This window comes from Fulvimonas sp. R45 (assembly GCF_030504985.1).
Classification (GTDB): domain Bacteria; phylum Pseudomonadota; class Gammaproteobacteria; order Xanthomonadales; family Rhodanobacteraceae; genus Rhodanobacter_A.
Window position 1 is genome coordinate 1 of record NZ_JASERU010000014.1, and the last position, 113,680, is coordinate 113,680.

A 113,680-nucleotide genomic window follows, 5' to 3' on the forward strand; every position below is an offset into this window, starting at 1 on the left:
CGCATCAAGGTCATCAAACGCATGGCCTACGGCTACCGCGATGATGCCTATTTCTTCCTCAAGATCCGGGCGGCCTTCCCCGGAGTTGGGAGATGAACCTAAAAAAAGCGCCGCCACGAGTGGCGACGCTTTCGCATTGAAAATCCCGACAGGTGGGGCACAGGGGGGCGGCCGCAACCTGTCGCTGACGTAACCTCGCCAGCCTGCGCCCATCCTGGGCCCTGGGGAAGTGCATGGCGCTCGCCCGGTCCCGACAGGCGCGGACGACTGGCCATGGAGTCATGGTGCCCGCGTTTCCGGGCAAATGGGATCAGACGCTTCCTAAAATCATTCAGCCATTAACTCAAAAATCCGTAATTGCGCGCGAACTCGTATAACTGACTGTTGCTGGAAAGGCCCAGCTTGCGCATGGCGTCATTCTTCTGCTGGCTCACCGTTTTCACGCTGCGGTTCAATTGCCGCGCGATTTCGGAAACGCTCTGGCCGCCGACATACATGCGCACCACTTCCGCCTCGCGCGGCGACAGGGTGGACAGCGCGGCCTTGAGCGAAAGCGCCGGCGCGTTTCCGTCTTCCGGCGATGGCGTGGCCTCGATGTCCTCGCGCATCCGTTCGCTCAGGTAGCTGCGCCCGTTCATCACCGCCTGGCAGGCCACCAGCAGCTCGCGGGTCATGGCCGTCTTCGCCACGACGCCGGCCGCGCCGCCCGCGAGCATGCCGCGCACCAGCGCCCGGTTGTGCACCATGGTCAGCACGATGACCGGCAAGCCGGGATGGCGCTGGCGCAGGCGGCGCAGCAGCACCAGGCCGTCCTCGCCACCTTCGCAGGGCATCGAGAAATCGGTGATCACCAGGTCGCAATCGCTTCCGGCGAGGCGCGCAAGCAGTTCCCTGCCGCTGGCCGCTTCGCCGACCACGCGCCATGGGCCGTCCTGCTGCAGCATGGACTTCATGCCCATGAGAACCACCGGATGATCGTCGGCTATCACCACTCTCACCGGCGCGGTGCCACTTGTCATAGACAGGCATACCTCGCGTCGCGCGCGCGACTCCGGCCCCGCGACGCCCGGACCATCCGGACGAATCGCCCGCGAGGCCCGGGTGCGGTGGCACCGCGCATCGGCTGACGGCCGCGACCCCGCCGCGCCCGTGTCGTGTCCGGATCCCGGCAGCAAGCCTCAGGGGGTGAGGGCATGGCTGCCGTCGACGTAGACTCATCGACCCATGTCGTTCCCTCGGCATGTGGGAAAACATCGACGCGCCCGGCCACGGCTGTTCGCCGCGGCCTCGACACGCGTCATGTCGAGGGAAATGGTGCCAGTCCGATGCTCAGAATGTGATCAGACGATTCCTAAAGTGCGGATGCGTCTGGAACGTGGCAACGACGCAGCCAGGCGCCTTCGGCGGTCTTCCAGCGACCGGCTCAGGTGAGCAGGCCCCATACCCGCGCGTACTCGTAGAGCTGGCTGTTGCTGGTGAGACCCAGCTTGCGCATGGCGTTGTTCTTCTGCTGGCTCACCGTCTTCACGCTGCGGTGCACGCGTTCGGCGATCTGGGTGATGGTGAGGCCCGAGGCGTACAGGCGCACCACCTCCGCCTCGCGACGCGACAGCGTGGAAGGATCGTCGCCGGCCAGGGACCGGTCCTGGCCCGCGTCCTGGCCCTGCACCTCCGCCAGCGCCTCGCGCATGTGCTCGCCCACGTAGGTGCGCCCGGCGGCCACCGCGCCGATCGCCAGCAGCAGTTCGTGCGTCATGGCGGCCTTGCCCACCACGCCGTTGACGCCGGCGCCCAGCATGCCCCGCACCAGCGCGGGGTTGTGGATCATGGTCAGCACGATCACCGGCAGCGAGGGATAGTCGCGGCGCAGCCGCTTCAGCCAGGCCATGCCGTCCTCGGCGCCGGCGGCGTCGGGCATCGAGTAGTCCGTGATCAGCAGGTCGCACTCGCAGCGCGGCAGCAGGGCCAGCAACTCGCGGCCGCTGCCGGCCTCGCCGACCACCCGGATGCCGGCGCCGTGCTCGCGCAGCAACGCCTTGATGCCGAACACGACGACCGGATGGTCGTCGGCGATGATGATCCTCAGGGGCTCTCCGTTCCTCACCTTGGTCCTTGTCCGCTGATATCGCCCAATGGCGCAGGTGCCATTTGAAGTAGCATTCGCGAAGGTTTCATTTTCTCCCAGAAAATGCACATCGCTGCTGAATGACCTCTCCATGCGCCGGCGTATGACGTCCACCGCCCCCCGTCGCGACGCGCTTTCGGGAAGCGTACAGCCGTTGGCGCCGACGTGCCTCGCCGCCCTGCCCGGCGCGCTTCCGGTCCGCACCAGCATCGACCTGCTCGCCGGCCTGCTGCTGTTCAGCGGACTGCTGGCGCTGGGATTGCTGCGCATGCTCTGGCTGCAGCGCCGGCGGCTGGCCGAGACCGAACGGCGCCTGCAGCGGCAGGCGCAGGAGATCGCCCGCCGCGACGAGGCCGCGCGCCACGCCAATGCCGTGGGGGAAACCCTGCGCGAGATCACCCGGCGCATCCCGGTGGTGGTGTTCGCCGTGCGCCGGGGACGCGGACATGGCTACCGGCTGACCTTCCTGGCGGGCGACCTGCGCGCGCTGTTCGGGCTGGAGCGGCAGGACCTGCTGGCCAGCGACGACGTGCTGCTCGAATGGCCCTTCCAGGACCGCGTCCATCCCGAGGACCAGGATGCCCTGCAGCGCCAGGTGCGGCGCGCGGTGCGGCACGCCGGCGCGGTGGAATTCGACTTCCGCGCCTACGGCCTCGAAGGCCTGCGCTGGGTCCGCATGATCCTGGCCTCGCATCGCGAGGCCGACGGCGAGACGTGCTGGACCGGCTACTTCATCGACACCACGCGCCTCAACGCGCACAACCAGAGCCTGCGCGCCGCGCGCGACGCGGCCGAGCGCGCGTCCAAGGCCAAGGCGGATTTCCTCGCCACCATGAGCCACGAGATCCGCACGCCGATGAACGGCGTGATCGGCATGCTGGAACTGCTCGGCCACACCCCGCTCGACACCGACCAGCGCGAGCTGCTGCACGCGGTGGAAGACTCCGCCGGGGTGCTGCTGCAGATCCTCAACGACGTGCTGGACTTCTCCAAGCTCGAGGCCGGCAACCTGCGCCTGGACCCGGCGCCGTTCGACCCGCGCGTCCTGCTGGACAACGTGGTCGGCCTGGCAGCGGGCGGCTTGCGCCGCAAGGAGCTGGACGTGTCGCTGGCGATGGACGCCGCACTGGCCGGACGCCTGCTCGGCGACGGCGTGCGCATCCGGCAGATCCTGCTCAACCTGCTCGGCAACGCGGGAAAGTTCACCGAGCGCGGCGGCATCTCGGTTTCGCTGCGCGTGCTCGGCGACGACGGCGACACCCAGCGCCTGCGCCTGCGCGTGGAAGACACCGGCATCGGCATCCCGGCCGACAAGCAGGCCGGCCTGTTCAGCCCGTTCGCGCAGGCGGAGTCGTGGACGGCGCGCCGCTACGGCGGCACCGGCCTGGGCCTGGCCATCTGCCGCCACCTGGTGCAGCTGATGGACGGCGAGATCGCGCTGGCCAGCGAGCCCGGCGCCGGCACCACGGTGACCGTGCACCTGCGCTTGCCGGTGGCCCAGCGCGGCATCGAGGCAGGTGCCGCCCACCTCGGGCGGCACGCCGTGGTGCGGCTCGCCTCGCCCGCGCTCGCGGCGGCACTGGCCGACCACCTGGTCGCGCTGGGCCACAGCGTGGAGATGATCCCGCCCGACCAGCCGCTGCGCAGCGGCATCGCCGCCAACCTGCTGTTCGTCGATGCGGACGACCATGCCAGCCCGGCCCGCATCCCCGCCCGCGTCGTCGCCCTAGACGCCGGTCCCGCGGCGCCCGCGATGCCGTTCGAAGGCGAAGGGCGCATCCTGCTCGCAGCCGCGCCGCTGAAATGGCAGGGCGTGCTGCGCGCCTGCGAACTGGCGCTGGCGCCGCCGGCGCGCACGCCGCCGGCGAACCGCCTGCCCGCCGCCACCGCCCCCGCGCCGGCGGCGCCCCCCACCGCCGCGCCACCGGGGCATGGCCGCATCCTGGTCGCCGAGGATCATCCCGTGAACCAGGCGCTGACCCGCCGGCAGCTGGCCCTGCTGGGCTGGGATTGCGACGTGGTAGCGGATGGTCGCGCCGCCTACGAGGCGCTGTGTCGCCACGATTACGTGCTGCTGATGACCGACTGCCAGATGCCCGGGATGGACGGCTACGAACTGGCCGCCGCCTGGCGACGCCACGAGGCCGGGCTGGGCCGCGCACGCCGCCTGCCGGTCATCGCCATGACCGCGCATGCGCTGGATGGCGAGATCGCCCGCTGCCGCGAGGCGGGCATGGACGACTACCTCAGCAAGCCGGTGCAGTTGCGCGCGCTGGAGGAAAAGCTGTCCGCCTGGCTGCCATCCGGCACCGCGGCGGCGCACGCCGCGGGAGACGGGCCGCCATTGCACGGCGACCTGCGACGACTGCTGCGGGAAACCGGCCAGGCCGATCTCGCCGCGATCGAGCTCGCCGCCGGCGAGGACGATGCGCCACGGGCCGCGCAACGCCTGCACCGCCTGCTCGGCGCCCTGGCCGTGTTCGGCGACGACCCGCTGCTGGACGAGGGCCGGCGCCTGCTCGATGCGCTGGAGGGCGACCGCCCCCACGCGGCCCTGCGCGCATGCGCCGCCAGCCTCGACGACCTGCGCCGCCTGCTCGAACGGATGACCGGCGAGTCGGCCGCCGCAAGCTGATTTTCCGCCGGAAAACGGGACGCAGTTGGCATTTTTCCGGGTCGTCCCGCAGAATTTGTCCCAACCCGGGTCGTGGAGGCGTGTCGAGGATGCGGCATGCATGCGACGCCCCGTCCGGAACGCAGGGGGCGTTCCGCTGCGCCGGCATATGCCAGCGTGGACTTGCAAGGATTCGAGACATGCATGCCAAGCGCCGCCCGAGCACCCGATCCGCACGTTGGCTTGCCGTGGCGTTGCTGGCCGGTCTGGCCGTTCCCTTCGCGCACGCCGGCGACTGGACCTACCGCGTGCACCCGGACGACACCATCTGGACGCTGGCCCGCCGCTACCTGAAGGCGGACGTGCCCTGGCAGAAGCTGCAGGCCTACAACCACGTCGCCGATCCGTACCACCTGCCGCCCGGCTCGCGCCTGCGCATCCCGGTCGGCTGGCTGCGCGTGGAACCGGCCAGCGCCACCGTCGCCGCCACAATCGGCGACGCGCATGCCTGGCTGCCCGGACAGGCGCAGCCGGTACCGGTGACGCCGGGCATGAAGCTCGACTACGGCGCGCGCGTGGACACCGGCGCCAACGCCAGCCTGACGCTGGAGTTCGCCGACGGCTCGCGCATGCTGGTGCAGGCCGGCAGCGAGGTGACGCTGGACCGGATGAGCGCCTACGGCCGCACCGGCATGGCCGACACCCACTTGCGCCTGCAGCGCGGCCGCATCGTCAACGACGTCACGCCGATGCCGGGCAACACCGCGCACTTCATCGTGCAGACCCCGGGCGCGGTGTCCAGCGTGCGCGGCACGCACTTCCGCGTGGCCGCCGGAGACGGCCATTCGCAGACCGAGGTGCTGGGCGGCCGCGTGGACGTGGCCGGCGCGCGGCGCCACGTACAGGTCGGCAAGGGCTCCGGCGTGGCCATCGAGGACGGCCAGCGGCCCGGCCAGGTGCGCCGCCTGCTGCCCGCGCCCGAACTGCACTGCCCCGCCGCGCCGGTCACCCGGCTCGCCTACGCGGTGGACTGGCAGGCCCTGCCGGGCGCCACCGCCTATCGCGTGCAGATCGCGCGCGACGGGCGCTTCGCCGCATTGCTGTTCGACCGCGTCACCGGCGCGCTGCCGCATGCGAGCCTGCCGGACCTGCCGAACGGCGACTACGCCCTGCGCGTCCACGGCATCGACGCCGACCGGCTGGAAGGCCTCGACGCCAGCTGCCTGCTGCACGTCGCCACCCATCCGCAACCGCCGCTGGTGCAGGAGCCGCAGCCCGGCGGCAAGGCGCGCGACGAACGCCCACGCTTCCGCTGGACCGAGAGCAGCGAAGCCGCGTCCTATGCATGGCAGCTCGCCGGCGACCCGCAATTCCGGCAACTGCTGGCCGAACGGTCGACGATCACCGGCGACCACGTGCGCGCGCCGGCGGCGCTGCCGCTGGGCCGCTACTACTGGCGCATCGCCAGCCGCGACCGCGACGGCCGCCTGGGGCCGTACACCGACGCCCTGCCCTTCGACCGCGTGGCCCCGCCGCCCACGCCTGCCGTGGGCGAACCGAAGCGTTCCGGCGACGAGCTGACCCTGGGCTGGCCGGCCGGCGCGCCCGGGCAGCGCTACCGCGTCCAGATGGCGCGCGACCCGGGCTTCGCCAAGCCGGCCATCGACCGCACCCTGGAACAGCCTTCGCTGACCATGCGCAAGCCCGCCTCCGGCACCTGGTACGTGCGCGTGCGCACCATCGACACCGACGGCTTCGCCGGCGCCTGGGGACCGGTGCAGAAGGTCAAGCTGCCGTGCATCCCCTGCCGCATCGCGGCCGGGGCGGGCGGCGCGACCCTGCTGTGGCTGCTGTTGTGAACCCCGCGCACGCGGCGGCGCCCCGTCGAACCATCGTGCTTCGCTGATGCGCGACGGCTTTGCCTGGCTGGTGCGCGTCGCGGCCTGGCTGGCCGGCTGCGGACTGCTTGCGCTGCTGCTGGCCAGCGGCATCGCGACGCGCGCGGACAACGCGCTGTACGACCTCAACATGCGCCACTGGGGCTATGCCGCCGGCGACGACGTGGTGATCGTGGCGATCGACCAGAAAAGCCTCGACGCGCTGGGCCACTGGCCCTGGCCGCGCGACGTGCACGCGCGGCTGCTCGACCGCCTCGCCGCCGACGGCGTGCGCGCCGTCGGCCTCGACGTGATCATGACCGACGCCGACGACGCCCATCCGCAGAACGACCGTGCCCTGGCCGCGGCGGTGCGGCGCGAGGGCCACGTGGCGATGCCGGTGTTCGCCGAGCCGGGCGAACTCCATGGCCCGCTGCAGGAAATGCTGCCGATCCCCGCGCTGACGCAGGCGGCGGCCGCGCTCGGCCACGTCGACACCCCGAACGGGCCGGATGGGGTGACGCGCGGCGCCTACCTCGACGCCGGGCTGGGTCGCGCATACTGGCCTTCACTGGCGCTGGCGCTGGATCGCGTGGGCGGCGGCGCCGGACGCGATACCGCGCTGCCCGGCTTGCGCAACCCGGAGCCGTCCGATGCCTCGCCCTACCTGTGGGTGCGCGACCACTACGTGCTGCTGCGCTATGCCGGACCGGTCGGCAGCTTCGGCCAGGTTTCCTACGTCGACGTGCTCGACGGCAAGCTGCCGACCGGCCTGCTGAAGGACCGGCTGGTGCTGGTGGGCGCCACCGCCGAGGGCATGCGCGACATCCTGCACACGCCCGTGGGCCTGATGCCGGGCGTGGAATACCAGGCCAACCTGCTCGAATCCCTGCGTCGCGGCCTGCTGGTGACGCCGCTGGGGTTCACCGGACAGTTCCTGGCCGGCATCGTGGTGCTGGCCCTGGCCTGCCTGCTGTACGGATGGCCCGGCATGCGGCGCGCCTGGCGCGCGGCGCTGGCCGGGCTGTCGCTGGCGCCGGTGGCCGCCCTGCTGCTGCTGCGCCTGGCCGGCCTGTGGTGGCCGCCGGCGACCTGCATGCTGCTCTTCGCCGCCGCGCTGGCCGTCACCGGCCTCGTGCCCCGGCGCCTGCGCCGCCGGCGACCGGCTTGACCCCCGCCGCGCCCGCCGCCATCCTGCGGCGTTCCGTTTTCCCGGTTCACCACGCATGAGCAGTCGCTACAACGCCGCCGACATCGAAGTCCTCTCCGGCCTGGACCCGGTCAAGCGCCGGCCCGGCATGTACACCGACACCACCCGCCCCAACCACATGGCGCAGGAGGTGATCGACAACTCGGTGGACGAGGCGCTGGCCGGCCACGCGAAGAACATCGAGGTGACCGTGCACGCCGACGGTTCGGTGGAAGTGGCCGACGACGGCCGCGGCATGCCGGTGGACATCCACCCCGAGGAAGGCGTGCCCGGCGTCGAGCTGATCCTCACCCGGCTGCACGCGGGCGGCAAGTTCAGCGGCAAGAACTACAACTTCTCCGGCGGCCTGCACGGCGTGGGCGTGTCGGTGGTGAACGCGCTGTCCACCCGGGTGGAGGTGAACATCCGCCGCGACGGCAGCGAATACCGCATGGCCTTCGAGCACGGCGACCGCGTCAGCGAACTGGAGGTCGTCGGCAGCGTGCCGAAGAAGAAGACCGGCACCACCGTGCGCTTCTGGGCCGACCCGAAGTACTTCGACTCGCCGAAGATCTCGATGGGGCGCCTGAAGCACCTGCTGCGCGCCAAGGCCGTGCTGTGCGCGGGCCTCAACGTGAAGCTGGTCGACGAGGCCAGCGGCGAAACCAGCGAGTGGCACTACGAGGACGGCCTGCGCGACTACCTGCGCGGCGAGCTGGGCCAGGCCGAGACGCTGCCGCAGGAGCTGTTCGTGCACCACGTGGCGCGCGACACCGAGGGCATGGACGTCGCCCTCACCTGGCTGCCGGAAGGCGAGCTGGTGCAGGAAAGCTACGTCAACCTGATCCCCACCGCGCAGGGCGGCACCCACGTCAACGGCCTGCGCAGCGGCCTCACCAACGCCATCCGCGAATTCTGCGACATCCGCAACCTGCTGCCGCGCGGCGTGAAGCTGGCGCCGGAGGACGTGTGGGAGCGGCTGTCCTTCGTGCTCAGCGCCAAGCTGCTCGACCCGCAGTTCGCCGGCCAGACCAAGGAGCGGCTGTCCTCGCGCAACGCCGCCGCGCTGGTCGAGAACGTGGTGCACGACGCCTTCAGCCTGTGGCTGAACCAGAACGTGGAGACCGGCGAGCGCATCGCCCAGCTTGCCATCGAGCACGCCAGCGCGCGGCTCAAGGCCGCCAAGCAGGTGGTGCGCAAGAAGATCACCCAGGGCCCCGCACTGCCCGGCAAGCTGGCCGACTGCACCGCCACCGACCTGTCCCGCACCGAGCTGTTCCTGGTGGAAGGCGACTCCGCCGGCGGCAGCGCCAAGCAGGCGCGCGACAAGGAGTTCCAGGCGATCCTGCCGCTGCGCGGCAAGATCCTCAACACCTGGGAGGTGGAATCCACTTCCGTGCTGGCTTCCGAGGAAGTGCATAACCTGGCCGTGGCGATCGGCTGCGATCCCGGCAAGGACGACCTCACCGGCCTGCGCTATGGCAAGGTCATCATCCTTGCCGACGCGGATTCCGACGGCCTGCACATCGCCACCCTGCTCTCGGCGCTGTTCCTGCGCCACTTCCCGCACCTGGTCAGCGAGGGCCACGTGTTCGTGGCGATGCCGCCGCTGTTCCGCGTCGACGTGGGCAAGCAGGTGTTCTACTGCCTCGACGAGGGCGAGAAGCAGGCCATGCTCGACCGCGTCCAGCGCGAGAAGATGAAGGGCGCGGTCAGCGTCACCCGCTTCAAGGGCCTGGGCGAGATGAACCCCGCGCAGCTGCGCGAGTCCACCATCCACCCCGACACCCGCCGCCTGGTGCAGCTCACCGTGGACGACGGCGACGGCACCGCCAAGCTGATGGACATGCTGCTGGCCAAGAAGCGCGCCGGCGACCGCAAGGCTTGGCTGGAAGAGAAAGGTGATCTCGCCACGCTGGAGGTGTGAGATTTGCTCCCTCTCCCCTTTGGAGAGAGGGCTGGGGTGAGGGGCCAATCTTGCGATAAGGTGAGGGCTTGGCTGATTCGCTCCGCATGAAAGATCGACGCGAGCACCCGCCCCTCACCTCGATCCTCTCCCCGCAGGGGAGAGGAAGAACGTCAAAGGCATCACGCGCATGGCCCTGACCCCGCCCTTCGACCTCCAGCGCTGGATCGACGAACACCGCCACCTGCTCAAGCCTCCGGTGGGCAACAAGTGCATCGTCGACGGCGACTTCATCGTGATGGTCGTGGGCGGACCCAACGCACGCACCGACTACCACTGGGACGAAGGCCCGGAATTCTTCTACCAGCTCGAGGGCGAGATGGTGCTGAAGGTGCAGGACGACGGCGTGGCGCGCGACCTGACGATCCGCGCCGGCGAGATGTTCTACCTGCCGCCGCGCGTGCCGCACTCGCCGCAGCGCATGCCGGATTCGGTGGGGCTGGTGATCGAACGCAAGCGCCTGCCCCACGAGAAAGACGGCCTGCTGTGGTTCTGCGAGCGCTGCAACCGCAAGCTCTACGAGGAATACTTCGTGTTGGAAAGCATCGAACGCGACTTCCCGCCGGTATTCGATCGCTTCTACGCCTCGCGCGAGGCGCGCACCTGCGACGCCTGCGGCCACCTCAACCCGGCCCCCGCGAAATACGCGTAGAAGCACCCTGTGCGCGAATGGCTTTTTGCGGAAAGAGCATTCGCGCGCAGGAGCACCCCTACAACCGCTCCAGCCACTTGCGCGCCATGCGCCGCACGGATCCGTCGACGCCCGGGTCGGCGGCGACCTCGCGCACCGGTCGCCACGCCAGCCCCAGCGATTCCTCGTTCGCCGCAAACGCCTCGCCGGCCGTCGCGCGCACCACGTAGCGCACGTCGTAGTGCCAGTGTTCCGGCTCCGCGCCGCGCGCCGGACGAGGTTCGCCCGGAGCGAACCCGGACGACGCCGTCGGCCCGTCAGGGCTGGCCACGGGGACGTGGGCAGCAATGCGATGGCGATCGAGGTCGAAGATGCCGCCTTCCACGCGCAGGCCTTCCACGCCGGTTTCCTCCTGCGCCTCGCGCAGGGCCACGCGCGCCAGGTCGGCGTCGCCGTCCGCGTGGCCGCCCGGCTGCAACCAGCGCCCCAGCTTCCGGTGGTGCATGAGCAGCACGCGCCCGCCGTCGGCGCTGACCAGCCAGGCCGAACCGGTGAAGTGGCCGGGCGCATGGCCGCGCTCGAACACGGCCGCGTCCGAGGCCAGGAAATCGACGAAGCGGACAACGATGCCGGCCTCCTCCGGATGGCGCGTGCGGTAGTCGTCGAAGGCAGCGGCGAGATGCGGAAAATCGTGTGGCATGACTTGTGGCAGGGGGCGCGGGGACCAGCGCCCATTCTAGCTGCGCCGCGTCTTGTACCCCTCCCACCGCTCGGCTAAGGTTGGCCGTCCGTCGGCTCGTCGCGTCATTCCTCGTCGCGTTTCCGCACGAGCGTGACGCCGTTGTTTTCCGGGGAGCCACTGCATGCTGTTCAAGCGCGTCAAGCCGATCGACCAGATCATCGCCACGGCGGAGAAGAAAAGCCTCACCCGCCAGCTCGGCGCCTTCCAGCTCACCATGCTCGGCATCGGCGCGATCATCGGCACCGGCATCTTCGTGCTCACCGCCGAGGCGGGGCAGAAGGCCGGCCCCGGCATGATGATCTCCTTCGTGATCGCCGCGGTGGTCTGCGCGTTCGCCGCGCTCGCCTATGCCGAACTCGCCGCGATGGTGCCAGTCGCCGGCTCGGCCTACACCTACACCTACGGCGTGCTCGGCGAAGGCGTCGCCTGGATCGTGGGCTGGGCGCTGGTGCTGGAGTACACCATCGCCGCCAGCACGGTGTGCGTGGGCTGGGCCGGCTACGTCAACGGCCTCCTTGCGCATGCCGGGCTCGGCCTGCCGCATTTCCTGCAGGTGGGCCCGATGGACGGCGGCAGCTTCAACCTGCTGGCCTGCCTGATCGGCCTGGCGATCACCTTCCTGCTGGTGATCGGCACCTCGAAGTCGGCCAAGGTCAACACCGTGCTGGTGCTGATCAAGATCATCGCGCTCACCGCCTTCATCATCGTCGCGCTGCCGGCGGTGAAGGACCAGAACTTCACGCCCTTCGTGCCGAACGGCTGGGGCAGCCCGATGGGCGGCATCGGCGTGCTGGGCGCGGCGGCCTCCATCGTGTTCGCCTACATCGGCTTCGACGCCATCTCCACCGCGGCCGAGGAAACCCGGAACCCGAACCGCAACATCCCGATCGCGCTGATCGCCTCGCTCGGCGTGTGCACCATCTACTACCTGCTGGTGAGCTACGGCGCCGTGGGTTCGGTGGGCGCGCAACCCATGCTGGGCCCGGACGGCGTGGCGCTCGAACCGGGCACGCCGGCGTTCGCCGCCGCCTGCGACGGTTCGCAGGCGCTGGTCTGCAGCAAGGAAGCGCTGGCCCACGTGGTGCGCCTGCTCAACCACAACACCATCGCCGCCGGCATCGCCTTCGCCGCCGGCATCGCGCTGCCGTCGGTGATCCTCACGATGACCTACGGCCAGACCCGCATCTTCTTCACCATGTCGCGCGACGGCCTGCTGCCGAGCTCGCTGGCCAAGATCCATCCGCGCTTCCACACGCCGCACGTGATCACGCTGATCACCGGCACCTTCGTCTCGCTGTTCGGCGCGCTGTTCCCGGTGGGCATCCTCGCCGACATCACCAACTCGGGCACGCTGTTCGCCTTCATCATGGTGGCGGTGGGCGTGCTGATCCTGCGCCGCACCCAGCCCGGCCGCCCGCGCCCGTTCCGCACCCCGATGCCGTGGGTGGTCTGCCCGCTGGCGGTGATCGGCTGCCTGCTGCTGTTCCTCAACCTGTCGAAGGAAGCGAAGATCACCTTCTTCGCATGGGGCGCGATCGGCCTGGTGGTGTACTACCTGTACGGCTATCGCAAGAGCCACCTGGCCACCGGCCGCGAGCCGGACTGAGGCCGACGCACGGCGACGAACGACCCGGCCGGCGTGACAAGGAGCATGCCGGCGCCATCTGGATTCCCCATGCTCAAGCAACTACTCGCCCGCAAGACCGATTTCTCGGACGCAGACATCGGCGACGGTCCTGGTCTGAAGCGCACGCTGGGACCATGGGGGCTCACCGCGCTCGGCATCGGCGCGGTGATCGGCGGCGGCATCTTCGTGATCACCGGCCAGGCCGCGGCCGAGCATGCGGGCCCGGCCATCATCCTCGCCTTCGTGATCGCCGCGGTCTGCTGCAGCTTCACCGCGCTCTGCTATGCCGAGTTCGCCACGCTGATCCCGATGTCCGGCAGTTCGTATTCCTACGCCTACGCCACGCTGGGCGAGCTGGTGGCCTGGTTCATCGGCTGGAACATGGTGCTGGAATACGGCGTGTCCGCCTCGGCGGTGGCGGTGAGCTGGACCGGCTATTTCACCAGCCTGCTCGACCATATCGGCATCCATCTCCCCGCCGTGCTGACCCATGCGCCGCTCGCCTACCAGGGCGGCCACCTGGTGGCCACCGGCGCGCTGTTCAACCTGCCGGCGGTCGCCATCGTGCTGGCGCTGACCTGGCTGTGCTACGTGGGCATCCGCGAATCCAGCGGCGCCAACCTGGCGATGGTGATCCTCAAGGTCGGCCTGATCGTGGTCGTGATCGCCGCCGGCTGGCACTACGTGAACCCGGACTACTGGCACCCGTTCATCCCGCCGCAGCAGGGGCCGGAGAAATACGGCTGGGCCGGCATCATGCGCGCCTCGACCCTGGTGTTCTTCGCCTACATCGGCTTCGAGGCCACCTCGACCGCCGCGCAGGAGGCCAAGAATCCGCAGCGCGACCTGCCGATCGGCACGCTGGCGTCGCTGGCCGTCTGCACCATCCTCTACATCGGCATGGCAGCGGTGATCACGGGGCTGCTGCCATTCGACCAGCTGGGCACCAGCGAGCCGGTGGTCACCGCCGTGAAGGCCCATCCCGAGCTCGGCTGGCTGCGCTGGCTGGTGGAGATCGGCGCGCTGATCGGCCTGTCGTCCGTGATCCTGGTGATGATCATCGCGCAGCCGCGCATCTTCATGATCATGGGGCGCGACGGCCTGCTGCCGCCGGTATTCTCGAAGATCCACCCGCGCTACCACACGCCGCACATCAACACCGTCATCACCGGCCTCGGCATCGCCGCGTTGGCCGCGGTGTTCCCGCTCGACGTGCTGGGCGACCTCGTCTCGATGGGCACGCTGATCGCCTTCGTGGCCGTCTGCGCCGGCGTGCTGATCCTGCGCTACACGCACCCCGAGCTGCCGCGCACCTTCCGCGTGCCGTGGGCGCCGGTGATCTGCGTGCTCGGCGTGCTCTGCTGCCTCGGCCTGCTGTATTGGGAAAACTGGTACCAGTGGCTGCTGATGGGCATCTGGACCGCGATCGGCCTGGTGATCTATTTCGGCTACGGCCGCCGCCACAGCCTGCTGCGCGAGGGGGCGGCGGCAAGCGGCGGCGCCTATCAAAAAGTCGCCAAAGTCGACTAATTCCATCGAAATTCATTAAAAGCCGCTTAACGTCGGCGAAACTTCAAGTACAGGCTTGTCATAAGCCGGACTTGCGATTGTCGACGCAAGATATTGAAATTCATGGAAAAGTAACACGGGCATCGCAAATCACCCAAGGTCATTCGCCCGCGCCCGACAACCGGAGTATGATCCCCAGTCCGTGGGTTGATCACTTGGCAGTGGGCCCCGGATCGCCGCCCGGCGCGTCAGGCGAGTCAGCTCCTCAGCCTGGCGCGCCTGGGCCGGCACCTTCCCCACGGCGCGCGACCGCCTCCTGCGCCTCCCCCGCACGACAGCCAGCAAAAAGGCCGGCACATGGCCGGCCTTCATGCGTGTTGCGGCGCCGCCTCAGGCTTTCTTCGGCGTGTGCGACACGCACCAGCCCTTGGCGTTGACCGACTTGCCCGGGAACAGCTGGCACGGTCCGTAGCCCGAAGGGCCGCCGGAGTAGAACTGGCAGTTGGCGCAGACGTCACCGGCCTTGTGCTTGGGGTTCTTGCTGGTGCTCGCGTCCTCGACGTAGTCCAGCGCCTTGGCGGTGGGATCGGCATCGGTGACGTGCGGCAGGTCGGCGGCGCGGGCCAGGCGCGGCAGCCCACCGGCCACGGCCGCCACGGCGGCGGTGCCGGCGGCGATCTTCAGGAAACGTCGGCGCGATTCGTTGTTTTCTTCTTGCGACATTGGAAACCTCCGTCGTTGGAACAACCCCGCCGCTTCCACGGCGGAACCCCGGACATGCTACGCCGCCCGCCCCGGGCATGGCGCGAATGGCTCGCATTTCCTCCAGGAAGACCGTTCGCGCATGGTGTATAGTTCCGGCTCATTTGGACGTCCATTTGCAATGACCCAGACCCTGCCCGATTCGATCCCGCCCGAGCTGTTCGCCGAACGCGCCGACGCCATCGCCGATGCCGCGCGCGAACTGGCCGCGCAGGGCTGGACGCCCGCCACCAGCAGCAACTTCTCCATGCGCGTGGACGGCTCGCACGCGGCCATCACCATCTCCGGCCGCGACAAGGGCCGGCTGGGCCGCGACGACATCATGCTGGTGGACATGCAGGGCCAGGCCGTCGGCACCGACGCCCGTCCCAGCGCCGAGACCGACCTGCACACCCAGGTCTACCGCCGCTGGCCCGGGGCCCAAGCCGTGCTGCATACCCATTCGCGCACGCAGAGCGTGGCCTCGCGGCTGTTCGCGCGGGATGGCGTGGTACGCCTGGAGGGCTGGGAGCTGCAGAAGGCCATCGCCGGCCATACCACGCACGAGGGCACGCTGGAAATCCCGGTCTTCCCCAACACCCAGCACATGCCCGAACTGGCGGCGCGCGTGGATGCCTGGCTCGACGCCGGCAAGCCGCTCGCCGCCTACCTGATCGACGGCCACGGCATCTACACCTGGGGCCGCGACATGGCCGAGGCGCGGCGCCACCTGGAGGCGCTGGAGTTCCTGCTCGGCTGCGAACTGGACCTGAGGAGGCTTTCCGCATGAGCCGTCTGCGCATCTTCGACGAGAACCGCCCCGGCACGCCGCTGTCCGTCCACACCGCGCACGCGGCCATCGCCCGCGAGCTGGCCGGGGTCGGCGTGCGCTTCGAGCAATGGGCCGCCAGCCAGCCGATCGCCCCTGGCGCCAGCCAGGACGAGGTGATCGCCGCCTACCGCGCCGACATCGATCGCCTGATGCGCGAAGAAGGTTACCAATCGGTCGACGTGATCAGCCTGGCGCCGGACCACCCCGACCGCGCCGCACTGCGCCAGAAGTTCCTCAGCGAGCACACCCACAGCGAGGACGAGGTGCGCTTCTTCGTCGCCGGCGCCGGCCAGTTCACCCTGCACATCGACGGCAAGGTCTACGACGTGCTGTGCGAGGCGGGCGACCTGATCGGCGTGCCCGACGGCACCCGCCACTGGTTCGACATGAGCGAGGCGCCCAGCTTCGTGGCGATCCGCCTGTTCACCAACAAGGAAGGCTGGGTGGCCAACTTCACCGGCAGCGACATCGCGCAGGGCTTTCCGCGGATGGAGCCGGTAGCCGCCACGGGCTGAGCTGGCGCCCTTCCCTGGCTGGCACGGCCGCCGGGCGATCGGCGCGATGACGAGAGCCCCTGAGCTTCCGCCGGTAGTGGCAGCCTGCCAGAATGCAGGGCTCGACAGGGGGAGCCACACATGGAAACCAGCTTCAAGTCTTCGCTCAACGCGTCCCGCGGCGCCGGCCCGCGCCACGTCTGGATACTGGTCGCCGCGCTGGTGCTGCTGATGGCGCTGTGGTCGAGCATCGTCACCATCGGCCCCGGCAACCGGGGCGTGCTGATGACCTTCGGTGCGGTGCACGAGGGCGTGCTGGACCCCGGCCTGCACTTCAAGCTGCCGTTCGTGCAGACGGTGAAGCAGATGAACGTGCAGATCCAGAAGTCGCAGACGAACGAGACGGCGGCCAGCCGCGACCTGCAGAACGTCTCGACCGAAGTCGCCGTGAACTGGGCGATCAACCCGCTCGACGCCGAATGGGTCTACCAGCACCTCGGCGACGAATCCGAGCTCGCCAGCAAGGTGATCGCGCCGGTGGTGTCCAACGCGGTGAAGGCGGTTGCTGCCAAGTACAACGCCGAGGACCTGATCGAAAGCCGCGACAAGGTCGCCGCCGAGATCCAGCAGCAAATCATCACCGCCCTGAACCAGTACAAGGTGCAGGTACAGGGCGTGAACATCACCAACTTCCAGTTCAGCCATGTCTACACCGAGGCCATCGAGCAGAAGCAGGTGGCCCAGCAGCGCGCGCTGCAAGCCACCTACGACCTGCAGCGCACCAAGATCCAGGCCGAACAGGAAGTCGCGCAGGCCGAGGGCCAGGCACAGGCGCAGAAGCTCCTGCAGCAGACCCTCACCCCGCAGATCATCCAGCTCAAGGCCGTCGAGAAGTGGAACGGCGTACTGCCGCAGGTGGTGGGCGGCAACGGCACGATTCCCATGATCGGGCCGGTCACCCCGGCGGGCAAAGGCAGCGCAGGGGCCAACTGAGGCCGACGCGGCACGCAGTGCAGGTGCGTCGCCAGGGCGCGTCGGCCTGGTGCAAGCCGGGTAAACTGGCCACCCCGTCATATCCATTCCCATGGCCATGCCCGAAACCCGCGCCATCGTCACCGACATCGAAGGCACCACCAGTTCGATCAGCTTCGTCAAGGACGTGCTGTTTCCCTACGCCCGCAAGCGCCTGCCCGCCTTCGTCGAGACCCATGGCGACCATCCCGAGGTGCAGCACTGGCTGCATGTCGCGGCGAAGGAGGCCGGCTACATCGAGGCCACCCGGCAGGAAGTGGTGGAGCTGCTGCTGCGCTGGATCGACGAGGACCGCAAGTCCACCGCGCTGAAGGCGCTGCAGGGCATGATCTGGCGGGAAGGCTACGAAGCCGGCGACTATCGCGCGCACGTCTACCCCGAGGTGGCGGCACGGCTGCGCGCCTGGCGCGCCGACGGCCTGCGGCTGTACGTGTATTCCTCCGGTTCGGTGCCGGCGCAGCAGCTGTTCTTCGGCTACAGCGAGGCCGGCGACCTCACCCCGCTGTTCGCCGGCTATTTCGACACCGAGACCGGACCCAAGCGCGAGCAGGCCTCCTACGAAAAGATCGCCGCCGCCATCGGCGAGCAGCCGCAGCACCTGCTGTTCCTGTCCGACATCGCGGAGGAACTGGATGCCGCTCACGCCGCCGGCTTCCAGACCGGCTGGCTGGTGCGCCCGCCGCAGCCGTTGCCGGTGCAGCCGGCGCACCCGGCCTACGCCGATTTCGACGCCATCGCCCCCTGACCTCCCATGGCCCCGGGCCTGAACATGCGCACCCTCGTCACCGCCCTGCTCGCCTTCGCCGCCGGCGTGCTGCTGATGCTGCTGCTTCCCGTCCACGCCCCCGCGCCCGTGCCGGTGGCGCCGGCCGCCGCCGGCAGTGCCCAGCCAGCGCACGCGGCGAGCACCGTTGCCGATGACGGCGACGAGGACGAGGACGCGAACAGCTGGCCGAGCCAGGCGCCGACGCCGGAGCAGGTGCTCTACGCGCAACCGACGATGGTGCGCGATGCGCTGGCGAAACTGGGCGCGCGTGCGCCCGGCAGGCCCAACCTCTACCTCGTCGCCTTCGCCGGCGACGGCGGCGAGGACGTGTTCCGCAACGAGGCCGAATACGCCGCGCAGCTATTCACCCGTCGCTTCGGCTCCGCCGCGCACGCGCTGGTGCTGGAGAACAACCCGGCCACGCTCGCCACCCGCCCCCTGGCCGATTGGAGCAACCTGGAAGCGGCGCTGGACGGGCTCGCCAAGGTCATGCGGCCCGATGACGTCCTGCTGCTCTACCTCACCACCCACGGCAGCGAGGACCACCAGCTGCTGGTGGACATGGACCCGCTGCCGCTGGACCAGATCGGCGCGCAGGACCTCGCCGGCATCCTCGCCGAGCATCCGTTCAAGTGGAAGGTGGTGGTGGTCAATGCCTGCTATTCCGGCGGCTTCATCCCGCCGCTGAAGGGCGCCGGCACCCTGGTGCTCACCGCCGCGCGCGCCGACCGCAGTTCGTTCGGCTGCGGCAGCGAATCGGACATCACCTACTTCGGCCATGCCTGGCTGGTCGATGCGCTGAACCGCACCGACGATCTCGTGGCGGCGTTCAGGCAGGCCAGGGCCGAGATCGCGCGATGGGAACAACGCGACAAGCTGACGCCCTCCGAGCCGCAGATCGACGTCGGCAAGGGCATCGAGGCGCAGCTGGCAGCATGGCGCAAGGGTCTCGTCCCCGGACCGGCCGTGCCGTTCACGCCCGCCGCGCCGGCGCCGGCGCCGGCCGCCAGTGCGATCGCGCCGATGCCTTGAAACCTTTTCAGCGCCCGGCGTGACGCTGCGCCAACACGGTCGCCACGTCGGCCAGCGACAGCCCGCGCGCGCGCAGCAATACGGTCAGGTGGAACACGAGGTCCGCCGCTTCGCCCAGCAGATCCTCGTCGCCCTGGGCCACGCCGGCGAGCGCGGTTTCCACGCCTTCCTCGCCCACTTTCTGCGCGATGCGGCGCGTGCCCGCCTCGAACAGCTTCGTGGTGTAGCTGCCCTGCGGGCGTGCGGCGTGGCGCTGCGCCACCAGCGCATCGAGTTCGGCGAGGAAGCCCAGCGGCGGACGCGCGTCCTCGCCGAAACAGCTGGACGTGCCCAGGTGGCAGGTCGGCCCCTGCGGCTCGGCCTGCACCAGCAGGGTGTCGGCGTCGCAGTCGGCGCGGATGGATTTCAGCGCCAGCACGTGGCCCGAACTCTCGCCCTTCGTCCACAGCCGCTGCCTGCTGCGACTGAAGAAAGTAACCCGGCCGCTGCGCTGCGTCTCGGCCAGCGCCTCGGCGTTCATGTAGCCCAGCATCAGCACCTCGCCGGTCAGCCAGTGCTGCACGACGGCGGGCAGCAGGCCGCCGCCCTTGGTCCAGTCGAGGCGGGAAAGGTCGATCGGGTTCGCAGCAGTCATCGGGACACCTGTTGAAGCCTCGTCGCCACTGGGGCGACGGCGTTGGAAAGCTAGGCAATGCGCACCGCCACGCCCTGTTCGCGCAGGTAGCGCTTGAGCCCGGGTATCGCGATCGCGCCGGAGTGGAACACGCTGGCCGCCAGGGCGCCATCCACGTCGGCGTCGCGGAAGGCGTCGCGGAAATGCTCCGGCGTGCCCGCGCCGCCGGAGGCGACCAGCGGCACCCGGCAGATGGCGCGCACGGCCTTCAGCTGCGCCAGGTCGTAGCCCTGCCGCACGCCGTCGCTGCCCATGCAATTGAGCACGATCTCGCCGGCGCCGCGCCGCTGCGCCTCGGCTACCCAATCCAGCGTGCGGCGCGGCAGGGCGCGCGTCTTCGACGGGTCGCCGGTGTACTGGCGCACGCGCCATTCGCCGTCGGCATCGCGCAGCGAGTCCACGCCCACCACCACGCACTGCACGCCGAACGCGGCGGCCAGCTCGTCGACCAGTTCCGGCCGTTCCAGCGCGGGGGAATTCACCGAGACCTTGTCCGCGCCCGCATGCAGCACCGCGCGCGCCTCGTCCACGCTGCGGATGCCGCCGGCCACGCAGAACGGGATGTCGATCACCCGCGCGACCTTCTCGACCCAGCCCCGGTCCACGCTGCGCCCCTCCGGGCTGGCGGTAATGTCGTAGAACACCAGCTCGTCGGCCCCCTCGTCGCGGTAGCGCAACGCGAGGTCCACGATGCCGCCCATCGCCACGTGGTCGCGGAAACGCACGCCCTTGACCACCTGGCCGTCGCGCACGTCGAGGCAGGGAATGATGCGCCGGCTCAGCATCGCGCGCCTCCCGCCGCCATGTCTTCTCCCTCCCCTGCTTGCAGGGGAGGGCTGGGGAGGGGTGCTTTTCCGGCGCGGCGCAAGAGCTTTACCCCCTCCCGACCTCCCCCTGCGCGCAGGGGGAGGAGACAAGCCGGCGAGTTCGTTACTGTGTTCATGCTGCCAATGCCTCCTGCACGGTGAAGCGCCCTTCCAGCAAGGCACGCCCCAGGATCACGCCGCGTGCCCCGGCTTCGCGGGCCGCACGGATGTCTTCCAGCGAGCGCACGCCGCCCGAGGCCTGCACGGCCAGCGACGGCACGGTCCCGGCAAGGTGGCGGTACAGGTCGAGGTTGAAGCCGGCCAGCATGCCGTCGCGGTCGATGTCGGTGCACAACAGGTGGCGCGCGCCCTGCGCGGCGTACCACGGCGCCAGTTCGTCCAGCGTGCCCGCCTCGGTCTCGGTCCAGCCAGCGCTGGGCAGCGTCCAGCGGCCATCGGCGCGGCGCGTGTCGAGCGCCAGCGTCAGGCGTTCGGCGCCGTAGTCGCGCAGCCAGCCGGCCACGCGACCGGGGTCGCGGATCGCCACGCTGCCCACCACCACGCGGGTGACGCCGGCATCGAACAGCCGGCGCAGGTCGCCCTCACCGCGCACGCCGCCGCCGGCCTGCACCAGCAGGCCGCCGCCGGCGATCGCCTCGATCACCGCGAGATTGTCCAGCGTGCCGGAACGGGCGCCGTCGAGGTCGACCAGGTGCAGCCAGCGCGCGCCGGCATCGGCGTAACGTTGCGCCAGCGCGCGCGGATCGTCCGCGTAGGTGGTCTGCTGCGCGTAATCGCCCTGCTTCAGGCGCACCACGTGGCCGCCGCGCAGGTCGATGGCGGGAATGACCGTGAACGTCATAGTTCGAGGAAGTTCTTCAGGAGCTTCGCGCCGACGGCGGCGGAACGCTCGGGGTGGAATTGCATGCCGTGGAAGTTGCCGCACGCGACCACGGCGGAAAACGGCCCGCCGTATTCCGCCGCGGCCAGCGTCCATTCGCCCGCGGGCACCGCGTAGCTGTGCACGAAATAGGCCTGCTCGCCCTCGGCCAGCCCCGCCAGCAGCGGGTGTTCCCGCCGTACGGACAGGCCGTTCCAGCCCATGTGCGGCACGCGCAGGCCGGGACGTTCGGCGAAGCGGCGCACCGGCGCGTCGATCAGCCCGAGGCAGGCGGTGTCGCCCTCTTCCGAATGCGCGCACAGCAATTGCATGCCGAGGCAAACGCCGAGTACCGGCTGGGTCAGCGAACGCAGCAGGTCGACCAGTCCCGACTCGCGCAGGCGCGCCATGCCCGGGCCGGCCGCGCCCACGCCGGGCAGGATCACCTTGTCGGCGGCACGGATCGCCGCCGCGTCCGCGGTCAGGGCCGCGTCCACGCCCAGCCGTTGCAGCGCGTAGCGCACCGAGCCGATGTTGGTGCCGCCGGCGTCGACGAGCACGACGGCCATCACAGCGTGCCCTTGGTGCTGGGCAGTTCGTCGCCCTCGCGGCGGATCGCCTGCCGCAGCGCGCGCGCGGTGGCCTTGAAGCTGCCTTCCACCATGTGGTGCGCGTTCTCGCCGCGCACCGACAGGTGCAGGTTCGCGCCCAGCGTCTCGCACAGGGAACGGAAGAAGTGCGGCACCAGCTCGGTGGGCAGCCCGCCCACGCGGTCGCGCGGGAAGTGCCCCTCGAATACGAAATACGGGCGGCCGGACAGGTCCAGCGCGGCGCTCGCCAGCGCCTCGTCCATCGGCAGCGTGAAGCCGTAGCGGCCGATACCGCGCTTGTCGCCCAGCGCCTGGCGCAGTGCCTGGCCCAGCGCCAGCGCGCAGTCCTCCACGGTGTGGTGCTCGTCGATGTGGGTGTCGCCGGCGCAGACCAGTTCCAGCGCGAAGCCGCCGTGCTTGCCGAGCTGTTCCAGCATGTGGTCGAAGAAGCCCAGCCCGGTGTGCACTTGCGGCTCGGCCACCCGGTCCAGGTCGACACGTACGGCAATGCGCGTCTCCCGGGTGTTGCGCACCGCTTCGGCGATGCGCGGGGCATCCAGCACCTGGTGCGCCACCTCGCTCCAGCCGATGCCTTGCGGCCCCACGCGGAAGCCACGCACGCCGAGGTTGGCGGCCAGCTGCAGGTCGGTCTCGCGGTCGCCCACCATCACCGAGGCGGCGCGGCTCCAGCCGTCGTCGGCCAGGTAGTGGCGGAGCAGGCCCGTGCCGGGCTTGCGCGTGTCCAGCCCCTCGTGCGCGAAGCTGCGGTCGATCAGCACCTCGCGGAAGACGACGCCCTGCGAGGCCAGGATGCGCAGCAGCAGCTCGTGCGGGCCGCGGAACCGCTCCTCCGGGAAACTCGCCGTGCCCAGGCCATCCTGGTTGCTCACCATCACCGGCTCGTAGCCGGCGGCGACGAAGCGCTGCAGCGCGGCGACCACGCCGGGCAGCAGGGACAGCTTCTCGTAGCTGTCGATCTGCTCGTCGGCGGGTTCCTCGATCAGGCAGCCGTCGCGGTCGACGAAGAGCAGCTTGCGGCTCATGCCGCGCCACCCGGAACGGCGGAGGCCGCGCGGGGACGGCGCGCCTGCGGCGACTTCAGGGCCACCAGCACGCGCCGGTTTTCCTCCGGCGTGCCGATGGTGATGCGCAGGGCGTCGCCCAGCCGCGGGTGGCGGCGCACGTCGCGCACCACGATGCCCGCGGCCAGCAGGCGCGCCATCGCGGCATCGGCGTCGGCGAAGCGCACAGCGAGGAAGTTCGCCTGCGACGGCAGCACCTCGCGCACGCCCGGCAGGCGGGCCAGCGCCGCGCGCATGGCCTCGCGCTGCTTGCGCACCACCGCGACGCGCAGGCGCACGTTGGCCTGGCCCCAGCCGGACAGCGCGACCAGCGCGGCGTCCACGCAGGGCTGCGGCAGCGGATAAGGCGGCATGATCCGGCGCAGCAGCGCGACCACGCCGGCGTCCGCCAGCAGCGCGCCGACGCGCACGCCGGCCAGCGCCCAGGCCTTGGACAGGGTGCGCAGCACGGCGAGGTTGTCGTGGCGGTCGATCAGGTCCGCCACGCTGCCCTCGTCGGCGAATTCCACGTAGGCCTCGTCCACCACCAGCAGCGCGCGGCCGGCCAGCGCCGCCGCCAGCCGCTCGATGTCGGCCCGCAGCACGTCGCGCCCGGCCGGGTTGTTCGGCCGGCAGACGAAGACCAGCTTCACCGCCGGCGTCAGCGCGGCCAGCACCGCGTCCACGTCCAGCGCGAAGCCCTCGCCCAGCGGCACCTCGACCACGCCGGCGCCCTGGATGCGCGCGCACACCGCATACATGCCGAAGGTGGGCGGCTGGACCAGAACGGCATCCTCGCCGGCGCGGCAGAAGGCGCGCACCAGCAGGTCGATCGCCTCGTCGCTGCCGCGGCCCACCAGCAGCTGTTCGCGGCGCACGCCGTACAGCAGCGCCAGCGCGTCGAGCAGCGCCGCCGGCTGCGGCTCCGGATAGCGGTTGCTGGCATGTCCGGTGTCGCCCACCGGGGCCCAGGCCGACTCGTTCGCGTTGAGCATCAGCCGGCCGCCGGCCGCCTCCATGCGCGCCGAGGAATACGGTTGCAGCGCGCGGATCTCCGCCCGCGCCAGGTCGAGCACGTTCATGCCATGGTCTCCGGGAAAGGGGGTGCGGCGGCTTCGTCCAGCGCCGCCAGTCGCAGGGTCACCGCGCGCCGGTGCGCTTCCAACTGCTCGGCCGCGGCCAGCGTCGCGGTGCACGGTCCGATCGCGCGCAGGCCGTCGGCGGACAGCTGCTGCACCGTGATCTGCTTCTGGAAGCTGGCCACCGACACGCCGCTGTAGCTGCGCGCGTAGCCGTAGGTGGGCAGCACGTGGTTGCTGCCGCTGCAGTAGTCGCCCACCGACTCGGGCGTCCACGCGCCGAGGAACACGGAGCCGGCGCTTTCGATGCCGTCGAGCCAGGCGCGCGGCCCGGCCACCTGCAGGATCAGGTGCTCGGGCGCGTAGCGGTTGCTGACCTCGACCGCCTGCGCCAGCGACGCGACGCGGATCAGCCGGCTGCGCGAGAGCGCCTGCGCGGCGATATCGGCACGCGGCAACGCGGCGCACTGCGCCTGCACCTCGCGTTCCACGCGGTCCAGCAATTCGGGGGAATCGCTGAGCAGGACCACCTGCGAATCCGGACCGTGCTCGGCCTGCGACAGCAGGTCGGCGGCGACGAAGGCCGGATCGGCCTGCGCGTCGGCGACCACCAGCACCTCGGACGGGCCGGCCGGCATGTCGATGGCCGCGCCGTCCGGGTCGGACGACACCTGCAGCTTGGCCTCGGTGACCCAGGCGTTGCCGGGACCGAACAGCTTGTCGCACCGGGGCACGCTCGCCGTGCCGTAGGCCATCGCCGCGATCGCCTGTGCGCCACCCAGCTTGAATACCTTGTGCACGCCGGTCAGGCGCGCGGCATACAGCACCGCCTCGTCGCAGCGCCCGTCGGCGCGCGCCGGCGAGCACAGCACCACCTCGCGGCAACCGGCGATGCGCGCGGGCACGCCCAGCATCAGCGCGGTGGACGGCAGCGGCGCGCTGCCCGCCGGCACGTACAGGCCCACGCGCGCGACCGGGCGCAGCATGCGCTCCACGCGCACGCCGGGCGCCGTGTCCAGCGCCACCGGCTGCGGCGCGGCCGCGCGGTGGAACGCCTCGATCCGCGCGGCCGCTTCGCGGATCGCATCCTTCAGTGCGGGGGCGAGCGCGGCCTCGGCGGCGTCGAACTCGTCCACGCCGACCTCGATGGCGTCCAGCACGCAACGGTCGTACTTCGCGCTGAGTTCGCGCAAGGCGTCGTCGCCGCGCACGCGCACGGCATCGATGATGCGCCCGACGCCGGCGCGCAGTTCGTCGCTGCGCGACTGCGCCGGGCGTGCCAGCGCCTCGCGGCGGGCGGCCTCGTCCAGCCGCGTCCAGTCCAGGCGTTTCAGGGACATCGCGTTCATGCCAGCATCTTCTCCACCGGCAGCACGAACATCTCGCGCGCACCGGCGCGCTTGATCTCTTCCAGCTGGCGCCAGCTCACCTCGCCTGCGCACAGCGCCTGCAGCATCAACTGGTCGGGCTGGCCGGCCACCGGCAGCAGGGTCGGCTGCGGGCCGCCGGGCAGCAGGCGGGTGATCGCGTCCAGGGCGCCCCGCGAGGCCTGCAGCAGCAGCAGGCGCGACTCCCGCACCTGGATCACGCCGTCCAGTCGCTTCAGCAGCAGCTCCAGCATGTCGCCGCGCTCGTCGGCCGGCAGCGCCTGCGGCCCGGCCAGCACCGCCTCGCTCTCCAGCAGCACGTCGGCCTCGCGCAGCTGGTTGGCGACCAGGGTGCCGCCGCTCTGCACCAGGTCGCAGATGGCGTCGGCCGTGCCCAGCCGCGGCGCGATCTCCACCGAGCCGGCCAGGGTCACCACGCCGGCGTCCACGCCCTGCGTGCGCAGCCATTCGCCGAGCAGGCCCGGGTACGAGGTGGCGATGCGCAGGCCGGCCAGCTGCCGCGGCTCGCGGTAGTCGGATTCCTGCGGCACCGCGATGGACAACCGGCAGCGACCGAAGCCCAGCGGGCGCAGCTCGGTCAGCGGCTCGGCCTCGCGGCCGGCGGCGAGGCGGAATTCGTCGAGCACGTTGCGGCCGACGATACCGAGGTCGCACACGCCCTGCGCGATCAGGCCGGGGATGTCGTCGTCGCGCACCAGCAGCAGGTCCACCGGCTCGCCCTCGCCGAAGCAGAACAGCTTGTCGCGGCTCTGCCGGAAGGTGAGCCCGCAGCGCTTGAGCAAATCCAGCGCCGGCTCGGTGAGCCGGCCGGATTTCTGCATCGCGATGCGCAGGCGGTCGCGCGGCTTCATGCCTTCGCTCCGCGCTTCGCCGTCGCCTTCTTCGCCGCGCCGCGACTGCGCGCGGCATGCGCCGCGGCGAGGTAGCCGCCGCTGCCCTGGTTGAGGTAGCGCGCCACGCGGCCGATGGTGGTGATGCTCACCGCGGTGCGCTCGTGGATCTCGCGGTAGGACAACCCGTCCAGCAGGTACGGCACCACGCGCCAGCGGTCCACCATCACTTCCAGCTCGGCCGGGGTGCACAGGTCGTGCAGGAACGCGGCCATCTCGTTCGCGTTCTTCAGCGACAGCAGCGCCGTGCACAGGCTGGCCTCGGCGGACTCGGCGGGCGTTTCCGGATCGAGCGATCGACGCTTCATAATGTGATAACGCGTTAGTACGATGGATCAAGGATACTCGATGTTTCGCAGTGCAGCAAGCGGTGGCTCCGGTGGCTGGCCGGGCGCGGGATCGCGGCTGAAGCCGCCCCTGAGAGCCTGTTCGGTTGCCTCACCGGAGCGAAAGCGGCATGGACGAAGCGGTCATGGGCGGAAGCGGTGAAGTGCAGCGTCCCAGGGTATGGCCCGGGCACTCAGTGGAATTTCTCGCCGCGCGCGAGCATCTCGATGATCAGCTTTGTGCGCTTGGCCCTGGTCTCCGGCCGCTTTGCCGTTTGCAACCGGTAGGCAATCGCGTACAGATTGGCCTTGTCGAGTGTCGCGTAGAACTGTTTCGCCTTGGCGTTGCGCGCGAGTTCCCTAACGAATTCCGGGGGCACTGTCGCGTTGGCGGGAGAATCGTACGCGGCGGCCCACCTCCCGTCGGCCTTGGCCCTGTCGATCTCCTGGAGACCGGCAGGCGTCATTCGGCCCTCCTGGACAAGCCGATCCGCATGCGCAACATTTTTCTTGGACCAACTGCTCCTTGCCCTGCGCGGCGTGAATTTTTGCACCCACGAATTCGCGTCGAACGGCAGCTTTTGCCCATCTATCCAACCGAAGCACAGCGCCTGGTCAAGCGCCTCGGCATAGGTGACCGATGGAACGCCAGAGTCTTTCTTGTAAATCCGCAGGAGCAGGCCGGAAGCTCGGGCGTGCTCCTGCGCCATCCATGCGCGAAGCTCTTCCGATGACCGGAAACTCCGCAGTTGCGGCATGGCACGGGAAGGCGGCTTGCCCATTTGTGGGATCTATTCAAGTCCACGCGGTGGTCGCACTGTATCAAGTCCCAGGCCGGGCCGCGGCGCAAGGCAGGCTTGCGACGCCCACCTGCGTTCGTCAGGCACGGAAACATGAACGCCTCGCGACTCGGGGAGGCAACCTCGCGCAGGAAGCCGGGCCAAGTTCCGGAAAATACCGGCGCATGTCGAACCCGCCTGGGCTGCTGATACTTTTTTGCATCACGCTTCGGCGTGGACCAGCGAAGGCATTGAAGCCAGCCTGAAATGAAGAAGGGCGGCCCGTGGGCCGCCCTCGTCCATGCCTCGCCCAGCCACGGGTCAGTCCGGCCGCAGCGCCCGTTCGCGCACCAGCTCGCACACCGTGCGCACGTCGCCGTCCATCGCCCGGTCGCGGTGCATGAAGCCGATGTGCCGGCGCAGCTCATCGTGCGCGCGACGCACCGCAGAACCGGCGTGGAAATCGCCCGCATGGGCCAGTGCCGAGACCAGCGCACGCACTTCCCCGACGAACTGTGCATGTTGCGGATGGTCCTCGCGCGGCGCGTTGGCCACCTTGGACGCCAGCGCCTGCCAGTCGCCGCGCGCGGCCAGCCGGCGGGCGGCGTTGAGCATTTCCTGGCGGAAATCCAGCGCCTGCGCGGCGGTATACAGCTCCAGCGCGATCACGTGGCCCAGGTCGTCCATCATCTCCAGCACGTGGCGCGCCTCGTTGGCGCCCATCGAGACGTGGTCCTCGGCGTTCGCGCTGGTCGGCACGGAATACACGCTGGCCGGATGCGCGCGGGTGGCGAGGTCGTTGACCAGCGCCGCGGCGGTGTACTGCACGATCATGAAGCCGGAATCGGTGCCGTCCTCGTTGCCGGTGAGGAAAGCCGGCAGGCCGTCGTTGGTGGCCGGGTCGACCAGCTTGTTGAGCCGCCGCTCGGAGATCGAGGCCAGCACCGGGATCGCCGCCTTCACGTAGCTCATCGCCAGCGCCAGCGGCATGCCGTGGAAATGGCCGGCCGAGATCACCTGGTCCTCGATGAACTGCGCGCCCTCCGCGTCCGGGAAGACCAGCGGGTTGTCGGTCACCGCGTTCAGCTCGATGTCGATCACGCGGCAGGCCTGCGCCCAGGCGTCGCGCACCGCGCCGTGCACCTGCGGCATGCAGCGCAGGCAGTAGGCGTCCTGCGGCTGGTGCTTCTTGCCGCCCTTGAACGGCAGGAAGCGCGCGTAGAACGCCTCGCGGCCGTGGCGCTGGTTGGCCGGCACCCAGTCCCAGCCGATGTCGAAGGACAGCGCCTGGTCTTCCGGCGTGCTCCACGCCTCGGCGCTCCACGGCTTGAAGCGCGGCACCAGGTGGTAGGGAATGTCCACCAGCGTGGAGCCTTCCAGCAGCGCGCGCACGTGCGCGGCGGTCCCGACCTGGCCCGGGTGCGGGCGCAGCGCGTGCACTTCCGGCCGCAGGGCGCCGCTGCGGCCGGCGAAGGCGTCCAGCGTCATCGCCGCGGCGAGGTCGGCCAGGCCGAGCAGGTAGTCCAGGTCGTCCAGCGCCAGGGTCGCGGTGGCGAGCATCTGCGCGGTGCCGTTGTTCAGCGCCAGGCCCTCCTTGAACGACAGGCGTACCGGTTCGAGGCCGGCCCGCTTCAGCGCCTCGCCACCGGGCAGGCGTTCGCCCCGGTAGAACGCCTCGCCGCCGCCGAGCAGCACGATCGCCAGGTGCGACAGTGGCGCCAGGTCGCCGCTCGCGCCGACCGAACCCTTCTCCGGCACCACCGGCACCACGCCCGCGTTGAGCATCGCCGCCAGCGCCTGCAGCGTCTCCACCCGGATGCCGGAATGGCCGCGCATCAGCGTGTTGACCCTGATCGCCAGCATCGCGCGCACCACGTCCGGCGCGAACGGCTTGCCCACGCACACGGCATGGGTGGTGATCAGGTTGTGCTGCAGCTCCTCCATCAGCGTGCCCTGCGGCCGATGGGGATGTCCGCCCGGCAGCTCGTCGCGCACGCGGTGCGCGCCCAGCAGCTTGTCGGCGTTGCTGCCGAAGCCGGTGGTGACGCCGTAGGTGGGCTCGCCGCAGCTGACCTTGTCGGCGAGGAAATCGGCGGCGCGACGCACGCGCCCGAGCTGCGCCTCGTCCAGCGCCACCTGCGCCCCGTGCCTTGCCACCGCCACCAGCTGTTCGCGGGTGAAGCTGCTGCCGTCGAGAATGATCTTGTCCACTGATGTTCCGCCTTGTTGGATGCCGCGCTGCGGTGCCTGGCGCGGGTCGTCTGGGAGCAGGATGGATTCCCGCTCGCGCGGGAATGGCGGCGGGGGATGATCTGATGCGCCGGCATCATCCCTCGCCCCTGCTCTCACCCCATCGCCGCCGCCTGCTCCAGTTCCACCCGCAGGGTCTTGACCAGCTCGGTGCGCGCCACCTCGAACTGGTCCTCTCGGCGCAGGTCCTTCACCGTGACCACGCCCTTGGCGAGCTCGTCCTCGCCCAGCACCACGACGAAGCGGATGCCGGCGCGGTCGGCGTACTTGAACTGCTTGCCCAGCTTGCCGCCTTCCAGCACCACCTCGGTGGCGATGCCGGCGCCGCGCAGCTCGCTGGCCAGGGCCAGGTAGGCCGGCATCCGCGCCTCGTCCATCTGCGTCACCAGCACGTCCACCGTGCTGCGCGCGGTGTCGACCAGGCCGGCATCGCGCAACTGCCAGTACAGGCGCGTGAGGCCGATGGAGATGCCCACGCCCGGCAGCTTCGACTTGGTGTACTGGCTGGCCAGGTTCTCGTAGCGTCCGCCGGAGCAGATCGAGCCGATCTGCGGGTGTTCGTTGAGCGTGGTCTCGTAGACCGTGCCGGTGTAGTAGTCCAGGCCGCGCGCGATCGAGAGGTTCAGCGCGAAGTGCGATTCCGGCACGCCGAAGTCGCGGATCAGGCCCAGCACCTCCTTCAGTTCCGCCCGCCCCTGCTCCAGCGCCTCGGGGCCGCTGCCCAGCGCGTCGAGCTTGCCGAAGGCGTCCTCGAGCGAGGTGGAGCGCACCTGCACGAAGTCGAGGATCTTCCCCGCCACCTCGGCGGACAGGCCGAAGCCTTCGCCGGTGAGCGTATCGCGCACGTAGTCGGCGCCGCGCTTGTCCAGCTTGTCCACCTCGCGCAGCACCAGCATCTGCCGCTCGCCATCGGCGATGCCCAGGCTCTCGAAATAGCCGCGCATCAGCTTGCGGTTGTTGAGCTGGATGGTGAACGGGCCGATGTCCAGCTCGCGGAACACGCTGTAGATCACCGCCGGGATCTCGGCGTCGTAGCGCACCGACAGGCCGTCCTTGCCGATGACGTCGATGTCGCACTGGTAGAACTCGCGGAAGCGGCCACGCTGGGCGCGCTCGCCCCGGTACACGCGCTGCATCTGGTAGCGGCGGAACGGGAAGCTGAGGTCATGCTCGTGCTCGGCCACGTAGCGCGCCAGCGGCACGGTGAGGTCGAAGCGCAGCGCCAGCTCCGGCGTGCCCTCTTTCGCCAGCGCGCCGGTGGACTGCACGAAGTACACCTGCCGCTCGGTCTCGCCGCCGGTCTTGGTCAACAGCACGTCGGAGAACTCGATCGCCGGGGTCTCCACCGGCAGGAAGCCGAAGCGCTCGTAGTTGCGGCGGATCGTGTCGAGCATGCGCTGGAACGCGATCTGGTCGAGCGGCAGCAGCTCGAGCACGCCGGGCATGGTGCGGGCCGGGGTAAGCGCCATGGAATCCTCAGATTGTGCAGTGACGGAAAGCCGTGCGACGGCAGCCGCATAGGGTAGCAGATGGCCGCCTTTCCCCGGCCGGGCGCCGGCACGGGAAAGCCGCCATGGCCTGTTGCCAAGTCGGTGCGGGGACACTAAGATACGCGGCTCCCGCGGGGTGTAGCTCAGCCTGGTAGAGCGCTACGTTCGGGACGTAGAAGTCGCAGGTTCAAATCCTGTCTCCCCGACCAAGATCAAAGCGAAAAGCCCTGGAAGCACCGGCCGTGCCTCCAGGGCTTTTTTCGTGGCGGTTCCGGCGGCCACCGGCCCGCGGCAACGGTCACCGTACCCTTGCGCGCCGCCCCAGCGCATCGACCAGGCTGCGCATCAGCGGCTTCATGTAGTAGCTGCCGTCCGGGCAAGCCTGGACCTGCACGCCATGCCTGGCCAGCGCGCCGGCGACGAGCGGCCCGACGGCGGCCACCACGGTCCCGGCCAGGGCCTTTTCCAACGAGGCGAGGGCATCGTGCGCGGCCGCCAGCCGGAACAGGCGCTCGACCTGCTGCATGCTGGTGAAGGCGATTGCGTCGATCGATCCCCGTGCGATGCGCTCGACCATCGCCAGCACCTGCGCGTCGTCGCTGGCGTCGGCATAGCGGTAAGGCGCGACGGGCAGCGTACGGGCGCCGGCTTCGGCCAGGAACGCCATCAGCGGCGCATTGGGATCATCGCCGTACAGCTGCACGCCGACGCGGCGTCCGCGCAGATCCAGGCTTCGGAGGCAGGCGATCACGCCGGCCGTGGTGGCGGGGTCGGCAACCAGCGAGGGCCGCAGGCCAAGCTCGCGCAACACCCTGCCCGGCTTGGGCCCGCGCGCGACGATGCGCGCCTCGCCCAGGCGCTGGACGAAACGTGGCCGCCACGCCGGCCGGTACGTGTCGAGGACGCCAAGCAGCCGGCGCAGGCCCTCGCCCGTGAGCAGCAGCAGGTCGTCGCACGCGCATGCGTTGAACCGCCCCAGCCAGTCGAGCAGCGGCGCCGGATCGGGCGCATCGCGGATATCCACCAATGGACAGCGCAACACGGAGGCGCCGTGGCGCTCGAGCAGCGCGGCGAAGACGTCCAGCTCCCGCGACTCGGGGACCGCGATGCAGCGGCCCGCCAGCGCCGCCATGGCCGTGGCGGGCGCGACGCGTCCCGTCATCCATCCGCCTCCACCGCGGCCAGGCATGCCGCGGGCGCGGTCGTTGCGGGCGCAGCAGGGGGCTCGCCGAACCAGGCATGCTCCCGCGCACAGGCGGCGACCGCGCCAACGATCAACAACGCCGGCGAGCGGACGCGGTGCCGCTTCGCCAGCTGCGGCAGGTCGCCGATCACTCCGGCGATCACCCGCTGCTCCGGCAGGCTGCCGTTCTCGACGATCGCCACCGGCGTGTCCGCCGCTCGGCCAAGCGCCAGCAGCCTCGCCGCCAGCGCCTCGACCCGCTCCACGCCCATGTAGACGGCCAGCGTCTGCCGCGCGTCGGCCAGCGCGGCCGCGTCCAGGGTGTCGGCGGCGTCCTTGCCGTGCGCAGTGAGCAGGCAGACCGATTGCGCAAGCCCGCGATGGGTCAGCGGGACGCCGGCGAACGCGGCGCACGCCAGCGCGGCGGTGATGCCCGGCACCACCTCGCAGGTGACGCCATGGCGGCGCAGGAAGGCCAGTTCCTCGCCGCCGCGGCCGAACACGAAGGGGTCGCCGCCCTTCAGGCGCACCACGCGTCGCCCTTCCCGCGCATGCGCCAGCATCAGGCGGTGGATCCGCTCCTGCGTCACGCGGCGGCCACCGCAGCGCTTGCCCACGTCGATGCGCTCGGCGTCGCGGCGGGCCAGCGCCAGGATCCCGCGGCCCACCAGTTGGTCGTGCAGGATCACGTCCGCCTCGTTCAGGACACGCAGCGCCTGCAAGGTAAGCAGGCCGGGATGGCCGGGACCGGCGCCGACCAGCGCCACCGAACCCTTGCGCGGCGCCCCGGTACCGGCCTCCAGCGCGGCGAGCAGCGCCTGCTCCGCCTCGCGCGGACGAGCGTTGCGCAGCAAAGGCAGCACCGGCCCGTCGTGCAGCCAGTCGTAGAATGCCCGGCGGCCGGCAAGGTCGGCGTGGCATCGCAGGATGCGCGCGCGGTGGCGCTGCGCCAGCGCCGCCAGCGCACCCAGCGCGTGGTCCAGCGTGCGCTCCAGCGTCTCGCGCACGCGGCGCGACAGCGCCGGCGCCGCCCCCGCCGTGGAGACGGCCACCACCAGCGGCGCGCGATCGACCACCGCGGGCACGTGGAAGCGCGACAGCGCGGCATCGTCCACCACGTTGGCGAAGATCCGCCGCGCATCCGCCGCCGCCGCGACCGATGCGTTGAGCGCGCGGTCGCCGGAGGCGGCGATCGCCAGCCACATGCCGTCGAGCCAGTCCGGCACGAACCCGCCGCGGCGCCACGCGATGCGTCCGTCGTCCGCCCACTGCGCCAGCTCCGCGTCCAGCCGCGGCGCGCCCACGGTGACCCGCGCCCCCGCCTCGAGCAGGGCCGCCGCCTTGCGCCGGGCGACCGCGCCGCCGCCGACCACCAGCACCGGCAGTCCATGCAGGTCGGCGAAGAGTGGATACGGCTTCTTCATGGGACTCTCCGGTTTGCCGTCGCTTCGTTTCAGGTGTCGGACCCGGCGTGCGCCTCGGTGACCAGCCTGCGCAGTTCCGGGATGCACGAGCCGCAATTGCCGCCCGCGCGCAGCGCCGCAGTGACCTGCGACGGCGTATCCAGCGTGCCGGCGCGGATGGCTTCGCGGATGGTGTTCCGCCCCACGCCGAAGCACGCGCACACCACCGGGCCGGGATCGACGTCCCCGCCCGGCGGCTCGCCCGCCAGCAGGGCCGCGCGGTCTGCTTCCTCCAGGCGGTCTCGCGCGAACAATCCGGCCAGCCATGGGCGCGGCGGCAGTGCGGGACGCGCGGACAGGAACACGCAGGCCTCGATGCGACCCTGCGCCAGGCGCACCGCGCGATAGACGCCGGCGTCGCGGTCCGCGTGTTCCAGCCAGTCGGCATCGGCCGCATGCGCGCCCAGCCATGCCCTGGCCCAGGCGCCGCAGTCCCGTGGCCATTCGCGGTGCGCGATCTCGTAGCGCAGGAAGCGCTCGCCGCGGATCGCCGTCCAGTAGTCGAGCGGCGCGGCCGGCAGATCGTCGCGCGAGAACGCGCAGCCGTACCAGCGCACCGGGAACGGCTCGACCCGCACCGGCGTGTGCTTGAATTCCGGCTGGCCGGACACGGGATCGAGCACCGGGTTCACCAGGCCGCCGACGCGCGCATCGGACGCGAACTGGCCGTTCCAGTGGATCGGTGCGAACGCCGTGCCCGCCAGGATGCCGCCGCCATGGCGCACGCGCGCCACCATCGAGCCCCAGCGCGAACGCACGCGGGCGAGTTCGCCCTCGCGCACGCCGCTGCGCAGGGCGTCGTGCGGGTGCATGTCCACGAACGGCTCGCTGGCGTACACGGCGAGCCGCGGCGACTTGCCGGTGCGCGTCATGGTGTGCCACTGGTCGCGCACGCGGCCCGTGTTGAGCGCCAGCGGGTACTCGCGTTCGACGGCGTTGCCGGGCGCGCGTGCCGACACGGCGACGAAGCGCGCGCGGCCGGCGGCGTGCGCGAAGCTGCGGTCCGCGAACAGCCGCGCCGTGCCCGTGCCGTCGGCGCGCAGCGGCCACTGCACCGGTTCCAGCGCGTCGTAGGCCGCGGGCGTGAGCGACGCCAGCGCGCCGAGGTGCAGCAACCGTCGCGCCGCGGGCATGCCGTCGCCGCCGGGGGCCTGGTTGCGCCAGGCCGTGAGCCCGGCATGTTCGACGAAGATGTCGCGCGGCCCCTCGAAACGGAAGCCGTCCGCGAAGCCGAGCCGCCGCGCCACCTCGCACACGATGCTCCAGTCCGCCCGCGCCTCGCCCGGGGCGGGCAGGAACGGCCGCTGGCGCGAGATGCGCCGCTCCGAACTGGTCACGGTGCCGTCCTTCTCGCCCCAGCCCAGCGCCGGCAGCAACACGTGCGCATGCGCCGTGGTGTCGGTGCGCTCGACGATGTCGGAACACACCACCAGTTCGCAGCCCTCGAGCGCGCGCCTCGCGCGGTCGGCGTCGGGCAGGCTGACCACCGGGTTCGTCCCCATGATCCACAGCGCCCTGACCTTCCCTTCGAGCACGGCGTCGAACAGCGCCACCGCCTTCAGCCCGGGCTTCGCGGCGATGCGCGGCGAGGACCAGTAGCCCTGCACGATGGCGCGGTGCACCGGATCGTCCAGCTCCATGTGCGCGGCCAGCATGTTCGCCAGGCCGCCCACCTCGCGCCCGCCCATCGCGTTGGGTTGCCCGGTGAGCGAGAACGGCCCCGTGCCCGGCCTGCCGAGGCGCCCGGCGATCAGGTGGCAGTTGATGATGGCGTTGGCCTTGTCGGTGCCGCTGGACGACTGGTTCACGCCCTGCGAGAACACGGTGACGACGCGCTCGTGGCGGGCGAACAGCCGGTAGAACGCCAGCAGGTCCGCCAACTGCACGCCGCAGATGCGCGCCACCTGCGCCGGGTCGCCGGCATCGGCCCCCGCGGCCGCCAGCGCGGCGTTGAGCCCGCGGGTATGGGCATCGACGAAGCCGACGTCCATCACGCCATGCTGGAACAGGAACATCAGCAGGCCGTTGAACAGCCATGCGTCGGTGCCCGGCCTGAGCGGCAGGTGTAGGTCGGCCGATTCGCCGGTGGCCGTGAGGCGCGGATCGATCGCCACCAGCTTCGCGCCGCCCTCCCTGGCCTTGACGATGCGCTGGAACACGACCGGATGGCACCACGCGGTGTTGGACCCCACCAGCACCACCAGCTCGGCCTGCTCCAGGTCTTCGTAGCACCCCGGCACCAGGTCCTCGCCGAACGCGCGCCGGTGCGCCGCCACCGCCGAGGACATGCACAGGCGGGAGTTGGTATCGACGTTCGCGGTGCCGAGGTAACCCTTGGCCAGCTTGTTGACGACGTAGTAGTCCTCGGTCAGCAATTGCCCGGACACGTAGAACGCCACCGCGTCGGGGCCGTGCTCGTCGACCACGCGGCGGAAGCCCGACGCGACGCGGTCGAGGGCCGCGTCCCAGCTTGCCTGGTGCATGCCGCCGTCCGCGCCGCGCATCCGCGGGTGCAGCAGGCGGCCCCGCAGGTCCGTCGTCTCGCCCAGGGCGGCGCCCTTCACGCACAGCCGCCCGCGGTTGGAAGGGTGCCGCGGGTCGCCGGCGACGTCCACCGCGCCGGCGGCATCGACGCCGGCCAGCACGCCGCAACCGACGCCGCAATAGGGGCACGTGGTGGCGACCCGGGCGCTCACCGGTCCCCGCGCCCGACCTGCACGAGGTCGCCGTCGACACGGACCTTCCACACGCGCACGCCGTGCTGCGGCGCCTCCAGGCACTCGCCGGTGCGCAGGTCGAAGTGGTGCTTGTGGATCGGCGAAGCCACCACGACGCGCTCGCCCAGGCTGCCGGTGAGGCCGCGCGAAAGCACGGCCGCGCCGTTGTCCGGGTCGATGTTGTCGATGGCGTAGAGCGCGTCGCCGGCGAGCCGGAACACCGCGACCTGCTCGCCCTGCACCAGGGCGCAGACGCCGGTATCGGGCACGATCTCCCCGATCCGGCAGACGGACGTCCATTCGCTGCTGGCTGTGATGCTGTTCATCGGCTCACTCCGTTTCGACCACGACGGGAATGCCGCCCAGGCGGCCGCGCTTCTCCTCCGCCGTCGCGGGGCGGACCTGCCCGCGCACGGGCACGAAGGCCACCTGGTCGTCGGCGGCCTCGCTGTTGACGAAGTGGCGGAAGCGGGCACGCACCTGCGGGTCGTCCACGGCCTTCTTCCACTCGCAGGCATAGGCGTCGATCACCTGGCGCATCTCCGACTCCAGCTCGGCGGCGATGCCCAGCCTGTCGTGGACGACCACGTCGCGCAGGTAGTCCAAGCCGCCTTCGAGGTTGTCACGCCACGTACTGGTGCGCTGCAGGCGGTCGGCGGTGCGGATGTAGAACATCAGGAAACGGTCGATGTAACGGACCAGGGTGTCCGCATCGAGGTCGCCCGCCAGCAGTTCGGCGTGCCGCGGCTTCATGCCGCCGTTGCCGCACACGTAGAGGTTCCAGCCGTGCTCGGTGGCGATGACGCCCACGTCCTTGCCTTGCGCCTCGGCGCACTCGCGCGCGCAGCCGGAGACGCCGAACTTTAGCTTGTGCGGCGAGCGCAGGCCCTTGTAGCGGTGCTCCAGGCCGATCGCCATGCCCACCGAGTCCTGCACGCCGTAGCGGCACCAGGTGGAGCCCACGCAGGACTTCACCGTGCGCAGCGACTTGCCGTAGGCGTGCCCCGACTCGAAGCCCGCCGCGATCAGTTCTTCCCACACCAGCGGCAACTGCTCCAGCCGCGCGCCGAACATGTCCACGCGCTGGCCTCCGGTGAGCTTGGTGTAGAGGCCGTGCTTGCGCGCGATCTCGCCGATCCGGATCAAGCCTTCGGGCGTCACCTCGCCGCCGGGCATGCGCGGCACCACCGAGTAGCTGCCGTCCTTCTGGATGTTGGCGAGGAAGTAGTCGTTGGAATCCTGCAGCGCGGCATGTTCCTGCTGCAACACGAATTCGTTCCAGCACGACGCCAGGATGCTCGCCACCGCGGGCTTGCAGATGTCGCAGCCCAGGCCTCGGCCATGGCGTGCCAGCAGATCGTCGAAACGCTTGATGCGCCCGACGCGCACGAGGTGGTACAGCTCCTGCCGCGAGTGGGCGAAGTGCTCGCAGAGGCGGTTGTCCACGGCTAGCCCCTGGCGTTGCAGCTCCGCTTTCATGATCTGCGTCGCCAGCGGCACGCAGCCGCCGCAACTGGTGCCGGCGCGCGTCGCCTGCTTGAGCGCGTCGATGGTATCGGCGCCCGCCGCCACCGCCGCGCACAACTGTCCCTTGCTGACGTTGTTGCAGGAACAGACCTGCGCCGACGCCGGCAGCGCATCCACCGCCGGCCCCGCCTTGGGCTTGCCGTCGAGGGCGGGGAGGATCAGCGACTCGGGTGACTCGGGCAGTTCCAGGCCGTTGAGCATCATCTGCAGCAGCTGGCCGTAGTCGCTGGCGTCGCCCACCAGCACGCCGCCGAGCAGGCGCCGGCCGTCCCCGGACACCACCAGCTTCTTGTAGACCTGCCGGCGGCCGTCGCTGAACTGGTAGCTGCGGCTGCCCGGCGTGGCGCCGTGCGCGTCGCCGATGCTGGCCACGTCCACGCCCATCAGCTTGAGCTTGGTCGACATGTCCGCGCCGGCGAACTCCGGCAGCTCCGCGGCCTGCCGGCGCGTCAGCAGCGCGCCCAGGTGCTTCGCCACCACGCGCGCCATCTCGTAGCCGGGCGCCACCAGGCCGAACACCTTGCCGCCCCATTGCGCGCACTCGCCGATGGCGTAGACGTCTCGGTCGCGCGTGCGGCAGAAGTTGTCGACCATGATGCCGCCGCGCTGGCCCACGCCCAGCCCGCTCAGCCGCGCCAGTTCGTCGCGCGGGCGGATGCCGGCGGAGAACACGATCAGGTCGGTCTCCAGATGGCCGCCGTCGGCGAACACCATGCGATGCCGGCGCGTTTCGCCGTCGTCGATCCGCAACGTGTTCTTGCCGGTGTGCACCACCAGGCCGAGTTCCTCGATGGCCTGTCGCAGCATCTGTCCGCCGATGTCGTCCACCTGCACGGCCATCAGCCGGGAGGCGAACTCGACGACGTGCGTCTCCAGCCCCAGGTCGCGCAGCGCCTTGGCGCACTCCAGGCCGAGCAGGCCGCCGCCCACCACCACGCCGTGCCTCGACTGGCCGCCCCATCGCACCAGCGCATCGAGGTCGTCCAGCGTGCGGTACGCCAGGCAGCCGGGGCGGTCGTTGCCCGGGATCGCCGGCACGAACGGCGTCGAGCCGGTGGCGATCACCAGTTTGTCGTAGGGAACGACGTTGCCGCCATCGGTCGTCACGCGCTTCATCGCGCGGTCGATGCCCACCGCGCGCGTGGCCAGGCGCAGGCGCATGCCGTTCCGCTCGAAGAAGCCGGGCGTCACCAGCGAAAGATCGTCGGCGCTCTTGCCCGCGAAGTATTCCGACAGGTGGACGCGGTCATAGGCGGCACGGGTCTCCTCGCACAGCACCGTGACGTCGAGACCCGACGACGGCAAGGCCGCCAGCTCCTCCAGCAGCCTGTGGCCGACCATCCCGTTGCCCACCACCACCAGTTTCATCGTCATGCCGATGACCTCCCGCCGAATCAGTCGATGGCCATGCCGGCCGGGCCATGCGGCCCGCCGGCATGTGCTGTCCTGCAACACGCATGCCATCAGGCGCGTTCCCGCGAAAGCGGGAAATCAACGGGAAAAGCCCATCAGATCGACGGTCCTGGTGCACCAGCGATGGATCGGCGCACGCCAACTTGCACCATCGCAGTGCGGCAAACCCTCGGGCAGATGCGCTGCCAACGCCTTCCGCCGGGCAGGCAGGCGGGACGGAACGGGTGCCGGTTCAGCCTGCCACGGCCAGCGCCGCCAGCCGATCCAGCTCGTCCTCGACGAAACCGGCCTCCAGCCGCGCGGGCCGATTGAAGGGGCCGCGCAGGCTCACGCCCAGGTAGTCGCGCAGCAGGCCGAAGAAGGTCTCGAAAGGATCGATCCCGTCGCGCTCGCAGCACCAGCGGTACCAGCGTGTGCCGGCCGCCACGTGGGCCACTTCCTCGCGCAGGATCACCTCCAGCACGGCGATGGTGCGTTCGTCGCCAGCGTGGCGCAGGCGCTCGATCATGCCCGGCGTCACGTCCAGGCCGCGCGCTTCCAGCACGCGCGGCACCAGGGCCATGCGCGCGGTGTCGTGATGGGCGGTCTTTTCGGCCATCTCCCACAGGCCGTTGTGGGCGTCGAAGTCGCCGTAGGCGTGGCCCAGTTCGGCCAGTCGCGCGGACAGCAGCGCGAAGTGACGCGCCTCGTCGTGGGCGCAGCTGGCCCAGTCGCGGTAGTAGCCGTCGGGCATGTCGCGGAAGCGGTAGACCGCGTCCCAGGACAGGTTGATCGCGTTGAATTCGATGTGCGCCACCGCGTGCACCAGGGCGGCGCGACCTTCGGCCGTGCCCAGGCCGCGTTGCGGGACCTGGCGGGCGTTGACCAGGCGCGGCCTGGCGGGGCGGCCGGGAGTGCCGACCGGCCCGGGTAGCGGCGAGGACGGATCGGGGCGAAGTTCGCCCGATTGCACCGCGGCCCAGGCGGCATGGGTGAGGCGCAGCTTTTCGGCCGGGTCGCTGGCGTCGAGGCAGGCCTTGGCGGTGAGGTGGAGGTCGGTCATGGAGTTTTCGCGAGCACCCGCCCCTCACCCTGCCCCCTCCCCGGAGGGGAGAGGGGAAAAACACGTCACGCGCTGCGGCGCGCGGCCTTGGCGTCGTCCGAGCGCAGCATCTCGATCTGCTGCAGGTAGTTCTTGTCGAGGCCGGTGACGTATTCGCCATTGAAGCAGGAGGCGTCGAACTGCTTCAGTTCCTCGTTGCCGTCCTGCACCGCCCACACCAGGTCGTCCAGGTTCTGGTAGATCAGCCAGTCGGCACCGAGCATCGCCTCGACTTCCCGCTCGGTCTTGCCCGCCGCCACCAGTTCCGTGGCCGAGGGCATGTCGATGCCGTACACGTTGGGGTAGCGCACCGGCGGCGCGGCGGAGGCGAAGTACACCTGCTTCGCGCCGGCGTCGCGGGCCATCTGGATGATCTGCCGCGAGGTGGTGCCGCGCACGATGGAATCGTCCACCAGCAACACGTTCTTCTTGCGGAACTCCAGGTCGATCGCGTTCAACTTGCGGCGCACCGACTTCACCCGGTCGCCCTGCCCCGGCATGATGAAGGTGCGGCCCACGTAGCGGTTCTTGACGAAGCCCTCGCGGAACGGCACGCCCAGCACCTCGGCCAGCGCGCTGGCGGCGGTGCGCGCGGTGTCGGGGATCGGGATCACCGCGTCGATGCCGTGGTCCGGCCGCTCGCGCAGGATCTTCTCGGCCAGCTTCTGGCCCATCCGCAGGCGCGCCTTGTACACCGACACGTTCTCGATCATCGAGTCCGGTCGCGCCAGGTACACGTATTCGAAGATGCATGGCGCGTGCGTGGCGCCGTCGGCGCAGCGGCGCGTGTGCAGTTGGCCGTCGTCGGTGATGAACACCGCCTCGCCCGGCGCCACGTCGCGCAGGCGCTTGAAGCCCAGCACGTCCAGCGCCACCGACTCGGACGCCACCGCGTACTCGCGCCCCTCGGCGGTGACGCGCTCGCCCAGCACCAGCGGGCGGATGCCGTGCGGGTCGCGGAACGCCAGCAGGCCGTAGCCCAGCAGCAGCGCGATGCAGGCATAGCCGCCGCGCGCGCGCGCATGGACCGCGGCCACCGCCTTGAAGATGTGGTCGGGCGTCAGCGCCATGCGCTCCTGGATCTGCAGCTCGTGCGCCAGCACGTTGAGCAGGATCTCCGAGTCCGAATCCGTGTTGATGTGGCGGCGGTCGTCCTCGAACATCTCCTTGCGCAGCGCCTCGGTGTTCACCAGGTTGCCGTTGTGCGCGAAGGCGATGCCGTAGGGCGAGTTCACGTAGAACGGCTGCGCCTCCTCCGCGCCCTCGGAACCGGCGGTGGGATAGCGGCAGTGGCCGATGCCCACGCGCCCGCGCAGCCCGCTCATCGCGCGCTGGTTGAACACGTCGCGCACCAGGCCGTTGCCCTTGTGCAGGCGCAGCCGCGCCCCGTCCACGGTGGCGATGCCCGCCGCGTCCTGGCCGCGGTGCTGCAGCACGGTGAGGCCGTCGTAGAGGGCCGATGCCACTTCGGTGGTACCGACGATGCCGATGATTCCGCACATGGAACTGCTACCTGCTGCTGTTGGCCGTTGCCACCGGCCGCGCCACGGCGGCCTGGGTGGAAGATGGTGGCGGCGATGCCGTTTCTCCATGGGCCGGCTGGACGCCGGCCGGCAGGGAAACCGGCAACGCCGGAAGATGGTCGGGCACCGCGACCGGGTGCAGGTGTTCGCGCACGCTTTCGGGCAGGCGCTCGCCCAGCCAGGCGGCGGCCACCTGGAACTGCGGCAGCAGCACCGAGCGCTGCCACCACGGCTCGTGGGTGAAGGTGGTGAAACCGCACAGGAACACCACCAGGGTCACCAGCAGCACGCCCCGCGCGAAGCCGAACAGCATGCCGAGCAGGCGGTCAGTGCCGCCCAGCCCGGTGCCTTCCACCAGCCGGTGCACCACGAAGCGCACCAGCGCACCCAGCACCAGCACGGCGAGGAAACACAGGCCGTAGCCCACCGCCAGCCGCACCACCGGCACCTCGATGCTGTGCTCGAAATGCGCGGTCACCGCCGGCCCGAACGTCCAGGCCACCCAGAACGCGGCGATCCAGGTGACCAGCGCCAGCACCTCGGAGACCAGCCCGCGCCACAGGCCGATCAGCACCGACAGGCCAAGCACGCCGACGATGGTGTAGTCGATCCAGCTCACGGGCATCCGCCGTTGGAAAAGGAAACCGCGCTCAGGGCACGCCGACGACGTTGCCGGCCAGGCCCAGCTTCGCCTTGATCTGGTCGCGGACGCGCACCGCGTCGGCGCGCTGCGTCTGCGGGCCGGCGCGCACGCGCCACAGCCGCTTGCCGCCCGCGTTCACCGAGTCCACGAAGCCGTCGAAGCCGGCCGCGCGCAGCTTGTCGCGCAGCGCGTTGGCGTCCGCCTGGCTGCCCATTGCGGCCACCTGCACCGCCCAGCCGCCGGCACGGGCATGGCCGGCGGCCGCCGGCGCGGGCGACGGGGCATCGCCGTCCGGCGTGCTGGCGCCGCTTTCCAGGTGGACCGGCGCGCCCGGGATCGACTGCAGGATCTTCAACCGCGCCGCTTCCGCCGCCGCGCGGGTGTCGAACGGACCGGCGCTGACCAGGGTCAGCGACTGGCCGGCGCGCTGGATGGCATGCCCGCCCGCCGGATAGCCCAGCGCCTTCACGCGCTCGATCAGGCGTTGCGCGCCACTGGCGGAATATGCGCTGAGGTTCAGCGTGAAATGGCCGCGCGCCGCCGTGGCGGGCGCCGGTGCGGGTGCGGGCTGGACCGGTGCCGGCGTGGGCGACTTGGCCACGGGCTGCGCCGGCGCGGCCGCGGCGGGTGCCGGCGGCGTGGCGCCCTGCGCACGGCCCGGCGCGGCCGCGTCGGTGCCCACGTCGCGCGGGCGGTTGGAAGCGATGTTCACCGTGGCCAGCTGGCTGCCCGCGCCCGGCGTGGTGGTCGTCCCGGTGGCCGATTCCAGCGGGATCACCGGATGCCCCGGCGTGCCGCTGGACGTCGCCGCGGCCGGCGCCGACGCGCTGGCCGCGCCGCCGGGCACCAGGCTCATGGTCTTGGTCTGCAGGTCGCTGTCGGGCGCCGGCGGGATCGCCAGGCTCACCGACGACTGGTCCGCCCCGGCCGCCGGCGGCTTGCTGGAGAAGAACATCGGCACGAACAGCACCGCCAAGGCGATCAGGACGGCAGCTCCCAGCAGACGTGTGTTCAAGAGTTCACTCCAAGGCGGCGAAACGGCATGACCCGCGAATTATACCTGTCCGCACCGGGCTTTACGGCCTTGCGCCGCAAAGCGATTCAGGCGGGGCGCTGCAGCACCGCACCCGCCACGAAGAACGAGCCGAAAGCCAGGATGCGCTCGCCCGGCCGTGCCGCGGCCAGCGCCGCGGCCAGCGCCGCCGCCACGTCGCCGTGCGCATCGAAGCAGGCCTGCGGCAGCGTGCGCGCCAGCGTGTCGGCCAGCGCCGCCGCCGGCAGGCCGCGCGGGGTGTCGCGCTCCAGCCCGGCCAGGTGCCAGTGCGCGACGCGCGTGCCCAGCGCCGCGAGCACGCCGGCCACGTCCTTGTCCGACAGCGCGCCATACACCGCGTGCGTGCGCGTCGGCGGCTGCGCGTCCAGCCAGGCCGCCAGCGCGCGGGCGGCCTGCGGGTTGTGGCCCACGTCCACGAACAGCGCCGGGTCGCCGCCCAGCGCCTGCAGGCGCGCCGGCACCCGCGCATCGTGCAGGCCGGCAGCAGCGGCGACGGCCAACGCGTCGGGCGACAGCCAGGGCATGCCGTCCGCCATCGGCGCGTGCAGCGCCGCCACGGCGGCGGCGGCGTTGGCGTACTGCACCGGCGCGGCCAGCGCGGGGTCGGGCAGTTCCAGCACGGTGCCGTCGCGATGGCGCCAGCGCCAGCCGTGCGCATGGCGCTCGACGTGGAAATCCAGCCCGGCGCGCTCGACGCGCGCGCCGCAGGCGGCCAGCGCGTCGAGCAGGCCGGCCGGCGGATCGTCCTCGCCCACCACCACCGGGCGCCCCACCCGGGCGATGCCGGCCTTCTCGCGCCCGATGCTGTCGCGGTCCGGGCCCAGCCAGTCCATGTGGTCCAGGTCCACGGTGGTGACCACGGCCACGTCCGCGTCGACGATGTTCACCGCGTCCAGCCGGCCGCCCAGGCCCACTTCCAGCACCGCCGCGTCCAGCCCGGCGCGGGCGAACAGGTCCAGCGCGGCCAGCGTGCCGAATTCGAAATAGGTGAGCGGCAGTTCGCCGCGCGCCGCCTCGATGCGCTCGAAGCTGGCGACCAGCGCCGCGTCGTCCGCCTCGGCGCCGTCGATGCGGATGCGCTCGTTGTAGCGCAGCAGGTGCGGCGAGGTGTAGCTGCCCACGCGCCGCCCGGCCGCGCGCAGCATGGCTTCCAGCAGCGCCACGGTGGAACCCTTGCCGTTGGTGCCGCCCACCGTGGCCACCCGCTTCGCCGGCGCCGGCGCGCCCATGCGCCGCCACACCTCGCGCACGCGCTCCAGGCCCAGTTCGATGCTGCGCGGGTGGACGCGCTCCTGGTACGCCAGCCATTCGGCGAGGGTGCGGGACATGCGGTTGCTTCGGTGGGGAAATGCGGCCGCCCGGCGGCCGGGAGCGGCAAAGCTTAAGGCATCCAACCACCCTGGCGGCAGTCGCCAAGGCCGTCACTCCAGCGAAAGCCCACTGTTGTCCGGAATATTTCCTGCCGCTGGATGAGCTCCTCCCCCTGCGTGCAGGGGGAGGCCGGGAGGGGGTCACGCCTTGGCTTTCAAGTCCAAAGTACCCCTCCCCAACTCTCCCCTGCACGCAGGGGAGGGGGCTGCCCCGCTTCCCCTTCGAAGCAAACGGCAGTCTTACCCGCACGCCTGTTTGCTCATCTTCGACGCAAGCTCTTGGCCGGCATCAACAGACAGCAGTGGGCGAATGCTGGAATGACGGCAGGCTGGGACAACGGTGAGGCCGGGATGGTGCTGGGAAAGGCTCCCCTCAACGCAGAGGATGGGCGAAGGCGTACAGCGACCAGGCGCAACCGAACAGCATCCATGCGGTCGCGACCACGGCGACCAGCAGCGGCAGATGGCGATCCAGGCGGTGGTGCAAGGCGGCGATGGCGTTCATGGCGATATCTCCTCGATGGGTTTCGGACTACGGGAGACATCTTCCGCGGCGCGCCGCGACGCCGGCAGAAGCAGGCGTCAGCGGTCGGCGATGACAGGCGTCACAAGGCCAGCTTGCGCAGCCGCAGCGCGTTGCCCACCACCGACGCCGAGCTGAGGCTCATCGCCAGCGCGGCGATCATCGGCGACAGCACCAGACCCAGCACCGGGTACAGCACGCCGGCCGCCAGCGGCACGCCGACGCCGTTGTAGACGAAGGCGAAGAACAGGTTCTGGCGGATGTTGCGCACCGTGGCCTGCGACAGCCGCCGCGCGCGCAGGATCGCGCCCAACTCGCCCCTCACCAGGGTCACCTGCGCGCTTTCCATCGCCACGTCGGTGCCGTTGCCCATGGCGATGCCGACGTCGGCGGCGGCCAGCGCGGGTGCGTCGTTGATGCCGTCGCCCGCCATCGCGACCCGGCGGCCTTCGGCGCGCAGTGCGTTCACGGCCGCCGCCTTGTCCGCCGGCGACACTTCGGCGCGCACCTCGTCGATGCCCAGCTCGTGCGCCACCGCCTCTGCCGTGGCGGCGCTGTCGCCGCTGAGCATCACCAGGCGCAGGCCGGCGGCGTGCAGGTCCGCGACGACCCTGGCCGCGTCCGGCTTGATGCGGTCGGCCACCGCCAGCACCGCGGCCGGCGCGCCGTCGATGGCGAGGAACATCGCCGTGGCGCCATCGCTGCGCAGCGCCTCGGCACGGGCGTGCGCCGCATCGTCGAGGACGACCCCGAGTCCGGCCAGCAGCTTCGCGTTGCCCAGCGCCACCGCGTGGCCGTCCACCGTGGCGCTGACGCCACGCCCGGCCAGCGCGCGGAAGCCCGTGGACTGCAGCACGGGCACGCGCTCGGCCTGCGCGGCCGTGACGACCGCATGCGCCAGCGGGTGCTCGCTGGAGCGCTCCAGTGCGGCGGCCAGCGCCAGCAGGCGTTCGCGCGGCCACGCGCCCAGCGGCACCACGTCGCGCAACGCAGGGCGTCCTTCGGTGAGCGTGCCGGTCTTGTCCAGCACCAGGGTGTCGATGTCGCGCAACGCCTCGATGGCGCCGGCATCCTTGAACAGCACGCCGTGCTGCGCTGCGCGACCGCTGGCGACCATGATCGAGATCGGCGTGGCCAGCCCCAGCGCGCAGGGACAGGCGATGATCAGCACCGACACCGCGGCGATCAGCGCATGCGCCAGCCGCGGCGACGGCCCCAGCACCGCCCAGGCCGCGAAGGCCAGCGCCGCCGCCAGCACCACCGCGGGCACGAACCACGCCGCCACCTTGTCGGCCGCGCGCTGCAACGGCGCCTTGCTGCGCTGCGCCTGCGCCACCAGGGCCACGATCTGCGCCAGCAGGGTCTCGCCGCCGACCTTCCTCGCGCGCATCACCAGCGCGCCGTCGCGGTTCACCGTGCCGCCGGCCAGCGCGTCGCCCCGGCCTTTCGCCACCGGCATCGGCTCGCCGGTGAGCATGGATTCGTCCACGTGGCTCGTGCCGTCCAGCACCTCGCCATCCACCGGCACCTTTTCGCCGGGGCGCACGCGCAGGGTGTCGCCGGCGCACACCTCGTCCAGCGGCACGTCGGCCTCGCTGCCGTCGGCCTTGATGCGGCGCGCGGTCTTCGGTGCCAGTCCCAGCAGCGCCTTCAGCGCCGAGCCGGTGCGGCGGCGCGCGCGCAGCTCCAGGAAGTCGCCCAGCGACACCAGGGTCACGATCACCGCGGCCGACTCGAAGTACACGCCCACGCGGCCATGCGCATCGCGGAAGCCCTCCGGGAAGATGCCGGGCGCCAGGAAGGCCACCATGCTGTAGACCCAGGCCACGCCGGTGCCCAGCGCGATCAGGGTGTACATGTTGGGCGACCACGGCTTGAGGGAGCGCCAGCCGCGCGCGAAGAACGGCGCGCCGCCCCACACCACCACCACGGTGGACAGCAGCGCCTCGATCCAGCCCGTCACGCCGTCCCACGGCGAAGGCAGGCGCCAGCCGCCGGACAGGTGCGGCCCCATCGCCAGCAGGAACACCGGCGCGGTCAGCGCCAGCAGTGTCCGGAAGCGGCGCGCCATCGCGCGCAGTTCGCCGCCATCGTCCTCATCCAGGCTGGGCATCATTGGTTCCAGCGCCATGCCGCATTTGGGGCAGTCGCCGGGGCCGACCTGCCGTACTTCCGGGTGCATCGGGCAGGTGTAGATCGTCCCGGCGGGCGCGGGCGGCGCGGGCCGGGGATCGCCGAGGTACGCCGATGGATCGGCCACGAATTTTTCGCGGCAGCGCGCCGAGCAGAAGTGCCAGGCGTGGCCGCCATGCTCGGCGTGGTGCGGCGTGGCATGCGGGTCGACGTCCATGCCGCAGACCGGGTCCTTCGCCCTGTGGGCATGCTGCGCGTGGTCGCGGCGGGAATCGTGCGGCTGCCTGTGCGACGTCGATGCCGTGGCGGCCTTCGACGAGCAACAGCCGTCCGCCGGGCCGTCCCGCCCTTCGTGCAGGTACGCCGCCGGCGCCGCGTCGAACTTCGCCTTGCAACCGCCGCAGCAGAAATGGAACGGGCGCCCCGCATGCGTGGACCGATGGGGCGTGGCGGAGGGGTCCACGTTCATGCCGCAGACCGGATCGACCGCCGTGGCGGCCGGGCTGGCGCCGTGGCAACAGGCGTGGGCGTTCATTCCGGCGCCTCCTCGCTGCTCAGCGCGCGCAGGATCGGGCATTCCTCCGGCTTGCCGTGGCCCGGGCACGAGGCCACCAGCTGCGCCAGCCCATCGCGCACGCGCTGCAGCTCGGCGATGCGCTGTTCGATCGCCGCCAGCCGCTTCTGCGCGCGCTGCTTCACCGCCTTCACCCCGCGCTGGCGATCCGCGGACAGCGCCAGCAGCTCGCGGATCTCCTCTAGCGTGAAGCCGAGGTCCTTGGCTCGGCGGATGAAGCGCAACTGCGCGACGGCGTCCTCGCCGTAGCTGCGGTAGCCGGAGGCGCGCCGCAGCGGTTCCGGCAGCAGGCCTTCGCGCTCGTAGTAGCGGATGGTGTCGATGGCCACGCCGACGCGCTTGGCGACGGCACCGATGGTGAGGGAGACGGTTTGCGTGTTCATGGCTTAAGTCTAGAGCCTTGATCAAGGTCCAGAGTCAAGCTTCCATCGACAGTCGATCGCCGGGTCAGCCGTAGACCTTGCGCAAGGCCCGCCGCATCCGCGCCAGCGCCGCCGCGATTTCCGCCGTGTCGATCACTCCGTAGCCGAAGGTCACCGCCGGCTCCACCCGGCGCGTCATGGCGTAGTCCGCGGTGGACTCCGCGCCCGGCGCGTGGCGCAGCACCACCGGCAGCAGCCGCGACGCCGCCGCGGGGTCGCGCAGGCGCGCGGCGAGGTGCAGGCCGGCTTCGGAAGGAATCGGCTCCAGCCATTCGCCCAGTTCATGGCGCAGTCCGTCCAGCAAGGCCTCGCGCCGCGCCGCGTAGATCGGCCGCATGTGGCGCACGTGGCGGGCGAGGTGGCCGTCGCGGATGAAGGCCGCCAGCGCGGACTGGGTGACGAGGTCGCAGTGGGAGTCGCAGCAATGCTTGACCATCGCCAGCCCGTCGCGCGCCCATGCCGGCGCCACCACGAAGCCCTTGCGCAGCGCGGGGAACAGGCTCTTGGAAAAGGTGCCCACGTAGAACACCCGGCCGTCGCGGTCCAGCGTCTGCAGGGCGTCCAGCGGACGGCCGCCGAAGCGGAACTCGCCATCGTAGTCGTCTTCCACCACCACCGCGCCGCGGCGGCGCGCGAAGTCGAGCAGCTCGGCGCGCCGGCGCAGCGACATCGCCACGCCGGTGGGCGACTGGTGCGAGGGCGTGACGACGACGATGCGTGCGTCGTCGGGCAGCCGTTCCACGCGCAGGCCTTCGTCGTCCACCGGGATCGGCACCAGCCGCGCGCCGGCGGCGGCGAAGGCGGCGCGCACCGGCGGATAGCCGGGTTCTTCCACTGCCACTCGGGTCTGCCCCGGCGTGACCAGCAGGCGGGCGACCAGGTCGAAGGCCTGCTGCGCACCGGAGGTGACCACCACGTCGTCCGCCGCGCAGGCCACCGCGCGGGCGAACGCCACGTGTTGCGCGATCGCCCCGCGCAGCGCCTCGATGCCCTGCGACGGTGGATAGGCGAACGGCTCGCGTGCGAGCCGGCGCAACTCGCGCGCCATCAGCCGCCGCCAGAGGGCGTGCGGGAAGTGGCGATGGTCGGGAAGGCCGAGCCGGAAGTTCTGCGCCGGCAGCACGCGCGGCGGCGAGGGACGCAGGAACGGCGTGCGCCAGGCCGGCGCGAAACGCGGGGCCGTGCCGGCCGCCATGGCGCGCCCGGGACGCGGCGGACGGCGCGCGATCCCGGCCACCCGCGGCCGCGCCCCCTGGCGCGGCACCAGGTAGCCCTCGGCGACCAGCAGGTCGTAGGCGGCGACCACCGTGTTGCGCGCCACGCCCAGCGCCTCGGCCACCCGGCGCGTGGCGGGCAACGGCTCGTCGACCGGCAGGCGGCCGTCGAGGATCGCCGCGCGCAACTGCTCGTGCAGTGCGCGGGTGCGCTCGCCGCGCGCACGCGGAACGGTCACCGGAAAGGAAAAAACTGGCTCCATAACATTCTGCGAAAATGGATCAACCAAGGGTCCAGATTACGCCTAGAGTGGGCCCCGAATCGATCCCCGCCCCATGGAGCCCGGCCATGACCCTGTCGATCTGCGCAACCTGCGGCACCCAGTACCCGAACACCCCCGCGCACTGCCCGGTGTGCGAGGACGAGCGCCAGTACGTCGGCACCGGCGGCCAGGCCTGGACCACCCACGAGGCGCTGAAGGCCACGCATACGCTGCGGCTGGACGACGACGATGGCCTGCTCGGCATCGGCCTGTCGCCCGCCTTCGCGATCCACCAGCGCGCGCTGTACGTACCCAGCGACGCCGGCAACATCCTGTGGGAAGCCTTGAGCCTGGTCACCGACGACGCCGTCGCCGCGTTGAAGTCGCGCGGCGGCGTGGACCTGATCGCGATCTCGCACCCGCACTTCTACGCCTCGATGCTGGAATGGAGCGAGGCGCTGGGCGGCGTGCCGATCCTGCTGCACGAGGCGGACCGCGCCTGGGTGCGCCGCCCCTCGCCCGCCATCCGCTTCTGGCGCGGCGACCAGCACCGTCTCTCCGACGCGGTGACCCTGGTCCGCAGCGGCGGCCACTTCCCCGGCAGCACCGTGCTGCACTGGAAGGACGGCCCGCGCCCGGGCGGCGCGCTGCTGGCGGGCGATTCACCGCAGGTGGCCGGCAACCGGCGCCGCGTGTCGTTCATGCACAGCTACCCCAACTACATGCCGATGCCCACCTCGGAGGTACGCGCCATGCAGGCGCGCCTCGCCGGCTTCCAGTTCGAGGACGTGTATGGCTACACCTGGGGTCGCAACATCATCGGCGGCGGCCGCGCGGCGGTCGACGCCTCGTTCGCACGCTACCTGGCCGACGTGGCCGCCTGAGTCCGACACGGGAGTCCATCCGCATGAACCGCCTGCACGACTACCTGCCCGCGCGCTTCAGCCGCGCCGACGACCGCACGTGGGTCCCCTCCTCCACGCCCGGCAAGTCCTCCAGCCCGCTGCGCTTCCTCGCCGACGACCGCGGCTTCGTGGAGCTGCTGCGCATGGAACCCGGCGTGGTGATGCCGCTGCACCGCCATACCGGCGAGATCCACGCCTGGAACCTCGCCGGCACCCGCAAGCTGTGCACCGGCGAGCTGATCGGCCCCGGCGACTACGTCTACGAACCGCCGGGCAACGTCGACTGGTGGAAGATCGTGGGCGACGAGCCGATGCTGGCGCTGGTGGTCGTGATGGGCGCGGTCGAGTTCCTCGGCCCCGGCGACGTGGTGACCTTCCGCGCCACCGCCGGCACCCAGCGCGCGGACTACGAGCGCCATTGCCGCGAACATGGGTTGCCGGTGCGGGACCTGTTCGACTGAACGGGGCCCGGTCAGCCTCCTGGTCCAGCCGGCCTTCAACCGTTCCCGCCGGCTTCCCCGTCCGGCACCACCGTGATGGTGACCTTGGACGGATGCTGCGCGTCGTGATGGATCACGTTGCGGGCGATGACGCCCCTGGCCTCGTCGTAGTTGTTGCCGCCGGTGTTGAGGTTGCGGTCGAAGCGCGGGAAGTTGCTGCTGGAAACGTCCACGCGCAGCTTGTGCCCCGGCTTGAAGTAGTAGCTGGTGTCGATCGGCTGGAAGGTGACCTTGTACACCTGGCCGGGCGACATCCATGCCAGCGGCTTGTCGTAGCCGTTGCGGTAGCGCATGCGCTGGATGTTCTCGGTGATGTTGAACGCGCGGCCGTCGGGGTACACGTCGATCACCTTGAAGGTGAGGTCGGTGTCCTTCGCGCTCGAGGAAACGTACAGCGTCACCGTGATCGGCCCGCTGACCTCGGTGCCCTGCTCGAAAGGCCTGGAGTCGTAGACCAGGATGTCGTTGCGGGTTTCCTGCGGGCGCTGGTCGTAGGAGCCGAATTTCACCGCCGAGCCCTGGCAGCAACCGCCGCCGCCGAAGGTGGGCACGGGGTTTTCCGGGTCGTAGACGAACGTGTCGGGATGGTCCGCGGCGGGCGGCGCGTCGACCAGCCGGCCGTTGCCGTAGAGCGTGTTGGCCTGGCCCTCGCTGGCGAAGTAGAGATCCCGCGTCGTGGCCCCGGCCGGCGGCCAGGTGTCGGCCTTTTTCCAGCGGTTCGCGCCCATCAGGTAGTACATCACCCTGGGCTGCTTGGCCAGGATGGGGCTGTCCTCGCCCTTGAGGTAGTGGTCGAACCAGCCGTAGACAAGGTCGTTGTAGTCGAAGCGCGCATCGCCCACGTCGAGGTCGCCGATCATGGTGTGCTCGCTGGCGCGGGTGTACGCGCAGTGCAGCACCGGCGCGATGATCGCGTACTGCTGGTCGGCGACGGCCTTCGGCGCGGTGCGGCGCACCTCGTTGTAGGCGGCGAGGTTGGGCGACACGGACACGTCGAACCAGCTCATGAACCACAGGCCCGGCTTGCTGATCCTGAGCTTCTCGTTCCACAGCCCGCCCTTGTACCAGGCGGGATCGTTGGGCGTGCGTGCGATCATGTCGCCGCCGGTGGCCACCGGCATGTGCGTCTCGAAGATGCCCGGCGGGCCGCCCACGGCCTTGATGATGTCTTTCTCGGGCAGGTGCCAGAACGCCTTGTTCCAGTCGACCGGCGGCATCTGCGGGGCGAGGTCGTAGAAGTGCGAGGCGTTGACCAGGTCCGCCTGCGAGGTGCCGTGCGGGAACAGCGGCCGCGTCTGGTTCTGGATGCCGTAATCGTAGATCCAGGAAATGAACAGCATCTGCACCGCGCCGCCGCGGTACCAGTTGCCCTGCTCGTAGTACGGGCCGACCTTGCCGACGCCGGCGCCGAAACCCTGTACGTTGAACGTGGCCAGCGCGGGATCGTCCTGCGCCACCACGGCGAGCTGCCATTCGGCGGTCGACGAGCAGCCGGTGGTGCCGACCTTGCCGTTGGACCACGGCTGCGAGGACATCCACCTGAGCTCGTCGCTGGCGTCGCTCAGCGGCATGCCGAGGATGTCGTAGTTGCCCTCGGAGAAGAAGTGGCCGCGCTCCTGCATCTCCACGTAGGCGTAGCCGTGCTTGACCGCCTCGAGCTCGCGCGTCATGTCGCGCGGTGCGCCGAGCTTCACGTCCCAGAAATTGAAGTTGTACGGCGTGCGCGAAAAGATGGTCGGCACCTTGCCCGCGCCCTTCGGGCGGTAGATGTCGGCGGCCATCAGCTTGCCGTCGCGCATCTTCACCATCACCTTGCGGTCGATCACCGCGACCTGCTCGAGCTCCTTCTCGATGGCGTTGCGCTTGGCGATCAGCTGGGCCTGCGGATCGGGGGGCTGTTGCGCGGCGGCCGGGGTCGCCACGAGCAGCGATGACGCCCACGCACAGGCGAAGGCGGAAGCCAGCGGTTTCAGGCGCATGCTCGAATCCCCTACGAATGTTCCCCGAGTGTCGGACAGCCGGCAGGCCCAAGGAACATGACTAAGGGCATAGGCGAGGTCCGGCACGCGCCGGGGACGCCAGGCCACCCCGGCCAGGTCACACCGGCAGCGCGCTGGTCTTCTTCACCGTGCGCAGCGCCAGCGTCGAGTGCACGCGCACCACGCCGGGCAACTGGGTGAGGATGTCGGTATGGATGCGCTCGAAGTCGGCCGAGTCGGCGTAGGCCACGCGCACCATGTAGTCGGCGCCGCCGGCGAGCAGGCAGCACTCGGTCACTTCGGGATGGTGCTGGATCGCCGCCTCGAAGGCGTCCAGCGCGGCGCGTCCCTGCTGGTCCAGCGTGACCAGCACGAAGGCGGTGCCGGACAGGCCCACGGCCTTCTCGTCCAGCAGCATCACGTAGCGCGAGATCAGGCCGCGCTCCTCCAGCAGCTTCACCCGGCGCAGGCAGGCCGAGGGCGACAGGTTGATCCGCTGCGCCAGTTCCACGTTGGTCAGGCGGCCGTCTTCCTGCAGCCATTGCAGGATGCTGCGGTCGCGCTCGTCGAGCATCGCGCCGGAACGTGACATGAAATTCCACTCATAGGCCAGGTTTGTGGACGAAAATTCTACCGTCGCACGTTAACAGCCGACAAATCCGCGAAAAATTGCTCGCTGAACGGATCATACTTCTGCGGTTTCGGACCGCACCTGCGGTCCGGTTCCTCCACCTCATCAGCGAGACAGCCAGCCATGCGCATCGGTGTGCCGAAAGAAATCAAGAACCACGAGTACCGCGTGGGCCTCATCCCCTCGTCCGTGCAGGAACTCGTGCACCACGGCCACCAGGTGCTGGTCGAGACCGGCGCCGGCCTCGGCGCGGGTATCAACGATGCCGACTACGTGGCGGCGGGCGCCACCATCGCGAAGGATGCCGACCAGGTGTTCGCCGACGCCGACATGATCGTCAAGGTGAAGGAGCCGCTGGCGGTGGAGCGCAAGAAGCTCCGCAAGGGCCAGATCCTGTTCACCTACCTGCACCTGGCGCCCGACCTAGAGCAGACGAAGGACCTGATCGCCTCCGGCGCGATCTGCGTGGCCTACGAGACGGTGACCGCACCGAACGGCACGCTGCCGCTGCTGACCCCGATGTCCGAGGTCGCCGGCCGGCTCGCCCCGCAGGTGGGCGCGCATTCGCTGGAGAAGGCCCAGGGCGGCCGCGGCGTGCTGCTGGGCGGCGTGCCGGGCGTGCCGGCGGCGGAAGTGGTGATCCTGGGCGGCGGCGTGTCCGGCACCCACGCGGCCACCATCGCCGTGGGCATGGGCGCCAAGGTCACCGTGGTGGACCGCTCCGCCGACGCGCTGAAGCGCCTCTCGGCCCAGTTCGGCACCGCGATCTCCACCGTGTTCTCCACCCGCGCCGCGATCGAGGAACTGGTGCGCCGCGCCGACCTCTTGATCGGCACCGTGCTGATCCCGGGCGCTGCCGCGCCGAAGCTGGTCACCCGCGACATGTTGAAGACGATGAAGCCGGGCTCGGTGATCGTCGACGTCGCCATCGACCAGGGCGGCTGCGTGGAGACCTCGCACGCCACCACCCATGCCGACCCCACCTACGTGGTCGACGACGTGGTGCACTACTGCGTGGCCAACATGCCGGGCGCCGTGGCGCGCACCTCCACCTTCGCGCTGAACAACGTGACCCTGCCGTTCGCGCTGGCGCTGGCCGACAAGGGCTGGAAGCAGGCGCTGGCGCAGGACGCGCACCTGCGCAACGGCCTGAACGTGTGCGAGGGCAAGGTGACCTGCGAGCCGGTCGCCCAGGCGCACAACCTGCCCTACGTGAAGGCGGAAACGGCGATCGGGATGTAACACCCGCAATCGCGGCATGCCACCGCCAGGGCCCGGCGCGAATGCGCCGGGCCCTGGCGCATCAGCCCGCCGGTGCCCATGACCGGCCCCGGTGGTTCAGGCGGGCGTCCGCCTGCCGTAGCTGGCAGGCGTGACACCCATGACCCGGTGGAACATCACGCAGAACGCGCTGCAACTGGCGTAGCCGGCGTCCCGCGCCACGCTCTTGATCGAAGCGCCCGCATGCAGCCGGCTCAACGCGCGGGCCAGCCGCACGTGCTGCCTCCAGCGCGCGAAGCCCATCTTCAGTTCGCTCTCGAAGAGCCGCGCCAGCGTCCGGCTGCTCGCGCCGACCTGTTGCGCCAGCTGGTCGAGCGTGTCGGCCCGGGACGGGTCGGCCAGCAGGCGGCCGCATACCTTATTCAACCGCGGGTCCGACGGTGTCGGAATGTGGATGGCCGCCTCGTCGGCGCCATGCAGTTCGTGCAGCAGCAGCGGCAGCATCATGCGCATCCGTTGCACGTCCCCGGCCCCGTGCGCGCCGACCATCGCCAGGATGAGTTCGCGGAGCAGGTCCGTGATCGCCAGGATCCGGCAATGGCCGCCGAGCAACGCCCCCGCGGCCCGGTCCAGATACAGCGTGCGTATCGCGACATGGCCTTCCATGCGTATCTCGTGCGGCATCGCGGCGGGCACCCACAACGAACGCTGCGGCGGCACGATCCAGATGCCCTCGCGGGTCGTCACCTGCATCACGCCCGAGGCGGCGTAGATGAGCTGCCCGCGCTTGTGTCGATGCCGCGGGATGAGGCAGCCCTTCGGGTAATCCTTGGCCAGCGCGGTCGCCGGCCAGGCCGGGATCGAGCCGGCGCGCTGTCTGGAATGCGACACAGCATGGCCTCCTTTCGATATACGGACACCGCTAGGCTGATTCTGGGCGAACGGCGGTTCCACGGCAATGCGCACCGGGTTCCACCGGCGCATCCGCGGCACGCCGCGAAGCAGGCATAACCGGAGGCCTTCCGATGAACGATCACCCCATCTCGCGACGCACGGTGCTCAAGGCGGGCGCAGCCGCCGCCGGGGCGCTTGCGCTGGGCAAGCTCCCCCTGCCCGCCGAAACCCGCGACGCATCCGAACAACCGGCCCTCGTCGTGCTCTGGCTCAACGGCGGCCCGGCGGGCCTGTTCAACAGCGCGGACTCGTTTCTTTCCAGCGGCGGGTTCGGGGTGACTGCCGACAATGTCCGCCACCTCGGCAACGGCCTCTGCGTCGACGCCGGTTCGCTTGGCGCCCTGCCCGGCGTCGCCCTGGCGCACATGGCCTCGGTCGATTTCCGGCATGGCCTCTACCCGCACGCGGATGCGCGGGCGGCGATGCTGGAAAGCGGATCGCGCAGCCGGCTGCTGCGCATGGCCGCCGCCATGCCAGACGCCGCAGCCCGCTGCATGGTCGTGAACAGCCTCGGCCTGCCGGTCGGCGTCAAGGCGACGCCTCCTGCGGAAGGCCGCGTCGCGCTGGAGCGCAGCCTGAGCCTCGACGACGCGCGCGGGCATGTGCCGGCCACGCAACTCGACGCCATCCGCGGCGCCTACGGCGTGCCCGCCGGAAGCACCGCCATCGACAGCCAGCGCGCGACCTTCGCCGGCGTCGAATCGATGATCCACGCCGGCGCCGGCGTGATCTTCGCGCAGCCGGCCTACACGGGGCGCCACGACCGCCAGTTCGACACGCACCACGACGACACCGGGACGCTGGCGCGCGACATCATGGCCCCCATCACGCCGTCGCTGGCCACCTTCCTCGACCGTGTGATGGCCCTGTCGCGGCGCAACGTGGTGACGCTGCTGACCGGCGAATTCAGCCGGACGCTGCCGGGTTCGGACCATGCCCCGGGCGGCACGGCGACGATCATCGGCAAGTACGTGAGGACCGGCACCGCCGGACGGCAGGGGCCCGGCGGCTCACCGCCCGAACATGCTTCATCGCCGGAAAGCCTCTGGGCCTACGTCGCCGCCGCCCTGCGCCTGGACGGGTCGCCGTTTGGCCGCAACCCGCATCGCGAACTGATGGCCTGAGCCGCGCGTGCCCGGTCAGGCCGCTTCGTCCTCCGCTGCCACGAAACCGCCGGTCTGCCGCTTCCACAGCCGCGCGTACAGGCCGTCGCGCGCCACCAGCTCGGCATGCGTGCCGGTTTCCACGATCACGCCCTTGTCCATCACCACCAGCCGGTCCATCCGCGCGATGGTGGAGAGGCGGTGCGCGATGGCGATCACCGTCTTGCCCTGCATCAGCAGGTCCAGGCTTTCCTGGATCGCCGCCTCGGCCTCGGAATCCAGCGCGCTGGTGGCCTCGTCCAGCACCAGGATCGGCGCGTCCTTCAGCAGCACGCGGGCGATCGCGATGCGCTGGCGCTGGCCGCCGCTGAGCTTCACGCCGCGCTCGCCCACCAGCGCCGCGTAGCCGGTGCGGCCCTCGCCGTCGACCAGGGTGGGGATGAACTCGTCCGCACGCGCCTTGCGCACGGCGTCCAGTACCTGCGCCTCGCTGGCGTCGGGCCGGCCGTAGAGGATGTTGTCGCGGATCGAGCGATGCAGCAGCGAGGTGTCCTGCGTCACCACGCCGATCTGCGAGCGCAGGCTCTCCTGCGTCACCTGCGCCACGTCCTGGCCGTCGATGGTGATGCGGCCGCCTTCCAGGTCGTACAGCCGCAGCAGCACGTTCACCAGGGTGGACTTGCCGGCGCCGCTGGGCCCTACCAGGCCGATCTTCTCGCCCGGTCGCACGGCCAGCTCCAGCCCGGAAATGACGCCGCCCTTCTTGCCGTAGTGGAAGTGGATGTCGTGGAAATGCACCGCGCCGTTGGTCACCTCCAGCGGCATCGCGCCCTCGCGGTCCTGCACGGCGCGCGGTTGCGCGATGGTGGTGATGCCGTCCTGCACCGTGCCCACGTTCTCGAAGATGCCGTTGACCACCCACATGATCCAGCCGGACATGTTGTTGATGCGGATCACCAGCCCGGTCGACAGCGCGATCGCGCCCACCGTCACGTGGCCGCGGCTCCACAGCCACAGCGCCAGCGCCGAGGTGCCGGCGATCAGGAAGCCGTTGAGCGTGGTGATGCTGGCGTCCAGCGTGGTGGTGACGCGGGTCATGCGGCGCAGCTTGTCGGTCTGCTCGCCCATCGCCTCGGCCACGTAGGCTTCCTCGCGCCTGGTGTGCGCGAACAGCTTCAGCGTGAGCACGTTGCTGTAGCCGTCCACGATGCGGCCCATCAGCTTGGAGCGCGCCTCGGACGCCTTCCACGAGCGTTGCTTGATGCGCGGGATGAAGATCCACAGCAGCCCGACGTACAGGAACACCCACGCCACCAGCGGCACGGCCAGCCAGAAGTCCGCGTGCGCGAACAGCGCGACGGCGCTGCCGGTGTAGATCAGCACGTACCAGATCGCGTCCACGATCTGCACCGCCGATTCGCGCAGCGAACCGCCGGTCTGCATGATGCGGTTGGCGATGCGCCCGGCGTAGTCGTTCTGGAAGAAGCCCAGGCTCTGGCGGATCACGTAGCGGTGGTTCTGCCAGCGGATGCGGTTGGTGAGGCTGGGCACGATGGCCTGGTTCACCAAGAGGTCGTGCAGGCTGTTGAACACCGGCCGCGCCACCAGCGCGACCAACGCCATGCCGAGCAGCTCGCGGCCGTGCCGCTGGAAGAAGTCCGCCGCGGGGACGCCTTTCGCCATGTCCACGAGGCGGCCGATGAAGCCGAACAGCGATACCTCGATGATCGCCACCATGAAGCCGACCACGACCGCCGCCGCGAACACCGGCCACACCTGGCGCAGGTAGAACACGTAGAAGCGCCACACCGATTGCGGCGGCATGCCGTCGACCGGCTCCTTGAACGCGTCGATCAGGGATTCGAACCAGCGAAAGATCATGGGGGCGCGCACGAAGCGGGGGGAGCCCTAGCGTGGGTGCCCGTCCGCCCGGACGCAAGGGGCGGCGCACACACGGAACATCGACGCCATCGTTTCATCCGGACACGAAACCTCTGCTGACAGTGCGCTGGCAGCATGGCGACCGGAGGATCCGCCAGGCAGCGGCCGATCCGCCGATACCGGGAGCATGCATGTCAGCCACCACCCTGCACCGGGCGCGTCCGCTCGGCCTGGTCACCGCCACCACCAGCCTCGGCTTCCTGGTGGTGCAGTTGGACGTGTCCATCGTCAACGTGGCGCTGGTGCGCATCGGCCACGCACTGCACGGCGGCATGGCCAGCCTGCAATGGGTAGTGGACGCGTACACGCTGGCCTTCGCCGCCTTCCTGCTCTCGGCCGGCGCGCTGGGCGACCGGCTGGGCGCGCGCCGCGTGTTCGTGCTGGGACTGGGCGTGTTCGGCATCGCCTCGCTCGCCTGCGCGCTGTCGTCGGACCTGCCACTGCTGGTGGCGGCGCGCACCCTGCAGGGACTGGGCGCTGCCCTGCTGATGCCCTGCTCGCTGGCGGTGCTCAACCACGCCTGCGGCGACGACGCCGCGGCGCGCGCCCGCGCGCTGGGCCTGTGGACGGCCGCCGGTGGCGTGGCGCTGTCGGCGGGGCCGCTGGTCGGCGGCGTGCTGATCGACCGTTTCGGCTGGGCCAGCATCTTCTACATCAACCTCCCGGTGTGCCTGCTCGGCATGGCGCTGGCATGGCGCTGCGTGGAGGAAACGCCGCGCCACCGGCACGACGGCGGCCTCGATCTCCCCGGCCAATGCTGCGCGGTGGCGATGCTGCTGGGCGTGACCGGTGCGGTGATCGAAGCCGGCACGCTCGGCTGGCACGCTCCGCGCATATGGCTGCTGTTTGGTTTCGGCGTGCTGGCGGGCCTCGCCTTCCTGCGCATCGAATCGCGCAGCCGTGCGCCGATGCTGCCGCCCGCCCTGTTCCGCCGGTGCGCCTTCAGCGCCGCCACCGCGGTGGGCCTGGTGGTGAATTTCGCGCTGTACGGATCGATCTTCGCGTTGAGCCTGTATTTCCAGCGCGTGCGCGGCTATTCGCCCTCCGCCACCGGCCTGGCCTTCCTGCCCTTCATGGCCGCCGTCACCGTGGCCAACGTGGCGGGCAGCCGGCTTGCCGCGCGCACCGGGCCACGCTGGCCGATGGCCGCGGGCCTGCTGCTCGGCGCCATCGGCTTCGCCCTGCTGCTGTCGATCGACGCCCAAAGCGGCTATGCGTCGCTGATGGCGCGGTTGCTGCTGATCCCGGTCGGCGTGGGGGTGGCGGTGCCGTCGATGACCGCCACCGTGCTGTCCAGCGCGCCCCGCGCCCGTTCCGCCCTGGCCGCCGGCGTGCTCAACACCGTGCGCCAGGCCGCCGGCGCGGTGGGCGTGGCGGCCTTCGGCGCGCTGGCGGCGACGGACATGCTCGGCGGCATGCGCGCGGCGTTCGGCCTGTCGGCCGTGCTGCTGGTCGTGGCCGGCGGCCTGGCGGCCTGGGGTGTACGTAGGGATGATGGCTAAGAGCCTGTTCACGATCTCCCCGTAGCTCGCGTTGCCTTGCCCTGGCCGCCCGGTGGGAGTGCGTGGCGCAGCGCCTGCCTGGCGGGCAGGCCTGCCCCTGCGAAGGCAGGGGTCAAGCCGCGCGCTGCCGCCTGGCGGCCATGCGAGGCCAACGCGAGGCGTCTGGAGATCGTGAACAGGCTCTAAGGTTCACGCGGCGCGCGCCTCGACTGGCCGCCCTGACGCAGCACCAGGGCGACGACCTTGCCCGATGCATCGCGCTGGAAGTCGATGCTGATCCCGGCGGCGCTGGCGAAGAATGCGTCACGGGCGGAGGCCTGCAGGGGAAACGCATCCTGCCCGGTAGCGCGGGCGTGAAGCCCGTTACCGTCATGGGACACCGTGAGCACGAAACCCTGTGCCAATGCGTATCGTCCCACGTAGTCGTCCAGCAGGGACGACGGCAGGCGCACGGCCTTTTGCAATTCCGGCAGCGGCGACCTGGGCGACAACGCGGCCATGCCCAGCCGCGTGAGATCGCTTCCCGCGACGGCGCTGTTCGTCAGCAACACCACGCCGTGGCGGCCATCCGCGGTGAATCCCACAAAGCTGCTGTAGCCGCCGGTCTCGCCGTTGTGCCACACCACCGGGCCATCCGGCGTGGGTGTGGTCATCCAAGCCAGGCCGATGCGCCCCAGCGGGCCGACGTCGCGACGCGGCTGCTGCGCCAGCTTCATCGCGGCCGTCAGCGGGGTGGCCGCCAGGCCCATGTTGGCTTCGAGGTACCGCAGCATGTCGTGGCCGTCGCTGAGCACGGCGCCGGCGCCGGCCAGCGCATCGAGCCATTGCCAGTGCCCGGCGGGCTGGCCGGTGATGCCGTGGCCAGGCGCCAGTCGCGCACGCAGCGCCGGGGTCAGTTCGACGCCCGTGCTGTCCATGCCAAGCGGCTGCAGCACGTCACGCTTCAACAGCGCGCCGTAACCCAGCCCCGCATGCGTGGCCAGCGCATAGCCAAGCAGGCCGATGCCGACATTGGAATATTCGTACTTCGCGCCTGGATCGCGCGGTAGGGCATAACTGGCGAGGAAGGCCCTGAGCTGCCTTGAGTCGTAACGCGCATACGGATCGGCCAACGATGCAGCGTCCAGGTTGACGGGTACGCGCGGCAGGCCGGAATACTGTTCGGCCAACAACCCCAGCGTGATCGGCTTGCCGTCGCGCGAAGGGATCTTCCAGCCCGGCAGCCACGACGCCACCGGCGTGTCCAGCGCGGCCTCGCCCTGCCGTACCTGTCGCACCAGCAGCAGCGCGGTGAAGGTCTTGGTGACGGAGCCGATCTCGAACACGGTATTCGCATCCGGCGGGCGTCCATCCGGCAGCTTGCCGTAGCCGGCGATGGAGACGCGGCCGTCGTCGACCATCGCCACCACCAGCGCCGGCGCGATGCCGGCATCGGCAAGCTGCCTGGCGGTGGCGGCGACGCGCGTGGGAACCGCCTGCGGCGACCCGGCATGGACGGGGAACAGCGACGGCAGCAGCGCGGCCATCAGGGCGAGGCGGAAACCGTTCATCGCATCACTTCCTTGGCGTGGGGGCCTCGGGCAGTTCCTGCATCACTGCCGCCAGCCGTTGACGATAGTCGGCCAGCGCCTTGCGGCCGGCGGCGGTGATCCGCAGCTCGGTCAGCGGGCGCTTGCCGCGGAAACTCTTCTTCACTTCGACCAGGCCGCCCGCCTCCAGCTTGCTCATGTGGCTGGAGAGGTTGCCCTTGCTGAGCCCGCTGACCTGCTCCAGGAAGCCGAATTCCACTTCCCGGGCATTGGCCAGCACGGCCAGGATCAGCAGCCGCGCCGGCTCGTGCACCAGCCGGTCCAGCGCCATCACCTCGCCGATGCGCGACGTGCCGCTCATGCGCCGTCTCCCGCGTCGCGCAGGTGCGCGAGCCGCTCGCGCAGGGCGAGGAAGCGGCGGTGATCGGCCATGCCGGTGCCGATGAAGAGCAGCGCCGCCAGCGGGAACAGCAAGGCCAGCAGGGCCATCGGCGGGTTCGCGGCGGCTGCCGTCGTGCCGACCACGGGATACGCGAACCCCGCCCATGACACCGCCGCCTGGCAGAACAGGAACGTGCCCACGAAGAATTCCAGCGGACTGCGCAGCCAGAACCAGCTGGCCGGCACCAGCAGCCAGAGCAGCGCCAGGTAGCCGAGCTTGCCGGCGCCGAACGGCCACGCACGCGTTCCCACCGTCACCAGCACGGCCACCAGCAGCACGACGCCCACGCAGAAGGCGTGCGTGCGGCGCACGGTCGCCGTCGCCTGCTCCTCCACGTGGCCGAACCGCTGGTAGTAGCGCCGGGCCAGGACCTGCTTGGCCAGCAGCCACGCCAGCGGCAGCGCCACCAGCGCGATGCGCAGCGCCGGCGACGACGGCAACAACCCGCCGGCCAGGTAGGACGCGATGCAGCACAGCCCGCCCAGCACCGAAGCCAGGCCGCCGGCGCTGCGCGAGTAGCGCGCATAGTCGCGGGTCAGTGTTTCCAGCTCGTGCAGGCGGCTTTCGTCGAAGGCGGTCATGGCGGCATCTCATGGAAATTGCAAATAAGTTTGCAGTGCAAACTAGTCTATGTCAACTGCCCATCGAAGCCACGCTGGAACCCGTTCCGGATCGTGCGCGGTCCGCCTACAGCCCCGGCAGGCGGTCCTGCCGGTCGCGCCGCGACGCCAACCGGTCGGCCAGGCGCGTCGGCTCCGGCAGGCGGTAGCGGGTGCAGCAGGCCAGCACCAGCCCCGGGGCGGTGTCGAGCGCGACGCGATGGCCCGGCGAGACGATCAGCGGCCGCACGCCGTCCTTGCTGCGCAGGACGGTGCCGATGGTCCTGCCGTGGTAGCGCAATGCGGCGCGATCACCACGCCGCGGACCGATTTCGTCGTGCGTGCCGACCAGGATCGACTTGGCCACGCCCACCGTGGGCAAGCCGGTGACCACGCCCAGGTGCGCCGCGATGCCCAGCCCGCGCGGATGCGCCACGCCCTGCCCGTCGACGAAGACCAGGTCCGGCGTGCGCGGCAGGCCCGCCAGCGCCTCGAGCACGGCGGGCAGTTCGCGGAAGGACAGCAGCCCCGGGATGTACGGCATGCGCGTCGGCAGGCGCGCCAGCGCCTCGTCCTGCGGCGCCAGCGTGCGCGCGTCCAGCAACACGGCGGCGGCGCGGGTGACGGTGCCGTCGGCTTCGAAGCCGACGTCCACGCCGGCGATCCAGCGCAGCGGCGGGTAATCGTCCTCCAGGCGCACGCGCGCGGCCAGACGCGCCTGCAGCGCGCGCGCCGCCGCGACATCGCCGTCCCAGGCAGGCAAGGCGTCCGAGGCGGCGACGGTGGGCTTCTTCATCGGGGCCAGCCTGAACGCCCGCCGCTGAACGCGCCGTCAAGGCGCGCCGTGGCGATTGACCGTCCCCGATGCCGCCCGGATCATGCGCGCATGCCCGCCCTGCTCCGCATCCTGCTCGCCCTGTCGCTGCTCATCGGCAGCCCGCTGCTGCGCGCGCAGGACGCCGCACCGGCCGGCGCCTCCAGCGCGCCACCGCCCCCGCAGGCGCTTGCGCAGCTGCGCAAGCAGCTCGACGGCATCAAGACCACGCTCAGCGGCAAGCAGGTGAACGTGCCGTTGGCGGACCTGCGCAGCATGGCGCTGGACGTGCAGCAACGCGCCGACGGCATCGGCGACGCGCTGGAGCCGCAACTGGCCAGCCTGCAGGCCAAGCTCACCGTGCTTGGCCCCGTCCCCGCGCAGGGCGCGCCGGCCGAGACGCCGCAGATGCGCGCGCAGCGGCGCCAGCTCGACCGCGACAGCAACCAGCTGAAGGCCGAGATCGACCAGGCCCGCCAGCTCAGCCGCGACGGGCTGCACCTGTCCACCCAGATCGCCTCGCTGCGCCGCGAACGTTTCCAGACCCAGCTGGGCACGCGCACCGCCACGCCGTTCAGCCGCGCGTTCTGGAGCGACCTGCGGCACAGCCTGCCGGGCGACCTGGCCCGGCTCGGCCGGCTCGGCGGCGACGCGCGCGAGGCGCTGGCCGCGGCCTGGCAGCCGCCGGGCCGGTGGCCGCTGCTGCTGTGCCTGCTCGGCGCGGCGCTGGTGCTGCTCTTCGGCCACCGCCCGCTGGGCCGGCGGCTGCTGGGCGCCGCCTGCCGGCGCCTGCCCGACGGCCACCTGCGGCGCAGCGCGATGGCGGTGGGCACGGTGCTGTCGGTCACGCTGGACGTGGGCCTGGCGGCGCTGCTGGCGCACCTCGCGGTGGACTGGAACGACGCGCTGGGCGACGAACTGGACGAACTGGCGCGCGCGCTGGTCACCACGGCCTTCTTCGCGGCCTACGTGGCGGGACTCGGCCACGCGGTGCTCTCGGCGCGGCGTTCGTCGTGGCGGCTGCCGGCGCTGTCCGACGAGGCCGCGCAGTCCCTGCGCGCGCTCCCGTGGCTGCTGGGCGCGGCCGCGCTGCTGCTGGGCGCGCTCGAACGCATCAGCGGCTACATCGGCGCCAGCCTGGCCAGCACGGTGTTCGTGCGCGCGGTGCTGGCGCTGGTGATCAGCGGCCTGGTCGGCCTGGCCCTGGCACGGCTCGCCCGCGCCCGGCGCCACCTGCTGGCGACCGGCGAGGCACCCGTGCGCCGGCCGCTGTGGGTGGGGGTGCTGCTGGCCGCGCTGGGGCTGGGCGTGGTGCTGGCCTGGCTCGGCGTCGTCACCGGCTACCTCGCCTTCGCGTTCTTCATCGCCTGGCAGATGCTGTGGCTGGGCGTGATCGTGGCCACCGTGTACCTGCTGGCCTACCTGCTGAACGACGCCTGCAACGCGCTGCTCGACCCGAAGCAGGCCAGCGGCCGCCGGCTGCAGGCGGCCTTCGGCCTGTCGCCCTCCGCCCTGGCGCAGGCCGCCGCGGTGTTGTCCGGCGTGGGCCGCGTGCTGCTGGTGCTGTGCGGCGTGGCGGCGCTGCTGGCGCCGTTCGGCGCCGGCCCACAGGAACTGCTCGGGCGCGTGGGCCACTTCTTCGGCGAGCACCAGTACGGCGGCCTGGTCATCAAGCCAGGGGCGGTGCTGCGCGCCATCGTGGTATTCACCCTGGGCCTGATGGCGATCCGCGCCGCGAAGCGCTGGCTGATCGAACAGGTACTGCCGCACACCGCGCTGGACGCCGGGGTGCAAAGCTCGGCGGTGACCCTGCTCGGCTACGTGACCGTCGTGGTGGTGTTCGCGCTGGCACTGAGCATCGCGGGAGTGAGCCTGCAGAACATCGCCTGGATCGCCAGCGCGCTGTCGGTGGGCATCGGCTTCGGCCTGCAGGCGATCGTGCAGAACTTCATCTCCGGCCTGATCCTGCTGGCCGAGCAGCCGGTGAAGGTGGGCGACTGGGTGAGCCTGTCCGGCGTCGAAGGCGACATCCGCCGGATCAGCGTGCGCGCCACCGAGATCCAGCTGGGCGACCGCTCCACCGTGATCGTGCCGAACTCGCAGCTGATCACCCAGAACGTGCGCAACGTCACCCGCGCCGGCGCCCAGGGCCGCGTGCGCATCCTGCTGCCGATGCCGCTGGACACCGACGCGGCGAAGGCGCGCGAGTGCATGCTCGATGCCCTGCAGCAGCACCCGGCCACGCTGGACACGCCCGCGCCGATGGTCCGCCTGGACGAGATCGTCGCCGGCTCGATGAACTTCAGCGCCGTGGCCTACGTGCACAGCCCGCGCGACGTGGCCGGGGTGCGCAGCGACCTGCTGTTCGACATCCTCCGGCGCTTCGCCGATGCCGGGCTGCCGCTGTCCACGCCGCAGAGCATGGTGGTGCGCACGCTAGGGCCGCTGGGCGAGGACAGCCCCGCCGTGCCGCAACCGGCGACCTGACGGAACGGCGCCGCGATGGGCTGGCACAGCATCGTCCCCGCGCCGCCGCTGGATGCCCTGGTGGAAACCCTGTGGGACTGGGACATGCCCCCGGCCGCGTACCGCCGCGAGCGCATCCTGCCGGTGCCCGGCACCTCGCTGGTCATCAACCTGCACCAGGACGAGACCCGCGTCTGGCGCGACGACGGCCGCTGCGAACGCGCCTCCGGCAGCGTGATCGGCGGCCCCTTCCGGCATGGCTGGATCATCGACACCGACGAACAGGTGCGGGTGATGGGACTGGCGTTCCGCCCCGGCGGCGCGCATGCGCTGCTCGGCATCGACGTGCAGGAACTGGCCCTGCGCGACGTGGACCTCGACGCGCTGTGCGGCCCCGCCGTGCGCCGCCTGCGCCAGCGCCTGCTGGAGACCCCCTGCCCGCTGCGGCGGCTGGCGCTGCTCCAGGACTGGCTGCGCGGCCTGCATCCCGATCCCGTGCCCGATCCGGTGGTCACGCACGCCGTCGCCACGCTGGCGTGCGCGCCGCAGCTGGCACGCATCGGCGCGCTGCAGCGGGACAGCGGCTGGTCGGCACACCGCTTCGCCACGCGCTTCCGCCGCCAGGTGGGCATGACGCCCAAGCAATTCGCGCGGCTGCTGCGCTTCCGCGCGGTAGTGGCGCAGGCGCACCCGCAGCGGGAGATCCGCTGGAGCGAGATCGCCGTCGACGGCGGCTATTGCGACCAGGCGCACCTCTGCCACGAATTCCGCGCCTTCGCCGGTCTCACCCCGGGCGAGTTCGCCGCCCGTCGCGGCCCCTGGCCCAACCACCTGCCGCTGGATTGAACTGGCCGGGAAAATCTACAAGACCGTGCGACGCCGCGGCGCTACGCTGCCGGACACCTGTCAACGCGAGGTATCCGCATGACCACGACCACCCCCGGCGGCAGCACCATCGTCCCCTGCCTGCGCTACCGCGACGCCCATGCCGCGATCGACTGGCTGTGCCGCGCCTTCGGCTTCGAGAAGCATGCCGTCTACGACGACGACGACGGCGGCGTGGCGCACGCCCAGCTCGTCTTCGGCCACGGCATGGTGATGCTGGGCAGCGTGCGCGACAACGACTTCGGCCGGCACATGGCCCAGCCGGACGAGACCGGCGGGCGCGAGACGCAATGCGCCTGCGTCATCGTGGCCGACGTGCGCGCGCACTACGAGCGCGCCAGGGCCGCGGGCGCGGCGATCGTCGACGACTACGCGGAAAAGGACTACGGCGGCGCCGGCTACGCCTGCCGCGACCCGGAGGGCCACCTGTGGTACTTCGGCAGCTACGACCCGTGGGCGGACTGACGCCGCCCGCCCTTTCCCGGAGCCCTCAACGGCCGAAGTGGATTTCCTCGCCCTCGTGGCTGCGGTCCCAGCCGCGCAGTTCGTCGCGGATGTAGGCGATGCGCTGGCGGCCCAGCGCGTTGCGCTCCTCGTCCAGCACCTGGCCGTCGAGCAGTTCGGCCATGCGCTGCGCGGTGGGCAGCATGGCGTCCCAGGCGTCCAGCGCCGGCAGCGGCGCGGGCAGGGTCATGAAGAAGCTCATGCCGGGCGTGCGCAGGGCCTCGAGCCGGCCGAGGTCGAAGCTGCCCGGCTTCAGCATGTTGGCCACGCTGAACACCGGCCCCAGCTCGCGCTTGCCGTCCAGCAGGCGGTGGTAGATGCCCATGTCGCCGAATTCCAGGCCGGCCTTCTCCGCCGCCACCACCAGGTCGGGGCCATGGAAATGCTGGCCTTCGCGCGCCACCACGAACAGGGTGACGATGCGCTCCACCGGCAGTTGCGCCGGGCGTCGGCCCAGGTCCGAGCGCGGCGGCACCACCACCGGCGCGGGAACTGGCGCCGGCACGGGCGCAGCGACCGGAGTCGGCGCGGGGGCGGGCGCCGGAACCGGTGCCGCCACGACGGGTTCGGCCGCCGGGACCTCGCCCGGGCTGCGCAGCGCGTTCACGATGGAGGCGGCCGTGCCGCTCAGCGGCACGGGCTTCGGCTTGCCGCCGGCATGCTCGCTGGCGAGCGTCGCGCCCAGGCGTTCCAGTTCCTCGCGCAGGCCCACGTCCAGCTCGCCCTGCATCGGCGCGGGCTCCCTGCCGGCCGACGGGGGCGCCTCGTCCGCGCCGGCCTCGCCGCCCAGGGTCGGCTCGCGGCGCTCGTGCGGCGCCTCGTCCGGCGGCGGGCGACGGCGCCCCTGCTCCCGCTTCGGCTGGCCGAACAGCCAGATCAGCACCAGCACGATCAGGCCGACGATCAGCAGCGGGACGCCCACGGCGGGGTTCCAGGCCAGCGCGGATACGAACGGCAAGGTCATCTCGGGACTCCTCAGGCTGCTCCGGCCAGTTTAGCCGCTTCGGCCAGGTCTACCTGCACCAGGCGCGACACGCCGGGCTCGCGCATGGTCACGCCGCAGAGCTGGCTGGCCGCCTCCATGGTGGCCTTGTTGTGGCTGATGAAGATGAACTGCACCTTCTCGCTCATCTCGCGCACCATGTTGGAGAAGCGGCCCACGTTGGCCTCGTCCAGCGGCGCGTCCACCTCGTCGAGCAGGCAGAACGGCGCGGGGTTGAGGCTGAAGATGGCGAACACCAGCGCCACCGCGGTGAGCGCCTTCTCGCCGCCGGAGAGCAGCGAGATGTTGGACGGCCGCTTGCCCGGCGGCCGCGCCATGATCGACACGCCGGTGTCGAGCAGGTCGTCGCCGGTCAGTTCCAGGTAGGCGTGGCCGCCGCCGAACAGGCGCGGGAACAGTTCCTGCACGCCGGCGTTGACCTTCTCGAAGGTCTCCTTGAAGCACTGGCGGGTCTCGCGGTCGATCTTCTTGATCGCGCCTTCCAGCGTTTCCATCGCGTTGTTGAGGTCGGCGAGCTGGTTGTCCAGGTAGGTCTTGCGCTCGCTCTGCTCGGCGTGTTCCTGGATCGCGGCCAGGTTCACCGGCTCCAGGCGCGCGATCTTCTGCGCCAGGTCGGAAAGCTGCGTGCGCCACTGGCCGGCGTCGGCCTCCTCCGGCAGCTCGGCGAGCAGCGGCTCCAGCTCCAGGCCGGAGGCGACGATGGCCTCGGCCAGCTGGTCCGCGCGCATCTGCAGGGCCTGCGCGGCGAGGCGCTTCTCCGACACGCTTTCGCGCAGCGCGGCCAGGCCCTGTTCGGCCAGGTGGCGCTGCTGTTCCAGCTTGCGGAATTCGATGTCGCAGTCTTCCAGCGCGCGGCGCGCCTCGACCAGTTGCCGGTCCACCAGCAGGCGCTGGTCGAGGTAGGTCTGGCGCTCGGCTTCCAGTTCCGCGATGGGATCGGAACCGGCGGCGAGCTGTTCGGCGATCTCGCTGCGGCGGGCCTCGACCTGGCGCAGCTGCGTGTCCAGCCGGGCCAGCGCCTGCTCCAGCGAGGCCAGCGAGGAACGCTTGGATTCCATCGACAGCGCCAGCGCATGCGCCTGGTCGGCCGCCTCGCGGGCGTTCATGCGGGCTTCCTCGCGGGCTTCGAGCAGGGCGCGGCGCTCGTTTTCCAGCTCGCGGCGCTGGTCTTCCAGGTCGCCCATGTGGTTGACCGACTCGTCCAGGCGCGCGCGCGCCTCGCGGGTCTGCGTCTGCAGCTCGTCCAGCTGCTCGACCAGCACGGACAGCTCGCCGGCCACCTTCTCGGCGCGGGCGCGGGCGGTTTCCACCTTGCCGCGGTGGCTCTGCAGCTGGCCGGCCAGCTCGGACTGGCGGCGGTGGGCGTTGTACAGCTCGCGCTGGGCGTCGTCGCGGGCGCGCTCGGCCTCGAACTTGGCGGTGCGCAGCTCATCCAGGCGGGCAGCCGACTCCTCCAGCTGCGCTTCCAGCGTGGCAATCTGTTCGGTCAGCAGGCGGATGTCGCGCTCGCGCGCCAGCACGCCGACCTGGTTGCCCTGGGCGCGGCGGATGCGCGCCCACTGCGGCGCCAGCCATTCGCCGCCGCGGGTGATGATCGATTGGCCGTCGGCCAGCGCGCCGACGCGGTTGCGCGCCTCGTCGAGCGACTCGGCGGTGCGCACCTGGGCAAGCAGATGCATGGCGGCGGCCGGGCCGCGCACCTTGGCGGCCAGCGTGCCTTCGGCGCCCTGCCCGCCTTCGGCCGAGGCGAGCAGCGCGAGGTCGGCCTCGCCCAGCGTGCCGAAGTCGCCGGCCAGGCCCAGCGGGTTGTCCACCAGCACGCCGTCGAGCAGACCGGCCAGCACGGTTTCCACCGCCGACTCCCAGCCCGCGTCGACCTGCAATGCCTCGCCAAGGCGGCGCGCCTTGTCCAGGCCCAGGCCGGCCAGCCAGCCGCTGGCGGCGCTTTCCTCCTGGCCCAGCGCGGCATGCTGCAGGGCCTCCAGCGAGGACAGCCGGCCACGCGCGCTCTGCAGCTGCTGGCGCGCCTCGTTGAGCGCCGACTGCACCTGGCGTTCCTCGTCCAGCACCTTCTCGTGCGACAGCTTGTGCTGGTCGAGCAGGCTGCCGAGCGACTCGACGCGCTCGCGCTGGGTGTCGTGCTCGACGTGCAGTTGTTCGGCGGCGGCGTCCAGCGCGGCCACGTCGGTGGCCTTCTGCTCGGCCTCCAGCGCCTCGCGGCGGCGGGACAGGTCGACCGCCTGGCGGTCGAGGTAGTTGAGCTTGGTGCGCTCGACCTCCGCGGCGCGGCTGGATTCGCCGGCGGTGCGCGTGTAGGCGTCCCAGCGCTGCTGCCAGTCGGCCAGTTTCGCTTCGCTGCCGCGTACCGCCTCGGCGGTGTCGTCCTGCATCTGCTGCAGGGCTTCGAGCTTCGGTTCGCCCTCGGCCAGGGCCATGCGCAGCGCCTCGATCTGCTCGCGGTCGTTGGCAATGTGCGCGGACAGCTCGCCGTGCTCGCGCTCGGCCTCGCCTTGGGCGCGCTGCAGGCGCTCGGCGGTTTCCTTGTTGAAGCGCACCTGCTGCTCGACGCGGGCGATCTCGGCGCCGACCTTGTAGACCTCGGCCTGCACGCCGTTGAGGTGTTCGGTGGCGCCGGTGTGGCGCTCGCGCACCGATTCCAGCTGCGCCTCGATCTGGCGCTGGGCGGCGAGCTGCTTCTCGATCTCGACCTCGGCGGCGGACAGGCCCTGCCCCTCGCCCTCATGCTGGCCCTTCAGCGCGCGGTACTCCAGCGCGCGCAGCTCGGCCTCCCTGCGGGTCTGCTCCTCCTTCAGCGCCTTCCAGCGCTCGGCGGCCCGGGCCTGGCGGTTCAGGTGCTCGAGCTGCTTGTCCACCTCGTCGCGCACGTCCTTCACGCGGTCGAGGTTCTCGCGGGTGGCCTTGATGCGGCTCTCGGTCTCCTTGCGGCGCTCCTTGTACTTGGAGATGCCGGCGGCCTCCTCCAGGTGCGTGCGCAGTTCCTCGGGATGCGCCTCGATGATCTGGCTGATCATGCCCTGCTCGATGATCGAATAGCTGCGCGCGCCGAGGCCGGTGCCGAGGAACAGGTCGGTGATGTCGCGGCGGCGGCAGCGCGCGCCGTTGAGGAAGTAGGACGACTGCCCGTCGCGGGTCACCTGGCGCTTCACCGAGATCTCCGCGTACTGCGCGTACTCGCCCTGCACGGTGCCGTCGGCGTTGTCGAAGATCAGCTCGACGGTGGCCTGCCCCACCGGCTTGCGCGCGTTGGAGCCGGAGAAGATCACATCGGTCAACGAGTCGCCGCGCAGGCGGCTGGCCGCGCTCTCGCCCATCACCCAGCGGATGGCGTCGATGATGTTCGACTTGCCGCAGCCGTTCGGGCCCACCACGCCGGTCATGTTGGTCGGCAGGTGCAGCGTGGTCGGGTCGACGAAGGACTTGAAACCGGCGAGTTTGATCGTGGTCAGGCGCATGCGGCGTCGAGGGTTCCGGCTGAACGTGGGCCCGCGGCGGGGCGACGGGTCACTGTGCCAAACGCAGGGCGATGCCGCAATGCGCTCGGGCGGGTGAAAACGGTTGAACTGTACGTTTCAAGCCATTGAATCTACTGATCAGGTGTCTTCGCGTCGATGGACAAGGCATGGATGCCGTTGTTCATCAGCCCATCGAGCGCGGCGTACACCATGCGGTGCCGCTTGATCGGCAAGGCGCCAGCAAAGGCGGCGCTGACGATGCGCACGTGGAAATGCCCCTTGCCTTCGTTGGCGTGGCCGGCGTGCTTGTAGCCCTCGTCCAGCACCTCCAGCTCGAGCGGCGCCAGCGCCTCGGCCAAGCGGCGGCGGATCTCCTCGACCATCGCCGCGCTCACGGCAGGGTCTTGCGGAACGGCTTGACCTCGACGCTGGCGTACACGCCGGCTGCCACGTAGGGATCGGCGCCAGCCCAGGCTTCCGCTTCGGCCCGATTGGGAAACTCGGCAATGATCAAGCTGCCGGTGAAGCCGGCCGGCCCGGGATTTTCCGACTCGATCGCCGGGAACGGCCCGGCCAGCAGCATCCGCCCCTCGGCCTGCAGCTTGTCCAGCCGCTCCAGGTGCGCGGGGCGCGCGGCCGTGCGCTTGTCCAGCGAGCCGGGATGATCCTTGGCGATGATGGCGAACCACATGGGGCAGACTCCGGAGGCAAAGCGGCATTTTACCCGTCCTTCCGCCGGACATGGCGACGCGCCCTTGAACACGGCAGCGCCGAGCCCATGTCTGTGGCCTCGGCCGACGGCCAAGCCTGGGGAAGGAACACCATGTGGACGACGTTCGTGGACTGCATCGGCGGCCTGCTCGCACAGCTGGCGTCCCTGCTGGACGGCAGCTACGGCCTCGCCGTGATCGCGCTGGCACTGGCGGTGCGCCTGGCCTTGTTGCCGCTGACGCTGCACGCCGCCGAGCAGGGCTGGCGGCGGCAGCGGAAGCTGGCGGCGCTCAAGCCCGAGATCGAGGCCTTGCGCCAGCGCCATGCCGGCGAGCCGGCCGCGCAGGCCGCCGCACTGCAGGCGCTGTACCGCCGGCACGGCATCGGCGCGGGCCTGGGCAGCGGCCTGCTCACTGCGCTGGTGCAGGCGCCGCTGGGCATGGGCATCTACGCGGCGATCCGTCGCGGTGCGGCTGGCGCCGGTTCGTTCCTGTGGATTCCGAAGCTGGTGCGCCCCGACCTTGGCCTGGCCCTGCTGGTGGCGGCCCTGAGCCTGGCGGCGGCGATGCTGAACCCGATGCTGCCCGAGCAGGCGCGCACCGTGCTGCAGTGGCTGCCGGCGCTGGTCGCGTTTTTCACGGTGTGGCACCTGGCCGCAGGCCTGGGCCTGTACTGGCTGGGCTCCAGCTCGGCGACGGTGGCGCAGACGCTGCTGTTGCGGCGGCGCATCCGGCGGCTGGCGGATCGCCCGGTGGCGATTTAGAAATTCCGGTGCTCGGGGACGCGAAGGCCCGCATGCCGCGGGCCTTCGCCGTTCGCCCGATCCACGGCTCAGCCCTCGGGCCGCATGTACGGGAACAGCAGCACGTCGCGGATCGAGGACGAGCCGGTCAGCAGCATCACCAGCCGGTCGATGCCGATGCCGAGGCCGCCGGTGGGCGGCAGGCCCACTTCCAGCGCGCGGATGTAGTCGGCGTCGAAGTGCATCGCCTCGTCGTCGCCGGCGTCCTTGGCATCCACCTGGGCCTGGAAGCGCGCGGCCTGGTCCTCCGGGTCGTTCAGCTCGGAGAAACCGTTGGCCAGCTCCTTGCCGTTGACGAACAGCTCGAAGCGGTCGGTGATGCCCTTGTCGCTGTCGTTCTCGCGCGCCAGCGGCGAGACCTCGACCGGATGCTGGGTGATGAAGGTGGGCTGGACCAGGGTGTGCTCCACCGTCTTCTCGAAGATCTCCAGCAGCAGCTTGCCCCAGCCGTAGCCGTCCTTGACCTGCACGCCGAGGCGCCTGGCGTGCGCGGCCATCGCTTCGCGGTCGCGCAGTTCCCCGCGCTTGATTTCCGGGTTGTGTTCCAGCACCGCGTCTTCCATCGTCCAGCGGCGGAAGGCGGGGCCGAGGTCGATCTTCGCGCCGTCCCATTCCAGCTGGGTGGTGCCCAGCACGTGCTGCGCGGTTTCCCGGATCACCGACTCGGTGAGGTCCATGATCTCGTCGTAGGTGGCGTAGGCCTGGTACAGCTCGAGCATGGTGAACTCGGGGTTGTGCCGGGTGGACACGCCCTCGTTGCGGAAATTGCGGTTGATCTCGTAGACACGGTCGAAGCCGCCGACCACCAGGCGCTTCAGGTACAGCTCCGGCGCCACGCGCAGGAACAGGTCGATGTCCAGCGCGTTGTGGTGGGTGACGAAGGGACGCGCCGTGGCGCCGCCGGGGATGATGTGCATCATCGGCGTTTCCACTTCCATGAAGCGGCGCGGCGCGGCCTCCAGCCACTGGCGGATGAAGCCGATGATGCGCGAGCGCAGCTGGAAGGTGCGGCGTGCCTCCTCGGTGACGATCAGGTCGACGTAGCGCTGGCGGTAGCGCTGCTCCACGTCGGCCATGCCGTGGTGCTTGTCCGGCAGCGGGCGCAGGCTCTTGGTGAGCAGGCGCAGCACGTCCACCTTCACCGACAGTTCGCCGGTCTTGGTGCGCATCAGCAGGCCTTCGGCGCCCACGATGTCGCCCATGTCCCAGCCCTTGAACGCCTCGTAGGCCGCCTCGCCCACCGTGCCCTGGTGGATGAACAGCTGGATGCGGCCGGTCATGTCCTGCACCTGCGCGAAGCTGACCTTGCCCTGCACGCGCTTGAGCACGATGCGGCCAGCGATCTTCACGCAGCGCGCGGCGGCCTCGATCGCCTCGGCGGTATGCGCGTCCTTGTCGGCGTATTCGTCCTGCAGATCGCCGGCGAAGCTGTCGACCTTGAAGTCATTGGGAAACGCGATGCCCTGCCCGCGCAGCGCCTTGAGTTTCTCGCGGCGCTCGGCGATCAGCTTGTTCTCGTCGACAACGGGCTGGGTATCGATGGTTTCGCTCATGGGTTTTCCGTGGTGGCCGGCGCATTCGCGCCGGCTGATGCAGTGTTCTTTATGGAGTGGCTCGAAATCCCCGTTCGCGCCGAGCGCAGCTTGCGACAGCAGGCGGAGTCGAAGCGCCGGGCGGCGTGGCCCTTCGACTCCGGCACGTCGGCCCCATGCTCAGGATGAACGGAATATGGGCAGGTGGAGCAATCAATCGTCCTTGCCGAACACGTGCTTCACCGCCTGCTTGGTGGCGTCCCAGCCTTCGCGCGCGCCGTGGCCGACGGCGAGGCCGGCTTTCTTCGCACCATGGCCGACGGCGAGGCCGGCCTCCTTCGCACCATGCCCCACGGCAATGCCCGCCTTCTTGGCGCCGTGGCCGATGCCGGTGCTGGCGTCCTTGGCGCCATGGCCGACTTTCCTGGCGGCATGCCTGGTCGCGTGGCCCACGTCGCGGGCGCCATCGGCGACACCGTGGCCGACGGCTTTCGCGTCCTGCTTGATGCCGCTGCCCTGCCGCGGCTGCGCGCTCGCGCCGAACGCCGCCAGGGCGGCACAGGCAAACAGGAGGCTGCACATCTTGCTGGCATTCATGCTGGCTACCTCGTCAGTACTGGAACCGGAAAATCTATACAGGCGGTTTTCCGTACCAAGGCTGAAGCCATGGCGCGGATTCCTCAGGCGTCGATGCGCTTGGCGCCCGCGTCCAGCCCGGACTTCAGGCTGGCCTCGACGAACTCGTCCAGGTCGCCGTCCAGCACCTTCTGCGTGTCGGAACGCTCCACGCCGGTGCGCAGGTCCTTGATGCGGCTCTGGTCGAGCACGTAGTTGCGGATCTGGCTGCCCCAGCCGATGTCGGACTTGCTGGCTTCCAGCGCGTCGCGCTCGGCGTTGCGCTTCTGCACTTCCAGTTCGTACAGCTTCGCCTTCAGCATCTTCATCGCGCGGTCGCGGTTGGCGTGCTGCGAACGCTCGGTCTGGCAGGCCACCACCACGCCGGAGGGCACGTGGGTGATGCGCACCGCCGACTCGGTCTTGTTGACGTGCTGGCCGCCGGCGCCGGAGGAACGGTAGACGTCGGTCTTGAGGTCGGCCGGGTTGATCTCGATGTCGATGTCGTCATCGACTTCGGGCGAGACGAACACGCTGGTGAAGCTGGTGTGGCGGCGGTTGTCCGAGTCGAACGGGCTCTTGCGCACCAGCCGGTGCACGCCGATCTCGGTCTTCAGCCAGCCGTAGGCGTAGTCGCCCTCGACGCGGAAGGTGGCCGACTTGATGCCCGCCACTTCGCCGCCGGAGGCTTCCAGCAGCTCGGTCTTCCAGCCGCGCGATTCGGCCCAGCGCAGGTACATGCGCAGCAGCATCTCGGCCCAGTCCTGCGCCTCGGTGCCGCCGGCGCCGGCCTGGATGTCGACGAAGGCGTTCATCGCGTCCATCTTGCCGGAGAACATGCGCTGGAATTCCAGCTTGCCCACGCGCGCCTCGAGACCGGCCACGTCGGAGGCCACCGAGGCGATGGTGTCCTCGTCGCCGTCGGCCGCGGCCATCTCCAGCAGTTCCTTCGCGTCGGACAGGCCGGCGCTCAGCTCGTCGATGCCGGTGACGACGGTGTCCAGGCGCGCGCGTTCGCGGCCCAGCTCCTGCGCGCGCGGCGGATCGTCCCAGACGTTGGGGCTTTCCAGTTCGCGGCTTACTTCTTCCAGGCGCTCGCGCTTGGCGGCGTAGTCAAAGATACCCCCTAAGCGACTCGACGCGGGCCGTGAGGTCCGCGATCTGCGCGAGGATCGGATTGGTCTCGATCATGGTTGGAACCGGTGAGGAATTCGACCGCCCATGGTACCAGAGCCATCGCCCGGCTTGGATAAGCCGACCAGCCTGCGTCCCCTATACTCGCCGCCACGACCGGGCGGGGGGGTGGGGGGCAAGCGGACATGCAGTGGATCGCCAAAGGAATGTACGGCGGGTGGATGCTCGTCACGGGGCTGGCCATGGCCGCATCCGCGCCGGACGAGCCGCAGATCGTGCAGTCCGTGCAGAAGGCGGTGGCCAGCGCCGATGTCCCGGCCTTGGCCGAACTGTACCGGCACCCGCCGGACCCCGCCGCCCGAGTGCTCGCGGCGATGGGCCTGGAGCGCATCCATTACAACCTCGACCAGTCCAGCGCGGATGCGCGGCTGTGCGAGCGCGCCTTGTTCGACACCCGACCAGGCGTGGCGTACTTCTGCGCCGTGTTCGGCAACGGCAACCTGCGCCTTAGCGGGGGCCACGTGGTGGCCGACGCGGCCGAAGCCGCCATCGTCGAACGTTTCGCGGGCCGCGTGCCGAAGTCGCGGCTCGACCGCCTGCGCGACTATGTGAAGGCCCACGCCAGCGAAGCGCCGCTCGGCGTCGACATGCCTGACCACGACTTCGCCCTGCCGCTGGAACACGCGCCGGGCGACAACCGCGGCGCGCTGGAAGTCGCAGCCAACGGCGCGAAGGCGCGGCTGGTGGTGGACACCGGCGCCGGCGACATCGTGCTCGACGCCGCCACGGCCGGGCGCCTGGGCGTGCGCCTTTCCGGCCGCGAACGGCATGCGAACGGCGTGCTGTCGCGCGACGTGGCGTTCGAGACCGGAACGCTGGACAGCCTGTCGATCGGCCCGGTCACCCTGCATCACGTGCCGGTGTCGGTAGGTCCCGCCAGGTCGCGCCTGGTCGGGCTGGACATACTCAAGGTGCTGGGCACGTTCCGCATCGCACGCGATGCCCTCACCGTCTACCGCTCGCCTGCGCACCGCCCGGCCTGCGAACAGCCGCTGTTGATAGCCAGCGGCCCGTGGGGCAATTCGATCCGCGCCACGGTGGCACTCTCCATCGAAGGCAGGCTGCGCACGGCGCTGATCGACAGCGGCAGCGTGTTCTACCTCAGCGCCGACGGCCCGGCCATGCAGGAACTGGCCACCACTTATGCCCATCGCGTACGCCTGCACGACATCGGGCCGCGCCTGCATGCGGCCCGCGTCGGCCAGGCGACCGCCCGTGTGGTGATCTCCGGCCAGCCGATCGAGATGACCTTCGGCGTCTTCAAGGACGCCAGCCTGCCCTGGCACTACGTGCTGGGGAGCGGCGCCCTGGGCGACATGGACTTCTTCTTCGACTTCCCGGGCCGCCACAGTTGCCAGTTGCTGCACGCCGGCCTGCACTGAATCAGGCCAGCGCCTGTGCGTGGACGCCGCGCACGGCGCGCCCCGACGGATCGGCCATGCCGGCGAAGGCCGGGTCCCAGGCCAGCGCCGCGGGCGAGGAACAGGCGATGGACTTGCCGCCCGGCACGGTGGCGGCGCAGGCCGCGCCGGGGAAGTGCCGCTCGAAGAGGGTGCGGTAGAAGTACGCTTCCTTGGTCGCCGGCGTGTTGTACGGAAAACGCGCCGCCGCCGCGGCGAATTCGCGGTCGCTCACGAACTGCCCGGCGTGCGCCTTCAGGCCGTCGATCCAGCCGTAGCCCACGCCGTCGCTGAACTGCTCCTTCTGCCGCCACAGGATCTCCTTCGGCAGCGCGCCTTCGAACGCCTCGCGCAGCACGGCCTTCTCGATGCGGCCCTGCCCCGCCATCTTGTGCGCGGCGTCCATGCCCATCGCCACGTCGACGAATTCCAGGTCGAGGAACGGCACGCGCGCCTCCACGCCCCAGGCCATCATGGCCTTGTTGGCGCGCAGGCAGTCGTAGCTGTGCAGCGCGTCGAGCTTGCGCACGGTCTCCTCGTGGAAGGCCTCGGCCGACGGCGCCTTGTGGAAGTACAGGTAGCCGCCGAACAGTTCGTCCGAGCCCTCGCCGGAGAGCACCATCTTCACCCCCATCGCCTTGATCCGCCGCGCCAGCAGGTACATCGGCGTGGCGGCGCGGATGGTGGTGACGTCGTAGGTTTCCAGGTGGCGGATCACTTCGGGAACCGCGTCCAGCCCCTCCCAGAAGGTGTAGACGAAGCCGTGGTGCACGGTGCCCAGCGCGTCGGCGGCCACCTGGGCAGCGGCGAGGTCGGGCGAACCCTCCAGCCCGATGGCGAAGGAATGCAGGCGCGGCCACCAGGCCTCGCTGCGGTCGTCGTCCTCGACGCGCTCGCGCGCGAACTTCGCGGCGCAGGTGGCCACCAGCGAGGAATCCAGTCCGCCGGACAGCAGCACGCCATACGGCACGTCGGTCATCAGCTGGCGGTGCACGGCCTGCTCGAAGGCCTCGCGCAGGCGCGCCGGCGGCACCGCATGGCCGCGGGTGGCGGCATGGTCGCGCCAGCGCCTGTGGTAGTAGCGGCGCAGCTCGCCGCTGGCGCTGTCGTACACGTGGCCGGGCGGGAACGCCGCCACGTCGGCGCACACGTCCGCCAGCGCCTTCATCTCCGACGCCACGCACAGCCGGCCCTGCGCGTCGTGCCCCCAGTACAGCGGGCACACGCCGATGGGGTCGCGCGCGATCAGGTAGCGCTGCGCCGCGCCGTCCCACAGCGCGAAGGCGAAGATGCCGTTGAGCCTGCCCACGAAATCGGCATCGCCCTCGCGGTACAGCGCGTTGATGACCTCGCAGTCCGAGCCGGTGGCGAAGTCGTAGGCGCTCGCGGCGCGCAGCTCGCGATGGTTGTAGATCTCGCCGTTCACCGCCAGCGCCAGCGCACCGTCGCGCGAGCGCAGCGGCTGCGCGCCCGAGGCCGGGTCGACGATGGCCAGGCGCTCGTGCACCAGGATCGCCCCCGTGTCCACGAACACCCCGCTCCAGTCGGGGCCGCGGTGGCGCTGGCGCAGGGACAGTTCCAGCGCCTGCCGGCGCAGCGCGGCCACGTCGTCGCCGGGTTGCAGGTCGAACATTCCAAAGATCGAACACATCGCGAAAGCTCTCGGTGATCCTGCTTGTTGAAAGTCGGCCATGGATGGCCGGATTTGCCTTGCGCGAACGGATCCGCGCACCCACCAGACGCACAAAAAAACCGAGGCCCGCACTGGGCGGGCCTCGGTCGCGTGTCTGGTGGTGTTTCCTTCAGCTACGCGCGGGCCCGCCAATGGTTGGCGTTGTTGTTGTTCGCGCGATTGTTGTCGACGACCGCGACGAAGCCCCGCGCGGCAGGCGCGGTGGCGGTCGTGGAGATGGCGGTCGTGGAAGTCATGCGGCGACTAGAACAGAAAGGAGTGCCCGCGCGCAAGTGACGATTCGGCCTATGCCGGTTCCGCCAGGCGCGGCTCGGCGATCCACGCCATGGCCTGCGCCAGCTGGGCGTTGGAGAACACGCGCAACTCGGCCGGCACCAGGAAGCGCATCGCGGCCGTGGTGGTGCGCAGCCAGGGGACGTCGGTCACCAGCGCCAGGCGGTCCCAGCCGCTGAAGTGTCGCAGCCCCAGCTTGGCGTCGTCCCACATCGCGCGCGGCTCCAGCCCGCCGAAGTCCTCCGGCACGTGGAACAGCAGCCGCAGCTTGCGGTTGAGCGCGAAGGCGGCCTCGATGTCGGGCACCAGCACGCGCTCGTAATCCGCCGCCGTCAGTTGGCCGCGCGCGCGGAAACCCAGCGCGCCGGCGGGCAGGCCTTCGATTTGCTCGATCATGGGCGACCTCCGCGGGCTGATGGACGGCCCGAGCATGCCCGCCCCGCCGTGAACGGTGCGCGAGCCGGCTCAGAGCCTGTTCAAGCTCTCCCGGCGCGGGCCACGGGGAGATTTTGAACAGGCTCTAACCGGCCGGCTCCACGTGGCGCAGCAACAGCCGCACGCTTTCGCGCCCCTGCCAGTCGTTGACCACCAGTTCGTACGCGGCGCGCAGGCGGGCCGGTGGCGGCGGGCCGGGCCAGGCGTTGAACATCACCGCCTCGTGCAGCGCGCCGTCGCGCGGGTCGCGCAGCTGCAGGCGCAGGTGGCTCTCGCCCATCACCTTCCAGCCCGCGCAGTCGAACACGTTGTCGAACACGGGTTCCGGGAAGGCCTGGCCCCACGGGCCGGTGTCCCGCAGTTGGCGGGCCAGCTCCAGCGTGAACGCGCCGGGCGGCAGTTCGCCATCGGTGTAGAGCGCGGCCTGCAGGCGCTCCGGCGCGATCAGCTCGCGCGCCGCGGTGTCGAAGGCGGCGGCAAAGCGGGGGTAATCGGCGGCCCTCAGGCTCAACCCCGCCGCCATGGCATGGCCGCCGAAGCGCTCGATCAGGCCGGGGTGGCGCGCGTCGATCACGGCCAGCGCGTCGCGCAGGTGGAAGCCGGGGATCGAGCGGCCGGAACCGCGCAGCTGGGCACAACTTGTGTGCGCATCCTGCGCACGAAGATCAAGAAGCGACGATCCATCGCCGCACCCTTCAATAGAAGCAGACGCAAACGCGATGACGGGGCGATGCAGGCGTTCCTTCAGTTTGGAGGCCACCAGCCCGACCACGCCGGCATGCCAGGACGGCTCGAACAGGGCCACGCCCACCGCATCGGTCTGCGCCGCCTGCGCCACCATCGCCTCGGCCTCCGCCACCATCGAGGCCTGCAGGTCGCGGCGTTCGCGGTTGATCGCGTCGAGCCGTTCGGCGTGGCGGCGGGCCTGCGCCGGGTCGTCCGCGAGCAGGCATTCCACGCCCAAGCGCATGTCCTCCAGCCGGCCGGCCGCGTTCAGCCGCGGCCCCACCGCGAAACCGAGGTCGCTGGCGCACAGCGTGCCCAGGCTGCGCCGGCCGGCTTCCACCAGCGCGGCGATACCGGCGCAGCAGCGGCCGGCGCGGATGCGCTTCAGCCCTGCCGCCACCAGCACGCGGTTGTTGAAATCCAGCGGCACCAGGTCGGCCACCGTGCCCAGCGCGACCAGGTCGAGCAGCGTGGAAAGGTCGGGCTCCGGCGCAGCCAGCACACCGCGCGCCCGCAACCCCGCGCGCAGCGCCAGCAGCAGGTAGAACATCACGCCCACGCCGGCCAGGCACTTGCTGGGAAAGGCATCGCCGCGCAGGTTGGGATTCACCATCGCATCCGCCGCCGGCAGCTGCTCGCCGGGCAGGTGGTGGTCGGTGACGATCACCCGCGCGCCGCGCGCACGCGCCGCCGCCACGCCGGCCACGCTGGCCACGCCGTTGTCCACGGTGACGATCAGTTGCGGCACCGGCTGCAGCGAATCCACCAGCGCCGGCGTCAGGCCGTAGCCGTGGACGAAGCGGTTGGGCACCACATAGTGCACCCGCCGCGCGCCCAGCAGGCGCAGGCCGCGCACGGCCACGGCCACGCCGGTGGCGCCGTCGCAGTCGTAGTCGCCGGCGATCAGGATCGACCAGTCGTCCCGGATGGCTTCGGCCAGCAGCGCCACGGCCTCGGCCATGCCGCCCAACGCATGCGGCGACAGCAGGTGCTGCAGGCGGTGCTCGGCCTGCGCCGGCGCCAGCACGCCGCGCGCGGCGTACACCTGCCGCAGCACCGGGTGCACCGCGGCGTCCCAGCCCGCCGGCTCGCCTTGCGCGATGCGTCGCCGCAGCTCGAGCGGTCGCGCCAGCCCGCCGCTCAACGCGCGTACCCGCGCCACACGCGCCAGCGATGCCACGGCCGATAGAGCCAGCGCTCGCCGCTGGCGAAGGCCAGGCGCACGGCCTGCCGGCGTGCCTGCGCCTGCAGCACGGGCCAGCAGTCGCGCTCGATCACGTCCACCGGCAGGTCCTGCAGATCGACCAGGCTGCCCGCCCCGGCGACAGCGACGGCTTCCGCCGTGCGCGCCCGGCACGGCACGCCGGCGCGCGCGGCCAGCGCCGCCAGCAGCAGGTCGTCGCCGACCGCGCTGGCCAGCGGCGTGCGCACCTGCGCCGGCAGGCGACCGGCGCCCCACAGCCACAGGCTGTTGACTGGCGGCTCGCCGCGTCCGGCGCGCCCGGCGTTGAGCGGGTGCTGGTGCAGCAGCACCTGCACCTCGTTGAACAGCACGCGCCAGCGGCGCCCGTCCGCGCCTGGCGGCAGGTGCTGGGACAGGTCCTCGCCCAGCGCCTGCTCCGGCGCGGCGAACGGCGGCGGTTCCAGGCCGTGGGGCAGGCGCAGGTGCCAGCGATCGGGTGTGGTGGGTTCCAGCCGCATGCCGGCTTCCTCGAACACCGGCCGCACGGCCTCGGCCAGTTCGCGCGCCTCGTCCGCGGTCAGGTCCATCCGGCCGCAGGCCAGCAGGCGCGCCCCGGTCAGGTCCGGTTGCACCCAGGCCGGGTCGGCGCACAGCCAGGCCGCATCGCCGGCGTCGCCGGCCAGGTGCTCGCGGACCAGTGCGGCGGCCGGCAGCAACGGGACGCCGACGTCGAAATGGCCGGCCAGGCCGCCAAGGTAGCCCCGCGGGCCGTCGGCCAGGCGGTCGGCGCGCGCCAGCAGGCGGCGCAGCGGATGGTCCGGCGCGAAACGGGCCAGCGCGGGCAACCAGAACTCCGGGACTTGCAGGGCGTCGGCATGCATCGGCGGCCTCAGGCTTCCAGTTGTTCGTACAGTTCCATCCACTCCGCCTCCAGCGTGTCCTTCTCGCCGCGCAGCCGGGTCTGCTGCTGGCCCAGCTTCATCAGCTCGGCGGTGGAGCCTTCGTAGGTGGCAGGGTCGGCCAGCCGGGTTTCCAGCGCCGCCAGCTCGGCGTCGATGGCGGCGACGCGGGCCTCGATCTTCTTCACCCGCTGGCGCGCGGTCTTCTCGTTCTCGCGCTGCCGGGCGGCGTCGCGACGGCGGTCGGCGGCGGACACGCCAGGGCGCGCATCGGCGGGCGGGCCGCCCTGCCCGCGTTCCCCGGCCTTCGCGCTTTTCTTCGCCGCGCCGCCGCGCGCGCGCAGCCAGCGGGCGTAGTCGTCGAGGTCGCCGTCGAACGGCTGCGCCTCGCCGTCGGCCACGCGCCAGAAGCTGTCGCAGACCATGCCGAGCAGGTGGCGGTCGTGCGAGACCAGCACCAGCGCGCCGTCGAAGCCGGCGAGCGCATCGGCCAGCGCCTCGCGCATGTCCAGGTCGAGGTGGTTGGTGGGCTCGTCCAGCAGCAGGAGGTTGGGCTTGTCCCAGGCGATCAGCGCCAGCGCCAGGCGCGCGCGTTCGCCGCCGGAGAAGCCGTCGATGGATTCGAAGGCGCGGTCGCCGGCGAAGTTCCAGCCGCCGAGGAAGTCGCGCAGCGCCTGCGCGGGCACGCCCGGCGCCTTGTCCTGCAGGTGGTCGAACGGGCTCAGGCCCTCGTGCAGGCTTTCCACCGTGTGCTGGGCGAAGTAGCCGATCTTCAGGTCCTTGTGGGCCTTGCGTTCGCCGGCCAGCGGCGGCAGGTCGCCGACCAGGGTCTTCACCAGGGTGGACTTGCCCGCGCCGTTGGGGCCGAGCAGGCCGATGCGGTCGCCGGCCTCGAGCCGGAAGCGCACGTCGCGCAGGATCACCGTGGTCTCGCGGCTCGCCGTATCGTGGCCGGGCAGGTGGTCGTCGCCCTCCTCCCGCGTGCCGGCCGGATAGCCCGCATCCACGCCCTCGAGCTGCAGCATGGAATCGGGCACGCGCTCGGGCCTGGCGAACTCGAAGTGGAACGGCCGCTCGGCGCGCACCGCCTCGGTGCCGGCCATCTTCTCCAGCCGCTTCATGCGCGACTGCGCCTGCTTGGCCTTGCTGGCCTTGGCCTTGAAACGGTCGATGAAGGACTGCAGGTGCGCGCGCTCGGCCTGTTCGCGCTCGTGGGCGATCTGCTGCTGGCGCAGCTGCTCGGCGCGCAACCGCTCGAAGTCGCTGTAGTTGCCGGTGTACAACCGGGCGCCGCCGGCGTCGAGGTGCAGGGTGTGGTCGATCACCGCGTCGAGGAACTCGCGGTCGTGCGAGATCACCAGCAGCGTGCCCTGGTAGCGGCGCAGCCATTCTTCCAGCCACAGCACGGCGTCGAGGTCGAGGTGGTTGGTGGGCTCGTCCAGCAGCAGCAGCTCGGACGGCGCCATCAGCGCGCGCGCCAGGTTCAGCCGCACGCGCCAGCCGCCGGAGAATTCCCTCACCGCGCGCTCGTGCGTTTCCGGCGCGAAGCCCAGGCCGTGCAGCAGGCGGCCGGCGCGGGCGCGGGCGTCGTAGCCGTGCAGTTCCTCGATGCGGTGGTGCGCCTTCGCCATCGCCTCGGTGTCGCCGCGTGCCTGGGCATCGGCCTCGTCACGCAGCGCTGCCGCCAGTTCCGCGTCACCGCCCAGCACGTAGTCGAGCGCGGGGTCGGGCAGCGCCGGCGTCTCCTGCGCCACCGAGGCCAGGCGCAGCTTCGCGGGCATGTCGAGCTCGCCGGCGTCGGCCTCCACCTGCCCCTGCAGCGCGGCGAACAGGCTGGACTTGCCGCAGCCGTTGCGCCCCACCACGCCCAGCCGCCAGCCGGATTGGATCACCAGGTCCACGTCGGAGAGCAGCAGGCGGCTGCCGCGGCGCAGGGCGAAATGGCGGAACGCGATCATCGGGGAAGCTTCACGGAAAGGCTGGCCGCGCATGATAACGGTTGCGGGCGTCACATCTGCCGCATCTGCCCATGGTCAGCGCCCCGGCAGTTCTGCTACAACGCGGCGCATCGCCCAGTGCGGAGAGGGGGAATCATGTTCAAGCACCGTTTCGGCCTGCCCATGCTGGCGGCCCTGGCCTTCGGCGTCGCCCTGCCGCAGGCGGCCCATGCGGACAACCTGCTGATCAAGCGCGTGCAGCAGGAAAAGGGCATGGACCTGCCGGCCCGCGGCATGACCACGGCCCAGGTCGAGAAGCGCTACGGCGAACCGCAGCGCAAGCTGCAGCCGCGCGGCGGCGACACGAAGAAGCACCCGGTGATCAACCGCTGGGAGTATGCGAACTTCATCGTGTACTTCGAGCACGGCCACGTGATCCACTCCGTGCTCAACACGCCGGCCGGCAACAACCACGACCCGGCCGCGGCGCAGTAAACCCGCCCGCCGAAGCCGCTACAATCTCGCGCTTCGCCCGACACGAAGCGTGGACTTCCGCATGACCGCATCGCCCCCACTGCGCCTGCCCGCCGAATGGGAGCCGCAATCGGCCGTCCTGGTCGCGTGGCCGCACACCGGCACCGACTGGGCCGAGCGCCTGGCCGAGGTGGAGACCACCTACGTGGCGCTGGCTGCCGCGGTGACGCGCTTCCAGCCGCTGGTGGTCGTGGCCGCCGACGACGCCGTGCGCGCGCATGCCGAAGCGCTGCTGCGCGGGGCCGGCGTCAACCTCGCCCGCGTCCGCTTCGTCGAACTGCCCTACGACGATACCTGGCTGCGCGACTCCGGCCCGATCACCCTGAAGGGCGACGACGGCCGCTTCCAGCTCGCCGACTTCCGCTTCACCGGTTGGGGCGGCAAGTTCGGCGCCGACCAGGACGACGCGCTGATCGCCGGCCTGGTCGAGGCCGGCGTGTTCGGCCGGGCCGCGCACCGGCGTATCGACTGGGCGCTGGAAGGCGGCGGCATCGAGAGCGACGGCGAAGGCACCGTGCTCACCACCTGGACCTGCCTGCACCAGCGCCACCCGGAGCAGAGCCGCGAGGCGATGGACGCGATCCTGCGCGACAGCCTGCACGCAGGGCGGATCCTCTGGCTCGACCACGGCTACCTGGAAGGCGACGACACCGACGCCCACATCGACACCCTCGCCCGCTTCGCGCCGGGCGGGCGCATCGTGTACCAGGCCTGCGACGATCCCGCCGACCATCACCACGGCGAACTGGGCCGCATGGCGACCGAGCTGGCTTCGCTGCGCACCGCCGACGGCCGCCCCTACGCATTGCACCCGCTGCCGTGGGCCCGGCCGATCCTCGACGAAGGGCGCCGTCTCGCCGCCTCGTATGCGAACTATCTGGTCGTCAACGGCGCCGTGCTGGTGCCTGCCTATGGCGACGCGGCCGACGACGCGGCCGCGCGCGTCATCGGCGCCGCGCATCCGGGGCGCGAGGTGCTGCAGGTGCCCTGCCGCCCGCTGATCTGGCAGAATGGCAGTCTGCACTGCATCACCATGCAGTTGCCCGCCGGGCTGGTCGACTAGGCCCGCGCGTGGCCATCGCGCGCCTCGAGATATTCGCAAGGCGACGCCAACGCATTGCCGCCGCGCCCTTCGCCGACTTCTCGATCTTCCAGGTGCGCGCCGGCCACAAGCGCCTGGGCGACGGTCGGCGCCAGGACGACATCCCCACCGGCGGCTTTGCCGCGGTGGCGCCCGGGCAACTGTTGCATGTGGAGAACCTGCCGCCGGACGATGGCGCGTATCGCGCCGTCTGCCTCTGCCTGCCACAGGCGATGCTGGCGCCAGCCGACATGGCGCCAGCCGCCGCAGCGCCATGGGCGGCGTTGCCCAGCCTCCGTGCATTGGAACAGGCCTTTGCCCATGTCGAGCAGGGCGTCTCCGAACGGCTTCCGGAAAACCTGCTGCGCCACCGCGTGGCGGAACTGGTGGCGGCCGTGGCGCTGGCCGGTTACCGCCCGCCGGTGCAGCGCGACCGCGGACTGGGCGAGCGCGTCCGCCTGCTGCTCAACACCCAGCCCGCGCGCGGGTGGCGCGCGGAAGAGGTGGCGGGACAACTCGCGCTCAGCCCCGCCACGCTGCGCCGCCGACTGGCCGAAGAGGCGACCGGCTTCCGCGGGATCCTGGAAGAGGTGCGGCTCACCCATGGGCTGGCGCTGGTGCAAGGTTCGCACAAGCCGCTCAAGCAGGTAGCCGCCGAGTGCGGCTATGCCTCGCCTTCGCGCTTCGCGGCGCGTTTCCGCGCGCGCTTCGGCACCCTGCCCTCCGAACTGCGTGATTGAGCGGATCGAGCTGGCACTTGCGCGTTTCGGGCCATCGCGGCCATGCAAGGCCACGCACCATGCGTGCACCCCATCTCCGCGAGGTTTCCCATGCGTCGTCTGATCGCCGCGCTGTCCGCATCCGCTTTTGCGCTGAGTGCCTGCGCCTCCGGTTTCCAGGTGCAGGTCGACGGCGAACACGGCCGCCTGCCCGCGAGCAGCAGTTTCCATGGCTTCGGCTGCACCGGCGACAACCGCGCGCCGGCCGTGCATTGGCAGCACGCCCCTGCCGGCACGCGCAGCTACGCGCTCACCGTCTACGACCCGGACGCCCCCACGGGCAGCGGCTGGTGGCACTGGATGGTGGTCAACCTGCCCGCCTCGAGCAACGCGCTGCCGGCAGGCGGCCGCCTGCCGCCCGGCGCGCTTGCGGTACGCAACGACTACGGACAGGCGGCCTGGGGCGGCCCGTGCCCGCCCAGGGGCGATGCGCCGCACCATTACATCTTCACCGTGTATGCGCTGGACGTGCCTTCCATGGAACTTCCGGCGGGCGCTTCACCGGCACTGGCCGGCTTCATGATCCATGGCCACGCACTTGGCAAGGCGCAAGCCACGCTGACCTACGGCCGCTGAACAGTCGACGGGAGCCGGCCGGCCAGGCTCGCTACACTATGCGCTTTCGCACTCCGGCGAGACCGCATCCATGACCCGCAAGACACTCAAAGTCGCGCTGCTGCAGGAAACCGACCGCGGCAGCCGCGACGCCAACCTCGACGCCATCGAGACCGGCCTGCGCGACGCGGCGAAGGCCGGCGCCGAGCTGGTGCTGCTGCAGGAACTGCACAACGGCCCGTACTTCTGCCAGCACGAATCGGTGGACGAATTCGATCGCGCCGAGGCGATCCCGGGCCCCAGTACCGGACGCATCGGCAAGCTGGCCGAAGCACTGAAGCTGGTGGTGGTGGCCTCGCTGTTCGAGAAGCGCGCGGCCGGGCTGTACCACAACACCGCGGTGGTGTTCGACCGCTCCGCGGCCATCGCGGGCACGTACCGCAAGATGCACATCCCGGACGACCCGGCGTTCTACGAGAAGTTCTACTTCACCCCGGGCGACCTCGGCTTCGTGCCGGTCGACACCTCGGTGGGCCGCCTCGGCGTGCTGGTGTGCTGGGACCAGTGGTACCCGGAAGCCGCGCGCCTGATGGCGCTGGCCGGCGCCGAGCTGCTGCTCTATCCCACCGCGATCGGCTGGGACCCGAACGACGCGCAGGACGAGAAGGACCGCCAGCGCGAAGCCTGGATCACCGTGCAGCGCGGCCACGCGGTGGCCAACGGCCTGCCGCTGCTGGCCTGCAACCGCACCGGCCACGAGTTCGACGCCTCCGGCGTGGGCGCGGGCATCCGCTTCTGGGGCTCCAGCTTCGTCGCCGGGCCGCAGGGCGAGTTCCTGGCCCAGGCCGGCACCGACGCGCGCGAGCTGCTGGTCGTGGAGATCGACATGCAGCGCAGCGAACACGTGCGGCGCATCTGGCCGTTCCTGCGCGACCGCCGCATCGATGCCTACGATGGCCTGCTCAGGCGCTTCATCGATTAGTGCATGGTTTTTGCAATCATCCCTGATCGCGAAGATCAAATGGGTGGCCATCCATGGCCGCACTCCTCAATCCGCGACGATCATTCCGGCCGCGGGCGTTCAGACGGGCCGCTCATGGCCGCGCTTGACTTGCTTCGCGCAGAACGCATCCCCATGCTTGGGGTCTCCCCTTGACCGGCGTCACCCCACGCATGAGCGTCCCTGAACCCGCCCTGCCCCTGCCGCCCGTGCTGCGCGACCAGCCCATCGAGCGCGTCCACCGCGACGGCGTGGAATACGTGGTGCTGGGCACCGCCCACGTCTCGCGTACCAGCATGGAAGCGGTCGAGGCCCTGCTGGAGCACGAGCACTTCGACGCGGTGGCGGTGGAACTGTGCGAAAGCCGGGCGCAGGGCATGCGCGACCCCGAGGCGTTCAAGCAGATGGACCTGTTCCAGGTGATCCGCCAGGGCAAGGCCGGCATGGTCGCCGCGAGCCTGGTGCTTTCCTCGTTCCAGAAGCGGCTGGCCGACCAGTACGGCATCCAGCCCGGCGCCGAGATGAAGGCCGCGATGGACGGCGCCGCCGCGCGCGGCCTGCCGCTGTGGCTGGTCGACCGCGAGGTGGGTACCACGCTGAAGCGCGCCTGGCACAGCGTGGGCTTCTGGCAGCGCTTCGGCCTGCTCGGCGGCCTGCTCGCCAGCGTGTTCGAGCGCGAAGACATCGACGAAGGCGAGATCGAGAAGCTCAAGCAGGGCGACATGCTGGAAAGCGCCTTCAGCGAATTCGCCAGCGGCTCGGCGCCGCTCTACCGCAGCCTGATCGCCGAGCGCGACGCCTTCATGGCCGCGCGCCTGCGCGAGGAAGCCGCGCGCTCGTCCACTGCCGCGCCGCGTCGCGTGCTGGTGGTGATCGGCGCCGGCCATCTGAAGGGGCTGTGCGAACACCTGCGCACGCAGCAGGACGACCCCGCCGCCGAAGCCGCCGCGCTGGCGCAGGCGCCGCCGAAGGCGCGCTGGCCGAAATGGCTGGCGGTGGGCCTGGTGCTGCTGGTGTTCGCGGCGATCGCCTGGGCGTTCCACCGCAACGCGGCGCTGGGCACGCAGGCGCTGCTGGCATGGGTGCTGTTCACCGGCTGCTTCGCCGCGCTGGGCGCGCTGGCGGCCGGCGCGCATCCGCTGAGCATCGCCGCCGCCTTCGTCGCGGCGCCGATCAAGCCGTTCCGCCCCGGCATTCCCGCCGGCGGCATCAGCGCGATGGCCGAGGCCTGGGTGCGCCGCCCGCGCGTGGCCGATTTCGAGTCGCTGCGCGATGACATCGGCCACTGGAAGGGCTGGTGGACGAACCGCGTGGCGCGCACGCTGCTGAACTTCTTCCTGGTCAGCCTGGGCACCATCGTGGGCGAATACAGCGCCGGCATCCACATCGTCCGCAGCCTGTTCTGACGCGCCCTGGGCGCTGTTGTTCCGGTTCGCGCGCAGCGTCTATACTCCGGGGAATACCGTCCATGTACCCGTCGGAACCGTGGGGAATCCTCTCGATGACTCGATTGCAGTTGCTCGGCCTCGCAGCAGTTTCCGCCCTCCTCGCCGCCGGCGCGGCCCAGGCCAACGGCAACCCGGCCAACGGCCGCAAGCTCGTCTACACCTGCGCAGGCTGCCACGGCGTCCCCGGCTACACCAACGCCTATCCGGACTACCCGGTGCCCAAGCTGGCCGGGCAGAACGAGCAGTACATCGTCAGCGCGCTGCACGAATACAAGAACGGCGACCGCCATCACCCCACCATGATGGCCCAGGCACAGAGCCTGTCCGACCAGAACATCGAGGACATCGCCGCGTACCTGTCCAGCATCAAGCCGAACAAGTAATCCCGGACTCCAAGGATCCCGCATGACACGCGCGCTCACCCTGCTTTCGCTCGGCGCCGTCCTGGCGCTCGCCTCCGCTCCGCTGCTGGCCGGCGGCAACGCCGCGGACGGCAAGACCAAGGCCGCCGCCTGCTTCGCCTGCCACGGCGCCGACGGCAACGCGGTCGACCCGCAGTACCCGCGGCTGGCCGGCCAGTACAACGAATACATCCAGCAGGCCCTGCACGAATACAAGGACGGCCGCCGCGACAACCCGATCATGAAGGGCATGGTGGCCACGCTGTCCGACCAGGACATCGAAGACATCGCCGCCTACTTCTCCAGCCAGCCGAACAAGCTGGACACGCTGAAGGGACACATCCAGGGCGACTGAACGTCCCCCGTCCTCCAGATGCCAAAGCCCGCCGCATGGCGGGCTTTTTCATGCCGCGGGCCAGTCGCTCAGCCGAGCGCGGACTGGCCTTCCTGCCGGCGGTAATAGGGATTGCTGCCGCCGGCGTGGTCGGTGCCGTCGCGCACCGCGGTGACCTCGGGGACGCGCTCGCGCAGGGTCTTCTCCACGCCCTGCTTCAGCGTCACGTCGACCATCCCGCAGCCGTGGCAGCCGCCGCCGAACTGCAGCAGCACCGCGCCGTCGGCGTCCACTTCCAGCAGCGTCACCCGGCCGCCGTGCGAGGCCAGCCGCGGATTGATCTCCGATTCCAGCACGTAGCGCACGCGCTCGACCAGGCCGGCCTCGACGCCGGGTACGTCGCCCTTGATCCGCGGCGCGCGGATGTTGAGCTGGCCGCCGGTCTTGTTCGGCTCGTAGTCGATGCTGGCGCCGTCGAGCCAGCGCGCGCTGTCGCCCTCGACATGGAAATCGAAGCCGGCGCATTCCACCGTCCACTCCGAGCCGGTCAGCTCGGCCGGCTCGCAGAACTCCAGCTCGCAGTTCGCCGCCGGCGTGCCGGGCTCGGTCACCCGCAGGCGGATGCCCAGGCCCTCGATGTCCTGCTGGGCGAGCAGGCGCAGGAAGTGCTGTTGCGCGCGTTCGGTGATGTCGATCATGCCGGTTCCGTTGCAGTCGGGCGTCGCCCCGGTACGGCCGGGGCGGAAACAGCACCATTTTAGTCCAGTTTCATCCGCGGTGCGCGGTTTTGACTTTTTCGCGCGCAGCTTCGACGCTAGCCGGCCCTGCCCCGCCATCGGAGACATCCATGCACGCCACGCCCCTCGCCGCCCAGCACTGCCAGCCGCGCAAGGGCAGGGAACACGCGCTGGACCGCGCCGCCATCGACGCCCTGCTGCCGCAACTGCCCGGCTGGACGGTGAGCGCGGACGGCAAGGCGCTGGTGAAGGACTTCCGCTTCGGGGATTTCCACCGCACGCTCGGCTTCATCAACGCGGTGGGCTTCATGGCCAACCACGAGGACCACCACCCGGACCTGGAAGCCGGCTATGGCCACTGCCAGGTGCTGTGGTCCACCCACGACGTGGGCGGGCTGTCGCTGAACGATTTCATCTGCGCCGCCCGCGTCGAGGCCCTGCTTGCGCGCTGACCCGCCCGCCTACTCGCCGCGCGGGTTCGCCTTGTTCCGGTCCCACACGTAGGCCAGCTTGCCGCCCTTGCTGGCCAGCGCGTCCAGGAAGTCCTTCAGTTCGCCCGGCAGGGGGGCTGAAAAGCCGTAGCTGCGCCCATCCAGCTCGAAGCCCATGTGCGCCGCGTGCAGGAACAGCCGGTGCAGGCCGTAGTCGCGCAGGCGCCTGTTCATGTCCTTGTCGCCGTATTTCGTGTCGCCGGCGACCGGGTGGCCGATGTGCGCGGCATGCACCCGGATCTGGTGGGTGCGCCCGGTGCCCAGCGTGGCCTGCATCAGGCGCGCGCCGGGGTACTGCTCCATCTCGCGGAAGAAGGTGAGCGAGGGCTTGCCGTCGTCCGCCACCCGCACCATCCGCTCGCCGCCCTGTAGGACGGACTTGCGCAACGGTGCGTTGACGTCGAACTTCGCCTTGGGCGGATGCCCCACCAGCAGGCACAGGTACTGTTTGGTGACCTCGCCGGCGCGGATCGCCGCCTGCAGGCCGACCAGCCCCGCGCGGCTGCGGGCCAGCACCAGCACGCCGCTGGTGTCGCGGTCCAGCCGGTGCACCAGTTCCAGCGACTCGTGCGGACGCGCCGCGCGCAGCAGCTCGATCGCGCCGTGGCTAACCCCGCTGCCGCCGTGGCTGGCGATGCCGGAGGGCTTGTCGATGACCAGGAAGTGCTTGTCCTCGAAGATCACGGCGTCGGCGACCTGGGCCACCAGCTCGGCGGGCGGCCCCTGGACAGCCGGACGCTCCGCCACCCGCACCGGCGGGATGCGCAGCGTATCGCCCGCCGCGAGACGGGTGTCCGGCTTGGCCCGCTTGCCGTTCACCCGCACCTGGCCGGTGCGCAGCAGGCGGTAGATCATGCTTTTCGGCACCCCCTTGAGCAGGGCCGCCAGGGCATTGTCGATCCGCTGTCCCTCGCGCTCGGGACCGATCTCGACTTGACGTACACCGTGAGGTGCGCCGGGGGAAGTTGCCGTCTGCATTGAAAAAAACCTGGCGAAATAGGATACTCGGCCGGCGCTGTGCCCTGCCCGCCCGAAGACCGGCGGCGTGGGGCGCCCACCCGTGACGTCGGCGAGGATTGCGCCGGTCGCCTTCTCCGGCAGCCGGTCGCTGCTCTCCCTTTCATCGTAACGGTTCGGGTTGCCGTTTGTCCGCTGCCGCAGGGTCGCGGGCCGGCTGGCGCGATGCCACGAATCACCCCGGAGCCGGCAACGGCGCCGTTTATTTGCCGCTTCACCGCAGCGGCGCGATCCCCGGCAGGCCGCCCCCATCGGCGCCACCGCGGCACGCGACGCGCGGCAAGCTGAGGAAAAACCTAAAATGAAACGCATGTTGATCAACGCAACTCAGCGTGAAGAGTTGCGTGTGGCCATCGTCGATGGCCAGAACCTCTACGATCTCGACATCGAAATCCCCTCCCGCGAGCAGAAAAAGGCCAACATCTACAAGGGCCGCATCACCCGCGTCGAGCAATCCCTGGAAGCTTGTTTCGTCGACTACGGCGCCGAACGCCACGGCTTCCTGCCGCTCAAGGAGATCGCCCGCAGCTACTTCACCCCGGGCCTGGATCCGCACAAGGCGAACATCCGCGAGCTGCTCAAGGAAGGCCAGGAGGTCGTCGTCCAGGTCGAGAAGGAGGAGCGCGGCAACAAGGGCGCGGCGCTGACCACCTACATCAGCCTGGCCGGCCGCTACATGGTGCTGATGCCGAACAACCCGAAGGCCGGCGGCGTGTCGCGCCGGATCGAGGGCGAGGACCGGCAGGCGCTGAAGGAGGCGCTGGACCACCTCACCGTGCCCGACGACATGGGCCTCATCGTGCGCACCGCCGGCATGGGCCGCGACGCCGAGGAACTGCAGTGGGACCTGGACTACCTGCTGCAGCTGTGGAAGGCGATCTCCGCCGCCGCCCAGTCGCGCAAGGCGCCGTTCCTGATCTACCAGGAATCCAAGCTGTTCATCCGCGCCCTGCGCGACTACCTGCGCAACGACATCGGCGAGATCCTCATCGACGAGGAATCGCTGTACAACGACGCGCGCGACTTCATGCAGCAGGTGATGCCCAACGCTCTGCGCAAGCTCAAGCTGTACCGGGACGACACCCCGCTGTTCTCGCGCTACCAGATCGAGACCCAGATCGAGAGCGCGTTCGACCGCCAGGTGCGCCTGCCGTCCGGCGGCTCGATCGTGATCGACCAGACCGAGGCGCTCACCGCCATCGACATCAACTCGGCCAAGGCGACCAAGGGCTCGGACATCGAGGAAACGGCGTTCAACACCAACCTCGAGGCCGCGGTGGAGATCGCCCGCCAGTGCCGCATCCGCGACGCCGGCGGCCTGATCGTGATCGACTTCATCGACATGGACAGCCCGCGCCACCAGCGCGAGGTCGAGGAAAAGCTCAAGGACGCCCTGAAGCTGGACCGCGCCCGCGTGCAGGTGGGCCGCATCTCGCGCTTCGGCCTGCTGGAGATGTCCCGCCAGCGCCTGCGCCCCAGCCTGGGCGAAGCCACCCAGATCGTCTGCCCGCGCTGCGAGGGCCACGGCCAGATCCGCGGCGTTGAATCGCTGGCGCTGTCCACCCTGCGCCTGATCGAAGAACACGCGATGAAGGACAACACCGGCCAGGTGCTGGTGCAGGCCCCGCCCACGGTGGCCAACTTCATGCTCAACGAGAAGCGCGCCAGCGTGGTCGAGATCGAGCTGCGCAACAAGGTGCACGTGGTGATCGTGGCCGACGACAAGCTGGAGACGCCGCACATCGAGATCCAGCGCATCAAGGAAGCGGACATGGGCGAGCACAGCAAGCCCAGCTACGAGCGGCTCACCGCCGTCGAGGCCGCGCCGATCCCGAAGATGGGCCAGATGCTGGGCAGCGGCGAACAGCCCGCCGTCACCGGCGTGGTGCCCGCCACACCCGCTCCCGTGCGCGAGGAAACGCAGGCGCCGGCACCGACGCCCGCCACGGCACCGCGACCGGCCGCGCCACGCCGCGCGGCCCCGGCCGCCGCACCGACCGGTGGCGTGATCTCGCGCCTGCTCGGCTGGTTCCGCAGCAGCGCCGCCGCGCCGGCGGCTCCCGCGCCGGAGACGCCCCGGAACGAGGACAAGCGTGCCGGCCGCAACCGCGACAACCGTCGCGAAGAGCGCCGGGACGACCGCCGCCAGGGTGGCAATAATGCGGGCCGCGCCGGACGCCGCGATGCGCAGCCGCAGAACACCGGCCGCAACGCCAGCCAGTCGCAGGGCCGCGGCAACAACCCGCGCCAGCGCGGCAACGACCCGGCCCAGCCGCGCCCGGCGCAGGCCGCCAAGCCCGAACGCCAGCCGAAGCCTACCGTGCAGGCGCCGGCCGGCGAACCCGCCGCCGAGCGCAAGGCCGCCGTGGCGCCGGCGAAGCCGGAACGTCCGCAACGACCGCCGCAGGAAGAGCGTGTCGCGCCGGCCGTGGCCCCCGAGGCTACCGCCAAGCCGGCCGAGGAGCAGGCCCCCGCCATCATCGCCGACACGGCGGTAGCGGCGGCCACCGCCCCCGAGGCGGCCAACGAGGTCGAGACCGAGGGTGGCCAGTCCCGTCGCCGCCGCGGTCGCCGCGGCGGTCGCCGTCGCCGCCGTCACGACGAGTCCACGGCTGCCGCGCCCCATGCGGAAGAAGCCAAGGCCCTGGATGACGAGGACCGCGACGAGGACCGCGACGACGACAGCGCGCCGCAGGCTGACGAGGCTGCGCCCCGTGCGTCCTCCACCGAGCCTGCGCAGGCCACCGCAACGGCGGTTCCGGCAACGGAGTCCGCGCCCGCTGCAGTGCCCCGCCCTTCGGCGGAGGCGGCCCACCCGCCGTCGATCTCCCGTCCAGCCGCCGCACCGGCGAGCTTCCAGCTCCCGGCGTTGCCGCCGATTCCCGCCGCGGTCGCGGCAGCGGCAATCGTGCCAACGGCCACGGCGACCGGCACCGGTGAACCGGCGAAGGCCGCTCCCGCGGCCGAGCCGGCACGGCCGGCCAGCGCCGAGGACGCAGAGCCCGTGGCGGCAAGCCGTCCAGCCCCGCAATCGGCAGGGCCGGCCGCCACGCCCCCGGCACCCGCACCGACGCCCGCACCCGAGATGGCCCCGGCCAGTACGGAATCCTCGCAGGCGGCCGAAACGGGCCAGGCCGTCAGGCAAGCATCCGCGCTTCCCGCACAGGGCGACCTGCTGGCCGGCTCCGCGCCGCGGCCGACTCCGGCCCCGGTGCCGACGGCCGAGCCCCACCCGGTCGCCGATGCCGGACGCGACGCCGACCGGGCCTCGCACTCCTAGGCACCAGGCAGGCACGAAAAAGGCCGGACATTGTCCGGCCTTTTTCGTTGCATCGGATGCGCCTGCGGCTAGCTGCCAAGCTGCTGGCTGCGCGTGTCCAGCAGGCCGTGCACCGTCATCAGGTGCGCCAGGCTGATCACGTGGTCCACCTGCAGCTTCTCCATCAGGCGCTGCTTGTAGGTCGACACCGTCTTGGGGCTGAGGTTGAGCTGTTCGCCGATCGACGTGAGCGCCTTGCCGCGCACCAGCATCATCGCTACTTCCAGTTCGCGCGTGGAAAGCGCGTCGAACGGCGAGCTGTCGCCGTCCAGGGTCGCCAGGGCGAGCTGCTGCGCCACCGCGGGCGCCAGGTAGCGCCGACCGCCCGCCACCTGGCGCACGGCGCCGAGCAATTCCTCGGCCGAGCACCCCTTAGTCAGGTAGCCGAGCGCGCCGGCATCCAGCAGGCGCTTGGGGAAACGCGCGTCGTCCACCACCGTCACCACCACGATATGGGTCGACAGGTTGGCCCGCGACACCCGCTCGGTCAGCTCGATGCCGCTCATGCCCGGCATGTGCACGTCGACCAGCGCGATGTCGGGCGACAGCGAGCGGATCAGGCGCAGCCCCTCCTCGGCGGACCCGGCCTCGCCGCAGACGCGGATGTCGGGCTGCTGCTGCAGGATCATCCTGAAACCGGTGCGAACCAGCTCGTGGTCGTCCACCAGTACGACGTCGATCATCGCTTGCACCCCTCCCTGTCAGGCCAAGGCAAGGTAGGCGGGAGAGGCCGCCAATGCAAGCCTTTCCCCCTGCCTGCCGGGAGGAAAGCCGGTACCGACAGCGCGCGTAGGAAACCGCCGACATACAGGGTGTTCACGCTTGGGCATGCTACGCCTGCGGGCATCCATGCGAGTGGGATGCCCGCGGATGGCACGAGGTCCAGGCACACTCGCAAGGGGATGGTCATGGTGATCTATTCGCTCGACCCTGCAAGCGACGGCAGCTGGAACATCCGGCGCGCCGGGACCGTGCTGTTCAGCCAGCTCCGGCTGGGACCGGCGATCCAGCTCGCGCGCGAAGTGGCCCGCGACGAGCACCTGCGTTCCGGCCGCAGCATCGGCGTGGAAATGCCCGGCCCGGCCTCCACCATCCGCCTCGCCCAGTACGCCCGCCCCTGCGTCGCGCCGCAAAGCGCGGTGGCCTAGGCCACGCCTTTCATCGATGCCGTGAGTGTGCCCGGAGCGGGGGTCGAACCCGCATAGCCTTGCGGCTGAGGGATTTTAAGTCCCTTGCGTCTACCAGTTTCGCCATCCGGGCGGATGGGGGCGGAGAGAGTGGTGAGTGAGTGGCTTCCCACTCCACCAACGCCCGCGGCGCCTGGTCAGGTCGGAAGGTTTGACCTCCGAGTTTGACCCAGTGGGCGAAGGCTATCGCCCTTCGCTTGGTTGAGCAATCACCCTGATGCGCCACGCTCGTACCCGTTCCTTGCGTACCGGGTAGCCTGCCGATTGACCATGGCGGACCCGCACTGGACGCTAGGCGATTGCCGACGAAAGACGGTGCTCATCCCGCGCCGCCTTCCACACTTCCCGGGCGGCATCGGCATTCATCAGCATGATCCCCAGCCCAACCACCAGATCCGGCCACGCGGAATGGACGAAGGTGGTGATGACACCGGCGCCGATAATGGCCATGTTGGCGAGGGCATCGTTTCGGGCAGACAGAAATGCCGCCTTCGTCAGGCTGCCGCTGTGCTTTCGATACCTGGCGAGCAGGAAGGCGCAAGCCAGATTGACGACCAAGGCGCCGGCGCCCGTCACGGATAGAGGCACAGGGTCCGGAGAGATGAAGTGCCCAATCTTCACCCACACGGACCAGAGCATGGCGACAGCCGGAAGGAGCAGAATGCTTGCCAGGGCCATGCCCACATAGGCCCGCGCCCGCATGCTCCATCCCAGGGCGACCACGATCAGCAGATTGATCGAGGCGTCTTCCAGAAAATCAATGCTGTCGGCAAACAAAGAGACAGAGCCGATGCGCAAGGCACGGCGAACTCGACGCCAAAGTAGGCGAGATTGAGAAAGGCCACCATCAGCACGGCTCGCCTGAGGCGTCGATGATCAGGCGGTCCTGCCGTCGGAGAACGTTCGCTCGGATGGTGGGTCATGCAAGTCCTTCAAGGGTCAGAGCAACTTGATGCCCCAGGGCCGGACCGCCCAGGCGAACAGCCCGAAACAAACGATGGCCACCACGGCACTCAGTCCCAAAGCAGGCCAGAAACCGAACCGGTTGAACAGTCGTGGAAAGAGCAAGAACATCGGCAGCGTGGGCACCACATACCAAAACGTATACCAGGCATGGTTGGTGATCTTTTCGGCCGGCTGCTTCTCGATGTGGAGCCAGGTGAGCGCCAACAACGTCACCATCGGCAACGAGGCCAACAGCGCGCCCAGCCGATCACTGCGCTTGGCGACTTCCGAGACCAGGACGACGACCGCGGCCGTGATGGCGTATTTGGTGATGATCCAAGGCATGAGGCTGTTCCAGTGCGTCAGCGCAGGTAACTGCGCAACACGGCCATGACGGGCTCCAGCTCACGCAGGGCCTTCGGGTTGCTGGCTGCGACATGTTCTTTCAGGTGGTCTTCCAGCAGTTGGCTCATGAGCCCCTGGACCGCTCCACGGATCGAAGCCGCCTGTTGCAATACCGCCCCACAGTCTGCATCGGCTTCGAGCGCCTTTTCCAAGGATGCCACCTGACCACCGATGCGGCGCACGCGGGTGATCAGGGCTTTCTTGTTCTGGATGGTGTGGGACATGGCGATCTCCTGGCGACTTCCATAGTATAGGGGGGTATACATCTACGAGATAGTCCGTGACCATGCCCGACCCCGCGCCCTTCCGGCATTCCCATCGATTCAACGAGGGCAGTCCGCTGGCCGAGAAGAACACCCTGCGAGCCGTCGTCATCACCGCGATCATGATGGTGGTGGAGATCGTGGGTGGCTACGCCCTCAACTCCATGGCGCTTCTGGCCGATGGTTGGCACATGAGCTCCCATGCCCTGGCGCTGGGAGTGTCGGCGGGGGCCTACGTTCTGGCCCGCCGGCTGGCCACGGATCGGCGCTTTGCCTTCGGCACCTGGAAGATCGAAGTGCTGGGCGGTTACAGCAGCGCCCTTCTGCTGGGTGTGGTGGCGGCGCTCATGCTCGTCCAGTCCGTGGAGCGCCTGGTGCACCCCGCGGCCATCCATTACGACCAGGCCATCCCGATCGCGGTGGTGGGCCTGCTGGTGAACCTGCTGTGCGCCTGGCTGTTGAAGGACGGCCACCACCATCACGGACACGACCATGAACACGATCACGGCCACCGCCACCACGATCTGAACTTGCGTTCGGCCTACCTGCATGTCGTGGCCGATGCCGCCACCTCCGTGTTGGCGATCCTGGCGCTGTCGGGTGGGAAGTTCCTCGACATCAGTTGGCTGGACCCCCTGATGGGCATCGTCGGCGCCGTGCTCGTCGCGCAATGGGCCATCAGCCTGATCAAGCAGTCCGGCCGCATCTTGCTCGACGCCGACATGGATGCGCCGGTGGTCGAAGAAATCCGGGGCGTGGTGGCCGACAAGCTTCCCGGCACGGCCATCACGGATCTGCATGTCTGGCGCGTCGGCAAAGGCCGCTACGCCTGCATCCTCGCCCTGGTCACGGACCAGCCGCTCACGCCGGCGGTGGTACGTAGGCACCTGGCAGTCCATGAGGAACTGGCGCATGTCACCGTGGAGATTGCCAAGGCGGATGCGCCAGCCATCGTGTTCCTCCCCGGCAACAGCGCGCCTGACGGAAGGCCTGTTACCACAGCTAGTGCTTCGCGGCAGGAACGAAGCGAAGGTCCTGGTAGTCCCAGCTGAAATCGGCCAGCGGCGAGACGGCCTTCATCGTCATCCGGTCGATGCCGCCGTCGGGATCGATCGCGAAGGTGACATAGGCATCCTCCACGTCGGGCATCGCCCAGTGCGTACGGAAGGTGTCGTACTGCACGTGCTCCAGCGTACCGCGCATCCCGGGCGAGCGGTCGAGGCTGATCTCCAGCGTGCCGCTCTTGCCCAGACTGATCGTGGCGTTGCCGTACCACGGGTCGCTATAGACGCCGGCATAGCCTGACAGCGGCAGGGACGGCCCGCGTTCGGAATGCCTGGCCGCGCCTCGGGTGTGCAGCGCGGCGATGGCGCTGGCGTGGATGTCATCGAACATCCGCTTGTAGCCGGCGATCCAGTCAGGCGAAGGCAGCCCTAGCAGGGTATCGAGCAGATGTTCGCGCATCGCGAACAAGGCGCCGGCGTCCTCGGAGTTGAGCATGATGGCGAAGGCCGCGTGCTTTTCCGGAATGATCACCACCGCCGACACGCCGCCCAGCACGCCACCGAGATGGGTGATGATCTTGTGGCCGCGATAGTCCTGTACCTCGAAGCCCAACGCGTAGGCATCGAACTGCGGTTGCGCCAGGGCGACCTCGGGCGGCAGCGGTTCGATCGGGATCAGCGTCTGCGGCATCCACAGCATCTTCGCCGCCGCCGCGCTGAAGATCCGCTTGCCGTCATCCAGCCGCCCCCGGTCCAGTTGCAGCTGCAGCCAGCGTCCCATGTCCGCCGCGCTGACCTGCAATGCGCCGGCCGGCGCGAACACGTCGCCGGTCATCACCGTGGCGAGCACCGCCTGCTTGCCGACGCCACGTACCGGTGTGGTGTTCCTGGCATGCAGCGCCACCTGGTCGGCGGTACGCGCGTCGATGCTGGTCCGCGTATCGCGCATCTCCAGGGGATCAAGCACGTGCTGCTGCACGAAATCCTCCCAGCGTTGGCCGGAAACGGCCTCGACCAGCTGGCCTGCCACGATGTACAGCACGTTGTCGTAGTCATAGCCGCTGCGGAACGAGTGCGCGGGCTTCAGGTAGCGGATGTCGTGCACCAGTTCCGCGCGGGTGCGGTTGGTGGTCGGGAACATCATCAGGTCGCCCTCGCCCAGGCCCAGGCCGCTGCGGTGCACGAGCAGGTCGGTGACGGTCATTTCGCTGGACGCGTAAGCGTCGTACATGCGGAATCCAGGCAACTTGTCGACCACGCGGTCGTCCCAGTGCAATTTGCCTTCATCGACCAGGATCGCCAGCGCGGCCGCAGTGAAGGCCTTGGTGTTGGAACCGATCGGGAAGATGGTGTGCGCATCCACCCTGGCACTGGCGCCCAGCTTGCGCACGCCCCAGGCGTAGGTGGTGGTCTTGCCGCCGTCGATGACCACCGCCGCCATGCCAGGCGTGCCGAAAACACGCATCGCTTTGCCGGCGTAGGCATCCAGCGTCGACGCCGAGCCGGCCCTGGCCGGCCCGGCTTGGCCGAGGCCCAAGGACAACAGCACGAACAGCGCAAGCACGATCGTGACCGGTCTGCGGCATGCGCCGGCGCCCGACAGCAGACCATGCTTGCGAAGTCGATGGATCATCAGCGTATCCTCTTCGATGGCGTTGCCCGCCGTCGCCGGCCGCATCGGCGCCGGATACCGTCAGGTCTTGGGTTTGCCGCCGCGTTTGCGCGGCGCGGCGCCATTCTGTGGCCTTTTTGCGGATGCGGACGCCCTGCGCCTTTTGGTGACGGGCGGCGCCTCGACATAGCCCACCAGTTTCTGGCGCAACTGCGTGATGTCGCCGATGCGATCGAACATGTCGCCCTGAGCGCGGGCGACCGCGCCGATCAGCAGGCTCAACAGGCTTATGACGGCGGTGAAGTTGTGCCACGGCCGCTCCATCTCGGCCGGCAGCATCAGCACGTGGTCGGTGAGCTGGCGCGCCCAGTAGCACTGGCTGTCGGTGATGATCGCCAGGGGGATGCCGCGTGCCGTGCACTCCTCGGCCAGGATGCGGAAGTGCCGCGAGTAGCGCCGGAAATCGATCAGCAACACGCAGCTCTTCCCGCTGGAATCGAGCAGCAGATCGGTATAGGCGCCGTCCAGTCCCTCCTCGAACCGCGTGCGCGGCTTGATACTCTGCATCAGGGTCGCAAAACCCAGCCCGAGAAAGCGCCCCTGGTGGAAGCTGGCGACCGAGACACGGTCGGCATTCACCAGCAAATCGACGACGGCTTTCCACCCCGGCGTGCGGGTCAGCGCATAGGCCGTGGTAATGCCGCGTATCTCGGCCTTCAGGCTGTCGGGCATCGTGGCGGGATCGCCCACCACGTCCGGGTTCCGGTACAACTGCAACCACGGCGCATCGCCACGCAGCTCCTCCTTCAGTTCGTTGAGGCCGTCGTAGCCGAAGCTGCGCAGGAAACGCCCCACCGTCATCGCGCTGACGCCCACGCGCCGGCCCAGCGACGAGGCGGTCTCGAACGGGATGCCGCCGGGGTTCTGCAGCAGGTAGGCCGCGATCTTCTGCTCAGCCGTGGTGAGGCCGTCCCAGCGATCTCGCAGCTTTTTTTGCAGGTCTTTGATCATCAGCGCACGCTCATCCGACCAGCACCGGGGTGCCGCCGGCGTCTCCATGTCGTCCCACGCCGCGATGGCGTCGGCCAAGCATATACAAAAGCGCGGCGGACAACCCCGAGACCGCGCCGACCAGCACGAAGAACAGGCCGTGATTCATTTGGCTCCACAACGTTCCCAGCGCGCCGGCCAGCAGGTTGCCGAAGAAGCCGGCGAAGAACCACGTGGCAATGCTGGTGGCGCGAAATCCCTCCGGGGCCATGCGACCGAACAGCGCCAGGCCCACGGGCAGGATGTACAGCTCGCCGATGGTGAACACCACGAACCAGACGAACAGCCATATCCAGCTGGCGCGCGTGCCATGCGCTTCGCTCCAGGCCGTCACCAAGCCCAGCGCCACGTATGATGCGCCGACGATGGTGGCGCCGAAGGCCATCCGTGCCAGCAGCGGCGTATCCAAGCCGCGCTTCGCCAGTCGTGCCCAGCGTGCGACGAGGATGGGCGTGAAGATGAACACCGCCAGCGAGTTGATCGACTGGAACCAGGTCATCGGTATCACCCAGCCGGACGCCAGTTGCCGGTCGATGCCGGTATCGGCCCACAGCGCGATGGTGTTGCCGTTCTGCTCGTAGGCGCCGCGAAAAACCACCACGATGGCGGCAATCCCCACCAGCAACGCGAAGCGCTTGCGCGCCGCCTGGTCCATCCGTGGCCGTGCCGCGCGCGCGCCGGCGCCGCGCGCCGGCTCCCGCGGCAGGTAGCGGCGTCCGGCCAGATAAATCACCAGCGACAGCAGCATGCCGATGCCCGCCGCCGTGAAACCCCAGTGCCAGCCATAGGCTTCGCCCAGGGTGCCGCACACCAGCGGCGACAGGAACCCGCCCAGGTTGATGCCCACGTAGTAGATGCTGTACGCGCTCTTGCTGCGCGTGTCGCCATCGCGGTACAGCCCTTCGACCTGGCTGGCGAGGCTGGGCAGGAACAGGCCGTTGCCCAGCGCGATCATGCACAGCGCCGGATAGAACAGCGCATCGAACGACATCATGAAATGCCCGAACGCCATCGTCACGGCGCCGATCACCACCGCACGCTCCTTGCCCAGCCAACGATCGGCGAGCATGCCGCCGAACACCGGCGTGAAGTAGACGAAAGCCGCGTACGCACCGTACACCAGCGAGGCGTACTCCTGGCCCATGTCCAGGTGCATGGTCATGTAATAGACCAGGATCGCGCGCATGCCGAAGAAGGAGAACATCTCCCACATTTCGGTGAGGAACAGGACGGTCAGGCCGCGCGGGTGGCCGAACCAGTTTTTCCCGGTGGCCGGGCACGTGGCCGGGGACATCACGTGGACGCGTCTCCTCGGGGATCGCACCTGTCGGGCCAGGCCGGCACGGCCGCCGGACCGCCCCAGAGGGCCTCGGGGCACCAGATGGCGCCATCCTCGTACACCACCGAAGGCGACCAGTCGACCAGCAGGCCGAGCGGGCCGTCGAGATCCACCACGTCGCACAGCTGGCCCACCACGAAGGCGGGCCCCATCGCCAGCGACGAACCGCCCATGTTGCCGACCATCAAGCCGAAACCCAGCCTGCTCGCTTCCTCGGCCATGGCCAGCGCCTCGGTCAGCCCGCCGCATTTGTCGAGCTTGATATTGATCACGTCGACGCGACCCGCCAGCTTGGCCAGGTCGCCGCGGTCCTGCACGCTTTCGTCCGCGGCGATGCGGATCGGTCGTTCCAGGCCATCCAGCCACGCCTCGTTGCCCACCGGGAACGGCTGCTCGACCACATCCACTCGCGCCTCTTCCAGCGTGGGCATCAGGCGCGCGAACGATTCGCGCGTGAACCCCTGGTTGGCATCGACCATCAGCCACACGTCCGGGCGGGCCTCGCGCACGGCCAGCACACGCTCGGCATTGCGGTCGTCGTCGGTGAGCTTGAGCTTGATCGCCCTCGCCTGCGTATAGGCCGCGGCGCGGCGGGCCATCGTGTCCGGATCCTCGGCGCTCAGCGTATAGGTGGTACGCAGCGGTCTCGGCGCCGCCTGCTCGGCAAGCTCCCAGACGGGCTTGCCGACACGCTTGGCTTCGAGATCCCACAAGGCGCAATCCAGCGCGTTGCGCGCGCCGCCAGCCGGCAGCAGCGCCTGCAGCTCTTCGCGCGTGATGCCCGCCTCGACCCGCGCGCGCATCGCCTCGACCTGCGCCAGCATCGAGGCCGAGGTGTCCTGGTGGTAGTAGACGCCCTGCGCCTCGCTGCGTCCCACCCGGCCCTGCTCGTCGACCAGTTCGACGATCAGCGCATCGAACGCGCTGAAGGTGTAGCCGGTGATGTGGAACGGGGTCTCGATCGCCCAGCGCCTTGGCGTCGCCCGCAGGCGCAGGCGCCCGCCGTCGTGGATAGTCATGCGTGCTTCCCTGGATGTGGGATGTGTGGCGGCGCCGATCCGCCGCCACGAAAACGGGACGTCAGTAATGGACGTTGAAGCTGACCATCCTGAGTACCAGGACCAGCCACGCCAGGTAGATCGCCGCCAGCGCCAACAGTGTTTCGCCCGCCAGCACCCAGCGGCCGCGACGCGGCGCCATCCAGCTGCGCACCGTGTGGTTCACGACGGCTGCCGCGCCCAGCAAGGCCAGCACGCCCGCCGCGTAGAGCAGGTACAGCCAGGGCGTCGCGCCACCTTCCAGCAGGAGGCTCTGGTCGGCGGACAGGGCCACCATCAGGATCAGCCAGCCGAGCAGGGTGGCGAAGAGCACCAGCACGCCCAGCCGCGAGCACAGGCGGGAACGGCGTTGCCGGGCATCGAGTTCGAGTCGCCGGCCGTAATGACGACGTACCAGCCAGCCGCACAGCCAGCTCAGCAGGGTGGCCAGAAGCAACAGCAGCGACAGCGTGCCCCATACTTCGATGCTGCCCAGCGCGCGCAATCCGGTCACCGACTGGAAGATCATGACAGGCGGCAAGGAGTCGGTGGCCCAGTAACGGATGTCGCCATGCGCGTCCGCGACGAAATCCAGGTGGTAGGGGCCGTCCACCTGCTGGTACTTCAGCGGCCCCACCTCGCGCCAGTGCATCGGCGCGCCGGACGGATTCATGAAGGGCGCGCTCAGGATCGTGCCGTCAGGCAAGGCCGACACCTTGGTCTGGGTCAGCGCATACAGCATCCGCAAGGCGCTCTCGTTGCGGCGACTGGCGAGATACCAGCCCGCAACCCGCGCGGCGTCGGCCTTCGCCGTGGCCGCCGTGGGCAGATGCGGCGTCGCGACCGGGAAGTAGCGGTCGAGGAAGGCATCGAAGATCGCGGCGCGGATCACTTCGGCGCCACCTTCGTTGCCGGCGCTGTTGAACGACATGAAGACGCCGACGTCCGCATCCAGCAGCAGGTGCAAGTCCGTGTGGAAGTAGTCCGTATCGCCAGCATGGCCGACAATGGCCTGGCCGTTGCGGTTCTCCTGGTAGAAACCCAGCGCAAAGCCATTCAGGCCCGGCGCTTCGGTGTGTTGCGGGCTATGCATCAGGGCGGTGGTGGCCGGCGTCAGGATCTTGCCGCCGGCATAGCTGCCGCCCTGCAGCTGGGCGATCATGAAGTGCGCCATGTCCAGCGCCGTCGAGCTCATCGCGCCGGCCGGCGCCGGGTCGACGATCTCGAAGGGCTTCGGCTTGCCGTCCGAAGCCTTGTCGTAGCTGTCGCCCATCAGCGGCGCCAGCCGCGCCGGCAGGGGTTGCCGGAACGTGGAGTGCTGCATGTCCAGCGGCTTGAAGATGTGCTGCTCGATGTAGTCGTCGAAGTCCTGCCCCGACACCCGCTGCACGATGTAGCCGGCCAGGCCGCAGCCGTAGTTGGAATACGCCACCACCTGGCCCGGCGGGAAGATCCGCGCCGGCAGGTGCGTTTTCAGGTAATGCTCCAGGTCGACCGGCTTGCCGTCGGTGGAGATGAGGTCGCGCGCGGTGTCTTCGAACCCCGGGGTGTGCGTCATCAGGTTGCGCAGCGTGATCGGCCTGCCCTGGTACGGCGGGACCTTGAAGTCGAGGTACTTGTTGACGTCGCTGTCCAGATCCAACTTACCTGCCTGCACCTGCTGCATCACCGCCGTCCAGGTGAACAGCTTGGAGGTGGAGCCGATGCGGAACAGCGTGTCGGTGGGGGACGGCACCGTATGCTTCTGCAGATTGTCGTAGCCGTATCCCTTGGCGAAGATCACCCGGCCGTCCTTGACCACCGAGATCACGCCACCCGCCACGTCGCCACGCTGCAGCGCAAACGGCACCAGGCCGTCGAGGAAGCTCGACAGGTCCGCAGCGGTGAGCTCCGGCGCCTGCGCGCGCGGGGCCGCGGCCGGGTCGGTGACGACCGGTTCAGGCGCAGTCGCGGTTGCGGGGACCGCCGGTGCGGGATGCGCCGGCGGTGGCACCTGCGCCATCGCCAGCCCGATGGCGCAGGTCGCGGCTAGCGCGGCGAGGAATTTCACAGGGCGATTCATGACGCGGTTACTCCGATGAGTCATGTTCAGAAGTCCAGGCCGACAGTCATGCCGAAGGTGCGCGGCGGCACATAGGACGCAGCGAACGGAGCCCCCCGCGGATCGGTGGTTTCCGAAGACAGCGCCGTGATGCCATGCGCGTTGGTCGCGTTCTTGACGTAAGCCCTGATGGTCCAGTCACCGACATAGACCCCGGCGTGCAGGTCGATGCCGTGATAGGCCGGCACCGAAAAGCGCGGCCCCGGCGCGGACAGGAAATCCGTCATGCGCGCGCCGACGTACCGATAGCTTCCGCCGACAAAACCCGACCAGCCGTCGCCCAGCGGGAAGTCGTAGTCCGCGCCCACGCTGGCATTCCATTTCGGCACCCACGGCAGGCGGTCGCCGTTGTAGCCGTACAGGCCGGCCGGCGTATCCGCCGTCAGTTCCGCATCGGTCCAGCTGGCGTTCGCCGACAGCACCAGGCCGCGTGTGGGTTCGTATTTCCAGCTGGCTTCCACGCCCTGGCTCTTCGCCTTGCCGCCATTGCCGAGGAAGCTGAAGCCGCCGGCCGTGGTCGCGAGCTGGATCTGGCTCCAGTCGATGTAGAACACGTCGGCGTCGAAGACCATGCGCCTGTCCAGCAGGGTGGATTTGAACCCCAGTTCATAGCTGGTCAGCTTGTCCGGCTTGAAGCTCGTCGGGGCGCCCAGGCTGGGCGGCACACCTACGTTGGCTCCGCCGGGACGGAAGCCCGACGCCACGCGCGCATAGGCCATCAGGTTGTCGCTGAACCTGAAACTGGGATTGACCAGGTAAGTGACGGGGGTGTCCGTGCTGCGGGTGGTGAACTGGCTGTCCCCCGTCAACAGGCCGCTGCCCGTCTGCGTATACGCGGTGCTGTCGTGGGTATAGCGCGCGCCCACCAGCACGCTCAGCCGCGAGGTGGCGTGCCAGGTCACGTCGGCGTAACCGGCCCACTCCTTGAAGATGCCCGGGCCGATGGAAACGTCGGCCAGCGTGGGCAGGTCGATCGGCGCTCCGGTCGTCGCGTCGAACACGTTGTAGGACTGCCGGTTCGTGGTGTTTTCGCGCGTGTAGAACACGCCCGCGCGCCACGCCAGCGTCTGCTCCGTCGGCGATTCCAGCCGCAGCTCCTGGGTGAATTTGCCGAGGGTGATCGGGTCGACGATCGAATACCCGCCATTGGCCAGGCCGAAGGCGGGATTGAGCAGCGGGCCAAACGCGGTGGTCACATCCTGGTTCTGGTTGACCTTCTGCGTGCCGTAACTGCTCGAAGACACCAGCGTGGCCCAGCCGAGGTCCGCATTGATCGCGAGGTCGTAGAGGCGATACTTGACCTTGAACAGGCCGGTGCCCGCGGCGCGGCTCTGCTTCTGGTAGCCGTAGACGGGCTTGAGCGTGGCCGGATCCACTTCCACGCCGGCATTGGCCAGGCCGTCGCCAGCGAGGTTCTGCGCCAGCGCCGAAAAGCGCACCGATACCTTGTCGGTCGGCGTCCACAAGACCTGCGCGCGAGCGCCATCGACCTTGTCTTTGTTGACCTCGGATTGGCCAGTGGCCACGTTGTCGATGTAGCCGGGATCGTCGCGGTGATAGGCATTCACCCGCAGCGCCAGCTGGTCCTGGACCAGGGGGACATTGAACATGGCGCGCTCGGTAAAGCCGCTGCCGCCTCCGCTCACGCTGCTGTAGCCCACCGTGGCGCGGCCGTAGGCACGGGTGGCGTCCGGTGGCGTGGTGACGAACTTCACCAGCCCGCCCAGCGAGTTCGCGCCGTACAGCGTGCCCTGCGGGCCACGCAGCACCTCGATGCGCTCGATGTCGGCCGGATCGATGTCCGGAGTCAGCAAGCCGCCGAGGGCATATACCGTGCTGGATCCGTACGGAGCGTCGTCGACATAGGTGCTTACGCTTGAATTGGCCTGCCCGCTGCCCGACGTGATGCCGCGCAACACCAGCTGGGTTTGCCCCGCCGCGGTGGAGACAAGGTTGAGCCCGGGAACCTGGGTCGCGTAATCGACGAAGCTGTTGGCACCCTCGCGGCGGAGGTTGTCGCCGGAGACCGCCGACACTGCCATCGGCACGCTCTGCAGCAGTTCGCTGCGCTTGTTCGCGGTGACCACGATCGCCCCCAGGTCGACCGGTGCGCTGGATGGACGCCGGTCGCGTTTCGCGGCGTCGGCATCTGCCGCGGGGGCCTGGCTTTGCGGCCCTGCCGCAGGGCCGCCGCCAGACGCCGATGGCCTTGCCGTGGCACTGAAGGATCCAAGCAGGGCCATGGCTATGGCGAGACTCAAGCCACGGCGCCGCTGCTCCAGCTGATGAAATTGCATGACGCTCTCCCCCGACGGAACCGCATGGACATTCCACAGGCACGTTGATATACACTTAACAATAACCTGTCAAGATAAATTTTTATCAGAACGAACCGCCCGGAAGTTTCCGTGGGTACACCTCTTCAGAGGTCGAGCGATGGAAACGCTGAAGAATGAAGCCGCGGCGTATCCGCCAGAGTCGCGGGCGAGGGGCGCGAATGAGGTTCGAGCGCCGGAAAGGAGCATGTGTCGCCGTGAGCTCGATCTGGGATGGCCGGCAAGATCGGCGGTACGGCGCAGAGGCTGTGCCCGGATGCGCCACGCCGAGCGTGACCAAGGGCTACGCCCGAGTGCGGCGAGCGAGAAACAGGCACGCATCAAGGCGCAGGAACGCGAAGTGACGGGTGCGCGAGACCAGCGAGAGCCTGCGTGAGGCATCAGCGGCGTCGGCGACTACGGCAACGCCCTAGACGATCAGCGGTGTGCACAAGGCTGAGGTGGTCCGTCGACGCTCCTGGCCCGGCATCAGGCCGCGGGACTGGCCACGCTGGGCAGGATATGGCGGAGAGAGTGGGATTCGAACCCACGGTAGGCTTGCACCTACGGCAGTTTTCAAGACTGCTGCCTTAAACCGCTCGGCCATCTCTCCGTTTGTCTGCGCGAACAGGCGCGCTACGCACGCCACTACGGCAGTTTGATTCCGGGCATCCTGCCCTTCACCCCGGCGGGGCCGGCGACTGCGTCGCCGTTCGCTTCGGCATCCTGCCTTCGCGTCAAGACTGCTGCCTTAAACCGCTCGGCCATCTCTCCGTTTGTCTGCGCGAACAGGCGTGCTACGCACGCCACTACGGCAGTTTGATTCCGGGCATCCTGCCCTTCACCCCGGCGGGGCCGGCGACTGCGTCGCCGTTCGCTTCCTATCCTGCACGCCTCTCGGCCCTCGGCCTATTGCAGGGAGGCCATGCTATCAGGCTCCGGGCGTGCGGTGACGATCCGGGGCCTTGCGCGACAGGGCGACCAGCGCCCACAGCGCCACCAGCACCGGCACCAGGGCGCCGGCCAGGGCCAGCAGCACGGCGGGATGGCGGATGCTCACGGGGACCAGTTGAGTGGCGGCTGCGAAGGCGACGGTGCCCAGTCGGAGGCCGCGCCGGGCACGGGCGACCCAGAACGAAGCCAGCACCAGCGCGAGGGCTGCTGCGCTCAATACGAAATCCACCCGCGGCAAGGCCCACACGTCCGCGAAGCCGAGCCGGGTAGCGATCACCGAGGCCAGCACCGCCAGCAGGAAGTAGCTGGTGTAGAACTCGACCCTGTCCCAGCGGCCGCGCGCCGGCCCGGCGTTCACGCAATGCGCTCCAGTCCGCGCATGTAGGGGCGCAGCGCCTCGGGCACGTCGATGGAACCGTCGGCGTTCTGGTTGTTCTCCATCACCGCGATCAGGGTGCGGCCCACGGCAAGACCGGAGCCGTTGAGCGTGTGCAGCAGCTCGGGCTTGCCGGTGTCCGGGTTGCGCCAGCGCGCCTGCAGGCGGCGGGCCTGGAAATCCTCGAAGTTGGAGCAGCTGGAGATCTCGCGGTAGGTCTGCTGGCTGGGCAGCCAAACTTCCAGGTCGTAGGTCTTGGCCGAGCCGAAGCCCATGTCGCCGGTGCACAGCAGCACCTTGCGGTACGGCAGGTCCAGCTTCTGCAGCACCTTCTCGGCATGGCCGACCATTTCCTCGAGCTGCGCATGGGAGTCGGCCGGCCGTGCGACCTGCACCATCTCGATCTTCTCGAACTGGTGCTGGCGGATCATGCCGCGCACGTCGCGGCCGTAGCTGCCGGCCTCGGCGCGGAAACACAGCGTGTGCGCGGTCAGGCGCAGCGGCAGCGCCTCGGCGTCCTGGATGGTGTCGCGCACCAGGTTGGTCAACGGCACCTCGGCGGTGGGGATGAGGTAGCGCTTCGCCTCGCCCACCCGGGTGGCGAACAGGTCGTCCTCGAACTTGGGCAGCTGGCCGGTGCCCTGCATGCTGTCGGCATTGACGATCACCGGCACGTTGCATTCGAGATAGCCGTGCTCGGCGGTGTGCAGGTCGAGCATGAATTGCGCAAGCGCGCGGTGCAGGTGCGCGAGCTGGCCGCGCAGCACGGTGAAGCGCGCGCCGGACAGCTTGGCCCCTGCATCGCCGTCCAGCCAGCCGTGGCGCTCGCCCAGCTCGACATGGTCCTTCACCGCGAAGTCGAAGCTGCGCGGCGTGCCCCAGCGGGCGACCTCGGCGTTGTCATGCTCGTCCTTGCCCAGCGGCACGGAGGCGTGCGGAAGGTTGGGAACGCCCAGCGCGATGTCGGCCAGCTTCGCCTGCACCTCCGCCAGCGCCTGCTCGTTGGCCTTGAGCCGGTCGCCGATGCCGGCGACCTCGGCCATCAGCGGTGCC

General features: G+C 70.3%; 99 protein-coding genes and 3 tRNA genes (1 of these 102 cut by a window edge). 35 read left to right on the plus strand and 67 right to left on the minus strand.

Going from position 1 to position 113,680, the window contains the following annotated elements:
• Window positions 1–338: 338 nt before the first annotated feature.
• Complete coding sequence (locus QMK61_RS12650; RefSeq protein WP_302072578.1) at window positions 339–1,175, minus strand: response regulator transcription factor; 837 nt, start codon at window positions 1,173–1,175, stop codon at window positions 339–341.
• Window positions 1,176–1,423: 248 nt separating this feature from the next.
• Window positions 1,424–2,104 (minus strand): response regulator transcription factor, encoded by a 681-nt coding sequence (locus QMK61_RS12655; protein ID WP_302072579.1) that lies wholly within the window; start codon window positions 2,102–2,104, stop codon window positions 1,424–1,426.
• A 175-nt stretch (window positions 2,105–2,279) separates the two neighbouring features.
• Here QMK61_RS12655 and QMK61_RS12660 point away from each other — a divergent pair, with 175 nt between their 5' ends.
• The 5 genes from QMK61_RS12660 (at window position 2,280) to QMK61_RS12680 (ending at window position 10,423) form a co-directional block, all read left to right on the plus strand.
• Window positions 2,280–4,760: an ATP-binding protein gene (locus tag QMK61_RS12660; protein ID WP_302072580.1), complete on the plus strand. Its 2,481-nt coding sequence runs from the start codon at window positions 2,280–2,282 to the stop codon at window positions 4,758–4,760.
• A 179-nt stretch (window positions 4,761–4,939) separates the two neighbouring features.
• Entirely contained in the window at window positions 4,940–6,598 is a 1,659-nt protein-coding gene (locus tag QMK61_RS12665; protein ID WP_302072581.1) for a FecR domain-containing protein, read from the plus strand.
• Window positions 6,599–6,644: 46 nt separating this feature from the next.
• Window positions 6,645–7,787, plus strand: a complete 1,143-nt coding sequence (locus QMK61_RS12670; RefSeq protein WP_302072582.1) for a CHASE2 domain-containing protein — start codon at window positions 6,645–6,647, stop codon at window positions 7,785–7,787.
• Window positions 7,788–7,842: 55 nt separating this feature from the next.
• Complete coding sequence (gene parE / locus QMK61_RS12675) at window positions 7,843–9,732, plus strand: DNA topoisomerase IV subunit B (protein WP_302072583.1); 1,890 nt, start codon at window positions 7,843–7,845, stop codon at window positions 9,730–9,732.
• 169 nt (window positions 9,733–9,901) lie between these two features.
• A complete protein-coding gene (locus QMK61_RS12680; RefSeq protein WP_302072584.1) occupies window positions 9,902–10,423 on the plus strand; it encodes a 3-hydroxyanthranilate 3,4-dioxygenase in 522 nt (173 codons plus the stop codon).
• A 58-nt stretch (window positions 10,424–10,481) separates the two neighbouring features.
• Here the strand turns inward: QMK61_RS12680 and QMK61_RS12685 are convergent, their stop codons facing one another.
• On the minus strand, window positions 10,482–11,102 hold the full coding sequence (locus QMK61_RS12685; RefSeq protein ID WP_302072585.1) for an NUDIX hydrolase: 621 nt from the start codon (window positions 11,100–11,102) through the stop codon (window positions 10,482–10,484).
• Between the two features lie 163 nt (window positions 11,103–11,265).
• On the opposite strand from QMK61_RS12685, the gene QMK61_RS12690 reads away from it, so the two are divergent.
• Window positions 11,266–12,750: an amino acid permease gene (locus QMK61_RS12690; protein WP_302072586.1), complete on the plus strand. Its 1,485-nt coding sequence runs from the start codon at window positions 11,266–11,268 to the stop codon at window positions 12,748–12,750.
• Window positions 12,751–12,819: 69 nt separating this feature from the next.
• Window positions 12,820–14,301, plus strand: coding sequence for an amino acid permease (locus QMK61_RS12695; RefSeq protein WP_302072587.1), 1,482 nt, complete (start codon window positions 12,820–12,822; stop codon window positions 14,299–14,301).
• A gap of 369 nt (window positions 14,302–14,670) precedes the next feature.
• Here QMK61_RS12695 and QMK61_RS12700 read toward each other — a convergent pair whose 3' ends face one another.
• Window positions 14,671–15,003, minus strand: a complete 333-nt coding sequence (locus QMK61_RS12700) for a high-potential iron-sulfur protein (RefSeq protein ID WP_302072588.1) — start codon at window positions 15,001–15,003, stop codon at window positions 14,671–14,673.
• Between the two features lie 160 nt (window positions 15,004–15,163).
• Between QMK61_RS12700 and QMK61_RS12705 the strand changes: the two genes are divergently transcribed.
• From QMK61_RS12705 to QMK61_RS12725, 5 genes are all read left to right on the plus strand, one after another.
• Window positions 15,164–15,811 carry a methylthioribulose 1-phosphate dehydratase gene (locus QMK61_RS12705; RefSeq protein WP_302072589.1) on the plus strand — a complete coding sequence of 216 codons (648 nt, stop codon included), beginning with the start codon at window positions 15,164–15,166 and terminating at the stop codon, window positions 15,809–15,811.
• Entirely contained in the window at window positions 15,808–16,368 is a 561-nt protein-coding gene (locus QMK61_RS12710) for an acireductone dioxygenase (protein WP_302072590.1), read from the plus strand. Before QMK61_RS12705 ends, QMK61_RS12710 begins: the two co-directional genes overlap by 4 nt.
• Window positions 16,369–16,488: 120 nt before the next feature.
• A complete protein-coding gene (locus QMK61_RS12715) occupies window positions 16,489–17,340 on the plus strand; it encodes a prohibitin family protein (RefSeq protein WP_302072591.1) in 852 nt (283 codons plus the stop codon).
• A gap of 97 nt (window positions 17,341–17,437) precedes the next feature.
• On the plus strand, window positions 17,438–18,124 hold the full coding sequence (mtnC, locus tag QMK61_RS12720; protein ID WP_302072675.1) for an acireductone synthase: 687 nt from the start codon (window positions 17,438–17,440) through the stop codon (window positions 18,122–18,124).
• Window positions 18,125–18,148: 24 nt separating this feature from the next.
• A complete protein-coding gene (locus QMK61_RS12725; protein ID WP_302072592.1) occupies window positions 18,149–19,177 on the plus strand; it encodes a C13 family peptidase in 1,029 nt (342 codons plus the stop codon).
• 7 nt (window positions 19,178–19,184) lie between these two features.
• Here the strand turns inward: QMK61_RS12725 and hisIE are convergent, their stop codons facing one another.
• The 12 genes from hisIE to hisS all read right to left on the minus strand — a co-directional run bounded on the left by hisIE (window position 19,185) and on the right by hisS (window position 31,368).
• Window positions 19,185–19,811, minus strand: a complete 627-nt coding sequence (gene hisIE, locus QMK61_RS12730) for a bifunctional phosphoribosyl-AMP cyclohydrolase/phosphoribosyl-ATP diphosphatase HisIE (protein ID WP_302072593.1) — start codon at window positions 19,809–19,811, stop codon at window positions 19,185–19,187.
• 50 nt (window positions 19,812–19,861) lie between these two features.
• Entirely contained in the window at window positions 19,862–20,635 is a 774-nt protein-coding gene (gene hisF / locus QMK61_RS12735; RefSeq protein WP_302072594.1) for an imidazole glycerol phosphate synthase subunit HisF, read from the minus strand.
• A gap of 154 nt (window positions 20,636–20,789) precedes the next feature.
• Window positions 20,790–21,518, minus strand: coding sequence for a 1-(5-phosphoribosyl)-5-[(5-phosphoribosylamino)methylideneamino] imidazole-4-carboxamide isomerase (locus tag QMK61_RS12740; protein ID WP_302072595.1), 729 nt, complete (start codon window positions 21,516–21,518; stop codon window positions 20,790–20,792).
• Window positions 21,515–22,105, minus strand: coding sequence for an imidazole glycerol phosphate synthase subunit HisH (gene hisH, locus QMK61_RS12745; RefSeq protein WP_302072596.1), 591 nt, complete (start codon window positions 22,103–22,105; stop codon window positions 21,515–21,517). Before hisH ends, QMK61_RS12740 begins: the two co-directional genes overlap by 4 nt.
• Window positions 22,105–23,169 (minus strand): bifunctional histidinol-phosphatase/imidazoleglycerol-phosphate dehydratase HisB, encoded by a 1,065-nt coding sequence (gene hisB / locus QMK61_RS12750; protein ID WP_302072597.1) that lies wholly within the window; start codon window positions 23,167–23,169, stop codon window positions 22,105–22,107. Before hisB ends, hisH begins: the two co-directional genes overlap by 1 nt.
• Complete coding sequence (gene hisC / locus QMK61_RS12755; protein WP_302072598.1) at window positions 23,166–24,269, minus strand: histidinol-phosphate transaminase; 1,104 nt, start codon at window positions 24,267–24,269, stop codon at window positions 23,166–23,168. The genes hisB and hisC overlap by 4 nt, the downstream gene beginning before the upstream one ends.
• Window positions 24,266–25,600, minus strand: coding sequence for a histidinol dehydrogenase (gene hisD, locus QMK61_RS12760; RefSeq protein WP_302072676.1), 1,335 nt, complete (start codon window positions 25,598–25,600; stop codon window positions 24,266–24,268). The genes hisC and hisD overlap by 4 nt, the downstream gene beginning before the upstream one ends.
• An 11-nt stretch (window positions 25,601–25,611) precedes the next feature.
• Window positions 25,612–26,505, minus strand: coding sequence for an ATP phosphoribosyltransferase (gene hisG / locus QMK61_RS12765; RefSeq protein ID WP_302072599.1), 894 nt, complete (start codon window positions 26,503–26,505; stop codon window positions 25,612–25,614).
• A complete protein-coding gene (locus QMK61_RS12770; protein WP_302072600.1) occupies window positions 26,502–26,852 on the minus strand; it encodes a YerC/YecD family TrpR-related protein in 351 nt (116 codons plus the stop codon). The genes hisG and QMK61_RS12770 overlap by 4 nt, the downstream gene beginning before the upstream one ends.
• A 212-nt stretch (window positions 26,853–27,064) precedes the next feature.
• Window positions 27,065–27,652, minus strand: coding sequence for a YdeI/OmpD-associated family protein (locus QMK61_RS12775; protein WP_302072601.1), 588 nt, complete (start codon window positions 27,650–27,652; stop codon window positions 27,065–27,067).
• Between the two features lie 318 nt (window positions 27,653–27,970).
• Window positions 27,971–29,860 carry an aromatic amino acid ammonia-lyase gene (locus QMK61_RS12780; RefSeq protein WP_302072602.1) on the minus strand — a complete coding sequence of 630 codons (1,890 nt, stop codon included), beginning with the start codon at window positions 29,858–29,860 and terminating at the stop codon, window positions 27,971–27,973.
• Between the two features lie 134 nt (window positions 29,861–29,994).
• On the minus strand, window positions 29,995–31,368 hold the full coding sequence (gene hisS / locus QMK61_RS12785) for a histidine--tRNA ligase (protein ID WP_302072603.1): 1,374 nt from the start codon (window positions 31,366–31,368) through the stop codon (window positions 29,995–29,997).
• A gap of 153 nt (window positions 31,369–31,521) precedes the next feature.
• On the opposite strand from hisS, the gene QMK61_RS12790 reads away from it, so the two are divergent.
• Window positions 31,522–31,598, plus strand: a tRNA-Pro gene (locus tag QMK61_RS12790).
• Window positions 31,599–31,687: 89 nt separating this feature from the next.
• Here QMK61_RS12790 and QMK61_RS12795 read toward each other — a convergent pair.
• The 14 genes from QMK61_RS12795 to QMK61_RS12860 all read right to left on the minus strand — a co-directional run bounded on the left by QMK61_RS12795 (window position 31,688) and on the right by QMK61_RS12860 (window position 50,468).
• Window positions 31,688–32,551, minus strand: coding sequence for a uroporphyrinogen-III synthase (locus QMK61_RS12795; RefSeq protein ID WP_302072604.1), 864 nt, complete (start codon window positions 32,549–32,551; stop codon window positions 31,688–31,690).
• Window positions 32,548–33,996 (minus strand): siroheme synthase CysG, encoded by a 1,449-nt coding sequence (gene cysG / locus QMK61_RS12800; RefSeq protein ID WP_302072605.1) that lies wholly within the window; start codon window positions 33,994–33,996, stop codon window positions 32,548–32,550. Before cysG ends, QMK61_RS12795 begins: the two co-directional genes overlap by 4 nt.
• A 29-nt stretch (window positions 33,997–34,025) precedes the next feature.
• The gene (locus QMK61_RS12805; RefSeq protein WP_302072606.1) at window positions 34,026–36,731 is read right to left on the minus strand and encodes a nitrate reductase; all 2,706 of its coding nucleotides are present in this window, start codon (window positions 36,729–36,731) and stop codon (window positions 34,026–34,028) included.
• Complete coding sequence (gene nirD / locus QMK61_RS12810) at window positions 36,728–37,078, minus strand: nitrite reductase small subunit NirD (protein WP_302072607.1); 351 nt, start codon at window positions 37,076–37,078, stop codon at window positions 36,728–36,730. Before nirD ends, QMK61_RS12805 begins: the two co-directional genes overlap by 4 nt.
• A 4-nt stretch (window positions 37,079–37,082) precedes the next feature.
• Entirely contained in the window at window positions 37,083–39,653 is a 2,571-nt protein-coding gene (nirB, locus tag QMK61_RS12815) for a nitrite reductase large subunit NirB (protein WP_302072608.1), read from the minus strand.
• A 271-nt stretch (window positions 39,654–39,924) separates the two neighbouring features.
• On the minus strand, window positions 39,925–40,734 hold the full coding sequence (locus tag QMK61_RS12820) for a ferritin-like domain-containing protein (protein ID WP_302072609.1): 810 nt from the start codon (window positions 40,732–40,734) through the stop codon (window positions 39,925–39,927).
• Between the two features lie 65 nt (window positions 40,735–40,799).
• Window positions 40,800–42,275, minus strand: coding sequence for an amidophosphoribosyltransferase (gene purF / locus QMK61_RS12825; protein ID WP_302072610.1), 1,476 nt, complete (start codon window positions 42,273–42,275; stop codon window positions 40,800–40,802).
• Between the two features lie 7 nt (window positions 42,276–42,282).
• Window positions 42,283–42,915: a CvpA family protein gene (locus QMK61_RS12830; RefSeq protein ID WP_302072611.1), complete on the minus strand. Its 633-nt coding sequence runs from the start codon at window positions 42,913–42,915 to the stop codon at window positions 42,283–42,285.
• Window positions 42,916–42,946: 31 nt separating this feature from the next.
• Entirely contained in the window at window positions 42,947–43,954 is a 1,008-nt protein-coding gene (locus QMK61_RS12835) for an SPOR domain-containing protein (protein ID WP_302072612.1), read from the minus strand.
• Window positions 43,955–44,040: 86 nt separating this feature from the next.
• Window positions 44,041–45,321 carry a bifunctional tetrahydrofolate synthase/dihydrofolate synthase gene (folC, locus tag QMK61_RS12840; RefSeq protein ID WP_302072613.1) on the minus strand — a complete coding sequence of 427 codons (1,281 nt, stop codon included), beginning with the start codon at window positions 45,319–45,321 and terminating at the stop codon, window positions 44,041–44,043.
• A 415-nt stretch (window positions 45,322–45,736) separates the two neighbouring features.
• On the minus strand, window positions 45,737–45,868 hold the full coding sequence (locus QMK61_RS12845) for a hypothetical protein (protein ID WP_302072614.1): 132 nt from the start codon (window positions 45,866–45,868) through the stop codon (window positions 45,737–45,739).
• A 100-nt stretch (window positions 45,869–45,968) separates the two neighbouring features.
• A complete protein-coding gene (locus tag QMK61_RS12850; RefSeq protein ID WP_302072615.1) occupies window positions 45,969–48,554 on the minus strand; it encodes a heavy metal translocating P-type ATPase in 2,586 nt (861 codons plus the stop codon).
• On the minus strand, window positions 48,551–48,976 hold the full coding sequence (locus tag QMK61_RS12855; protein ID WP_302072616.1) for a heavy metal-responsive transcriptional regulator: 426 nt from the start codon (window positions 48,974–48,976) through the stop codon (window positions 48,551–48,553). Before QMK61_RS12855 ends, QMK61_RS12850 begins: the two co-directional genes overlap by 4 nt.
• Window positions 48,977–49,040: 64 nt before the next feature.
• Window positions 49,041–50,468 carry a PLP-dependent aminotransferase family protein gene (locus QMK61_RS12860; protein WP_302072617.1) on the minus strand — a complete coding sequence of 476 codons (1,428 nt, stop codon included), beginning with the start codon at window positions 50,466–50,468 and terminating at the stop codon, window positions 49,041–49,043.
• Window positions 50,469–50,578: 110 nt separating this feature from the next.
• On the opposite strand from QMK61_RS12860, the gene QMK61_RS12865 reads away from it, so the two are divergent.
• Entirely contained in the window at window positions 50,579–51,376 is a 798-nt protein-coding gene (locus QMK61_RS12865) for an MBL fold metallo-hydrolase (protein ID WP_302072618.1), read from the plus strand.
• Window positions 51,377–51,399: 23 nt separating this feature from the next.
• Window positions 51,400–51,858: a cupin domain-containing protein gene (locus QMK61_RS12870; RefSeq protein WP_302072619.1), complete on the plus strand. Its 459-nt coding sequence runs from the start codon at window positions 51,400–51,402 to the stop codon at window positions 51,856–51,858.
• Between the two features lie 35 nt (window positions 51,859–51,893).
• On the opposite strand, the gene QMK61_RS12875 is transcribed toward QMK61_RS12870, so the two are convergent.
• Both QMK61_RS12875 and QMK61_RS12880 read right to left on the minus strand, forming a co-directional pair.
• Entirely contained in the window at window positions 51,894–53,876 is a 1,983-nt protein-coding gene (locus QMK61_RS12875) for a CocE/NonD family hydrolase (RefSeq protein ID WP_302072620.1), read from the minus strand.
• 118 nt (window positions 53,877–53,994) lie between these two features.
• Window positions 53,995–54,468 carry an Lrp/AsnC family transcriptional regulator gene (locus QMK61_RS12880; protein WP_302072621.1) on the minus strand — a complete coding sequence of 158 codons (474 nt, stop codon included), beginning with the start codon at window positions 54,466–54,468 and terminating at the stop codon, window positions 53,995–53,997.
• Window positions 54,469–54,630: 162 nt separating this feature from the next.
• Between QMK61_RS12880 and ald the strand changes: the two genes are divergently transcribed.
• On the plus strand, window positions 54,631–55,749 hold the full coding sequence (gene ald / locus QMK61_RS12885) for an alanine dehydrogenase (RefSeq protein WP_302072622.1): 1,119 nt from the start codon (window positions 54,631–54,633) through the stop codon (window positions 55,747–55,749).
• A 96-nt stretch (window positions 55,750–55,845) separates the two neighbouring features.
• Here the strand turns inward: ald and QMK61_RS12890 are convergent, their stop codons facing one another.
• The gene (locus tag QMK61_RS12890) at window positions 55,846–56,694 is read right to left on the minus strand and encodes a helix-turn-helix transcriptional regulator (protein ID WP_302072623.1); all 849 of its coding nucleotides are present in this window, start codon (window positions 56,692–56,694) and stop codon (window positions 55,846–55,848) included.
• Between the two features lie 59 nt (window positions 56,695–56,753).
• On the opposite strand from QMK61_RS12890, the gene QMK61_RS12895 reads away from it, so the two are divergent.
• Window positions 56,754–57,806, plus strand: coding sequence for a twin-arginine translocation signal domain-containing protein (locus QMK61_RS12895; protein ID WP_302072624.1), 1,053 nt, complete (start codon window positions 56,754–56,756; stop codon window positions 57,804–57,806).
• A 15-nt stretch (window positions 57,807–57,821) separates the two neighbouring features.
• Here QMK61_RS12895 and QMK61_RS12900 read toward each other — a convergent pair whose 3' ends face one another.
• Entirely contained in the window at window positions 57,822–59,663 is a 1,842-nt protein-coding gene (locus QMK61_RS12900) for an ABC transporter ATP-binding protein (RefSeq protein WP_302072677.1), read from the minus strand.
• A gap of 194 nt (window positions 59,664–59,857) precedes the next feature.
• On the opposite strand from QMK61_RS12900, the gene QMK61_RS12905 reads away from it, so the two are divergent.
• Window positions 59,858–61,228 (plus strand): MFS transporter, encoded by a 1,371-nt coding sequence (locus QMK61_RS12905; protein ID WP_302072625.1) that lies wholly within the window; start codon window positions 59,858–59,860, stop codon window positions 61,226–61,228.
• Between the two features lie 182 nt (window positions 61,229–61,410).
• Here the strand turns inward: QMK61_RS12905 and QMK61_RS12910 are convergent, their stop codons facing one another.
• The 4 genes from QMK61_RS12910 to nfi form a co-directional block, all read right to left on the minus strand.
• A complete protein-coding gene (locus tag QMK61_RS12910; protein ID WP_302072626.1) occupies window positions 61,411–62,778 on the minus strand; it encodes a serine hydrolase in 1,368 nt (455 codons plus the stop codon).
• Window positions 62,779–62,782: 4 nt separating this feature from the next.
• Window positions 62,783–63,118, minus strand: coding sequence for a transcriptional regulator (locus QMK61_RS12915; protein ID WP_302072627.1), 336 nt, complete (start codon window positions 63,116–63,118; stop codon window positions 62,783–62,785).
• The gene (locus QMK61_RS12920; RefSeq protein ID WP_302072628.1) at window positions 63,115–63,780 is read right to left on the minus strand and encodes a hypothetical protein; all 666 of its coding nucleotides are present in this window, start codon (window positions 63,778–63,780) and stop codon (window positions 63,115–63,117) included. The genes QMK61_RS12915 and QMK61_RS12920 overlap by 4 nt, the downstream gene beginning before the upstream one ends.
• A gap of 106 nt (window positions 63,781–63,886) precedes the next feature.
• Window positions 63,887–64,594: a deoxyribonuclease V gene (nfi, locus tag QMK61_RS12925; protein ID WP_302072629.1), complete on the minus strand. Its 708-nt coding sequence runs from the start codon at window positions 64,592–64,594 to the stop codon at window positions 63,887–63,889.
• A gap of 90 nt (window positions 64,595–64,684) precedes the next feature.
• On the opposite strand from nfi, the gene QMK61_RS12930 reads away from it, so the two are divergent.
• The 3 genes from QMK61_RS12930 (at window position 64,685) to QMK61_RS12940 (ending at window position 68,428) form a co-directional block, all read left to right on the plus strand.
• Window positions 64,685–67,099, plus strand: coding sequence for a DUF3772 domain-containing protein (locus QMK61_RS12930; RefSeq protein ID WP_302072630.1), 2,415 nt, complete (start codon window positions 64,685–64,687; stop codon window positions 67,097–67,099).
• 15 nt (window positions 67,100–67,114) lie between these two features.
• Entirely contained in the window at window positions 67,115–67,924 is an 810-nt protein-coding gene (locus QMK61_RS12935; RefSeq protein WP_302072631.1) for an AraC family transcriptional regulator, read from the plus strand.
• 78 nt (window positions 67,925–68,002) lie between these two features.
• Entirely contained in the window at window positions 68,003–68,428 is a 426-nt protein-coding gene (locus QMK61_RS12940) for a VOC family protein (protein WP_302072632.1), read from the plus strand.
• Window positions 68,429–68,453: 25 nt separating this feature from the next.
• On the opposite strand, the gene zipA is transcribed toward QMK61_RS12940, so the two are convergent.
• The 4 genes from zipA to QMK61_RS12960 all read right to left on the minus strand — a co-directional run bounded on the left by zipA (window position 68,454) and on the right by QMK61_RS12960 (window position 73,634).
• Complete coding sequence (gene zipA, locus QMK61_RS12945) at window positions 68,454–69,431, minus strand: cell division protein ZipA (protein WP_302072633.1); 978 nt, start codon at window positions 69,429–69,431, stop codon at window positions 68,454–68,456.
• An 11-nt stretch (window positions 69,432–69,442) separates the two neighbouring features.
• Window positions 69,443–72,943: a chromosome segregation protein SMC gene (gene smc / locus QMK61_RS12950; protein ID WP_302072634.1), complete on the minus strand. Its 3,501-nt coding sequence runs from the start codon at window positions 72,941–72,943 to the stop codon at window positions 69,443–69,445.
• Between the two features lie 131 nt (window positions 72,944–73,074).
• On the minus strand, window positions 73,075–73,326 hold the full coding sequence (locus tag QMK61_RS12955) for a BolA family protein (protein ID WP_302072678.1): 252 nt from the start codon (window positions 73,324–73,326) through the stop codon (window positions 73,075–73,077).
• Between the two features lie 8 nt (window positions 73,327–73,334).
• Window positions 73,335–73,634, minus strand: coding sequence for a YciI family protein (locus QMK61_RS12960; protein ID WP_302072635.1), 300 nt, complete (start codon window positions 73,632–73,634; stop codon window positions 73,335–73,337).
• Window positions 73,635–73,766: 132 nt separating this feature from the next.
• Between QMK61_RS12960 and yidC the strand changes: the two genes are divergently transcribed.
• Entirely contained in the window at window positions 73,767–74,417 is a 651-nt protein-coding gene (gene yidC, locus QMK61_RS12965; protein WP_302072636.1) for a membrane protein insertase YidC, read from the plus strand.
• Window positions 74,418–74,485: 68 nt separating this feature from the next.
• Here yidC and lysS read toward each other — a convergent pair whose 3' ends face one another.
• The 3 genes from lysS to prfB form a co-directional block, all read right to left on the minus strand.
• Window positions 74,486–76,009: a lysine--tRNA ligase gene (gene lysS / locus QMK61_RS12970; RefSeq protein WP_302072637.1), complete on the minus strand. Its 1,524-nt coding sequence runs from the start codon at window positions 76,007–76,009 to the stop codon at window positions 74,486–74,488.
• A gap of 192 nt (window positions 76,010–76,201) precedes the next feature.
• Window positions 76,202–76,585: a hypothetical protein gene (locus QMK61_RS12975; RefSeq protein WP_302072638.1), complete on the minus strand. Its 384-nt coding sequence runs from the start codon at window positions 76,583–76,585 to the stop codon at window positions 76,202–76,204.
• A gap of 83 nt (window positions 76,586–76,668) precedes the next feature.
• A protein-coding gene (prfB, locus tag QMK61_RS12980; RefSeq protein ID WP_302072639.1) for a peptide chain release factor 2 occupies window positions 76,669–77,794 on the minus strand; the annotation gives its coding sequence in 2 pieces (ribosomal slippage) (window positions 76,669–77,718 and window positions 77,720–77,794; 1,125 coding nt in all).
• 185 nt (window positions 77,795–77,979) lie between these two features.
• On the opposite strand from prfB, the gene QMK61_RS12985 reads away from it, so the two are divergent.
• Window positions 77,980–79,179, plus strand: coding sequence for a retropepsin-like aspartic protease (locus QMK61_RS12985; RefSeq protein ID WP_302072640.1), 1,200 nt, complete (start codon window positions 77,980–77,982; stop codon window positions 79,177–79,179).
• 1 nt (window position 79,180) lies between these two features.
• Here QMK61_RS12985 and asnB read toward each other — a convergent pair whose 3' ends face one another.
• From asnB to abc-f, 6 genes are all read right to left on the minus strand, one after another.
• Window positions 79,181–80,848, minus strand: a complete 1,668-nt coding sequence (asnB, locus tag QMK61_RS12990; protein WP_302072641.1) for an asparagine synthase B — start codon at window positions 80,846–80,848, stop codon at window positions 79,181–79,183.
• Window positions 80,849–81,003: 155 nt separating this feature from the next.
• Window positions 81,004–81,126 carry a hypothetical protein gene (locus tag QMK61_RS12995; protein ID WP_302072642.1) on the minus strand — a complete coding sequence of 41 codons (123 nt, stop codon included), beginning with the start codon at window positions 81,124–81,126 and terminating at the stop codon, window positions 81,004–81,006.
• Window positions 81,127–81,175: 49 nt separating this feature from the next.
• Window positions 81,176–81,559, minus strand: coding sequence for an STAS/SEC14 domain-containing protein (locus tag QMK61_RS13000; RefSeq protein ID WP_302072643.1), 384 nt, complete (start codon window positions 81,557–81,559; stop codon window positions 81,176–81,178).
• Window positions 81,560–81,683: 124 nt separating this feature from the next.
• On the minus strand, window positions 81,684–83,504 hold the full coding sequence (gene recJ, locus QMK61_RS13005; protein ID WP_302072644.1) for a single-stranded-DNA-specific exonuclease RecJ: 1,821 nt from the start codon (window positions 83,502–83,504) through the stop codon (window positions 81,684–81,686).
• Complete coding sequence (locus QMK61_RS13010) at window positions 83,465–84,388, minus strand: phosphoglycerate mutase (RefSeq protein WP_302072645.1); 924 nt, start codon at window positions 84,386–84,388, stop codon at window positions 83,465–83,467. The genes recJ and QMK61_RS13010 overlap by 40 nt, the downstream gene beginning before the upstream one ends.
• A gap of 8 nt (window positions 84,389–84,396) precedes the next feature.
• Window positions 84,397–86,364 carry a ribosomal protection-like ABC-F family protein gene (abc-f, locus tag QMK61_RS13015; RefSeq protein ID WP_302072646.1) on the minus strand — a complete coding sequence of 656 codons (1,968 nt, stop codon included), beginning with the start codon at window positions 86,362–86,364 and terminating at the stop codon, window positions 84,397–84,399.
• A 135-nt stretch (window positions 86,365–86,499) separates the two neighbouring features.
• Here abc-f and QMK61_RS13020 point away from each other — a divergent pair, with 135 nt between their 5' ends.
• The 8 genes from QMK61_RS13020 to QMK61_RS13055 all read left to right on the plus strand — a co-directional run bounded on the left by QMK61_RS13020 (window position 86,500) and on the right by QMK61_RS13055 (window position 92,496).
• The gene (locus tag QMK61_RS13020) at window positions 86,500–86,838 is read left to right on the plus strand and encodes a hypothetical protein (protein ID WP_302072647.1); all 339 of its coding nucleotides are present in this window, start codon (window positions 86,500–86,502) and stop codon (window positions 86,836–86,838) included.
• Between the two features lie 61 nt (window positions 86,839–86,899).
• Window positions 86,900–87,940: an agmatine deiminase family protein gene (locus tag QMK61_RS13025; RefSeq protein WP_302072648.1), complete on the plus strand. Its 1,041-nt coding sequence runs from the start codon at window positions 86,900–86,902 to the stop codon at window positions 87,938–87,940.
• A gap of 8 nt (window positions 87,941–87,948) precedes the next feature.
• Window positions 87,949–88,698, plus strand: coding sequence for a helix-turn-helix domain-containing protein (locus tag QMK61_RS13030; RefSeq protein ID WP_302072649.1), 750 nt, complete (start codon window positions 87,949–87,951; stop codon window positions 88,696–88,698).
• Window positions 88,699–88,788: 90 nt separating this feature from the next.
• Complete coding sequence (locus QMK61_RS13035) at window positions 88,789–89,313, plus strand: YbhB/YbcL family Raf kinase inhibitor-like protein (protein ID WP_302072650.1); 525 nt, start codon at window positions 88,789–88,791, stop codon at window positions 89,311–89,313.
• 70 nt (window positions 89,314–89,383) lie between these two features.
• The gene (locus QMK61_RS13040; RefSeq protein ID WP_302072651.1) at window positions 89,384–90,274 is read left to right on the plus strand and encodes a carbon-nitrogen hydrolase; all 891 of its coding nucleotides are present in this window, start codon (window positions 89,384–89,386) and stop codon (window positions 90,272–90,274) included.
• Window positions 90,275–90,465: 191 nt separating this feature from the next.
• Window positions 90,466–91,698, plus strand: a complete 1,233-nt coding sequence (locus QMK61_RS13045) for a TraB/GumN family protein (RefSeq protein WP_302072652.1) — start codon at window positions 90,466–90,468, stop codon at window positions 91,696–91,698.
• Between the two features lie 95 nt (window positions 91,699–91,793).
• Window positions 91,794–92,123, plus strand: coding sequence for a cytochrome c (locus QMK61_RS13050; RefSeq protein WP_302072653.1), 330 nt, complete (start codon window positions 91,794–91,796; stop codon window positions 92,121–92,123).
• A gap of 22 nt (window positions 92,124–92,145) precedes the next feature.
• The gene (locus tag QMK61_RS13055) at window positions 92,146–92,496 is read left to right on the plus strand and encodes a cytochrome c (RefSeq protein ID WP_302072654.1); all 351 of its coding nucleotides are present in this window, start codon (window positions 92,146–92,148) and stop codon (window positions 92,494–92,496) included.
• Window positions 92,497–92,564: 68 nt separating this feature from the next.
• Here the strand turns inward: QMK61_RS13055 and QMK61_RS13060 are convergent, their stop codons facing one another.
• Complete coding sequence (locus QMK61_RS13060) at window positions 92,565–93,173, minus strand: NfuA family Fe-S biogenesis protein (protein WP_302072655.1); 609 nt, start codon at window positions 93,171–93,173, stop codon at window positions 92,565–92,567.
• Between the two features lie 149 nt (window positions 93,174–93,322).
• Here QMK61_RS13060 and QMK61_RS13065 point away from each other — a divergent pair, with 149 nt between their 5' ends.
• Window positions 93,323–93,664, plus strand: coding sequence for a 4a-hydroxytetrahydrobiopterin dehydratase (locus QMK61_RS13065; RefSeq protein WP_302072656.1), 342 nt, complete (start codon window positions 93,323–93,325; stop codon window positions 93,662–93,664).
• Between the two features lie 9 nt (window positions 93,665–93,673).
• On the opposite strand, the gene QMK61_RS13070 is transcribed toward QMK61_RS13065, so the two are convergent.
• On the minus strand, window positions 93,674–94,681 hold the full coding sequence (locus QMK61_RS13070; RefSeq protein ID WP_302072657.1) for an RluA family pseudouridine synthase: 1,008 nt from the start codon (window positions 94,679–94,681) through the stop codon (window positions 93,674–93,676).
• Between the two features lie 340 nt (window positions 94,682–95,021).
• On the opposite strand from QMK61_RS13070, the gene QMK61_RS13075 reads away from it, so the two are divergent.
• Window positions 95,022–98,000: an Rne/Rng family ribonuclease gene (locus QMK61_RS13075; RefSeq protein WP_302072658.1), complete on the plus strand. Its 2,979-nt coding sequence runs from the start codon at window positions 95,022–95,024 to the stop codon at window positions 97,998–98,000.
• Window positions 98,001–98,068: 68 nt separating this feature from the next.
• On the opposite strand, the gene QMK61_RS13080 is transcribed toward QMK61_RS13075, so the two are convergent.
• Window positions 98,069–98,722, minus strand: a complete 654-nt coding sequence (locus QMK61_RS13080) for a response regulator (RefSeq protein ID WP_302072659.1) — start codon at window positions 98,720–98,722, stop codon at window positions 98,069–98,071.
• Between the two features lie 225 nt (window positions 98,723–98,947).
• On the opposite strand from QMK61_RS13080, the gene QMK61_RS13085 reads away from it, so the two are divergent.
• Entirely contained in the window at window positions 98,948–99,187 is a 240-nt protein-coding gene (locus QMK61_RS13085) for a hypothetical protein (RefSeq protein WP_302072660.1), read from the plus strand.
• 28 nt (window positions 99,188–99,215) lie between these two features.
• Here the strand turns inward: QMK61_RS13085 and QMK61_RS13090 are convergent.
• The 4 genes from QMK61_RS13090 to QMK61_RS13105 all read right to left on the minus strand — a co-directional run bounded on the left by QMK61_RS13090 (window position 99,216) and on the right by QMK61_RS13105 (window position 100,800).
• A tRNA-Leu gene (locus QMK61_RS13090) sits at window positions 99,216–99,299 on the minus strand.
• Window positions 99,300–99,517: 218 nt separating this feature from the next.
• Window positions 99,518–100,024, minus strand: coding sequence for a cation transporter (locus QMK61_RS13095; RefSeq protein WP_302072661.1), 507 nt, complete (start codon window positions 100,022–100,024; stop codon window positions 99,518–99,520).
• Window positions 100,025–100,165: 141 nt separating this feature from the next.
• Complete coding sequence (locus QMK61_RS13100) at window positions 100,166–100,516, minus strand: DUF3147 family protein (protein WP_302072662.1); 351 nt, start codon at window positions 100,514–100,516, stop codon at window positions 100,166–100,168.
• A gap of 17 nt (window positions 100,517–100,533) precedes the next feature.
• A complete protein-coding gene (locus tag QMK61_RS13105; RefSeq protein ID WP_302072663.1) occupies window positions 100,534–100,800 on the minus strand; it encodes a metal/formaldehyde-sensitive transcriptional repressor in 267 nt (88 codons plus the stop codon).
• Between the two features lie 62 nt (window positions 100,801–100,862).
• Here QMK61_RS13105 and dmeF point away from each other — a divergent pair, with 62 nt between their 5' ends.
• A complete protein-coding gene (gene dmeF, locus QMK61_RS13110; protein WP_302072679.1) occupies window positions 100,863–101,891 on the plus strand; it encodes a CDF family Co(II)/Ni(II) efflux transporter DmeF in 1,029 nt (342 codons plus the stop codon).
• Here dmeF and QMK61_RS13115 read toward each other — a convergent pair.
• From QMK61_RS13115 to serS, 9 genes are all read right to left on the minus strand, one after another.
• Entirely contained in the window at window positions 101,842–103,476 is a 1,635-nt protein-coding gene (locus QMK61_RS13115) for a serine hydrolase (protein ID WP_302072664.1), read from the minus strand. The two genes, dmeF and QMK61_RS13115, sit on opposite strands and share 50 nt — an antisense overlap.
• Before the next feature lie 60 nt (window positions 103,477–103,536).
• Window positions 103,537–104,544 carry a MurR/RpiR family transcriptional regulator gene (locus QMK61_RS13120; protein WP_302072665.1) on the minus strand — a complete coding sequence of 336 codons (1,008 nt, stop codon included), beginning with the start codon at window positions 104,542–104,544 and terminating at the stop codon, window positions 103,537–103,539.
• Window positions 104,477–105,799 carry a peptide MFS transporter gene (locus tag QMK61_RS13125; RefSeq protein WP_302072666.1) on the minus strand — a complete coding sequence of 441 codons (1,323 nt, stop codon included), beginning with the start codon at window positions 105,797–105,799 and terminating at the stop codon, window positions 104,477–104,479. The genes QMK61_RS13120 and QMK61_RS13125 overlap by 68 nt, the downstream gene beginning before the upstream one ends.
• The gene (locus QMK61_RS13130; protein WP_302072667.1) at window positions 105,799–106,863 is read right to left on the minus strand and encodes a dipeptide epimerase; all 1,065 of its coding nucleotides are present in this window, start codon (window positions 106,861–106,863) and stop codon (window positions 105,799–105,801) included. Before QMK61_RS13130 ends, QMK61_RS13125 begins: the two co-directional genes overlap by 1 nt.
• Window positions 106,864–106,924: 61 nt before the next feature.
• A complete protein-coding gene (locus tag QMK61_RS13135) occupies window positions 106,925–108,943 on the minus strand; it encodes a serine hydrolase domain-containing protein (RefSeq protein ID WP_302072668.1) in 2,019 nt (672 codons plus the stop codon).
• A 26-nt stretch (window positions 108,944–108,969) separates the two neighbouring features.
• Window positions 108,970–111,279 carry a TonB-dependent receptor gene (locus tag QMK61_RS13140; RefSeq protein WP_302072669.1) on the minus strand — a complete coding sequence of 770 codons (2,310 nt, stop codon included), beginning with the start codon at window positions 111,277–111,279 and terminating at the stop codon, window positions 108,970–108,972.
• Window positions 111,280–111,820: 541 nt separating this feature from the next.
• Window positions 111,821–111,910: transfer RNA gene (locus QMK61_RS13145), tRNA-Ser, on the minus strand.
• Window positions 111,911–112,228: 318 nt separating this feature from the next.
• Window positions 112,229–112,609 carry an LrgA gene (locus QMK61_RS13150; protein ID WP_302072670.1) on the minus strand — a complete coding sequence of 127 codons (381 nt, stop codon included), beginning with the start codon at window positions 112,607–112,609 and terminating at the stop codon, window positions 112,229–112,231.
• Window positions 112,606–113,680: the 3' portion of a serine--tRNA ligase gene (serS, locus tag QMK61_RS13155; protein ID WP_302072671.1), read on the minus strand. It continues 206 nt past the right edge of the window; 1,075 of the gene's 1,281 nt are visible here — the last part of the coding sequence; the start codon falls outside the window, past its right edge; the stop codon is at window positions 112,606–112,608. Before serS ends, QMK61_RS13150 begins: the two co-directional genes overlap by 4 nt.

What these genes read in the sequence shown, in the direction of transcription:
- QMK61_RS12880 (WP_302072621.1), bottom strand. Translation starts at nt 54,468, where the DNA reads ATGTCACGTTCCGGCGCGATGCTCGACGAGCGCGACCGCAGCATCCTG.
- QMK61_RS13045 (WP_302072652.1), top strand. Translation starts at nt 90,466, where the DNA reads ATGAGCGTCCCTGAACCCGCCCTGCCCCTGCCGCCCGTGCTGCGCGAC.
- QMK61_RS12775 (WP_302072601.1), bottom strand. Translation starts at nt 27,652, where the DNA reads ATGGGCAAGCCGCCTTCCCGTGCCATGCCGCAACTGCGGAGTTTCCGG.
- hisS (WP_302072603.1), bottom strand. Translation starts at nt 31,368, where the DNA reads ATGGCGCTTACCCCGGCCCGCACCATGCCCGGCGTGCTCGAGCTGCTG.
- QMK61_RS12715 (WP_302072591.1), top strand. Translation starts at nt 16,489, where the DNA reads ATGGAAACCAGCTTCAAGTCTTCGCTCAACGCGTCCCGCGGCGCCGGC.
- QMK61_RS12940 (WP_302072632.1), top strand. Translation starts at nt 68,003, where the DNA reads ATGACCACGACCACCCCCGGCGGCAGCACCATCGTCCCCTGCCTGCGC.
- hisF (WP_302072594.1), bottom strand. Translation starts at nt 20,635, where the DNA reads ATGCTGAGCCGGCGCATCATTCCCTGCCTCGACGTGCGCGACGGCCAG.
- QMK61_RS12935 (WP_302072631.1), top strand. Translation starts at nt 67,115, where the DNA reads ATGGGCTGGCACAGCATCGTCCCCGCGCCGCCGCTGGATGCCCTGGTG.
- QMK61_RS12710 (WP_302072590.1), top strand. Translation starts at nt 15,808, where the DNA reads ATGAGCCGTCTGCGCATCTTCGACGAGAACCGCCCCGGCACGCCGCTG.
- hisC (WP_302072598.1), bottom strand. Translation starts at nt 24,269, where the DNA reads ATGAACGTGCTCGACCTGGCGCGGGCGGAGATCCGCGCGCTGCAACCG.
- QMK61_RS12960 (WP_302072635.1), bottom strand. Translation starts at nt 73,634, where the DNA reads ATGTGGTTCGCCATCATCGCCAAGGATCATCCCGGCTCGCTGGACAAG.
- QMK61_RS13100 (WP_302072662.1), bottom strand. Translation starts at nt 100,516, where the DNA reads ATGCCTTGGATCATCACCAAATACGCCATCACGGCCGCGGTCGTCGTC.
- QMK61_RS12850 (WP_302072615.1), bottom strand. Translation starts at nt 48,554, where the DNA reads ATGAACGCCCACGCCTGTTGCCACGGCGCCAGCCCGGCCGCCACGGCG.
- purF (WP_302072610.1), bottom strand. Translation starts at nt 42,275, where the DNA reads ATGTGCGGAATCATCGGCATCGTCGGTACCACCGAAGTGGCATCGGCC.
- dmeF (WP_302072679.1), top strand. Translation starts at nt 100,863, where the DNA reads ATGCCCGACCCCGCGCCCTTCCGGCATTCCCATCGATTCAACGAGGGC.
- QMK61_RS12905 (WP_302072625.1), top strand. Translation starts at nt 59,858, where the DNA reads ATGTCAGCCACCACCCTGCACCGGGCGCGTCCGCTCGGCCTGGTCACC.
- lysS (WP_302072637.1), bottom strand. Translation starts at nt 76,009, where the DNA reads ATGAGCGAAACCATCGATACCCAGCCCGTTGTCGACGAGAACAAGCTG.
- QMK61_RS13140 (WP_302072669.1), bottom strand. Translation starts at nt 111,279, where the DNA reads ATGCAATTTCATCAGCTGGAGCAGCGGCGCCGTGGCTTGAGTCTCGCC.
- folC (WP_302072613.1), bottom strand. Translation starts at nt 45,321, where the DNA reads ATGTCCCGCACCCTCGCCGAATGGCTGGCGTACCAGGAGCGCGTCCAC.
- QMK61_RS12920 (WP_302072628.1), bottom strand. Translation starts at nt 63,780, where the DNA reads ATGACCGCCTTCGACGAAAGCCGCCTGCACGAGCTGGAAACACTGACC.
- QMK61_RS13105 (WP_302072663.1), bottom strand. Translation starts at nt 100,800, where the DNA reads ATGTCCCACACCATCCAGAACAAGAAAGCCCTGATCACCCGCGTGCGC.
- QMK61_RS12695 (WP_302072587.1), top strand. Translation starts at nt 12,820, where the DNA reads ATGCTCAAGCAACTACTCGCCCGCAAGACCGATTTCTCGGACGCAGAC.
- QMK61_RS13055 (WP_302072654.1), top strand. Translation starts at nt 92,146, where the DNA reads ATGACACGCGCGCTCACCCTGCTTTCGCTCGGCGCCGTCCTGGCGCTC.
- QMK61_RS13020 (WP_302072647.1), top strand. Translation starts at nt 86,500, where the DNA reads ATGTTCAAGCACCGTTTCGGCCTGCCCATGCTGGCGGCCCTGGCCTTC.
- hisB (WP_302072597.1), bottom strand. Translation starts at nt 23,169, where the DNA reads ATGAGCCGCAAGCTGCTCTTCGTCGACCGCGACGGCTGCCTGATCGAG.
- QMK61_RS12670 (WP_302072582.1), top strand. Translation starts at nt 6,645, where the DNA reads ATGCGCGACGGCTTTGCCTGGCTGGTGCGCGTCGCGGCCTGGCTGGCC.
- nirD (WP_302072607.1), bottom strand. Translation starts at nt 37,078, where the DNA reads ATGAACAGCATCACAGCCAGCAGCGAATGGACGTCCGTCTGCCGGATC.
- QMK61_RS12665 (WP_302072581.1), top strand. Translation starts at nt 4,940, where the DNA reads ATGCATGCCAAGCGCCGCCCGAGCACCCGATCCGCACGTTGGCTTGCC.
- cysG (WP_302072605.1), bottom strand. Translation starts at nt 33,996, where the DNA reads ATGAAGAAGCCGTATCCACTCTTCGCCGACCTGCATGGACTGCCGGTG.
- QMK61_RS13025 (WP_302072648.1), top strand. Translation starts at nt 86,900, where the DNA reads ATGACCGCATCGCCCCCACTGCGCCTGCCCGCCGAATGGGAGCCGCAA.
- QMK61_RS12770 (WP_302072600.1), bottom strand. Translation starts at nt 26,852, where the DNA reads ATGAAGCGTCGATCGCTCGATCCGGAAACGCCCGCCGAGTCCGCCGAG.
- QMK61_RS12895 (WP_302072624.1), top strand. Translation starts at nt 56,754, where the DNA reads ATGAACGATCACCCCATCTCGCGACGCACGGTGCTCAAGGCGGGCGCA.
- QMK61_RS13010 (WP_302072645.1), bottom strand. Translation starts at nt 84,388, where the DNA reads ATGCATGCCGACGCCCTGCAAGTCCCGGAGTTCTGGTTGCCCGCGCTG.
- QMK61_RS12740 (WP_302072595.1), bottom strand. Translation starts at nt 21,518, where the DNA reads ATGACGTTCACGGTCATTCCCGCCATCGACCTGCGCGGCGGCCACGTG.
- abc-f (WP_302072646.1), bottom strand. Translation starts at nt 86,364, where the DNA reads ATGATCGCGTTCCGCCATTTCGCCCTGCGCCGCGGCAGCCGCCTGCTG.
- QMK61_RS13135 (WP_302072668.1), bottom strand. Translation starts at nt 108,943, where the DNA reads ATGAATCGCCCTGTGAAATTCCTCGCCGCGCTAGCCGCGACCTGCGCC.
- QMK61_RS12985 (WP_302072640.1), top strand. Translation starts at nt 77,980, where the DNA reads ATGGCCGCATCCGCGCCGGACGAGCCGCAGATCGTGCAGTCCGTGCAG.
- QMK61_RS12795 (WP_302072604.1), bottom strand. Translation starts at nt 32,551, where the DNA reads ATGACGGGACGCGTCGCGCCCGCCACGGCCATGGCGGCGCTGGCGGGC.
- QMK61_RS13040 (WP_302072651.1), top strand. Translation starts at nt 89,384, where the DNA reads ATGACCCGCAAGACACTCAAAGTCGCGCTGCTGCAGGAAACCGACCGC.
- nfi (WP_302072629.1), bottom strand. Translation starts at nt 64,594, where the DNA reads ATGAAGAAGCCCACCGTCGCCGCCTCGGACGCCTTGCCTGCCTGGGAC.
- QMK61_RS12680 (WP_302072584.1), top strand. Translation starts at nt 9,902, where the DNA reads ATGGCCCTGACCCCGCCCTTCGACCTCCAGCGCTGGATCGACGAACAC.
- asnB (WP_302072641.1), bottom strand. Translation starts at nt 80,848, where the DNA reads ATGTGTTCGATCTTTGGAATGTTCGACCTGCAACCCGGCGACGACGTG.
- hisIE (WP_302072593.1), bottom strand. Translation starts at nt 19,811, where the DNA reads ATGACTGCTGCGAACCCGATCGACCTTTCCCGCCTCGACTGGACCAAG.
- hisG (WP_302072599.1), bottom strand. Translation starts at nt 26,505, where the DNA reads ATGAAGCCGCGCGACCGCCTGCGCATCGCGATGCAGAAATCCGGCCGG.
- QMK61_RS13035 (WP_302072650.1), top strand. Translation starts at nt 88,789, where the DNA reads ATGCGTCGTCTGATCGCCGCGCTGTCCGCATCCGCTTTTGCGCTGAGT.
- nirB (WP_302072608.1), bottom strand. Translation starts at nt 39,653, where the DNA reads ATGACGATGAAACTGGTGGTGGTGGGCAACGGGATGGTCGGCCACAGG.
- QMK61_RS12700 (WP_302072588.1), bottom strand. Translation starts at nt 15,003, where the DNA reads ATGTCGCAAGAAGAAAACAACGAATCGCGCCGACGTTTCCTGAAGATC.
- hisH (WP_302072596.1), bottom strand. Translation starts at nt 22,105, where the DNA reads ATGGCCGTCGTGCTCGTCGACGCCGGCGGCACCAACATCGGCTCGGTG.
- QMK61_RS13000 (WP_302072643.1), bottom strand. Translation starts at nt 81,559, where the DNA reads ATGATCGAGCAAATCGAAGGCCTGCCCGCCGGCGCGCTGGGTTTCCGC.
- QMK61_RS13085 (WP_302072660.1), top strand. Translation starts at nt 98,948, where the DNA reads ATGGTGATCTATTCGCTCGACCCTGCAAGCGACGGCAGCTGGAACATC.
- QMK61_RS13050 (WP_302072653.1), top strand. Translation starts at nt 91,794, where the DNA reads ATGACTCGATTGCAGTTGCTCGGCCTCGCAGCAGTTTCCGCCCTCCTC.
- QMK61_RS12870 (WP_302072619.1), top strand. Translation starts at nt 51,400, where the DNA reads ATGAACCGCCTGCACGACTACCTGCCCGCGCGCTTCAGCCGCGCCGAC.
- QMK61_RS13125 (WP_302072666.1), bottom strand. Translation starts at nt 105,799, where the DNA reads ATGTCCCCGGCCACGTGCCCGGCCACCGGGAAAAACTGGTTCGGCCAC.
- zipA (WP_302072633.1), bottom strand. Translation starts at nt 69,431, where the DNA reads ATGACCTTGCCGTTCGTATCCGCGCTGGCCTGGAACCCCGCCGTGGGC.
- QMK61_RS12865 (WP_302072618.1), top strand. Translation starts at nt 50,579, where the DNA reads ATGACCCTGTCGATCTGCGCAACCTGCGGCACCCAGTACCCGAACACC.
- QMK61_RS13075 (WP_302072658.1), top strand. Translation starts at nt 95,022, where the DNA reads ATGAAACGCATGTTGATCAACGCAACTCAGCGTGAAGAGTTGCGTGTG.
- QMK61_RS13060 (WP_302072655.1), bottom strand. Translation starts at nt 93,173, where the DNA reads ATGATCGACATCACCGAACGCGCGCAACAGCACTTCCTGCGCCTGCTC.
- QMK61_RS13115 (WP_302072664.1), bottom strand. Translation starts at nt 103,476, where the DNA reads ATGATCCATCGACTTCGCAAGCATGGTCTGCTGTCGGGCGCCGGCGCA.
- QMK61_RS12845 (WP_302072614.1), bottom strand. Translation starts at nt 45,868, where the DNA reads ATGAACGCCATCGCCGCCTTGCACCACCGCCTGGATCGCCATCTGCCG.
- QMK61_RS12955 (WP_302072678.1), bottom strand. Translation starts at nt 73,326, where the DNA reads ATGGTCGAGGAGATCCGCCGCCGCTTGGCCGAGGCGCTGGCGCCGCTC.
- ald (WP_302072622.1), top strand. Translation starts at nt 54,631, where the DNA reads ATGCGCATCGGTGTGCCGAAAGAAATCAAGAACCACGAGTACCGCGTG.
- QMK61_RS12930 (WP_302072630.1), top strand. Translation starts at nt 64,685, where the DNA reads ATGCCCGCCCTGCTCCGCATCCTGCTCGCCCTGTCGCTGCTCATCGGC.
- parE (WP_302072583.1), top strand. Translation starts at nt 7,843, where the DNA reads ATGAGCAGTCGCTACAACGCCGCCGACATCGAAGTCCTCTCCGGCCTG.
- QMK61_RS13130 (WP_302072667.1), bottom strand. Translation starts at nt 106,863, where the DNA reads ATGACTATCCACGACGGCGGGCGCCTGCGCCTGCGGGCGACGCCAAGG.
- QMK61_RS12975 (WP_302072638.1), bottom strand. Translation starts at nt 76,585, where the DNA reads ATGAATGCCAGCAAGATGTGCAGCCTCCTGTTTGCCTGTGCCGCCCTG.
- QMK61_RS12995 (WP_302072642.1), bottom strand. Translation starts at nt 81,126, where the DNA reads ATGACTTCCACGACCGCCATCTCCACGACCGCCACCGCGCCTGCCGCG.
- QMK61_RS13070 (WP_302072657.1), bottom strand. Translation starts at nt 94,681, where the DNA reads ATGCAGACGGCAACTTCCCCCGGCGCACCTCACGGTGTACGTCAAGTC.
- mtnC (WP_302072675.1), top strand. Translation starts at nt 17,438, where the DNA reads ATGCCCGAAACCCGCGCCATCGTCACCGACATCGAAGGCACCACCAGT.
- QMK61_RS12820 (WP_302072609.1), bottom strand. Translation starts at nt 40,734, where the DNA reads ATGACCGACCTCCACCTCACCGCCAAGGCCTGCCTCGACGCCAGCGAC.
- QMK61_RS12690 (WP_302072586.1), top strand. Translation starts at nt 11,266, where the DNA reads ATGCTGTTCAAGCGCGTCAAGCCGATCGACCAGATCATCGCCACGGCG.
- QMK61_RS12875 (WP_302072620.1), bottom strand. Translation starts at nt 53,876, where the DNA reads ATGCGCCTGAAACCGCTGGCTTCCGCCTTCGCCTGTGCGTGGGCGTCA.
- QMK61_RS13080 (WP_302072659.1), bottom strand. Translation starts at nt 98,722, where the DNA reads ATGATCGACGTCGTACTGGTGGACGACCACGAGCTGGTTCGCACCGGT.
- smc (WP_302072634.1), bottom strand. Translation starts at nt 72,943, where the DNA reads ATGCGCCTGACCACGATCAAACTCGCCGGTTTCAAGTCCTTCGTCGAC.
- QMK61_RS12910 (WP_302072626.1), bottom strand. Translation starts at nt 62,778, where the DNA reads ATGAACGGTTTCCGCCTCGCCCTGATGGCCGCGCTGCTGCCGTCGCTG.
- yidC (WP_302072636.1), top strand. Translation starts at nt 73,767, where the DNA reads ATGTGGACGACGTTCGTGGACTGCATCGGCGGCCTGCTCGCACAGCTG.
- QMK61_RS12705 (WP_302072589.1), top strand. Translation starts at nt 15,164, where the DNA reads ATGACCCAGACCCTGCCCGATTCGATCCCGCCCGAGCTGTTCGCCGAA.
- QMK61_RS13065 (WP_302072656.1), top strand. Translation starts at nt 93,323, where the DNA reads ATGCACGCCACGCCCCTCGCCGCCCAGCACTGCCAGCCGCGCAAGGGC.
- QMK61_RS12725 (WP_302072592.1), top strand. Translation starts at nt 18,149, where the DNA reads ATGCGCACCCTCGTCACCGCCCTGCTCGCCTTCGCCGCCGGCGTGCTG.
- QMK61_RS12855 (WP_302072616.1), bottom strand. Translation starts at nt 48,976, where the DNA reads ATGAACACGCAAACCGTCTCCCTCACCATCGGTGCCGTCGCCAAGCGC.
- QMK61_RS12915 (WP_302072627.1), bottom strand. Translation starts at nt 63,118, where the DNA reads ATGAGCGGCACGTCGCGCATCGGCGAGGTGATGGCGCTGGACCGGCTG.
- QMK61_RS12685 (WP_302072585.1), bottom strand. Translation starts at nt 11,102, where the DNA reads ATGCCACACGATTTTCCGCATCTCGCCGCTGCCTTCGACGACTACCGC.